Source organism: Actinomadura pelletieri DSM 43383, assembly GCF_003634705.1.
Taxonomy (GTDB): domain Bacteria; phylum Actinomycetota; class Actinomycetes; order Streptosporangiales; family Streptosporangiaceae; genus Spirillospora; species Spirillospora pelletieri.
Genome location: NZ_RBWU01000001.1, coordinates 230,687 through 346,029, shown reverse-complemented (window position 1 = coordinate 346,029; position 115,343 = coordinate 230,687). Strand labels below are relative to the sequence as shown.

102 protein-coding genes and 1 pseudogene (2 of these 103 running past the window's edge) are annotated in these 115,343 nt (G+C 68.6%); 56 read left to right on the top strand and 47 right to left on the bottom strand.

Annotated features, from left to right (window positions below; all coding sequences use genetic code 11):
- The 3 genes from BZB76_RS01510 to BZB76_RS01500 form a co-directional block, all read right to left on the bottom strand.
- Positions 1-281 carry the beginning of a DUF4360 domain-containing protein gene (locus BZB76_RS01510; protein WP_170180467.1) on the bottom strand. The gene continues 340 nt to the left of window position 1, outside the view, so only the first 281 of its 621 coding nucleotides appear in the window; it begins with the start codon at positions 279-281; its stop codon lies beyond the left edge, outside the window.
- A gap of 546 nt (positions 282-827) precedes the next feature.
- Positions 828-1,475: a DUF4360 domain-containing protein gene (locus BZB76_RS01505; RefSeq protein ID WP_121432489.1), complete on the bottom strand. Its 648-nt coding sequence runs from the start codon at positions 1,473-1,475 to the stop codon at positions 828-830.
- Positions 1,476-1,677: 202 nt separating this feature from the next.
- Entirely contained in the window at positions 1,678-1,920 is a 243-nt protein-coding gene (locus BZB76_RS01500; RefSeq protein WP_147449267.1) for a hypothetical protein, read from the bottom strand.
- 333 nt (positions 1,921-2,253) lie between these two features.
- Here BZB76_RS01500 and BZB76_RS01495 point away from each other — a divergent pair, with 333 nt between their 5' ends.
- The gene (locus tag BZB76_RS01495) at positions 2,254-3,408 is read left to right on the top strand and encodes a hypothetical protein (protein WP_121432487.1); all 1,155 of its coding nucleotides are present in this window, start codon (positions 2,254-2,256) and stop codon (positions 3,406-3,408) included.
- Between the two features lie 114 nt (positions 3,409-3,522).
- A complete protein-coding gene (locus BZB76_RS01490; RefSeq protein ID WP_121432486.1) occupies positions 3,523-4,116 on the top strand; it encodes an ASCH domain-containing protein in 594 nt (197 codons plus the stop codon).
- Positions 4,117-4,142: 26 nt separating this feature from the next.
- On the opposite strand, the gene BZB76_RS01485 is transcribed toward BZB76_RS01490, so the two are convergent.
- From BZB76_RS01485 to BZB76_RS01470, 4 genes are read right to left on the bottom strand one after another with little or no spacing between them, the layout of a single operon-like run.
- Positions 4,143-5,192, bottom strand: a complete 1,050-nt coding sequence (locus BZB76_RS01485; protein WP_121432485.1) for a hypothetical protein — start codon at positions 5,190-5,192, stop codon at positions 4,143-4,145.
- On the bottom strand, positions 5,189-7,132 hold the full coding sequence (locus BZB76_RS01480) for a hypothetical protein (RefSeq protein WP_121432484.1): 1,944 nt from the start codon (positions 7,130-7,132) through the stop codon (positions 5,189-5,191). The genes BZB76_RS01485 and BZB76_RS01480 overlap by 4 nt, the downstream gene beginning before the upstream one ends.
- Positions 7,129-7,854 (bottom strand): toll/interleukin-1 receptor domain-containing protein, encoded by a 726-nt coding sequence (locus tag BZB76_RS01475; RefSeq protein ID WP_121432483.1) that lies wholly within the window; start codon positions 7,852-7,854, stop codon positions 7,129-7,131. Before BZB76_RS01475 ends, BZB76_RS01480 begins: the two co-directional genes overlap by 4 nt.
- Complete coding sequence (locus tag BZB76_RS01470) at positions 7,811-9,154, bottom strand: helix-turn-helix domain-containing protein (protein WP_121433377.1); 1,344 nt, start codon at positions 9,152-9,154, stop codon at positions 7,811-7,813. The genes BZB76_RS01475 and BZB76_RS01470 overlap by 44 nt, the downstream gene beginning before the upstream one ends.
- Positions 9,155-9,556: 402 nt before the next feature.
- Between BZB76_RS01470 and BZB76_RS01465 the strand changes: the two genes are divergently transcribed.
- A complete protein-coding gene (locus tag BZB76_RS01465) occupies positions 9,557-9,982 on the top strand; it encodes a VOC family protein (protein ID WP_211342857.1) in 426 nt (141 codons plus the stop codon).
- Between the two features lie 19 nt (positions 9,983-10,001).
- Positions 10,002-10,502, top strand: coding sequence for a pyridoxamine 5'-phosphate oxidase family protein (locus tag BZB76_RS01460; RefSeq protein ID WP_121432481.1), 501 nt, complete (start codon positions 10,002-10,004; stop codon positions 10,500-10,502).
- Between the two features lie 59 nt (positions 10,503-10,561).
- Here BZB76_RS01460 and BZB76_RS01455 read toward each other — a convergent pair whose 3' ends face one another.
- Complete coding sequence (locus BZB76_RS01455; protein ID WP_121432480.1) at positions 10,562-11,956, bottom strand: alanine/glycine:cation symporter family protein; 1,395 nt, start codon at positions 11,954-11,956, stop codon at positions 10,562-10,564.
- A gap of 473 nt (positions 11,957-12,429) precedes the next feature.
- On the opposite strand from BZB76_RS01455, the gene BZB76_RS01450 reads away from it, so the two are divergent.
- The 8 genes from BZB76_RS01450 to BZB76_RS01415 all read left to right on the top strand — a co-directional run bounded on the left by BZB76_RS01450 (position 12,430) and on the right by BZB76_RS01415 (position 17,604).
- On the top strand, positions 12,430-12,789 hold the full coding sequence (locus BZB76_RS01450; protein WP_121432479.1) for an NAD(P)-binding domain-containing protein: 360 nt from the start codon (positions 12,430-12,432) through the stop codon (positions 12,787-12,789).
- A gap of 56 nt (positions 12,790-12,845) precedes the next feature.
- Complete coding sequence (locus tag BZB76_RS01445) at positions 12,846-13,415, top strand: TetR/AcrR family transcriptional regulator (RefSeq protein WP_170180466.1); 570 nt, start codon at positions 12,846-12,848, stop codon at positions 13,413-13,415.
- Positions 13,416-13,437: 22 nt separating this feature from the next.
- The gene (locus BZB76_RS01440) at positions 13,438-14,448 is read left to right on the top strand and encodes an NADP-dependent oxidoreductase (RefSeq protein WP_121432477.1); all 1,011 of its coding nucleotides are present in this window, start codon (positions 13,438-13,440) and stop codon (positions 14,446-14,448) included.
- Entirely contained in the window at positions 14,445-14,621 is a 177-nt protein-coding gene (locus BZB76_RS36600; protein ID WP_121432476.1) for a 2-oxo acid dehydrogenase subunit E2, read from the top strand. Before BZB76_RS01440 ends, BZB76_RS36600 begins: the two co-directional genes overlap by 4 nt.
- A gap of 518 nt (positions 14,622-15,139) precedes the next feature.
- Positions 15,140-15,637: an Hsp20/alpha crystallin family protein gene (locus BZB76_RS01430; protein WP_246006696.1), complete on the top strand. Its 498-nt coding sequence runs from the start codon at positions 15,140-15,142 to the stop codon at positions 15,635-15,637.
- A gap of 177 nt (positions 15,638-15,814) precedes the next feature.
- Positions 15,815-16,162, top strand: coding sequence for a MerR family transcriptional regulator (locus BZB76_RS01425; RefSeq protein WP_121432475.1), 348 nt, complete (start codon positions 15,815-15,817; stop codon positions 16,160-16,162).
- 52 nt (positions 16,163-16,214) lie between these two features.
- A complete protein-coding gene (locus tag BZB76_RS01420; RefSeq protein ID WP_121432474.1) occupies positions 16,215-16,622 on the top strand; it encodes an STAS domain-containing protein in 408 nt (135 codons plus the stop codon).
- A gap of 721 nt (positions 16,623-17,343) precedes the next feature.
- Positions 17,344-17,604, top strand: a complete 261-nt coding sequence (locus tag BZB76_RS01415; RefSeq protein ID WP_121433375.1) for a MerR family transcriptional regulator — start codon at positions 17,344-17,346, stop codon at positions 17,602-17,604.
- Between the two features lie 546 nt (positions 17,605-18,150).
- Here the strand turns inward: BZB76_RS01415 and BZB76_RS01410 are convergent.
- Complete coding sequence (locus BZB76_RS01410; RefSeq protein ID WP_121432473.1) at positions 18,151-18,978, bottom strand: hypothetical protein; 828 nt, start codon at positions 18,976-18,978, stop codon at positions 18,151-18,153.
- A gap of 471 nt (positions 18,979-19,449) precedes the next feature.
- Here BZB76_RS01410 and BZB76_RS01405 point away from each other — a divergent pair, with 471 nt between their 5' ends.
- The 13 genes from BZB76_RS01405 to BZB76_RS01345 all read left to right on the top strand — a co-directional run bounded on the left by BZB76_RS01405 (position 19,450) and on the right by BZB76_RS01345 (position 31,131).
- Positions 19,450-20,496: an ABC transporter substrate-binding protein gene (locus BZB76_RS01405; protein WP_121432472.1), complete on the top strand. Its 1,047-nt coding sequence runs from the start codon at positions 19,450-19,452 to the stop codon at positions 20,494-20,496.
- On the top strand, positions 20,493-21,356 hold the full coding sequence (locus BZB76_RS01400; protein WP_121432471.1) for an ABC transporter permease: 864 nt from the start codon (positions 20,493-20,495) through the stop codon (positions 21,354-21,356). The genes BZB76_RS01405 and BZB76_RS01400 overlap by 4 nt, the downstream gene beginning before the upstream one ends.
- Positions 21,353-22,126 (top strand): ABC transporter ATP-binding protein, encoded by a 774-nt coding sequence (locus BZB76_RS01395; RefSeq protein ID WP_121433374.1) that lies wholly within the window; start codon positions 21,353-21,355, stop codon positions 22,124-22,126. Before BZB76_RS01400 ends, BZB76_RS01395 begins: the two co-directional genes overlap by 4 nt.
- Positions 22,123-23,151, top strand: coding sequence for an ABC transporter substrate-binding protein (locus tag BZB76_RS01390; protein ID WP_121432470.1), 1,029 nt, complete (start codon positions 22,123-22,125; stop codon positions 23,149-23,151). The genes BZB76_RS01395 and BZB76_RS01390 overlap by 4 nt, the downstream gene beginning before the upstream one ends.
- Positions 23,148-24,113, top strand: coding sequence for an LLM class flavin-dependent oxidoreductase (locus tag BZB76_RS01385; protein WP_121432469.1), 966 nt, complete (start codon positions 23,148-23,150; stop codon positions 24,111-24,113). The genes BZB76_RS01390 and BZB76_RS01385 overlap by 4 nt, the downstream gene beginning before the upstream one ends.
- Positions 24,103-25,287 carry an LLM class flavin-dependent oxidoreductase gene (locus BZB76_RS01380; protein ID WP_121432468.1) on the top strand — a complete coding sequence of 395 codons (1,185 nt, stop codon included), beginning with the start codon at positions 24,103-24,105 and terminating at the stop codon, positions 25,285-25,287. Before BZB76_RS01385 ends, BZB76_RS01380 begins: the two co-directional genes overlap by 11 nt.
- Positions 25,284-26,189 carry an ABC transporter substrate-binding protein gene (locus BZB76_RS01375; protein ID WP_121432467.1) on the top strand — a complete coding sequence of 302 codons (906 nt, stop codon included), beginning with the start codon at positions 25,284-25,286 and terminating at the stop codon, positions 26,187-26,189. Before BZB76_RS01380 ends, BZB76_RS01375 begins: the two co-directional genes overlap by 4 nt.
- Positions 26,190-26,224: 35 nt before the next feature.
- Positions 26,225-26,752, top strand: coding sequence for an NADPH-dependent FMN reductase (locus BZB76_RS01370; protein WP_121432466.1), 528 nt, complete (start codon positions 26,225-26,227; stop codon positions 26,750-26,752).
- Between the two features lie 174 nt (positions 26,753-26,926).
- Entirely contained in the window at positions 26,927-27,691 is a 765-nt protein-coding gene (locus tag BZB76_RS01365) for an ABC transporter permease (protein WP_420534756.1), read from the top strand.
- The gene (locus BZB76_RS01360; protein WP_121432464.1) at positions 27,664-28,443 is read left to right on the top strand and encodes an ABC transporter ATP-binding protein; all 780 of its coding nucleotides are present in this window, start codon (positions 27,664-27,666) and stop codon (positions 28,441-28,443) included. The genes BZB76_RS01365 and BZB76_RS01360 overlap by 28 nt, the downstream gene beginning before the upstream one ends.
- Positions 28,440-29,432 carry an ABC transporter substrate-binding protein gene (locus BZB76_RS01355; protein WP_121432463.1) on the top strand — a complete coding sequence of 331 codons (993 nt, stop codon included), beginning with the start codon at positions 28,440-28,442 and terminating at the stop codon, positions 29,430-29,432. The genes BZB76_RS01360 and BZB76_RS01355 overlap by 4 nt, the downstream gene beginning before the upstream one ends.
- 7 nt (positions 29,433-29,439) lie before the next feature.
- Complete coding sequence (locus tag BZB76_RS01350; RefSeq protein WP_121432462.1) at positions 29,440-30,648, top strand: LLM class flavin-dependent oxidoreductase; 1,209 nt, start codon at positions 29,440-29,442, stop codon at positions 30,646-30,648.
- 9 nt (positions 30,649-30,657) lie between these two features.
- The gene (locus BZB76_RS01345) at positions 30,658-31,131 is read left to right on the top strand and encodes a flavin reductase family protein (protein WP_121432461.1); all 474 of its coding nucleotides are present in this window, start codon (positions 30,658-30,660) and stop codon (positions 31,129-31,131) included.
- A gap of 70 nt (positions 31,132-31,201) precedes the next feature.
- Here the strand turns inward: BZB76_RS01345 and BZB76_RS01340 are convergent, their stop codons facing one another.
- From BZB76_RS01340 to sfnG, 5 genes are all read right to left on the bottom strand, one after another.
- Complete coding sequence (locus BZB76_RS01340; RefSeq protein ID WP_121432460.1) at positions 31,202-32,359, bottom strand: LLM class flavin-dependent oxidoreductase; 1,158 nt, start codon at positions 32,357-32,359, stop codon at positions 31,202-31,204.
- Positions 32,360-32,382: 23 nt separating this feature from the next.
- Positions 32,383-33,576 carry an SfnB family sulfur acquisition oxidoreductase gene (locus BZB76_RS01335; protein ID WP_246006695.1) on the bottom strand — a complete coding sequence of 398 codons (1,194 nt, stop codon included), beginning with the start codon at positions 33,574-33,576 and terminating at the stop codon, positions 32,383-32,385.
- Between the two features lie 2 nt (positions 33,577-33,578).
- Complete coding sequence (locus BZB76_RS01330; RefSeq protein WP_121433373.1) at positions 33,579-34,091, bottom strand: flavin reductase family protein; 513 nt, start codon at positions 34,089-34,091, stop codon at positions 33,579-33,581.
- A 69-nt stretch (positions 34,092-34,160) separates the two neighbouring features.
- A complete protein-coding gene (locus BZB76_RS01325; RefSeq protein ID WP_121432458.1) occupies positions 34,161-35,372 on the bottom strand; it encodes an acyl-CoA dehydrogenase family protein in 1,212 nt (403 codons plus the stop codon).
- A gap of 111 nt (positions 35,373-35,483) precedes the next feature.
- Complete coding sequence (gene sfnG / locus BZB76_RS01320; RefSeq protein WP_121432457.1) at positions 35,484-36,599, bottom strand: dimethylsulfone monooxygenase SfnG; 1,116 nt, start codon at positions 36,597-36,599, stop codon at positions 35,484-35,486.
- A gap of 83 nt (positions 36,600-36,682) precedes the next feature.
- Between sfnG and BZB76_RS01315 the strand changes: the two genes are divergently transcribed.
- The 4 genes from BZB76_RS01315 to BZB76_RS01300 all read left to right on the top strand — a co-directional run bounded on the left by BZB76_RS01315 (position 36,683) and on the right by BZB76_RS01300 (position 40,555).
- Positions 36,683-37,597, top strand: a complete 915-nt coding sequence (locus BZB76_RS01315) for a LysR family transcriptional regulator (RefSeq protein ID WP_121432456.1) — start codon at positions 36,683-36,685, stop codon at positions 37,595-37,597.
- Between the two features lie 318 nt (positions 37,598-37,915).
- The gene (locus tag BZB76_RS01310) at positions 37,916-38,326 is read left to right on the top strand and encodes a YbaB/EbfC family nucleoid-associated protein (RefSeq protein ID WP_121432455.1); all 411 of its coding nucleotides are present in this window, start codon (positions 37,916-37,918) and stop codon (positions 38,324-38,326) included.
- Entirely contained in the window at positions 38,323-39,600 is a 1,278-nt protein-coding gene (locus BZB76_RS01305; protein ID WP_121432454.1) for a hypothetical protein, read from the top strand. Before BZB76_RS01310 ends, BZB76_RS01305 begins: the two co-directional genes overlap by 4 nt.
- A 694-nt stretch (positions 39,601-40,294) precedes the next feature.
- The gene (locus tag BZB76_RS01300; RefSeq protein ID WP_147449266.1) at positions 40,295-40,555 is read left to right on the top strand and encodes a hypothetical protein; all 261 of its coding nucleotides are present in this window, start codon (positions 40,295-40,297) and stop codon (positions 40,553-40,555) included.
- A 140-nt stretch (positions 40,556-40,695) separates the two neighbouring features.
- Here BZB76_RS01300 and BZB76_RS01295 read toward each other — a convergent pair whose 3' ends face one another.
- The 3 genes from BZB76_RS01295 to BZB76_RS01285 form a co-directional block, all read right to left on the bottom strand.
- The gene (locus BZB76_RS01295) at positions 40,696-41,871 is read right to left on the bottom strand and encodes an amidohydrolase family protein (RefSeq protein ID WP_121432452.1); all 1,176 of its coding nucleotides are present in this window, start codon (positions 41,869-41,871) and stop codon (positions 40,696-40,698) included.
- 89 nt (positions 41,872-41,960) lie between these two features.
- Positions 41,961-44,672, bottom strand: a complete 2,712-nt coding sequence (locus BZB76_RS01290; RefSeq protein WP_121432451.1) for a helix-turn-helix transcriptional regulator — start codon at positions 44,670-44,672, stop codon at positions 41,961-41,963.
- A gap of 28 nt (positions 44,673-44,700) precedes the next feature.
- Complete coding sequence (locus BZB76_RS01285; RefSeq protein WP_211342771.1) at positions 44,701-45,642, bottom strand: GlxA family transcriptional regulator; 942 nt, start codon at positions 45,640-45,642, stop codon at positions 44,701-44,703.
- Positions 45,643-45,935: 293 nt separating this feature from the next.
- On the opposite strand from BZB76_RS01285, the gene BZB76_RS34080 reads away from it, so the two are divergent.
- Positions 45,936-46,154, top strand: a complete 219-nt coding sequence (locus tag BZB76_RS34080; RefSeq protein WP_147449265.1) for a hypothetical protein — start codon at positions 45,936-45,938, stop codon at positions 46,152-46,154.
- A 114-nt stretch (positions 46,155-46,268) separates the two neighbouring features.
- Here BZB76_RS34080 and BZB76_RS01280 read toward each other — a convergent pair whose 3' ends face one another.
- The 4 genes from BZB76_RS01280 to BZB76_RS01265 are packed head-to-tail and all read right to left on the bottom strand — an operon-like array spanning position 46,269 to position 54,271.
- Positions 46,269-47,528 carry a TIGR02679 family protein gene (locus BZB76_RS01280; RefSeq protein ID WP_121432449.1) on the bottom strand — a complete coding sequence of 420 codons (1,260 nt, stop codon included), beginning with the start codon at positions 47,526-47,528 and terminating at the stop codon, positions 46,269-46,271.
- Positions 47,525-51,586, bottom strand: coding sequence for a TIGR02680 family protein (locus BZB76_RS01275; RefSeq protein WP_121432448.1), 4,062 nt, complete (start codon positions 51,584-51,586; stop codon positions 47,525-47,527). Before BZB76_RS01275 ends, BZB76_RS01280 begins: the two co-directional genes overlap by 4 nt.
- Positions 51,583-52,740 carry a TIGR02678 family protein gene (locus BZB76_RS01270; protein ID WP_121432447.1) on the bottom strand — a complete coding sequence of 386 codons (1,158 nt, stop codon included), beginning with the start codon at positions 52,738-52,740 and terminating at the stop codon, positions 51,583-51,585. Before BZB76_RS01270 ends, BZB76_RS01275 begins: the two co-directional genes overlap by 4 nt.
- Positions 52,733-54,271 (bottom strand): TIGR02677 family protein, encoded by a 1,539-nt coding sequence (locus BZB76_RS01265; protein WP_246006694.1) that lies wholly within the window; start codon positions 54,269-54,271, stop codon positions 52,733-52,735. The genes BZB76_RS01270 and BZB76_RS01265 overlap by 8 nt, the downstream gene beginning before the upstream one ends.
- A gap of 183 nt (positions 54,272-54,454) precedes the next feature.
- Between BZB76_RS01265 and mads2 the strand changes: the two genes are divergently transcribed.
- The 3 genes from mads2 to mads5 all read left to right on the top strand — a co-directional run bounded on the left by mads2 (position 54,455) and on the right by mads5 (position 59,251).
- Complete coding sequence (gene mads2, locus BZB76_RS01260; protein WP_121432445.1) at positions 54,455-56,554, top strand: methylation-associated defense system DNA methyltransferase MAD2; 2,100 nt, start codon at positions 54,455-54,457, stop codon at positions 56,552-56,554.
- Positions 56,551-56,949, top strand: coding sequence for a hypothetical protein (locus BZB76_RS01255; protein WP_121432444.1), 399 nt, complete (start codon positions 56,551-56,553; stop codon positions 56,947-56,949). Before mads2 ends, BZB76_RS01255 begins: the two co-directional genes overlap by 4 nt.
- An 886-nt stretch (positions 56,950-57,835) precedes the next feature.
- The gene (gene mads5, locus BZB76_RS01250) at positions 57,836-59,251 is read left to right on the top strand and encodes a methylation-associated defense system restriction endonuclease subunit S MAD5 (RefSeq protein ID WP_121432443.1); all 1,416 of its coding nucleotides are present in this window, start codon (positions 57,836-57,838) and stop codon (positions 59,249-59,251) included.
- Between the two features lie 79 nt (positions 59,252-59,330).
- On the opposite strand, the gene BZB76_RS01245 is transcribed toward mads5, so the two are convergent.
- From BZB76_RS01245 to BZB76_RS01235, 3 genes are read right to left on the bottom strand one after another with little or no spacing between them, the layout of a single operon-like run.
- Positions 59,331-59,513, bottom strand: coding sequence for a DUF397 domain-containing protein (locus BZB76_RS01245; RefSeq protein WP_246006693.1), 183 nt, complete (start codon positions 59,511-59,513; stop codon positions 59,331-59,333).
- 53 nt (positions 59,514-59,566) lie between these two features.
- Positions 59,567-59,752: a DUF397 domain-containing protein gene (locus tag BZB76_RS01240; protein ID WP_121432441.1), complete on the bottom strand. Its 186-nt coding sequence runs from the start codon at positions 59,750-59,752 to the stop codon at positions 59,567-59,569.
- Complete coding sequence (locus BZB76_RS01235) at positions 59,749-60,558, bottom strand: helix-turn-helix domain-containing protein (protein ID WP_147449264.1); 810 nt, start codon at positions 60,556-60,558, stop codon at positions 59,749-59,751. Before BZB76_RS01235 ends, BZB76_RS01240 begins: the two co-directional genes overlap by 4 nt.
- Positions 60,559-60,783: 225 nt before the next feature.
- Between BZB76_RS01235 and BZB76_RS01230 the strand changes: the two genes are divergently transcribed.
- The 5 genes and pseudogenes from BZB76_RS01230 (at position 60,784) to BZB76_RS01215 (ending at position 64,783) form a co-directional block, all read left to right on the top strand.
- A complete protein-coding gene (locus BZB76_RS01230; RefSeq protein ID WP_170180465.1) occupies positions 60,784-61,449 on the top strand; it encodes an ATP-binding protein in 666 nt (221 codons plus the stop codon).
- Positions 61,450-61,535: 86 nt separating this feature from the next.
- Positions 61,536-62,705, top strand: a complete 1,170-nt coding sequence (locus BZB76_RS01225) for a DUF262 domain-containing protein (RefSeq protein WP_121432438.1) — start codon at positions 61,536-61,538, stop codon at positions 62,703-62,705.
- Positions 62,690-62,782: pseudogene (locus BZB76_RS36595) on the top strand (hypothetical protein); the annotation flags it as partial. The gene BZB76_RS01225 and the pseudogene BZB76_RS36595, both read left to right, overlap by 16 nt.
- A 15-nt stretch (positions 62,783-62,797) precedes the next feature.
- Complete coding sequence (locus BZB76_RS01220; protein ID WP_246006692.1) at positions 62,798-63,832, top strand: AAA family ATPase; 1,035 nt, start codon at positions 62,798-62,800, stop codon at positions 63,830-63,832.
- 36 nt (positions 63,833-63,868) lie between these two features.
- Complete coding sequence (locus BZB76_RS01215; RefSeq protein ID WP_121432436.1) at positions 63,869-64,783, top strand: hypothetical protein; 915 nt, start codon at positions 63,869-63,871, stop codon at positions 64,781-64,783.
- A gap of 7 nt (positions 64,784-64,790) precedes the next feature.
- Here BZB76_RS01215 and BZB76_RS01210 read toward each other — a convergent pair whose 3' ends face one another.
- The gene (locus BZB76_RS01210) at positions 64,791-66,908 is read right to left on the bottom strand and encodes an AIPR family protein (protein WP_211342770.1); all 2,118 of its coding nucleotides are present in this window, start codon (positions 66,906-66,908) and stop codon (positions 64,791-64,793) included.
- An 87-nt stretch (positions 66,909-66,995) separates the two neighbouring features.
- On the bottom strand, positions 66,996-69,278 hold the full coding sequence (locus tag BZB76_RS01205) for a hypothetical protein (RefSeq protein WP_121432435.1): 2,283 nt from the start codon (positions 69,276-69,278) through the stop codon (positions 66,996-66,998).
- 213 nt (positions 69,279-69,491) lie between these two features.
- On the opposite strand from BZB76_RS01205, the gene mads6 reads away from it, so the two are divergent.
- Genes mads6 through mads8 form a run of 3 tightly spaced genes read left to right on the top strand, consistent with a single transcriptional unit; the run spans position 69,492 to position 80,594 of the window.
- Positions 69,492-73,574, top strand: a complete 4,083-nt coding sequence (gene mads6, locus BZB76_RS01200; RefSeq protein WP_121432434.1) for a methylation-associated defense system protein kinase MAD6 — start codon at positions 69,492-69,494, stop codon at positions 73,572-73,574.
- The gene (mads7, locus tag BZB76_RS01195) at positions 73,555-75,162 is read left to right on the top strand and encodes a methylation-associated defense system protein MAD7 (RefSeq protein WP_121432433.1); all 1,608 of its coding nucleotides are present in this window, start codon (positions 73,555-73,557) and stop codon (positions 75,160-75,162) included. The genes mads6 and mads7 overlap by 20 nt, the downstream gene beginning before the upstream one ends.
- Positions 75,159-80,594 carry a methylation-associated defense system ATP-binding protein MAD8 gene (gene mads8, locus BZB76_RS01190; RefSeq protein WP_121432432.1) on the top strand — a complete coding sequence of 1,812 codons (5,436 nt, stop codon included), beginning with the start codon at positions 75,159-75,161 and terminating at the stop codon, positions 80,592-80,594. Before mads7 ends, mads8 begins: the two co-directional genes overlap by 4 nt.
- Positions 80,595-80,639: 45 nt before the next feature.
- On the opposite strand, the gene BZB76_RS01185 is transcribed toward mads8, so the two are convergent.
- Genes BZB76_RS01185 through BZB76_RS01175 form a run of 3 tightly spaced genes read right to left on the bottom strand, consistent with a single transcriptional unit; the run spans position 80,640 to position 83,051 of the window.
- On the bottom strand, positions 80,640-81,029 hold the full coding sequence (locus BZB76_RS01185; protein WP_121432431.1) for an MmcQ/YjbR family DNA-binding protein: 390 nt from the start codon (positions 81,027-81,029) through the stop codon (positions 80,640-80,642).
- A 52-nt stretch (positions 81,030-81,081) separates the two neighbouring features.
- Positions 81,082-81,753: a response regulator gene (locus tag BZB76_RS01180; RefSeq protein ID WP_121432430.1), complete on the bottom strand. Its 672-nt coding sequence runs from the start codon at positions 81,751-81,753 to the stop codon at positions 81,082-81,084.
- On the bottom strand, positions 81,729-83,051 hold the full coding sequence (locus tag BZB76_RS01175) for a sensor histidine kinase (protein WP_246006691.1): 1,323 nt from the start codon (positions 83,049-83,051) through the stop codon (positions 81,729-81,731). Before BZB76_RS01175 ends, BZB76_RS01180 begins: the two co-directional genes overlap by 25 nt.
- 112 nt (positions 83,052-83,163) lie before the next feature.
- Between BZB76_RS01175 and BZB76_RS35105 the strand changes: the two genes are divergently transcribed.
- The 3 genes from BZB76_RS35105 to BZB76_RS01165 are packed head-to-tail and all read left to right on the top strand — an operon-like array spanning position 83,164 to position 86,036.
- Positions 83,164-83,343: a hypothetical protein gene (locus tag BZB76_RS35105; protein ID WP_147449262.1), complete on the top strand. Its 180-nt coding sequence runs from the start codon at positions 83,164-83,166 to the stop codon at positions 83,341-83,343.
- A complete protein-coding gene (locus BZB76_RS01170; protein ID WP_121433370.1) occupies positions 83,343-84,113 on the top strand; it encodes an ABC transporter ATP-binding protein in 771 nt (256 codons plus the stop codon). Before BZB76_RS35105 ends, BZB76_RS01170 begins: the two co-directional genes overlap by 1 nt.
- A 3-nt stretch (positions 84,114-84,116) precedes the next feature.
- The gene (locus BZB76_RS01165) at positions 84,117-86,036 is read left to right on the top strand and encodes an FtsX-like permease family protein (protein ID WP_121432429.1); all 1,920 of its coding nucleotides are present in this window, start codon (positions 84,117-84,119) and stop codon (positions 86,034-86,036) included.
- Here BZB76_RS01165 and BZB76_RS01160 read toward each other — a convergent pair.
- On the bottom strand, positions 86,020-86,880 hold the full coding sequence (locus BZB76_RS01160) for an SDR family NAD(P)-dependent oxidoreductase (RefSeq protein ID WP_121432428.1): 861 nt from the start codon (positions 86,878-86,880) through the stop codon (positions 86,020-86,022). The two genes, BZB76_RS01165 and BZB76_RS01160, sit on opposite strands and share 17 nt — an antisense overlap.
- A 76-nt stretch (positions 86,881-86,956) precedes the next feature.
- Here BZB76_RS01160 and BZB76_RS01155 point away from each other — a divergent pair, with 76 nt between their 5' ends.
- A complete protein-coding gene (locus BZB76_RS01155; RefSeq protein ID WP_121432427.1) occupies positions 86,957-87,397 on the top strand; it encodes a winged helix-turn-helix transcriptional regulator in 441 nt (146 codons plus the stop codon).
- Here the strand turns inward: BZB76_RS01155 and BZB76_RS01150 are convergent.
- The gene (locus tag BZB76_RS01150) at positions 87,394-87,969 is read right to left on the bottom strand and encodes a DUF2087 domain-containing protein (RefSeq protein ID WP_121432426.1); all 576 of its coding nucleotides are present in this window, start codon (positions 87,967-87,969) and stop codon (positions 87,394-87,396) included. The two genes, BZB76_RS01155 and BZB76_RS01150, sit on opposite strands and share 4 nt — an antisense overlap.
- A 319-nt stretch (positions 87,970-88,288) precedes the next feature.
- On the opposite strand from BZB76_RS01150, the gene BZB76_RS01145 reads away from it, so the two are divergent.
- The 4 genes from BZB76_RS01145 (at position 88,289) to BZB76_RS01125 (ending at position 92,419) form a co-directional block, all read left to right on the top strand.
- Positions 88,289-89,395 carry a FecCD family ABC transporter permease gene (locus tag BZB76_RS01145; protein ID WP_121432425.1) on the top strand — a complete coding sequence of 369 codons (1,107 nt, stop codon included), beginning with the start codon at positions 88,289-88,291 and terminating at the stop codon, positions 89,393-89,395.
- Between the two features lie 5 nt (positions 89,396-89,400).
- Entirely contained in the window at positions 89,401-90,213 is an 813-nt protein-coding gene (locus BZB76_RS01140) for an ABC transporter ATP-binding protein (RefSeq protein ID WP_121433369.1), read from the top strand.
- Entirely contained in the window at positions 90,210-91,190 is a 981-nt protein-coding gene (locus BZB76_RS01135; protein WP_121432424.1) for an ABC transporter substrate-binding protein, read from the top strand. Before BZB76_RS01140 ends, BZB76_RS01135 begins: the two co-directional genes overlap by 4 nt.
- A 395-nt stretch (positions 91,191-91,585) precedes the next feature.
- Positions 91,586-92,419: a universal stress protein gene (locus BZB76_RS01125; protein ID WP_121432423.1), complete on the top strand. Its 834-nt coding sequence runs from the start codon at positions 91,586-91,588 to the stop codon at positions 92,417-92,419.
- 81 nt (positions 92,420-92,500) lie between these two features.
- Here BZB76_RS01125 and BZB76_RS01120 read toward each other — a convergent pair whose 3' ends face one another.
- Both BZB76_RS01120 and BZB76_RS01115 read right to left on the bottom strand, forming a co-directional pair.
- Complete coding sequence (locus BZB76_RS01120; protein WP_121432422.1) at positions 92,501-92,674, bottom strand: Hsp20 family protein; 174 nt, start codon at positions 92,672-92,674, stop codon at positions 92,501-92,503.
- The gene (locus tag BZB76_RS01115) at positions 92,671-93,030 is read right to left on the bottom strand and encodes a hypothetical protein (protein WP_147449261.1); all 360 of its coding nucleotides are present in this window, start codon (positions 93,028-93,030) and stop codon (positions 92,671-92,673) included. Before BZB76_RS01115 ends, BZB76_RS01120 begins: the two co-directional genes overlap by 4 nt.
- Positions 93,031-93,224: 194 nt before the next feature.
- Between BZB76_RS01115 and BZB76_RS01110 the strand changes: the two genes are divergently transcribed.
- Complete coding sequence (locus tag BZB76_RS01110; RefSeq protein WP_121432420.1) at positions 93,225-95,867, top strand: bifunctional acetate--CoA ligase family protein/GNAT family N-acetyltransferase; 2,643 nt, start codon at positions 93,225-93,227, stop codon at positions 95,865-95,867.
- Positions 95,868-95,889: 22 nt separating this feature from the next.
- On the opposite strand, the gene BZB76_RS01105 is transcribed toward BZB76_RS01110, so the two are convergent.
- Complete coding sequence (locus tag BZB76_RS01105) at positions 95,890-96,255, bottom strand: STAS domain-containing protein (RefSeq protein WP_170180463.1); 366 nt, start codon at positions 96,253-96,255, stop codon at positions 95,890-95,892.
- Positions 96,256-96,457: 202 nt separating this feature from the next.
- Between BZB76_RS01105 and BZB76_RS01100 the strand changes: the two genes are divergently transcribed.
- The 6 genes from BZB76_RS01100 to hypF all read left to right on the top strand — a co-directional run bounded on the left by BZB76_RS01100 (position 96,458) and on the right by hypF (position 103,400).
- A complete protein-coding gene (locus tag BZB76_RS01100; RefSeq protein ID WP_246006689.1) occupies positions 96,458-97,342 on the top strand; it encodes an ABC transporter ATP-binding protein in 885 nt (294 codons plus the stop codon).
- Positions 97,339-98,982, top strand: a complete 1,644-nt coding sequence (locus tag BZB76_RS01095) for an ABC transporter permease (protein WP_121432417.1) — start codon at positions 97,339-97,341, stop codon at positions 98,980-98,982. The genes BZB76_RS01100 and BZB76_RS01095 overlap by 4 nt, the downstream gene beginning before the upstream one ends.
- A 348-nt stretch (positions 98,983-99,330) precedes the next feature.
- A complete protein-coding gene (locus BZB76_RS01090; RefSeq protein WP_121432416.1) occupies positions 99,331-99,705 on the top strand; it encodes a helix-turn-helix transcriptional regulator in 375 nt (124 codons plus the stop codon).
- A 9-nt stretch (positions 99,706-99,714) separates the two neighbouring features.
- Positions 99,715-100,473: an SIS domain-containing protein gene (locus BZB76_RS01085; protein ID WP_121432415.1), complete on the top strand. Its 759-nt coding sequence runs from the start codon at positions 99,715-99,717 to the stop codon at positions 100,471-100,473.
- Positions 100,470-101,117, top strand: a complete 648-nt coding sequence (locus tag BZB76_RS01080) for a D-sedoheptulose-7-phosphate isomerase (protein ID WP_121432414.1) — start codon at positions 100,470-100,472, stop codon at positions 101,115-101,117. The genes BZB76_RS01085 and BZB76_RS01080 overlap by 4 nt, the downstream gene beginning before the upstream one ends.
- 6 nt (positions 101,118-101,123) lie before the next feature.
- The gene (gene hypF / locus BZB76_RS01075; protein WP_121432413.1) at positions 101,124-103,400 is read left to right on the top strand and encodes a carbamoyltransferase HypF; all 2,277 of its coding nucleotides are present in this window, start codon (positions 101,124-101,126) and stop codon (positions 103,398-103,400) included.
- Here hypF and hypE read toward each other — a convergent pair.
- The 13 genes from hypE to BZB76_RS01015 form a co-directional block, all read right to left on the bottom strand.
- Positions 103,383-104,456: a hydrogenase expression/formation protein HypE gene (hypE, locus tag BZB76_RS01070; protein WP_121432412.1), complete on the bottom strand. Its 1,074-nt coding sequence runs from the start codon at positions 104,454-104,456 to the stop codon at positions 103,383-103,385. The two genes, hypF and hypE, sit on opposite strands and share 18 nt — an antisense overlap.
- Positions 104,453-105,580: a hydrogenase formation protein HypD gene (hypD, locus tag BZB76_RS01065; RefSeq protein ID WP_121432411.1), complete on the bottom strand. Its 1,128-nt coding sequence runs from the start codon at positions 105,578-105,580 to the stop codon at positions 104,453-104,455. Before hypD ends, hypE begins: the two co-directional genes overlap by 4 nt.
- Before the next feature lie 36 nt (positions 105,581-105,616).
- Positions 105,617-105,889, bottom strand: a complete 273-nt coding sequence (locus BZB76_RS01060) for a HypC/HybG/HupF family hydrogenase formation chaperone (RefSeq protein ID WP_121432410.1) — start codon at positions 105,887-105,889, stop codon at positions 105,617-105,619.
- A gap of 21 nt (positions 105,890-105,910) precedes the next feature.
- A complete protein-coding gene (locus BZB76_RS36590) occupies positions 105,911-106,021 on the bottom strand; it encodes a DUF6893 family small protein (RefSeq protein WP_420534755.1) in 111 nt (36 codons plus the stop codon).
- A 35-nt stretch (positions 106,022-106,056) separates the two neighbouring features.
- Positions 106,057-106,266, bottom strand: coding sequence for a hypothetical protein (locus tag BZB76_RS01055; RefSeq protein ID WP_121432409.1), 210 nt, complete (start codon positions 106,264-106,266; stop codon positions 106,057-106,059).
- A 2-nt stretch (positions 106,267-106,268) separates the two neighbouring features.
- Positions 106,269-106,868 (bottom strand): DUF5947 family protein, encoded by a 600-nt coding sequence (locus tag BZB76_RS01050; RefSeq protein ID WP_121432408.1) that lies wholly within the window; start codon positions 106,866-106,868, stop codon positions 106,269-106,271.
- Complete coding sequence (locus BZB76_RS01045; protein ID WP_121432407.1) at positions 106,865-107,452, bottom strand: NifU family protein; 588 nt, start codon at positions 107,450-107,452, stop codon at positions 106,865-106,867. The genes BZB76_RS01050 and BZB76_RS01045 overlap by 4 nt, the downstream gene beginning before the upstream one ends.
- Positions 107,445-109,238 (bottom strand): nickel-dependent hydrogenase large subunit, encoded by a 1,794-nt coding sequence (locus BZB76_RS01040; RefSeq protein WP_121432406.1) that lies wholly within the window; start codon positions 109,236-109,238, stop codon positions 107,445-107,447. Before BZB76_RS01040 ends, BZB76_RS01045 begins: the two co-directional genes overlap by 8 nt.
- A gap of 40 nt (positions 109,239-109,278) precedes the next feature.
- A complete protein-coding gene (locus tag BZB76_RS01035) occupies positions 109,279-110,316 on the bottom strand; it encodes an NADH-quinone oxidoreductase subunit B family protein (protein ID WP_121432405.1) in 1,038 nt (345 codons plus the stop codon).
- 3 nt (positions 110,317-110,319) lie between these two features.
- Positions 110,320-110,724, bottom strand: a complete 405-nt coding sequence (locus BZB76_RS01030) for a hydrogenase maturation nickel metallochaperone HypA/HybF (RefSeq protein ID WP_121432404.1) — start codon at positions 110,722-110,724, stop codon at positions 110,320-110,322.
- Positions 110,717-111,277 carry a hydrogenase maturation protease gene (locus BZB76_RS01025; RefSeq protein ID WP_211342769.1) on the bottom strand — a complete coding sequence of 187 codons (561 nt, stop codon included), beginning with the start codon at positions 111,275-111,277 and terminating at the stop codon, positions 110,717-110,719. Before BZB76_RS01025 ends, BZB76_RS01030 begins: the two co-directional genes overlap by 8 nt.
- Positions 111,274-112,533, bottom strand: a complete 1,260-nt coding sequence (locus BZB76_RS01020; protein WP_246006688.1) for a hypothetical protein — start codon at positions 112,531-112,533, stop codon at positions 111,274-111,276. The genes BZB76_RS01025 and BZB76_RS01020 overlap by 4 nt, the downstream gene beginning before the upstream one ends.
- 177 nt (positions 112,534-112,710) lie before the next feature.
- Positions 112,711-115,343 carry the 3' portion of a hypothetical protein gene (locus BZB76_RS01015; protein WP_121432402.1) on the bottom strand. 268 nt of this gene lie beyond the right edge of the window, so the window shows 2,633 of its 2,901 coding nt (coding positions 269-2,901); the start codon falls outside the window, past its right edge; its stop codon occupies positions 112,711-112,713.

Here is a 115,343-nt window from a genome sequence, read left to right as displayed (position 1 = left end):
TACGAGTAGCCCCGCCGGGGCGACGCCCGCAACGTGACCTGACAGTCCTTGACGTCGGTGGGCCGCGCCGAACCGCCGACCTGTGCCGTGAAGTCGAGGTAGGTGAGAAGAAGGGCCTCCCTGTCCTCCGGCAGGCTCGCCCCGACGGTGCCTTCCGCGCAGCCGGAACCCGTGACGGCCTCGACCGTGACCAAGGGTGGGTCCGGACCGCGGTCGGCCCCCGTCCCGGCGGCGGCCGGAGCGGCCGACACCGTGGTCCCGGCCAGGGCCGAGGCCGCCACGACGGCACCGGCATTTCTTCGCGCATGGGGATCCCTGTCCTCAGTGAGAACTAACATAGAACTTAACTCTCATTCAGAAGACAGTCAATGATCACACTTCAGCTGCTCCGCGCTTCGCTGGAATGGGATATGTTCCGTCCGCGAAAGGCGATTACGGGCTCGCCGTTCGGTGCGGGCTGCCTGTCCGTGGACGCGTCCACGGACAGGCAGCCGCTCGAATTGCGCCGGTGAGCTGGACGGCCGGGAGGGACCGTGCCAGGACGGCATCCCGCTCGCCCCGCCACGTCCCGACTTCACCGGAATATCGCGCGAACTCGGCGAAGCGTTGGACGGCTCGGTTGATGAGGGTCGGGGTGGTCCTTCGCGAGTTCGTCGCTGGAGGTCGATCAGCCCGTCGCCCATCGACCCACGTTCGGTGAGGAGGTTCGTGTGGGCGGGAGCCAGTCCGGGACGTGGAGATCCGGGCTGCGCCCGGCCGTGCGCTCGATCGCCACGGCTCCTGAAACCTGAGATCCGCGCCGAGCCCGCGGAGGGCTCGTCGTCGTGCTACGGGCAGCGCTTCCGGACGAGGTGGTAGGTCGACTTTATGGACCCGTCGAAGGTGTCCATGCTGATGAAGCTGGTCTTCGTTTTGTCCGTCCCCGGGATGGCCCGCAACTCGGTGTTGACCACGAACCTGGGATTCTCGCCGCACGGCGTGAAGACGAGCTCGTCCTCCGGCGTGTTGAGAGTGATCTGCCAGTTGTCGTCGTAGGGGCCGTGGAAGGTGTGCTCGTCCTGCCCACTCGACGGCTGATTCTCGAAGCCGAAGTCGACCGTCACCCTGCCGGCCGCACCCTTCTCCAGAAGGGCGGTACCTCGGTGGTCCGCCGCCCTGATGGCGTAGGAATAGCCCTGCGGGCTACCCGTTCGCACGGTGACCCTGCAGTCTTTGCGGCGGTCGGCGGGCTGCGCCGAACCGCCCGCCGCTGCCTTGAAGTCGGAGTAGGTCAGCAACAGCGCATCCCTGTCCTGTGACAGGTTCGCCGCGACGCTGTCCTTCGGGCAACCGGAACCGCTGACCTCGTCGACCCAGACGACGGGCGGGTCCGGACCACGGTCGGGACCGGTCCCGGCGGCGGCCGGAGTCGCCGCCACCGCCGCCGCGGCGAGCGCCGCGGCGGCCACGACGACACCGCTAATTCTTTCCCGCATGGATTCCTCCTTGAATGGGAACTAAAAGGAACATAACTGCCCTGTTAAGGACAGTCAATGATCAAACTTTAACCGCGCTGACTTTAATAGAATGTGGTATGGTCTATTGTCTGGGGCCCTCTCTGGGCGCTGACCGTGCGTCAGTCGCTCATCGGGAGAACCACCTCGGGAAGTGCATCCGAGAAGCGGACTACAGGAGGCGTCACACGAACTCGTCCAAGCGTTGGATGACGTGGCCGATGAGGTCGCCGGGGTCGTCCTTCGCGAGTTCGCCGCAGGTGATCTCGACCTCGCTCAGGCCGGTGAGGTCGTTCGTGGTGAATGAGAGCCAGTCCGAGACGACGTGGTAGGCGTCCACGATCACGCCGCAGGCGCTGGCGTCGAAGCGCTCCGCGAGTTCCGTCACCTCGTCGAGCGTCACGGCCGCGGAGCGTGCACCGATCATCTTCGGTTGTAGAGGCTTGACGGCCAGGCGGACGCCGGTCACCCGCCCGTGCGGCACCATCAACCGGCGAAGGCTCTCTGAACCGACAGTCCTTGCGCGGCAAAGCCCCCTCGACGTGGCGACCGCCGCCGCACGAGCAGGCGTAACCGTCATCGCCGTCTGCGGGGTGACGGTCCCTCACCGCCGACCAACTACGCCAGGCGACCGAATCGAATTGAAAAAGAGGCCGCATCCGGTCCAGCCATTGGTCTCCTCGGGTACGGCGAATCGTGTGACTCTGCTCCTGACTTTTACCTCGCTCCCGGGAGTTACCCCATGGTAAAGATCAAGGCAATGGCACACGGCCTACTGCTTCCACTGGTCGCCGGATCGATGTTCATCACCGTGAACCCATCCGCCGCATCCGCCACGGCGGCAGATCCCAAGGCGGGCGAAGCCTGTAAGGCCGCCGATCTTGGAAAGAGATATCCGGTCGTCAAGAGCGCGGTGACCGAACCCACCATCACCCATTTCAAGGGCTATTACATCACCGACGGCTCGACCGGAAGCCAGAGCGTCACGATGAGCACCCAGACCGTGATCACGGTCGAGGTCGGGAATTCGGCCCAGATCAGCAGCGGGTTCAATATCGGCACCCTGTTCAAGGTCGAGGCCTTCGTCGGCCGCACGGTGAAGAAGTCCACCGCCACGACCAACGCGGAGTCCCAGACCATCACCTGGAACTTCCTCAAGCCCGGCTACTACGGCCTCTACCAGGGGACGAACAAGGTCACCGGCGTCTACAGCAGCCTCAACTGCGGCCGGGTCGACCTGGGCGGCGGACGGTACGCCACCCGGTGGATCGAACGTCCGGGCGGCACCTACACGACCTTCTCGACGATCGAGGAGGGCGCCGTCCGCTGCGAGGACAAGGTGCCCGCCAACAGCATCATGAGCAAGGCCCAGAAGGTCCTCGGCTGCACCGACACGCCGGCCCAGGCGGCGCCGCGAACGTCCACCCCGAAGTCCCCGACCGGCAGCGCGGCCGCCGAGCCACCGGGTTTCACCTGCCTGGACGGCTACTACCGGATCGCCACGCCCGACCGCCTGCTGTTCTGGTGGAACGCCAACGGCACCGACGAGTTCCGGCTGCACGCCTGGGCGAAGAACGCCAGGGTGCAGTGGCAGGTCTGCCAGGGTCCGACCACCAACGGCATGGTCGAGCACGTCTTCGTCACACGCCAGAGCAAGAAGTGCCTGACCTTGAGGGCCTCGGACGCGCCCACGGAAAGCGCGCCGTTCTTCGAGGAGAAATGCCGAACCGTCGATGACGGCCAACGCTTCTACGTCTACCAGGACGTCCCCGGCACCAACCTCGTCGGCCTCCAGAACAAGATGACCGGCTCCATGATCGGCCAGGAGCGGGTCACCGACAACGAGACCATGCGCCAGTACAGCATGGGCAAGCCAGACGGAACGGGAACCTACGTCCTCGAACCCATCCCGTAGTACCCGATTCCCCTAGTCCTGCTGGTCTCCTACCGACCAGGAGATCAGCGGGACACCCGCAGCCCTTCTCAGGAGAAGATTGCAGGAGAGACGTGTCACCGGGGGAGGGGAACGATGCTCTTCAGAAAAGAGGTCCTTGAGGGGATCGCAGGGGGACGGATCGACCGGGTCTTCCGAGTTTGGGCCGAGCCCCGCGTCCGCGCGGGCAGCACCCAGCGCACCTGGGCGGGGATCATCGTCATCGACTCGGTCACCCCCGTCACCCCCGAGGAGATCACCGAGGAGGACGCCCTCCGCTCAGGCTTCAAGAGCCGCGCCGCCCTCCTCACCGCCCTCTCCAAGAGCACCAAGGAGGGCGGCTACCACCGCGTCATGCTCCACCTGAGCGGCCCCGACCCCCGCTCGGAACTCGCCGAGAACGCCGACCTGACCGACCAGGAACTGGCCGACCTCACCGCCACCTTGGACACCATCGACGCCCGTGGCCGCCGCGCCCCCTGGACCCGCCAGGTCCTCCGCCTCATCGAGCAAAACCCCGGACTCCGCGCCCAGGACCTGGCCGAACGCCTCAACCGCGAAAAACTCTCCTTCAAGGCCGACGTCCGCCGCCTCAAAGATCTAGGCCTCACGGAAAGCCTGGAAACCGGCTACCGCCTAACCCCCCGCGGCCAGACCCTCATGACCCACCTGAATCCCCGCCCCAAGTAGCCCATTGGCTCGCCAACGCGTCCGGTTCAGCCCCCCTTACCGCCCTCTTCCGCGCCCACACCATCGCCCGGCGGGTCGTACCGGCGTATGAGTTCCTCGGCTATCTCTCCCCGGCCGTGCATGGCGGCCCATTCGGCCGCCTGGCGGGCGAGCAGGCGACGCTGAGGGTCTGATTCCTCGAACCGCATCATGCTCAGGAAGGCGGCGAAGCCATCAGCAGATGCCTCGCCGTGTTCCGGCGGGGACGCGCCCGATCCGTTCGGGCCGTACTGCTCAGGCGTGGGCCATCCATGCAAGTAGGGGCGAAAGGCCGGCGGTACCTCCTCATTATTCGCGGCGGACGAAAGTAGCGCGAGAAGGCGGATGTCGTTGACGGTCTTCTCCACCTGCTCATTGTTCCTCGCGAGCCACCAGACCACGGCGCTGCCGGGGTCCTTCAACACATCTCCGCCGAGGTACTCTCGCTTGTTCTGTTCATGCTTGCGCTCGTGCTCCCAGATGTCTTCTTCCTTGCGGACCGCGGCCAGCTTGTCCAGCCGCTCTCGGTCGCGGTCGGGAAGGACGATCCGAACCGATTCGGCCATCGCTCGTACACGTCCTGTCGCATCCGTTCGCATCTCACCCAAGGCGCTGGCCAGTTCATGCTGGACGAGTGAGGCGCGCATCGGGTCTGCCGCCTCGGTGACCTCGCAGGCGCGCTTCACCACCGAGTCGGTCGCGACGGCGGCGTAGTTGATCGAGAACTCGTCCGCCGCCGATGTCGGCGACCAGATCACGATCGCGGAGAACTGGAAGAAGTAATCCGGTCGGCTCGTCGGCAGCAGGACGCCGGTCAGACGGGTTCCTCGGTTGTCCGCGACCGGCGCGGACGTGTACTCGAAAGCGGGTTCGGGCAAAGGGTGGCCAGTTCGCTGGCGCCTCGTCGCCTTCACCACATACAGCAGTACCCCTCCGAGTGCGGCGATCGCGATGAACGGTATCCATAACGGCCATGGGGCGAAGAGGATCAATCCGATGAGGATTGTTCCACCGATGACCACGAAGTAGAGCGTCGTGATGCTTCGTCCGGCGCTCATGATGTTCTCCGATCATCTACGTATGTTGGGTGGTCAGGGGTTTCTCGCAGTGTGTTGATGAGCTGAATGAGTGGGTCGCTCAGTAACGCCCACGATTCCTTCTCTCGGGTCATCGTGTACAGCTGCGCCAGGGCGGTCGCATTTCCGCGCCCCGCGCGGACGAGAATGCTGAGAAGCGCATTACGGTGCTGTTGGTCGGCGGCGGCGACCTGCAACCAGGGCGACAGTTTCAAGACCCACATCTCACACGGACGCCGCGCGAAGACGAGAGCCCAGCCGATGGTCAGCTGCCGGCGGACGGTGCGCTCGGAGATCAGCGCATGGTCGCGCCAGCCAGGATCGGTGAGCGCTTCCGGATCGGCGAGATCCAGGAAAAGGTCGACGTCCGTGGGCCACTCTCTAGCCTCGGGCGGTGCTTCGGTCAGGCGGGCCAGCATCTGCCGACGGAGTCTCGGGGCACTGCCCGCCAGTTCCACCAGGGTTTCGCGGGCGCGGGTTCCGCGCTCCCGTCTCGCCACATGGTGCAACCGGACCAGGGCCTCATCGGGATACTTCGTCATCATTTCGTCACGGCACGCCGCAATGATCACTTCGGCCAGTCGGTTGGAAAGGTTGTTCGACCGCGACCATTCGTAGATCTTCCGGCGGAAGGGCCGGGCTTGCTCCTTGTCTCGGAGGCCGCGTTGCAGGACCAGAGCAGCTGCCTCCATTTTCTGGCGTGTGGTGGGGGCGGCGGTCAGCTTTTCCACGAGCGAGAACAGAGCTTGCCGGTAGCGTTCGTTCAAGCATTGTTCGGTAAACCGCTCGATCAGATAAGCGCGTTCGCGAGACTCTAACTCCTGAGAATTAGCGGTCTGCTCTATCCAGTCCTGTAGTGCGCTGTGGAGTTCCGGCATATAGGTCCAGAAGTACGATCGTACTGCCGCGTCGTAATCGAGCTTTTTGAACCGAACTTTGCTGGATGCGTCGATTTCCGCGCCGATTTCCTTGAGTCTGAGGTCCAAGGGAGCGCGCTCCAGAATCGGGCTCTCCTCACGGGGGTGGGCGACCGTCTCGAGAAGGGCCGCGCTGGCATGATGAATGACGTCGGCGTGGGCGTTGTGCAGCATGGCGACGGCGAGCAGCAGCGCGCGTTGCCGTCCCGCGGCGAGTCCTGCCACCTGCGCGGTCACGTCTTCTAGCTGGCCGGAAAACGCACGATGGGCGTCCTCACACCACTGCTCGAAGGTGCCTTCGCGGTGCTCGACCCGTGCTCGTCGGATCAGTTCGATGTATCTGGAGACGTCCTCCATACGCCAGTCGGTGTCCAGGAATCGCGACGGAGGAGACTGGTTCGGCTGGCAGATCTCCTCCACGCGCAGGTAGCGGTACAGCACTTCCTCGACCGCCGGGCGCTGTATCTCGGCGCGGTACGGATCCAATGTCGACCCGAGGTGGCCGGTCTTGTCCGGCAGTACGAGGACGAGGCGGGCATCGCGGTCCTGGACCGTCGCGCGGAGGGAGGACAGTTCGGCACGGACCTCATGCCAGCGTGGCTCGGCCAACTGGGAAAGGTCCATCCACACGAGTTCGCCGTCGCCGACATGACTGTGATCGACGGGCGGTACATTTTCACCCTCCTGCAGTAGTAGTTCGTGGAATCTCCCTCCATCGCCTCCGACTTCCCAAAGCAGCATTTTCGCCGCCGCCGTCCGGCCACTGCCTGTGAGCCCGTCCAGCAATACAGTGCGTGTTGCCTCCAGGATGTCTCGTGCTTTACCCAGCCCCGTCGGTTCGACGAAACGCTGTCTGAGCCAGCGCAACTCGTCCACGGGCAGCTTTCGGGGAGAGACGCCGAGCGGGCCGGACTGCAGCAAGTAGTAGTTGTGGTTGATGTCTCCCGCGCCGGCGTGCATTCCGCCGTGGACGCCCGAAGCGTGCGCCTCGAAGGTGTCGCTCACCGGTTCTCTTCCTCTCGCGCCCTACCGAAACGGTGACCGACGCCACCATGGTTGTCACCCTGGATGTATGTCGCCCCATCGCCAGAGAAATGCTGTGTGGTCTGATTGATATCTCCCGCCCCGGCGTGTACCGGGCCGGAATTTCCCTTGATGACCGTGCCGACGTCACCCCTGATGTCGCGGCTCTGCACGGCCGTGCCGTGGATGTCGCTCGCGTTGTTGTTTACGTTGCTGGTCTCGGGGGCTCGGGAGCCCTGCGAATCCGCCTTCCTGAGTTCCGGGACGAGATCGCTGAGGAAGTCGCCGATTAGCTTGATATCGTCCTTGCTGTCACCAGGTTCCAGTCGCAGAGACTGGACGTCCGCCAGGCGGGCCAGTTCGATCGGCAGGTCGGCTGCCTTCAGGCGCTCGGTCTTCCGCCCCTTCAGTACGGGGATGACGGTGACCTTCGAGGCATAGGCCTCCAAGATCTCCCGGCGTACCCAGTCGCCGTCCTTCCTCAGTCGTACGTCTTGAGCCCAGCCCGGCCCCATGATGGCGAGCAGAACGGCACTGTTGCGAACGGTGTTGAGCAGCCTTTCCGGATAGGACTGACCCGGCCGAATGGAAGTCGTGGCACGGAAGATCCGTTCACTGCCGAACCGGTCAGACAGTCCTTGTTCCAGCATCGCGGCGGCTTCATCGCCGTCTCCGGTGCGGTAGTTGATGAATACGACCTGCATCTTGATCTCCTTGGTGGGTGGTGGCGCGTAAAGCCGCGCCTAGTTCGGGCATCAGCCGGCGGACCGATGAGTTCTTCGGGTGTCGATGTAGCGTTCGCGCGAGCTTGCGCAGGTCCGCGGACACGGTCGCCGAGCCGGTCGCGGTGATGCCCGGCAACAGTTCTCGCGTCAGCTGACAGGCGTGGTCGATTTCGCCGTCCATGGCATGGGCAAGCGCCTGCCGCACGCCGAAGCGGACTCGCGCGCGCACGGCTCCAGGGGGGACCTGCGCCAACTGTGTCTCGATGACCTGGGCGGCAGCGCCGGGTCGTCCCAGGTCATGCAGGCACCAGCCCCTGACCATCTCGGCCGGGTCGGTCAGGCTCGTGGTACCGAGGACCGGAGAGTCCGAGCTTTCCGTGTGGCGGGCCAACATGGTGCGGGCTCGCTCAAGGCTCCGCATGCACGCGTCATAGTCGCCGGCGAGCGCGTGCCCTTGCGCTTCTCGCTGTGCGGCCAGACCGCATATTCGCGGTGGCACACTGCCGCGCTGCGCCTGTCGAGCCAGTTCGATCGTCTGTTGGGCGTCCTCGCGGTAGAGGGTGACGAGCGCGCGCCGAACCATCGCGTACGCGGCGAGGTGGTGATCACCGCCGGTCTCGGCCAGGTCGACCGCGCGTCGCGTCCACCACAGCGCGCCGTGCTCGTCGCCGTTCTCCTGCACCAGCCAGCCGATGTACTCGGCATAGCGGGACCCAAGGCGCAACAATTCCTGCCGCGAGTGTGCCCCGACTTGGCGCGACAGCTCCTGGATCGCGTGCGTCTGTGCGATGAGGACCGGCAATAACAGCCCGGGGCTGGCGACCTGCCCCAGCTGCCGATACTGATCGAACAAGGCTCGGAAAGCGCCGAGAAGTGTCGAGGCCTCGGCTTTGGCGGAAATGGTCGGCAGGCCGATGCTCATTCCCGCGATCGACGCGGCGCCGGCGACCACCGCCTGCCGTCGGCTCATGGGCTCGAACCGGCTTTGGCCGTCTGAGGACAACCGCATTAGCCACACCTCCTCGTCAACGCTTGTCTCCACGGTGGGGCGGGTACCGGACGGGTGATCCAGGACCAGGGCGGCAAGCGCTCCTTTCGCGTCGAGTACGGCATCGCAGAGACGTGCCAGGTCCCGACTGGGTCTTTTGATGCCTCGTTCGACCTTGCTCAGCTGGCCCTTGCTGTAATGAACCCGCTGGGCGAGACCACCAAGACTCAGGCCGACCTCCAGACGCCTTCGTCGAAGCTCCGCGCCGAACTCGGTAGGCCGCTGGGACACTTGGACCTCCAAAACCGCCTATCCGAACGGCTCGGGGAGTCACCGCCGATAAGCCTGCGGGAGCCGCTGTCGGATGGACAAGACGCTACGGGTGTTTCCCGTTTCCTCTTGAGGAGACAGGAAGGCGCGGTATTTGTCGATGGACGGTGTGATTGGCCAATCGCGATCTTGAAGGCGACACTCGATCGGCCGTGACCCGATCAGTTACCGGTCACGGTTCGGCCGTGATTTGGTCTTGGACACTCGAAAGCGCGGGACGGATGCGGCGAAAGCAGGGAACCACCTAGGCTGGGGCGCCCAGGTGGGCCACGAGCGTCGGCCTCCGCTCATCCACGGGGCCCGATCTTCCGTGTGAGCATGCTGAACACTGAGAGAAGGAGGGGCGGTATGGCGGTTCGGCGGATGGACAATGTCGGTGTCGTCGTCGACGACCTTGAGGCGGTCATCGCGTTTTTCACCGAGGTCGGTCTGGAGTTGGAGGGGCGGGCGCTGGTCGAGGGGGCCTGGGCGGCGCGGCTTGTCGGGCTTGACGATCAGCGGGTCGAGATCGCGATGATGCGGACGCCGGACGGGCATGGGCGGATCGAGTTGGCGAAGTACCACATGCCGGAGCCGATCAGTGGGGTGCCGAGGGACGCTCCGGCGAACACCCTGGGCATTCGTCGCATCATGTTCGCCGTCGATGATCTTGAGAGTGTCAGTGCGCGGTTGCTCGCCCACGGTGCCGAGCTTGTCGGTGAGGTGGTGCGGTTCGAGGACAGCTACCTGCTCTGCTACATCCGCGGTCCCGAGGGCATCGTCATCGCACTGGCCGAGGAACTCGGCTGAACGACAACGGGAGGGAACCGTGCGACCGGACGAGATCACCGAGGTGCTGAACCGGCCGATCAGTCAGGAGCTGCTGGCCCGTGACATGACCCGGCTGGCCTATGTCGCCAGGGACGGCACTCCGCGCAACGTTCCGATCATCTTCGCCTGGAACGGTTCGGAGATCGTCATGTGCACTCCGAAGAACGCTCCGAAGCTGCGGGCGTTGCAGGAGAACCCGATGGTCGCCCTGACGATCGACACCGAGGTGCACCCGCCCAAGATCCTGTTGATCCGGGGGCGGGCCGAACTGGACTACGTCGATGGCATCCCGGACGAGTATCTCCAGTCGACCAGTACTTATGAGATGAGTCCCGAGCAACGGGTCGAGTGGGAGGCGGAGGTGCGTTCGCTGTACCACGACGGCATGGTCAGGATCGTTGTGACGCCGACGTGGGCGAAGCTGATCGACTTCGAGACGACGTTGCCGAGCGCGGTCGAGGAGCTGATCCAGCGGCGGGCCGAGCGCCAGGGCGCCTGAGGAGGGCGACATGGCGATGCCGCCGCCCGGGACGACGGGCGACGGCATCGCGGGTTCTCTTACTTCGTCGAGACTTCGGCGGTCTCGTCCTTCGAGGGACGGTCGCGGAAGTAGGCCCGCGTCTCCCGGTAGACGAGCGGAGACAGGATCAGCAGGCCGATCAGGTTGGGCAGTGCCATGAGCCCGTTCATGATGTCGGAGAAGGTCCACACCGTGGTGAGGGTGGTGACGGAGCCGACGTAGACGACCACGATGAACAGCAGGCGGTAGGGCAGCACGGCCCGGCGGCCGAACAGGAACTCCACGCAGCGGTCGCCGTAGTAGGACCAGCCGAGGATCGTGGAGAAGGCGAAGAAGATGACGCTCAGCGTGACGATGACGCTGGCCCAGTCGCCGGGGAGTCCCTCGTCGAAGGCGCGGGCGGTGAACTGGGCGGCGTCCTCCTCGCCGGCGTCCTTCCACACGCCGGTGACGACGATGGTGAGGGCGGTGAAGCTGACCACGACCAGGGTGTCGATGAACGTCTGCGTCATCGACACCAGCGCCTGCCGGACGGGGTGGTCGGTCTTGGCCGCGGCGGCGGCGATGCCACCGGTGCCGAGCCCGGACTCGTTGGAGAAGATCCCGCGGGCGACGCCGTACCGGATGGCGGCGGCGACTCCGGCGCCGACGAAGCCGCCGGTCGCGGAGGTGCCGGAGAAGGCGTCGGAGAAGATCAGGCCGATCGCGGACGGCACCTCGTCGATGTTGAAGGCCAGCACGGCCGCCGCGCCGACGATATAGAAGACGATCATGACGGGGACGAAGGCGCTGGTGACGCGGCCGATGTTCTTGATGCCGCCGAGGATGACGGCGGCGGCGAGCACGGTGACGATCGCGCCGGTGATGTAGGGGTCGAGGCCCCACTCCTCTTCGACGTTGGCGGCGACGGTGTTGGCCTGCACGCCATTGCCGATGCCGAACGCCGCGATGGCGCCCGCCACCGCGAAGAACCCGCCGAGGAAGACGCCGAGCGGCCCCTTGATGCCGTTCCTCAGGTAATGCATCGGGCCGCCGCCCTGTTCACCGGCGCTGTCGGGACGGCGAAAGCGCACCCCGAGGAACGCCTCGCTGTATTTGGTGGCCATGCCGACCATGCCGGTGAACCACATCCAGAAGACGGCGCCGGGGCCGCCGAGCGCGATCGCGGTCGCGACACCGGCGATGTTGCCGACGCCGACGGTGGCGGCGAGGGCCGTGGCGAGCGCCTGGTAGTGCGAGATGTCACCCTCGGCGGCGTCGTTGTCCGAGCGCCGCACGAACGCGAGCCAGAACGCGAGCCGGAAATGGCGCACCTGGAGTCCGCGCAACAAGACCGTCAGGTAAAGGCCGGTGAGCAGAAGCAGCGGGATCAGCAGCCATGGGCCCCAGATGAAGCTGCTGGCATCGCTCAGGAAGTCGTTGACGGAGTCCATCACACCACCGATCGGGAGCGGGCACGATTGCTCACCGAAAGGTAGGCGAGGGCGCGCTGTTTGGGAACCCCACCGTGGCAAACTGGCTGCGGTTCACTCGTCCGCCGCTTCCTGGGACGGCAATGTTTCCGTAGCGGAACGGGACTGAGATCACCTGGTAATCGAAATGCGATCCGTTGCCGTCGAGCCGAAATTAAAGGGCGCCATGCGAGTCTAAACGTGGCGTCATGGTGGCGGGCAAAGGGGCGCCATGCGGCGCGGCGTCGGCGTTGCGTTCTACGACTGCTCAGGCGGGGGCGCCTCGGGTCGGCCGGCGGCGCGCGTCGCGGCATCGGAAACACGGGTTCACCTGGGCCGTTGGGTGAAGGTGGGGGTGCCTGTTCCTTGACATCGGCGGCGCCGGTCCTCGATTTGGTCATATGAACAAGTCGCTTGTTCATGTCAGTGGCCGGTGACGTTCCCGGAGGAGCAAGATGACCGATGTGACCGTCCTGGGTGCGGGTTTCATGGGGGCCGCGATCGTCCGGGTGCTGATGGAGCGAGGCCGTACCGTCACGGTCTGGAATCGGACGTCCACCAAGACCAGGCCCCTACGGGAGGGCGGGGCCACGGTGGCGGAGGGGTTCGAGGAGGCGCTGGCCGTCAGCCCGGTCACGATCTCGATGCTGTCCGACTACGCCGCACTGGCGGAGCGGCTGGAGCCGGTCGCCTCACTTCAGGGTGTCGACCTGGTCAATCTCACCACCGGGCAACCTCAAGAGGCGGACGAGCTTGAAGCCTCGAGCTTTTACACCCTGGGGAGGCTACGATCGAAGCGTTATCTAGACAACTGACTTGGTCGATCGACTAGGAGGCGTTCATGGCTCGCGTGCCGGCTGAGCGTCGACGCGTGGACTTTCTGAACGCGACGCTCAAGGTGATAGCGGAGCACGGCGTCGCGGGGGCGACCACACGTCGCATCGCGGAGGAGGCCGGCGCCCCGCTCGCCACGCTGCACTACTGCTTTCACACCAAGCACGAACTGTTCTGGGCCGTCTTCGAACGCCAGGCGAACCTGGTCGCGGAGGCCGCGGGCGTCGCCGAGGACGCGCCCAAGGAGGGGCTTCGCGCGGCGGCCGTCCGCCTGCTCACCCGCGGCGTCGACTTCATCATGGCGAACGAGGACTACGCGCGGGCGCAGTTCGACCTCCTCCAGTGGACGATGCGGCAGCCCGGGGAGAAGTCGCTGCTGGCGGCCGATGTCTACTCGCTGTCGGTGGACCGCTACGACGCCGTCCTGCGCGCCTCGATGCGCGAGGGCGAGGACGAGTCGATCATCAACGAACTCAGCCGAATGATCATCGCCGTCCTCGACGGCATGAACCTGCAATGGAACGCGCACCAGGACAACGACAGGCTGCGGGCCGACACCGAGCGCGCCATCACCATGGTCGAGGCACTGGTGCCCGACTCGATGTGAGCCTGACCTGAAAGGTGGTCATGTGACCGACGGCATCAGCACACAGGTGCGCCTCGTCCGGCGCCCGGACGGGCTTCCCGTCGCCGAGGACTTCGAGATCGTGACCGAGGAACTGCCGGCCCTCCGGCACGGCGAGGCGCGGGTCGTGAACGACTTCGTCTCGGTCGACCCGTACATGCGTGGCCGGATGCGGGACGCCGCGTCCTACATTCCGCCGTTCGAACTGGGCCGGACGATGACCGGCGACGCCGTGGGGCGGGTGGTCGAGTCGCGGGCGGCCGACCTGAGGGTCGGCGATCTGGTGACGCACTTCCTGGGCTGGCGCGATGTCGCCCAGGGAGAGGGCAAGCTGTTCAGCAGGGTCGACGAGCTGCCCGACCTGCCCACTTCGGCCTACCTCGGCCCCCTGGGCATCACCGGTTTCACCGCGTACGTCGGCATGACGCACATCGCCGATCTGCGGGACGGGGACGTCGTGTTCGTCTCCGGAGCCGCCGGAGCGGTGGGCAGCGTCGCCGGGCAGATCGCCAAGCTCAAGGGCGCGGCGCGGGTGATCGGCTCGGCCGGGTCACCGGAGAAGGTGACCGCCCTGACCGAACGGTTCGGGTTCGACGCGGGATTCGACTATCACGAGCCCGACCTGCCACGCCGTCTCGCGGAGCTGGCGCCGGGCGGGATCGACGTCTACTTCGACAACGTCGGGGGGCCTCTGCTGGAGGCGGCGGTGGAGGTGATGAACGATTTCGGCCGGGCGGCGCTGTGCGGGTCGATCTCCGGCTACAACTCCGAGGACGAGGCGCCGGGGCCCCGCAACCTCGGCCGGCTCGTCAGCCGTCGGCTGACCCTGCGCGGGTTCATCATCACCGACCATCAGGACCTGTACGGCAGGTTCCGTGACGAGATGGCCAGGTGGCTGGCCGAGGGACGCGTGGTGACCGAGGAGACGGTCGTCGAGGGCATCGACCGGGCTCCGGAAGCGTTCCTGGGGCTGTTCGAGGGGCGTAACACCGGCAAGATGCTGGTCCGGATCTGACCTCTCTGCTGCGGCGACGGTCGGCGGTCAACCGTCCTTCACGCTCGATTCCACTGGACGCGCTGAGCCTCGTGCCGTCCGCCGACCATCGCGTCATCGACGGCGCCTTGGCGGCCCGAGGGATGGCGACGCTGGTCAGCGTGATCGAGAGTCCACTGCGGCTCCTGGTCTGAACCCCGCGCTCAGGGCACGGCGCGCGGGGACGACTTGCCGGGGTCGGCGGCCGTAAGTAGCCGCCGACCCAGGGGTGCAGCTGAGCTACAACGAGACGTATGCGCGTGGTTCCTCGCCGACACGGACAGGTGATGTGCGGCGTGTCTCCCGGCGGAGGTGCTCGCGGTCGCCCGGTCGGTGGGGGAGGCGGGGGAGCGGGCGGTCCGGGCCTGGCGGACGGTTCACCGCCGATGGCCGCGACCAGGGCGTCGAACCTGTCGCACAGCCACTGGTCGTCGGCGCAGATCAGCTCTGCGAACTTGCGGTCCGCCCGCGCCGGCGCCAAGCCGTATATATCGATCACTCCCCCGGAACCTATGTCAGCGTCACCAGGTCAACGACCGATCTCACTGCTTCCTATACCCCATGGAGCATGAACTAATCAAGTGAAGTTGGAGGTAACTACGAGAGGGGTAGCAGGAGGTTTGACAAGCACGTGGGGCAGGAATCTATACTTCGAGTTGTAGGTTTCCTCTTGATGAAGGCAAACGTCCCGGGCGTGGAGAACCCGGGGATCTTCGGAGGTGAAGCAACGATGCTGCTGACGTCGATCGACCCCTTCGTGCAGGAGTTCGAGCGCCAGTTCGACCGGGCCGTCCGTCAGGTCACCGGACACGTCAACGGCACGAGCATGCCGATGGACGGCATCCGCCGCGCCGACGACGTCGTCCTCCGGTTCGACCTGCCCGGCATCGACCCCGGCTCGATCGAGGTCACCGTCGACCGCGGCGTCCTGTCGGTGACCGCGCGGCGCGAGGAGCAGTTCGACGAGGACGAGCGCCTGTTCGTCCACGAACGGCCGATGGGCTCCTTCGCCCGCCGCGTCTACCTGTCCGACCACCTGGACGCCGACAAGATCGAGGCGGCCTACGACAACGGCGTGCTGGCCGTCCGGATCCCGGTCCTGGAGAAGGCCCGGCCCCGTAAGGTCGCCGTCCGGCAGGGCGGCGACGGCCGGAAGGCCATCAGGGGCTGATGTGCGGAACTCCGGCTCGCGGCGCTTCGACGATCCGCCGGTGCATGTGGTGACGAGCCGGTTCGCGGCCCCGCCTCGGCGAGCGGCATCGAGGGTCACGCCGCCGTCTCGCCGGGCGGGGCCGCCCGCCTTCCGGTACCGGGTCATCTCCGCGGGATCACGAAGAAGGGAGGGGCGATGACGCTGCCCATGGACGACGAACACGCGGCCCTGTTCACCGTGGGACAGGTCGCCGACATGCTGCATGTGCAGCAGGCGTTCCTCCGGCGAATCGACGACCACCAGGTCGTGTCCCCGCGACGCTCGGCGGGCGGGCAGCGCCGCTACTCCCGATACGAGATCGGCCGCATCCAGCAGGTCGTCGGGATGGTGGGCGAAGGCATGACCCTGCCCGCCATTCGCCGCATCTTCGAGCTCCAGCAAGAATTGGCCCGGGTGACCCGCGAACGCGACGAGCTCGCCCGGCGGCTGACCGAGTTGGGCGGAGCGGACGCCGGCACCGGAGCCGCGACCGTCTCATCCTGAGCGCACGACCGAAGTCCGGAACGGCCATGCGGGGGCAGGGAGGGAGCAGCGCATGCCCTTGACCATCACCCATCGTCGTCATCGGGACCTGGCAGTGGCGGTCCTGACCGGCGAGATCGACGTGGCGACCAGCGCCCATCTGCGCGAGGACCTGACCGGCCTGGTCGCGTCCGGGGCCCGCCACCTGATCCTGGACCTGCACGCCGTCCCACTGATCGACTCGGGCGGGCTCGGTGTCCTGGTCGCGATCCACGACCACCTGCAGGCCCAGCACGGCTCGATCAGCCTCTCCAGTGTCAGCCACCGCGTCCGGAACGTCCTGCGGAGCACGCAGCTCACCCGGGTCTTCCCCATCTACGCGACGGCCGATGTGGCCGTCCACGCCCACCAGGTCACCCGCGCCGAGGAGCCCGACACCGGGCAGGGAAAGTCACCTCCGCCGACCCAGGAAAATCTGTAGTGGTCGGGGTAGATATTCGCGGGACGATGGGGTAGGCTTACTGCCATCGAAGGGAAAGAAGTCCATGAGACGCGGCAGAGGACGAACTGCCCGGACAGATGGATGGCGCGATGTGGAAGCGCCGGAGTCGACGCAAGGCATGTGACCCCGGCGGTCGGTCGCGCGCCCGGTGGTCGAGGGGCCACCGGAGGTACGAAGGTAAGTGCAGGAAGAAGACAGGTAGAAGAACACGGAAGGAGGATCTCGGCACCATCGGGATCGCCCGCAGTAGGCTCCAGTCACGCCACGCGGGTACCGCGGCCACACAGAACGAACGTGAACCGCGGTCACGCATCCGCGATCCCCATGTCTCGGCCACACGGTCGGTGCGCACGACAGCCGACCAGATGTCAGGCATACGGTGTTGTACCTCTCGGCCCCGGCGCCGCCTCTTGGCGCCGGGGCCACCGGCGTGTTCGAACGGAAGACCAACACCACGAGCGGGCCCTGAACAGGCCCCGCCATGACGTGGGCACAGCGCAGTACGGAAGGTTTTGTGAACCCAACCCCACCGGCTCAGACCGGTAGCCACACCGAACACCAAGACCCCCGGACCACACCCTCCGGTCCGGAGCAGGACACCCTCGCGGACGCCGGAGTCACCCTCGACGCCACACGCCGCGACACCCCGGACAACCCGCTCGACGACAAGCTGGACGACGAGGACTACCCCGCCTACAGCATGGGCCGGGCCGCCGACATCCTCGGCGTAACCCCCGCCTTCCTGCGCAGCCTGGACGCCGCCAAACTGTTCGTCCCGCAACGCTCGGCCGGCGGCCACCGCCGCTACTCCCGCTACCAGCTTCACCTGGCCCAACGCGCCCGCGACCTGGTCAACGAGGGCACCGCGCTGGACGCCGCCTGCCGCATCATCATCCTGGAAGACCAGCTCGCCGAAGCGCAGCGCCTCAACGCCGAACTCCAACGCCGCAGCGACACGTGATGACTGCAGGCACGGCCCACCTCGCCTTGCGGCTGTGTTGATTGCAGGCACGGCCCACTTTGCTCGCCTGGCGGCTCGCTGCGTGACCGTTCCTGGGGCGAACGCGGCATCGCTTCGCGATCTGCCCGGTTGCGCTCGCCTTCGGCGTCGCTGCACCGGGCAGGTAACGCGTTCGTGTGCGGGCTGAGGCTGTTTTTACTGCAGGTCTGGCCCACTGCGCTCGCCTGGCGGCTCGCTGCGTGGTCGGGCCTGGGGGAACGTGTTTTGCTTCGCGGTCTGCCTGGTTTCGTTTGCCTTTGGCTTCGCTGCATCGGGCGGGTCACGTGTTCGCGTGCGGCTGAGGCCGTTGTTTCAGGCTCGGCCTGCTGCGCTTACCTGGCGGCTTGCTGTGTGGCTGGGCCTGGGGGAACGTGTTTTGCTGCGGGGTTTGCTGGCCTTCGGTGTTGCTGCATCGGGCGGGTTACGCGTTTGTGTGGGGTTGAGGCCAGTTCGGGGCCGGTACTAGGTGTGTGTCGAGGGGCTTCGCGGGACGCTGGGAGGTGTCTGTCAGACGGGGACGTCGGTGAAGGAGGCGATCACGGGGGCTGGGTCGTCGGCGTAGAAGCGGATGGTGCGTACCAGGGCTCGCTCGCCCAGGGGACGGACGGCGACGATCGGCTCGGCCAGTTCGACGACCACGTTCGTCTGCGATGCCACGGCCAACGACAGGCGATCGTCCACCACCGTGATCTTGCCGTTCTCGTTGAAGTTGCGGACGGGCCGTACCGAGGAGATCCGGTCGCGTGGAATGCGCAGATCGAAGAAGGCGCCGTAGCGGAGGCGGAGTTCGTCGTCCGAAAGCACGTGCGGGCGGGTGACGCAGGCCGCGACGATCGCCAGGACGATTAGCAGCGAGTACACGTCCACCACCAGGATCAGGATGCGCAGCCCGTCGGGGGCGCCCAGGCCCCGTAGCAGCAGTTCCGCGCCGGCGGTTTCCGCTGCCATCGCGAACAGGAACGCCAGCTGAAGGGACTGTTGCCCGCCCGAGTAGGGAACGGCGACCGCGCCCGGCGGCACCCCGTTCCGCCGCCGTGCCACCAGCAGGCCCAGGCTGACCAGGCCCTTCGTGTCGAAGGACAGGATTCTGCGCGCCTTCTCCGGCAAGAGGTTCTTGACGCTCAGGAACGCCGTCCGCCAGTCGGCCCCGGCCCGGCGCGCGGCGAGGACGAGGCGAGCCCCCGCGACGACCTCCAGGAGCAGTACGGTCACGACGGCCGTCCGACCTGCGAGGATCAGCGGGCGCGGCAACGACACATCCGACGCGGCCAGGACCAGCAGGATCAGGTTGGCGGGCACCGCGATGTACATCGCGGCCCGCGTGAACCTCACCACGGCCGGTTCCCGGGGCGGACGAGTACCGGCCGGTCAGGGGCGGTGTGCGTGACGAGCATGTCCAGCGTGACCATGACCTCATTACAAACGTTGACGCTACGTCAAGGTCAACCTCGCGCGAAGATCATTTATCTCCGGAGGATCACGGAATCCCTTTGCCGGTAAGGGTTTGCGGGCTCTGGTGTCGGCGAGGCGGGGTGCCGTTGTGCCGGTTCGGCGGTGGTCTGACCTGCGCAATACGGGCTTGACACCGACTTTTCCTACCATAATTATATGAATATGGCGCACGCACTGACCGTCCGGCGTGTGGTGGACCACATGCGGCTGGACAGCACTCTCTGTCGCTGATCCGGATCTGCCCTCTCTTTCCCCCCCTCCTTCCCCCGAGTTCTCCTCCGCGAGAGCCGGCCGTCGCGTGTCCCGATGCGGCGTGGTCTTCTCGCTCGTTTTCCTGAAGGGCCTAGTTCAGCCATGTCGAGTTCTGTTCCGTATGCCTCCCGGGCGAAATCCCCACGCCGTCGATCCCCGCTGGTCTGCGCCGTCCTCGCCCTGCTGGTGAGCCTGACCGCCGCCTGCGGCGGGTCGGCCACGGCCGGGAGCGGCGGCTCCGGGTCCGGCACGGTGATCAAGCTGAGCGACCCGGGCAACGCCGGGGTGCTCGCCTATGCCAAGCGCGAGAAGATCCTGGAAGAGCGGCTCAAGACCGTCGGCGCGTCCGTGCAGTGGGGCGGCTCGTACGCCTCGTTCACTGCGACGATCGACGCGGTGCGGTCCAGGTCGGTGAACGTCCTGGAGGGCGCGATCTCCCCGGCCGTGGGTTACCTGGCCAACGGGCGCGACCTGCGCATCTTCGCCGCCGCCGACCGGGTCACCGACAAGGCCGCGCCGTATGAGGACGGCCTGGTGGTCAAGCCCGACAGCCCCATCAGGTCGGTGCGCGACCTGGTCGGCAAGCGCGTCGCGGTCAACAAGGCCGGACGCGGCGAGTACTTGCTGCTGCTCGCGCTCAAGCAGGCCGGCATTCCGGCCTCGCAGGTTCGGCGCGTCCATCTGAATCCGGCGCAGGGCGCGTCGGCGTTCGCGACCGGCAAGGTCGACGCCTGGTGGGCGATCGTCCACGCCTATCCCGAGGTCGTCGCCAAGGGGGCGCGGGTCCTGGTGCACGGTCGTGACCTGCCCGACCAGGACCTCACCATCTTCGCCGCCCGTACCGAGGTGCTCGAGGCGAACCCGCGGGCCGTCCAGGTCTTCCTGGACGTGATCCGCGAGCTGACCGAGCAGGAGAAGCGCGACCCGCGCAAGTTCCAGAACGTGTTCCTCGACAAGGGGCCGACCGCCCTGTCCGGTGCGCGGCTGGACGTCGAGCTCGCCAAGGCCCGCTACCAGAACGTGCCGCGTCCCGTCACCGACGCCGACGGGCGGCATGTCACCGCGGTCGCCGGTCTGTTCCAGGCGGAGGGCGTGCTGCCGAACGCGATCAAGCCCGAGGACGTGCTGTTCAAGCTGGGGTCCCGATGACCGCCGAGATCACGTCCGAGGTCGTGGGGCGCCGTCCGGCGGAGACGACCGTTGACGAGCTGCGCCCGCCGCCGTGGCTGGGACGGCGGCGAAGACGACCGGCGGTCTCGCTGGCCCTGCGGCTGTCGGTGCCGCTGGCGCTGCTGGTCGCCTGGTGGTGGGGCGCGAGCAGCGGCCGGATCCCACCGGACGTCCTGACCGGGCCGGGCGCGGTGCTGTCGGCCCTGGGCGAGCTGGCCTCCACCGGGCAGCTCACCGACTATGTGCTCGCCTCGGCGCGGCGCGCGGCCCTCGGCGTCCTGGTCGGTTGCGGTGCGGGCCTGGTGCTCGGCGCCGCCGCCGGACTGTCCACGCTGGGCGAGGAACTGATCGACCTGACCCTGCAGATGAAGCGGGCGGTGCCGTTCCTGGCGCTGGTGCCGCTGTTCATCTCCTGGTTCGGCGTCGGCGAGACGTTCAAGATCGCGCTCATCGCGGTCGCCGCGTCCGCGCCCATGTACGCCTATGTCTATCTCGGTGTCCGCAGCGTCGACCGCAAGGTGGTGGAGGCCGCCCGCGGGTTCGGGCTGCGCGGCCCGCGGCTGGCGGTGGCGGTGGTGCTTCCGACCGCGCTGCCCAGCGTGCTGATGGCGCTGCGGATCAGCCTGTCGGTGTCGCTGACCGGCCTGATCGCCGCCGAGCAGCTCGGCGCGACCGAGGGCATCGGCTACCTGGTGACGCTCGCGCAGCAGTACTACCGCAACGACTACATGGTGCTGTGCATCCTGATCTACGCGCTGCTCGGGCTGCTCATCGACCTCGCGATCCGGGGTCTGGAACGGCTCGCCACGCCGTGGCGTGGGCAGGTGACGGCCCGATGAGCCGGAACGAGGTCGCCGTGCGGGTGCGGGGGCTGCACAAGGCGTTCGGCGGCAAGAAGGTCCTGGACGGGATCGACCTGGAGGTCAGGCGTGGCGAGTTCTTCGCGCTGCTCGGCCCGAGCGGCACCGGCAAGACCACGCTGCTGCGGCTGCTGGCCGGCCTGGAACGGCCCGACTCGGGGACGGTGCTGACCGCGCCGCGTGTCACCACGGTCTACCAGGAGCCCCGGCTGGTGGTGGCCCGGCGCGTGCTGGCCAACGTCACGCTCGGACTGCCGCGGTCGGCCCGGGAGAAGGGCAGCCGTGCCCTCGCCGAGGTCGGTCTGGGCGGACGCGAGAGAGCCTGGCCCGCCACCTTGTCGGGCGGGGAGGCGCAGCGGGTGGCGCTGGCGCGGGCGCTGGTCCGCGACCCGCAGGTGCTGCTGCTGGACGAGCCGTTCGCCGCCCTCGACGCCCTGACCCGCCTGCAGGCCCAGGACCTGGTCGCCGAGCTGTGCGCCCGGCACCGTCCCGCGGTCGTCCTCGTCACCCACGACGTGGACGAGGCGGTGCGCCTGGCCGACCGGGTCGCGGTGCTCGACGGCGGAGCCTTCGCGGTGGATCGTGCCATCGATCTTCCTCGTCCGCGCGACGCGACATCGGCCGTGACCGACCCTGCGGTGCTGGAACACCGCCGTGAGCTGCTGACCCGACTGGGCGTCTCCACGCCCTCCGACACGACGACCCCCGAGAAAGCCGACCTGGCGTCCGACCGAGGAGTGATCGCATGAGCAGCTCGCAGCACAGTGGTGTCGACAAGATCTGGTTCACCCGCTGCCCGGTGCCGACCGCCAGCGGGCTCGCCCACCGGCGTGGCGGGCTGGCCGAGGCGTTCGCGCCCTTCGGGCTGGAGGTGGGCGTCCTGCAGGACGCCGAGCCCGAGCTGGCCCGCCACCATTTCGATCACGAACTGCCGGGCCTGTTCCGCGAGGGCGGCAACGTTCCCGCGCTGGCCGCCCGCAGCGAGGGCGGGCCGACCCGGCTGATCGGGTTGACGTGGATCGAGGAGTGGCAGTCGATCCTCGTCCGTCCCGACTCGGGCATCGAAGGGCCGCAGGACCTGCGCGGCGCCCGCGTGGCGCTGCCCCGCTGGGCCCGGACCAAGGCGCAGAGCTTCCCGCGTGCGATGGCGCTGCACGGCGCCAAGGGCGCCCTCACCCAGGGCGGCCTCACGCTGGACGATGTCACGTTCGTCGAGGTCGACGCGGACCTGTCGCCCTCGGTGGGACGTGACACGCGCGGCGGAGGCATCAACTGGCCCGGCCTGGACGAACTCGTCGACGGACAGGTGGACGCCGTCTACGTCAAGGGCGCACGCGCCGCCGAACAGGCCGCCGACCTGGGGCTCGTCGTCGGCGTCGACCTGGACGCCCATCCCGACCCGTCCACGCGCGTCAACAACGGCACGCCGCGGCCGATCACCGTGCACGAGCGGCTCCTGGACGAGCACCCCGAGCTGGTGACCGCGTTCCTCACCGCCACGTTGCAGGCGGCGGACTGGGCCGCCGCCGACCTGGAGGGCGTGCGGAAGATCCTCTCCGGGGAGACCCGGTCGGGCGCGTCCGGTGTGCGCACCGCCTACCGCGACGGGTTCCACCGCACGCTGCGTCCGGAACTCTCCCGGGAACGCCTCGACCTGCTCGTGAAGCAGAAGGACTTCCTGCTGCTCCACGGCTTCCTGGCCGCCGACGTCGACATCGAGTCGTGGGCGGCGCCCGAGCCGCTGCGCGAGCTGACCGAGAGGAAGGCAGCATGACATCCCCCGGCCGTTCTGAAGGATCGTCCCTCCCCACGAGGACGCCCAGGTTCCTGCTCACGCTGCCGACGATCGGGCCGGACCTGTCCCCGGCTCCGCTGCCGGACTTCGTCACCGACACCCGCGAGGGCCGGTACGGAGCGTTCGACGCGATCGCCGAGGTGGGACGCGCCGCCGAGGTCACCGGATTCGACGGGATCGTCGCCCCCTTCACGTCCGACGCGGAGGAGTCGCTGGTCGTGGTCGCGGGGCTGCTGCGCGACAGCCGCTGGATCCACGGCGTGGCCGGGTTCCACCCCGCCCTCGGCACCCCGGTGTACGCGGCGAAGCTGTCGGCGTCGCTGCAACGGTTCACCGGTGACCGCTTCGGCTGGTGGCCGGTCGTCGACCTCCCCACGGCGGTGGCGCGGGCACACGGCGACTTCCTGGAGGGCCCGGACCGCTACGCCCGCGCCGACGAGTTCCTCACCATCGCCAAGGGCGTGTGGGACCACGAGGACTACACCTACGAGGGCAGGTTCTTCCAGGTTTTCGCCGGCGGCTTCCAGGGTCCGCTGGCCGAACGGCGGTTCCCGACCGTCCACCTGTCCGGGGTCTCGGACGACGCGCTGAACCTGTCCGCGAAGCACGCCGACGTGCACATCTTCGACGTGACCGACGACCTCGACTCGCTCACCGCCGACCTGGCCGAACGCGCCGCCGAACGCGGCCGGACCGTCGCCTCCGGGCTGCGGCTGACCGTGGTGGCGCGCGAGGACGAGGACGAGGCGCGCGGCGTCCGGGACGTCCCCGACCACGCCCTCGTCGGGTCGTTCGACCAGGTCGCGGCGGAGTTGCAGGGCTATGCCGACCGGGGCGTGAGCACGTTCGTCCTGGAGCCCGCGCCGCACGTCGAGGAGATCTACCGACTCGGGGAGCTGCTGCTGCCCCTCTTCCTTCGGGAGCACGCCCATGTCGATTGACATCTACTGGCGCATCGGGACGCACGGCGACCAGTCGTCCCTGCGCCGCCGCCTGGTGACGCGCGGCGACTGGTCGCCGGTCGAGCCGGGCAGCATCACCCCGGGGCTGCGCCGCGGGCGCCCGGACGGGTACACGCACCTGGACCACATGGCCGACGTCGCGCGCTCCACCGAGCTGTCGGGGTTCGTCGGCGGGCTGCTGCCCTCGTTCCCCTTCACCGACGACCCCTGGGCGGCGGCGGCGAGCCTGGCGCGCGAGACCACCACCTACCGGTTCATGATCGCGTTCCAGCCGGGTTTCCTGCACCCGGTGCAGGCGGCGCGGATGTCGGCGAGCCTGCAACGCGCCACCGGCGGACGCGTCGTCTACAACATCATCTCCGGTGGTGGCGGTCCCGCCCAGCTGTGGTGGGGCGACAAGGTCGGCCATGACGACCGGTACGCCCGGACGTCGGAGTTCCTCGACGTCCTCAAGGCCGTCTGGTACGGCGGCCCGGTCACCCACAAGGGCCGCTTCTACCAGGTCGAGGGCGCGGGGCTTCCCGATCGTCTCGCCGGGCAGCCGTTCCCCGAGGTCTTCTTCTCGGGGTCGTCCCAGGCCGCGATCCAGGCCGCCGGACGGCACGCCGACTACTACCTGTCGTGGCTGGAGCCGTTCCCGGCGCTGGCCGCGAAGTTCGACCAGGTCCGCGAGCACAGCGCCGCCATCGGCCGCTCGCCCAGGTTCGCGGTGCGCATCGACGTGCTGGCCCGCGAGACCGAGGAGGAGGCGTGGGCGGAGATCCGCCGCGGCTGGCGGCATGTCGACCCCGAGCAGTTGCGGGGCCCCGAGTCCACCGGCGACTCGGTCGGCTGGCTGCGCAGTTCGCAGTTCATCGACTGGCCGGTGCGCGCGCCCCGCGAGCTGGAGGCGAGCCCCAACGTGTGGGGCGGTTTCCATCTGCTGCGCGGCGGTCCCGCGTTCGGGCTGGTCGGCAGCTACGCGCAGGTCGCCGCCCGGCTCGACGAACTGATCGCGCTCGGCGTGGACGCGTTCATCCTCGCCGGGGTGCCACACCTGGAGGAGGCGCGCCGCGTCGGCGAGCACGTCCTTCCCCTCCTGCGCGGCCGCTGGCCGGACACCGCGCCCGACACGTCCCTCCCCACTCTTGAAGCGAAAGGACTCACTCGATGACCCGCGTCGGCTACTTCCCCCACAACAACTCCCTCTGGGTGCTGCGGCACCGGGGCATCCTGGAGCGATCGCTGCCGGACGTGGAGTGGGTCGACCTGCGCTCGCTTCCGGCGGGTGACCGTCCCGAGCCCACGCAGGGCCTGCCGTCGCTGCACGGCGACCACCTGTTCGACGGCGGCTACGACTTCATCGGCACCGGCTCCACACCGCCGATCACCGCGCAGGGCCGCGGGCACGACATCGTCTATGTGGCGATCTCCGGGCCGCGGGTGGACAACGGGCGGCTGGTCGCCCTGCCCGACTCCGGTATCACCACCCCGGCCGACCTGTCCGGGAAGCGCGTCGCCCTCGGCCACGGCTCCTGGCAGACCACCCTCCTGCTGCTGGCGCTCGACCAGGCGGGGCTGAGCTGGAACGACATCGAGCCGGTCGACGCCGGAAACGAGGGCGCGCAGCTGCTCCTGGACGGCAAGGTCGACGCCTGGACGGGCAGCTATCCGGCGCTGACCGCGGTCGAGAGCGTGACGGAACCGGTGACGCTGATCGAGACCGACGGGCTGTTCAGCCACCGTTCGCTGTGGTTCACGCGGCGCGACTTCGCCGTCGAGCACCGCGACGTCCTGGCGTCCATCGTCGGGGCGCTCCAGGAGTCGGACGCCTGGATCCGCGCCAACCCGCGCGAGGCGGCCGCCCTGTTCGCCGCCGACGACGGCGGTGACCTCGACGCGTGGGAGAACGCCCTGCGCGGTCGCCCGTTCGGGCTGCTGCCGGTCAGCGAGGAGTTCGTCGCCGAGCAGCAGCGCGCCGCCGACCTGCTGCACGCCAACGGCCTGCTCGACCGGGAGATCACGGTCGCGGACGCCGTCCTGCCGGACCTGGCCGACCTGGTCACCCGCGCCTAGCCGACGCCGCCCGCCTGACCGAAAGGAAAAGCCCGATGTCCACGCGAATCGTCACGTTGGTCGGCAATCCCCGGCCGAACTCGCGCACCCGCGCCGTCGCGATCCAGGCCGCCGACACGGTCGGCAGGCGCCTCGGCGCCGTCGACCACGAGACCCTCGACCTGTCGGCGCTGGCCGTGGAATTGGGCTCGCCGTCGGCCTCCGCCGTGGTGGAGGTGGCCGTGGAGACGGTCCTCGGCGCCGATGTGCTGGTCGTCGCGACCCCGACCTACAAGGGCACCTACACCGGGCTGCTGAAGATCTTCCTGGACCGGCTGCCCGGCGGGGCGCTGGCCTCGACCATCGCCCTGCCGCTGATGGTGATGGGGGACGCCCGGCACGCGCTCGCCGTGGAGGTGCATCTGCGTCCGTTGCTGGTCGAACTGGGCGCGTTCGTCCCCACGCCCGGGGCAGCGCTGCTGGACGGCCGGATCGAGGAGGCGGGTGAGGTTCTGCGCGGTTGGGTCGATCGGATCGCACCCCAGTTCGTGCCGCTGCTCACCGACCGGACCGCCGCGGTCTGACGGCGTCCGGGCGGGGGCGTCCCCCTTGACCGGTGCCCCGCACCGCTCAAGGGGGACCCCGGTCCGGGCACCGCACCATTCCTACGAAGGGACGTTTCGTCCATGTCCGCATCGCCCATCGATCTCGCGCGCCCGGCCCCCCGGGCGCGCCCCGGACTCCCCAGACTCTCCGCGTTGCCACGGCCGCGTCTCTCGCTGCGCTTAATCAGCCCGCTGGTGCTGCTGGCGCTGTGGCAGATCACGAGCAGCACGGGCGTCCTGCCCGAGCGGCTGTTGCCGTCTCCCGCGACGGTCGCCGGCACCGCGGTGACGCTGACCGCCGACGGGACGCTCATCGACGCCGTCACGGTCTCCCTGCAACGTGCGGTGATCGGCTTCCTGGCCGGGGCCGTCGCCGGGCTCGCGCTGGCGCTGGTCGCCGGTCTCAGCCGGACGGGTGAGGGCATCGTCGACCCGCCCATGCAGATGTTGCGGGCACTGCCGCTGTTCGGCCTGATCCCGCTGTTCATCCTCTGGTTCGGCATCGGGGAGATCCCCAAGGTCATCCTGGTGGCCTTCGGCGTGCTCTTCCCGATCTACCTCAACACCTACTCCGGCATCCGGGGCGTGGACGCCAGACTGGCGGAGGTCGGGCAGGTCCTGCGGCTCGGCCGGGCCGCGCTGATCCGGCACATCGTGCTGCCCGGCGCCCTGCCGCAGACGCTGGTCGGACTGCGGCAGAGCCTGGGCGTCGCCTGGCTGGCGCTGATCGTGGCCGAGCAGGTCAACGCGAGCAAGGGCCTCGGCTTCATGATCAACGACGCTCGCGAGTTCCTGCGCATCGACATCGTCGTCCTCGGCCTGCTCGTCTACGCGGTCCTCGGGCTCACCACCGACGCGCTGGTGCGGCTGCTGGAGAGGAGGGCGCTGTCATGGCGACGCGGACTGGTGGCGACGTGACCGACACCGTTTCCCAGCCCACGGCTCCCGCCGAGTCCGCGGACGCCGGCCCGGTCGTCCGGACGCGGGGGCTGACCAAGAAGTTCGGGGCTCGTACCGTCCTCGACGGCGTCGACCTGGACATCGAGCGCGGTGAGTTCGTCGCGCTGCTCGGCCGCAGCGGCTCGGGCAAGTCCACGCTGCTGCGCCTGCTCGCCGGGCTTGATCGCGACAGCAGCGGCGGTCTGCACGTCGACGGCACCGTGTCGGTGGCGTTCCAGGAACCGCGCCTCGTGCCGTGGAAACGGGTGCTGGACAACGTCACGCTCGGGCTGCGGGACCCCGACCCGGTCGCCGCCGCCGAACGGGCGCTGGCGGAGGTCGAGCTGACCGAGCGGCGCGACCGGTGGCCGCTCACCCTCTCCGGCGGCGAGGCCCAGCGTGTCTCCCTCGCCCGCGCTCTCGTCCGCAACCCCGACCTGTTGCTGCTCGACGAACCGTTCAGCGCCCTCGACGCGTTGACGCGCATCAACGTGCACCGGCTCGTGCTCGATCTGTGGGCCCGGCACCGTCCCGGCGTGCTCCTGGTCACGCACGACGTGGACGAGGCGCTGCTGCTCGCCGACCGCGTCCTGGTCCTGGACGGCGGCCGGATCGCGCACCAGTCCACGGTCGGGCTGCCGCGACCCCGTGCCCGTGAGGACCGGGAACTCATCGAACTCCGCTCCGCCCTGCTCGCCCGGCTGGGCGTGACCCTCGAAGGAACGACATGACCAGACGCCATGGCGCCGCGATTCTGCTGACCGCGCTGCTCACGGTGGTGGTCGGCGCCTGCTCGTCCGACGGCGACGGGTCCGGGGGCGGCGGGGAGGTCGTCCTGCGCGTCGGTGACCAGAAGGGCGCCAGCATCCAGCAGATGCTCACCGCGGCCGGAGAGCTGGACGGCCTCTCCTACAAGATCAAGTGGTCGCTGTTCACGTCCGGGCCCCCGATCCTCGAAGGCATCAACGCCGGATCGGTCGACTTCGGGTCGGTCGGCAACACGCCGCCGGTGTTCGCGGCCGCCGCCAAGGCCCGGATCGTCATCGTGGGCGCCACCGAGTCACGCGTGACCGGGCAGGGCATCGTGGTGCCCAGGGGCTCCACGCTGCGCGCCCCGGCCGAACTGAAGGGCAAGAAGGTCGCCGTCGCCAAGGGCAGTTCGGCGCACTACCACCTGCTGTCGGTGCTCACCAAGAACGGACTGTCGTTCGACGACATCGAGCCGCAGTACCTCCAGCCGTCCGACGCCCTCACCGCGCTCACCGGTGGCCGCGTCGACGCCTGGGCGACCTGGGAGCCGTACACCGCCCAGGCCGAGCTGAACAACGGCGCCCGCGTCCTGGTCGACGGCACCGGTTACACCAACGGCTACGGATTCCAGGTCACGTCCAAGACGACCCTCAAGAACGAACGCCGGGCCGCCGCGCTCAAGGACTTCCTATCCCGCTATCAGCGGGCGGTGCAGTGGTCCAACGCCAACTCCGCGCAGTGGGCCGCGATCTGGGCGAAGCAGACCCGGCTGCCCGGCCCGGTCGCCGAACGCGCCGTCCAGCGCCGCCTGTCCGCCATCATCCCCATCGACGACACGGTGATCGCCTCCGAGCAGCGGATCGCCGACTCCTTCTACGACGTCAAGGTGATCCCCGCCAAGGTGACGATCGCCGACTTCTTCGACCGGCGGTTCAACGACCTCGCCGTGGTCGCCCAGCAGAGAAAGTGACGATGCGATGAGCCTGCGATTTCACTGGTTCCTGCCCACCACCGGCGACGGGCGTACCGTGGTCGGCGGAGGGCACAGCGTCCCCAAGGGCGTCGGGGTGCCCGACGGGAGGGCGGGAACGGCCGACCAGTTCCGCGCCCCCGACATCGACTACCTCGCCCAGGTGGCCCGCACCGCCGAGCACCTCGGCTTCGAGGCCGTCCTCACCCCCACCGGCACCTGGTGCGAGGACGCCTGGCTGGTCACCGCGGCGCTCATCCGCGAGACCAGCCGGCTGAAGTTCCTGGTCGCGTTCCGGCCCGGCCTGATCTCGCCCACGCTCGCCGCCCAGATGGCCGCGACCTACCAACGGATCTCCGGTGGACGGCTCGCGCTCAACGTCGTCACCGGCGGTGAGGCCGCCGAGCAGCGCCGCTTCGGCGACCACCTCGGCCACGACGAGCGGTACGCGCGCACCGACGAGTTCCTCTCCGTCGTGCGGGGCGCCTGGGAAGCCGAACCGTTCGACTACACCGGCGCGCACTACCAGGTGGAGGGGGCGACCGTCCGGACGCCGCCCGAACCCGTTCCGGAAATCTACTTCGGCGGGTCGTCCGACGCCGCGGCACCCGTCGCGGCCCGGCACAGCGACGTCTACCTCACCTGGGGAGAGCCTCCGGAGCAGGTCGCCGCCAAGCTCGACCGCATCCGCGAACTGGCCCGCGCGCAGGGACGTACCGTCCGCTTCGGCATCCGGCTGCACGTCGTCACCCGCGACACGTCCGAGCAGGCCTGGAGCGAGGCCGGACGGTTGCTGGACAGCGTCGACCCCGACTCCGTCGCCCAGGCGCAGCAGGCCATGGCCGCGAGCGAATCCGTCGGCCAGCAGCGGATGCGCTCCCTGCACGAGCGGTACCGCGCCGACGGCGGAACGGACCCGCGCGAGCTGGAGATCTACCCCAACCTGTGGGCGGGCGTCGGGCTGGTCCGCGGCGGCGCGGGCACCGCTCTGGTCGGCAGCCACAGCGAGGTCGCCGACCTGGTCGAGGAGTACGCCGCCCTGGGCATCGAGGAGTTCATCCTCTCCGGCTATCCGCATATCGAAGAGGCGTTCTGGTTCGGCGAGGGCGTCCTGCCCGAGCTGCGCCGGCGGGAGGCCGCCGCCGCCGCGCGCCGGCGCCCCAACTGGGCGTCCCGGGCCGCGCACCACCGCTTCCAGGTGGTCACACATGAGTGAGGTGTCGACATGACCATGGCGGAACTCGACCTGCGCCGCGTCTACGGCGCCTACCCCACCGGGGTGGCGGCGGTGGCGGGCCTCGTCGGCGGACGGCCGGTCGGCCTGGCCGCCAGCTCGTTCGTCCCGGTCTCACTGGATCCGCCACTGGTGTCGGTCTGCATGGCGCACACGTCCACGACCTGGCCGCTGCTGCGCGACCTCCCGCATATCGGGATCAGCGTGCTCGGCGCCCACCAGGAGGAGGCGGGACGGCGGCTCGGCGCCCGCGGCGGCGACCGTTTCGCCGGTGTCCCGTGGCGTTCCACGGCGAACGGCTGCGTGCTCATCGAGGACGCCGCCGCCTGGTACGACTGCACCGTCGAGCAGCAGTTCCGCTCCGGCGACCACGACATCGTGGTGCTGCGCGTCCACGACCTGGACGCCGCCTACGGAACCCCTCCGCTCGTGTTCCACGCCAGCCGCTTCCACAAGCTGCGCTGACGGCGCCTGCCGCGGAAAGGGCGTCCCTCCTCGCGGGGCGGGACGCCCTTTCCGTGTTCAGGTTCCGTGTTCAGGAGGCGGCGAAGGGGACGGCGGCCGGAGCGGCGCCGGAGGGGCCTCCGGCGGGATGCGTCCAGAGCCCTCTCTCGTGCAGGATCGGCAGGACGCCCTCACCGAACCAGTACGCCTCTTCCAGGTGCGGGTAGCCGGACAGGACGAACTCGTCCAGTCCGAGTTCGGCGTATTCGGTGATGCGGTCCGCGATCTCCTCGTGGCTGCCGACCAGGGCCGTTCCGGCGCCGCCGCGGACCAGACCCACACCCGCCCACAGGTTGGGCGCGACCTCCAGCTCGCGCAGGCCCTTGGCGGAGCCGCCGTGCAGTTCGAGCATCCGGCGCTGCCCCTCGGACTCGCTGCGGCGCAGGTTGGCCTGCACCTGCTCGATCGCCTCGTCCGAGATGCCGGACAGCAGCCGTCCCGCCTGCGCCCACGCCTCGCCCGCGGTGTCGCGGGAGATGACGTGCGGGCGGATGCCGAACCGGATCCGGCGTCCTTGCTCGGCGGCGAGCCCCCGGATCCAGGCGACCTTCTCGGCGACGGCGGCGGGCGGTTCGCCCCAGGTGAGGTAGACGTCGGCGTGCCGCGCCGCGACCCGTCCGGCCTCCGGGGAGGAACCGCCGAAGTAGATCGGCGGGACGGGGTCGGGAACGCGTCCGAGCCGGGCGCCCTCGACCTGGACGTGCGCGCCGTCGAAGTCGACGGAGTCGCCCTTCCAGAGCGAGCGGACGACGTGCAGGAACTCGTCCGTACGCGCGTACCGTGCGGGCTTGTCGAGGAAGTCGCCGTAGGCGCGCTGCTCGTGCGCCTCGCCGCCGGTGACCACGTTCAGCAGCAGCCGTCCGCCCGAGTGCCGCTGGTAGGTGGCGGCCATCTGCGCGGCCAGCGTCGGGCTGAGCAGCCCGGGGCGGAACGCCACCAGGAACTTCAGCCGCTCCGACGCCGTCACCAGCGGTGCCGTGGTGAGCCAGGCGTCCTCGCACCACGCCCCGGTGGGGGTCAGCGCGCCCACAAAGCCGACCTCCTCGGCCGCGCGCGCCACCTGCCCGAGGTAGGCGAGGGTCGCCGGACGGTCGCCGCTCGCGGCGCCCGCCGCCAGACCGTGCCCACCGCCGACGATGTAACGGCTGTCGCCGTAGGTGGGCAGGAACCAGTGGAAGGTCAAGGTCACGGGAGTCTCCCTCTTCGCTGTGCTCAGATGACGCCGTGGCGGGGCGGCGGCGTGCCGTTGAGGACGTACCGGCCGATGTGCTGGACCTTCCACCGGACGGGGTCGTGCAGGGTGTGCGTGCGGGCGTTGCGCCAGTGCCGGTGCAGGTTGAGGTCGTCCGCGGCGGAACGGGTGCCGGAGACCTCGAACAGCGCGTTGGTGACCTCGACCGCGGCACGGTCCGCGAGGATCTTGGCGGCGGCGACCGCGAGAGAGGCCTGTACCGCGTTCTCCTCGGTGAGGTCGTGCCTGGCGTCCTCGACCGCACGTCCGGCCTCGGCGAGCACGGCACGGGCGGCGCGCTCGGTGATCGCCAGCTCCCCGAACCGCTGGACGAGCAGCGGATCGCCGCCGGGCGTGTCGGCGCCGCTCTCGAACCAGGGACGGCTCTTGGCGTTGACGAACTCCACCGCCTCGCGCAGCGCGCCCGACGCGATGCCCACGTCGATCGCCGCGTGCAGCAGTTGCGCCGTGGACCCGTGCACCTGCGGGCCGGTGAAGGTCAGATGGTGCGGCACCACGTTCTCGGTTGGGACGCGTACGTCCCTTAGATGGACCGTGCCGCTGGCGGTCGTGCGCTGGCCCATGCCGTTCCAGTCGTCCACGACCTCCAGGCCGTCGGCGTCGCGGGGGACATAGGCCACGTGCAGGCGGTCCTCGCCGTTCGTCTCAAGCTGCGCCAGGACGGGAACCCAGTGCGCGAAGAGCGCCCCGGTGCTGTAGTACTTGGTGCCGCGCAGCACGTACCCGTCCGACCCTTCCGGGACGAGCCGCGTCGTGTACTCCTGGACGTGCCTGGTTCCCCGCTCGGACTGCGCGTTCCCGAACCGCTTGCCCGCCAGCGCCTCGCCGAAGAAGAACTTCTGCTGTTCCGGCGTCCCCTGCTGGGCCAGGACGCGGAGATACACGACATGGCTCTGCGGTATCTGCGCGATGTTGGGATCGCCCGCGGCCAGCAACCGGAACACCTCGGCCAGCGTGTCGGCCCGGACGTCCGCACCGCCGTACGCGGCCGGAACGGTGATCGCCAGGAGCCCGCTCTCCGACAGCCGTTCCAGTTCGGCCTCCGGGAGGACGCGGTCCGCGTCGCGCTCGGCCGCGCGTTCGGCGAACTCCGCCCCCAGCCCGGTGGCCGTTTCCAGCGCCTCCTCGTCACTACGGATCACTACGGCGTCCATGCTCATGCAATCCGTTCGGCGGATCGTTCCGCGCTCGGGACGCCGGCCAGGTCGCGGAACGTGCCACCGTGGAAGACCAGCGGCGGAACGCCGACACGCGCGTCCAGGTCGTGGACGCGCAGGACGACGATGTCGTGGTCACCGGAACGGAACTGCTGCTCGATCGAGCAGACGTACCAGGCGGCCGCGTCCTCGATGTGGACGCATCCGTCCGGGGTGGAGCGCCAGTCGACTCCGGCGAACCGGTCCGCCGCACGGGAACCGAGCCGCCGTCCGACATGGGCCTGGTCGGCGGCCAGCACGCTGATCCCGATCCGGGGCAGCCCGCGCAGCAGCGGCCAGGTCGTCGAGGTGTGCGCGACGCACACCGACACCAGCGGGGGATCCAGGGACACCGGGACGAACGAGCTGGCGGCGATGCCGACGGGACTTGCGCCCGCCAGTCCCGCGACCACCGTCACCCCGGTCGGGTACGCGCCGTAGACCCGGCGCAGTTCGACGCCGACTGCGGTCATGTCGATCACTCCTTCGACGGGAGGGCGGTCCGGCCACCGGGCGAGCGGTGGCCGGACCGGTGGGGGAGGTCAGCGGTAGAGCGAGAACTCGGGTGCGCGCCGGTTCAGCGTCCAGTCACCGACTTCGCGCGCCTTGTAGGCGACGGGGTCGTGGACGGTGTGGGTGCGGAGGTTGCGCCAGTGCCGGTCGAAGCCGTAGGCGGTGGTGGTGGCGCGGGCCCCCTGGATCTCGAACAGCCGGGAGGCCGCCGCCAGCGCGACCTTGGTGGACAGGTACTTCGCCTCGTAGACGGCGACGGCCGCCTCGGCGCGCTGCTCCTCGGTGAGGTCGGGGCCGGTGTCCAGCCCCTTCTGCAGGGCGTCGCCCGCGCGGTCGGCGAGCAGGGCGGCGGCGCGCAGTTCGCTGCGGATCTCGCCGACGGTCTGGAGGATGTAGGGGTCGTCGGTGGCGCGGTCCACGCCGGACGTCTCCCACGGGGTGCCGTGCAGGCGGGTCCAGTCGAGCGCCTCGTCGAGGGCGCCCTCGGCCGTCCCGACGTAGAAGTTCACGAACGCCAACTGCCAGTGCGGCGTGACGAGGGTCTGGTACGGGGTGATGGTCCGTCCGGTGAGCGGGCCCGACCCGAGGACCTCGGAGCCCTCCACGCGCGCGTCGTCGAACACGACACCGCCGGAGTCGGTGAGCCGCTGCCCGATGTTGTCCCAGTCGCCGAGGGCACGGAAGCCTTCGCGTCCGGCGGGCAGGGCGAGGAAGACCAGCTCTCCCTCATAGGAGGCGGTGACCGACAGGTAGTCACCGAGGCTCGCGCCGGAGGCGAACGAGCGGCGCCCGTTCAGCCGGAACCCGTCACCGTCCTCGGTCAGGACGAGGTCGGAGCCGCCGCGCGGGTTCTGCACACCGCCCCAGAACAGCTTCCGCTCGGCGTTCAGGCGGGACAGCTCCTCGGCCTGCTCGGACGTGCCGAACAGGGGCGCGATCCGGGTCTGCGCGAAGTGGTAGCCGATGAGATGGGCGATGGAGGTGTCACCGCGCGCGATCCGGCGGGTGATCTGGACGGCCTGCGCGTAGTTCAGGCCGTCCCCGCCGTACTCGACGGGTTCCTGCACCTGAAGAAGGTCGTGGCGGCGCAGCAGCTCGACCTCCGCGCGCGGGGTCTTGTTGGCGCGGTCCCGCTGGGCGGCGGTGTCGCGCAGCTCGGCGGCGGCCGCGTCGGCGCGCCGCAACACGTCGGCGAACCGTTCGTCGCCTGCGGCCCTCTGCTGATGGGTCTGGACTGACATGTGATGCTCTCCTCTGAGACGGTGGTGGACGGGCGCGCGCCGGGCTACACAGCGCGCTGCATGACCTGAGCAGGTCGATGTATCGGCGGCGGACGAGGATCATGCGTGCGCTCAGGAACCCGTCCGCACCGGAACCACGTCGGCCTCCAGCTCCCGCACGAGGGGCAGCACCCGCTTGCCGAAGTACTCGACGTCCTCCAGGTAGTGCAGGAAGCCGAGCAGGAACAGGTCCACGCCGAGCCGCTTGTAGGCGACGATCCGTTCGGCGATCTGTTCGGGCGTCCCGATCAGCCCGGTGCGGAAGCCGTCGTTGTACTGGACGAGGTCGGCGAACTCCGAGTCCTGCCACATGCCCTTGCCGTCGGGGGCGGCCTGCCCGGCCTGCCTGACCGCGGACCCGAACCCCTCGACGGCCTCCCGGTCGGCCTTGGCGACGATCTCGCGCAGCACCTCGCGGGCCTCGGCCTCGGAGTCACGGGCGATCAGAAAGGCGTTGAGCCCGAACCGGACCTGGCGTCCGTACAACGCGGCCTCGGCGCGGACGTCATGGACCTGCTCGACGACACCGTCGAAGTCCCTGCCGTTGCTGAAGTACCAGTCGGACACCCGACCCGCCATCCGCCGCGCGGCGGTGGAGTTGCCGCCCTGGAAGATCTCCGGATGCGGACGCCCCGGCACGTCGACCGGCTTGGGCCGCAGGTCGAAGTCGTGCAGCCGGTAGAAGTCGCCGCCGAACTCCGCGTGCTCGGACGTCCACATCTCCCGCAGCACGCGGATGAACTCCTCGCTGCGCCGGTACCGCTCGTCGTGCTCCAGCCACGGCTCACCGAGCTTGGTGAACTCGTCCTTGAACCATCCGCTGACGACATTGACCGCGGCGCGTCCGCCCGAAAGCTGGTCGGCAGTCGCGACGAACTTCGCCAGCACACCGGGATGCCACAGCCCCGGATGGACCGCGGCGATCACCTTCAGCCGCTGTGTGGCCAGCAGCAGCGCCAGACTGAACCCGGTCGATTCATGCTGGTAGGCGGCGCCGTAGGAGGCGATGTAACGCACCTGGCTGAGCGCGTAGTCGAACCCGCTGTTCTCGGCGAGTACGGCCAACTCCCGGTTGTAGTCATAACCCCAGTCGGTTCGCTGCTCGATCTTGCTGACCACCAGCCCGCCGCTGACGTTGGGCACCCAGTAGGCGAACCTCACCGGGTTCTCGATATTTCCTACAGACATAGTTAGTATTGTTGACGTCCGCCCGTCCCAGGTCAATGTGGTCTTCCTGACGGGGTGATAGGCCGAACCTCTCACGGGGAACCATGCGTATCGAGCAGTTGCAATGCGTCGCGGCCGTCACCCGCCTCGGGTCGATGCGGCGTGCCAGCGAGGCCCTGCACATGTCACAACCGGCGCTCAGCCAGACCATCGGCAACCTGGAGCGCGAACTCGGCGTCACGCTGCTGGAACGGCACCGCTCGGGCGCCCGCCTCAGCTCCGGCGGACGCGAACTCCTGCCCGGCATCATCGAGGTCCTGGACGCCGTACACCGCCTGCGCGCCGCGGCCGACGACACACTCCGATCCAGGCGCAGCGTCCGCGTCGGCACCGTACACGCCGCGACCGTCCCGCTCGTGCTGCCCGTGGTGAGCCGCTTCCGCGCGGCGCGTCCGGAGACCCAGGTCGAGCTGATCACCGCCCGGCAGGCCGACATCCAGGAGTCACTGCGCGGCGGCGGCCTCGACCTCGGCCTGATCAACATCATCGACGGCGACGACCCACCCCCGGACCTGGCCACGGTCGAACTGCTCCGGGGCCGCGCCGCCGTCTGCTGCCGCACCGACAGCCCCCTCGCCCGCCTCCCCGAGGTCCCACTCGACCGCATCCTCGCCGAACCGTTCGTCGCGATGCGCGCCGGCTACCTCATGCACCGCTACGTCCACCGCCTCCTGAACGGCCGCGAACCGGCCATCGCCTACTCCGTGGACGGCGCCGAAATGGGCAAGGTGATGGTCGCCGAGGGCCTGGGCGTCACCCTCCTCCCCGACTACAGCATCTCCGGAGACCCCCTCGAACAGCGCGGCGTCATCACCCACCGCCCCCTGGCCACCAAGGGCCCGGACGTCCTCCTAGTCGCCCAACACTCCCGCACCCGCCGTCCACCCGCCCAGGTAACGCACCTCCTCCACCTCCTCAAAACCCAGGCCACCCACCTCCCTAACAACACGAGAAGCTGACCCCGGCCTCGCCTCATTCGCCCCGGTCACTCGATCGGGACGCAAAATAAGCGCCATCCGGGTTCAGGACAAGTCATATAAATTTTTAGTCCTGACCGATTCAAGTGACAGGACCCTTGGTTCCGGAGATGATCCGGCTGACGCTTGCGCGGGTCAGATTCCGTAAGCATGTGCGCGAACTTTGAACAGGCTCGTACGTCATGGTTCAATGTCCCTGCTCCGATCCTCCTTTCGAGACCGGGAGGACGTCCCTCGCTGGAGCATGCAAAGGCTCGAAACAACTACCCCGCGGATCCCTAGTCGACAGCGGAGTAACCCATGAGCGACAACGACCAAAGCTCCGACGATCCGAAGCCGTTCGGCTCTGTCGATCAAGAGTTGGCTGATCAGCTGGCCGTATACCGGGACGTTCGTGAAAAGATCCAGCACCTGACCGCCTCGGTCGCCTCGCAGGACCGAACCGTCACAGTCACCGTGGGGTCCGGCGGTGCCGTACAGGACATCAAACTCCAGCAACAAGCGCTTCGCCTCGGACCGGAGCAGTTGGCCCGAACGCTCATCACCGTGATCCGGAAGGCCACCGCAGAGGTGAACCAGGAAATGGCCGCCCTCGTCCAGCCAATCGCGCCACCCGGCGTGGACGTGATGGGCATGGTCGACGCACACCTGCCCAACGTAGAGGTCGAAGACCCGGAGTTGTACCTCCGGAAGCGAGGCATCCGCTGGTGACCGAGATCGTCTACAATCCGGGCCAGTTGGTCGTCGCCGCACAGAAGATGGACACCTATCAGTCCCTCGCCGCCGACATCAAAGCCTCCGCAAAGGCCGCCGACCCGGGGCACGGCTTCGACGTGTGGGGAGGTGTCGGCAGGGCCGCCCAGTTGAATGACTGGTACCAGCACGCCGCCGCCGAGTTGCACGAGTCTCTCCAACTGCCTCCTACGTACATTAACAAGGCGGCGGACTCGCTACTGAAGACCGCCGAAAACTATCGCAAGGCGGACAGCGAGATACTCAGCAAGATAAAGGAGGTGGAAAGTCTTCTCGTCGATCCTGCGATCGGTAAGGCCGAAGCACCGAAACGCTCCCCCTCCCTGAACGAGGCCGGCCCGCTTCGATTCGACGCTCTCGAGGACATGCCGGTCATCAGCTCACTGGGCAAGGGAGTGCAGAAGGCGTTCGAGGACAAGCAATTCGCCGACCTGTCATCGTTCACCGGAGACGCCCTCGGTGCGGGCATCGGACTGGCCGCCGACCCGGTGGGCTTCCTCGCCGGCTGGGGCCTCACCTTCCTGATAGACGTCATCCAGCCATTGGAGGACGCACTCGCGTACGTCACCGGGCACCCGGAGAAAATAGATGACGCGAGCAACCGATGGGAGGTGGTAGGTCAGAAGCTCGGCGAGTTGTCGAAGAAGGTCCTGGAAATCCCCCAGAAGGACATAGCAGAGCACATCTGGAAGGGGCCAACGGCAAACCGAGCCAGAGCCCACATGACCATCTTCACCGAAGGTCTGGACGACCTGGCGAAGGAGGTCACACATGTGCGGGCGATTCTCGGGGCCAGCAAGGCGATCATGGAGGTTGCGCAGGCCTTTATCGTCGAACTCATCATCACGCTGATCCGGTGGCTGATCGCGGTTTGGGTTCCGGCGATGGCGGCCGCGCCGGTCACGGGCGGCGCCAGCACCGCCGCCGCGGCAGGAGCCACCGGCATCCAGGCCACGATCGCCTTTCAGCGCGCCTCGGCCATGGTTCAGAAGGTGCGCAACGTGCTGATCCGCCTGGCCACCCTGCTGCGATATCTGGCCAGGTATGCCGCGCAGAACAAGCGTGCTCTCAAAGCGCTCAGCGGATTCGGAATCAGCGCCGGAATCAGCACGCCGTTCAAAGTCGCTGGACCGGCATGGCAGGGGGCCACGGGTGGTGGTGGCACCGCCGACGACATCCGGAACAAGTTGGATCCCGGAAGCTTCCCGGCGGCTCCGCCCGAGCCGGTGTAGATTGGCGGTCGATAAATGCAGGCAATGTTTCCCGTGCGCCTCGAAGACTTGGAATCGGCGGCACCGACTCCGGAGAATTCGGCACTGGACATCCGATTCTCGGTGGACTCCGAGTTCGCCGGCGAACTTCCGGTATTGTCATGTCAGGTCGACGGCCATTCCTTGGACGTCGCGCCGGGACGCTGGTACGTCCCGGTTGCGTCCGGGGCGCGAACGATCACGTTGCGGTGCGGCGTCACCACGTCGTTCGTTACGGACGCGGTTAAGGGACGTGTCCGAATCATTCAGGTCTGGATCCGGCCCGGAGCGGCTGTGCCGATGGTCGTTTCGAGTCCCGTCCCCCCGTCGAAGAAGGGGTTGCAGAGCTGGAACTTACGAGCCGGTCTTCTTCTGCTCGCATCGTTCGTCATTCTTCTTGCCGCGAATACTCTAGCGGAACGGATATAGGGCGATGAATTCCAAGTCCGGCTGGTTCGGTCCCCTTCTACGCCCGGTACAGGGCCAGGGTGAGTCGCTCCAACTGGTCGTCCGATATGTGTGGCCTTTCTCGCACAAGAATTTCCAGTCCACGCGTGACGAGTACCGGCCCGCGGTCACAGTGAATGGGGAATCCGTTCCGGCCGAATGGGGTACCAGCATCTACGTTCTCCGAGAACCGGCTTGGACGTTCCGCGCTGTTCAGGGTCAAGATCCGGTGGACGGTGGGGAAATAGCAGGCCCCATTCCCGTCCAGAAGTCCGGGACGCTCCTGGCAGCGGAGCCGGCGGAACTCGTGTACGCGCCGTCCGGTCCGGGCAGTGGTTTCAGCAGAGGTAACGCCGTCCCGCCTCGCCTGCACACCGGACGTTCGGATCGGAGAGACCTCACCGGCCCGCTCAGAACCGTCGGCGTGTGGGTGATCTTCTACATCGTGGTGCTGATCGGTCCGACGTTGGCGCTGCTTGCGAAACTGTAGAGCACGGGCCAGGCAAAGAACCCGGGCGGGTTCGGTGCGGGCATTCCCGCTCCACCGCGTTGCGGAGGGCGCCAAATGGCGAATAGGCGGGCTGAACCCTGCCGACTTTGCGACCGCGATGCTGTGGAGCCTTGTGCGGCTTACTGGAGGTGGCCGGATAGGTAGGTTGCTTGGGGGGTGTGTAGGGCCGTGATGTCGGTGGTCGGGTCGCCGGTCACGATTAACAGGTCGGCGTCGTGGGCGGTGCGGATGCGGCCTTTGTGGGCCGGTAGGCCGCAGGCCTCTGCGGCGACCGATGTGGCGGCTCGTAGTGCGGCTGTCGCTGGGAGGCCCGCGTGTACGTACTCCTCGAGGGTGTAGGGCAGTAGGCCGTGGGGTTTGGCCGGGCCGATGCCGCCGTCCGAGCCCGCCACCAACCGGGCTCCGCCCTTGTGGAGGCGCATGGCTGTTTCTTGTAGGACGGCCTCGGTGATGCCGGCGCGTGCGGCCACGGCGATGATCTCGGGTGGGACGACGACCGCGGGGTCGCTTCCGAGCGTCGGGCAGACCGTGGTCCCCGACTCGGCCAATTTGGTGAGCAGGGCGTCGTCGGCGCGGACGCCGTCACTTGTCAGACAGGTGCAGTGCTCGATGCCGTCGACGCCCGCGGCCAGGGCCTGGCGTACCGCGTCGAGGGCGTGCGCGTGCGCGGTGATCGGTAGTCCGAGCCGGTGCGCCTCGTCGACCGCCGCGCGCATCTCCGGCTCGGTGAACTGCGGGCTCAGGGTGTCGGTGCCGGGTGTGAGCACCCCGCCGCTGGCCATGATCTTCACGATGTCCGCGCCGTGTTCCGCGCGCCGCCGGACCATCGCCCGGATCTCCGCCTCCCCGCGCGCCTGTCCGCCCAGCGATGCGCAGTGCCCGTCCATGCTGGTGATCGGCGTTCCGGAGGCCACGACCGTCGGCAGTCCGGGTTTGTCGTGCGTCCTCCACTCCAGCACCGCGTCCTGGTGGTCGCCAAGGTCCCGGACGGTGGTCACGCCTGCGGCCAGATGTAGGTGGAGCGACGTTTCTATGGTGTCGTGCAGGTCTTTCGGGGATAGATGTTCGATGTTCTCGAGGGCGCCAAGGTCGCCGTTCGCGCACAGGTGCACATGTGTGTCGATCAGGCCGGGCAGGGCCGTTCCGTCATAATGTCGCGTCGTCCAGTCATCCGGTGCCTCCGTGCCTGGCTGAATTCCGGCGATCCGTCCGTTCTCCACGAGTATCAATGCGGGTTCGTCAAGCAACCGTTCGCCGTCGAAAACCCTCGTCACGCCAATGGCGAGTTTGCTCATCCTAGCGACGCTAGTCGGATGGTTCTGGTGCGCCGTGAGGCGTCCCAATAATGGCCGGGTTCTTGCGTTCTTTGGCGAATTTCTTGCGATCAGTCCCGGTCGGAAAGATCGAGGCGCGCGAGTTCGGTGCGGGAGGCGATGCCCAGTTTCTGGTAGATCTTGCGCAGGTGGTAGTCGACGGTGCGCGGGCTGAGGAAGAGTTGGGCCGCGGCCTGGCGGCTGGTGAGACCTTGGCCGACGACGCGGGCGACCTGGATCTCCTGGGGCGTGAGGAGGTCGATGCCGCTGGGGTCGGGCACTCCCGTCGTCACCCCGGTGGCGCGCAGCTCGGCTCGGGCGCGCCGGGCCCATGTCGTGGCGCCGAGCCGCTCGAAGGTGGCCAGCGCGAGCCGAAGCGGGGCTCGCGCGTCGGTGCGGCGTTTCCGGCGGCGGAGGAACTCCCCGTACAGCAGCGCGGTGCGGGCGTGGTCGAGCGGCACCCCGGACGCGTGGTGATGGTCGAGCGCGGTCCGGAACCATCGATCGGCCTCGTCGCCATCGGACAGCAGGGCCCGGCAACGGGCGGCGAGAGCGCGCACCTCCGTCGGCGCGGGGGGCTCCTCCGCCCAGGTCAGATACCGGGCGAAGACCTCGGCGCCGCGGTCGCGCAGGTCGACGCGTGTCGCCGCCTCGACATAGAAGGGGACCACGGTGATGGAGACCGCGTGGTGCCCGGACGACATGAGATCGCGCATGACCTCCAGTTGTTCCAGGGCGTCCGCGCCGCGCCCCTGGGAGAGCGCGAGCAGGGTCAGGGCGTGCCGCGCGCACAGACCGGCGGTGGCCAGGCCGCGGGCGTCGGCGAACGCGATGACCTCCCGCGCCTTGGCCACGGCCTCGTCCGCGCGCCCGCGCAGGCCGCACAGCATGGCCATGGTCGCCTGATGCTGCCAGGCGATGTTGGACCGTCCGGTCTCCAGGGACAGCCGGTGACCTTCGTCGGCGATCGCCTCCGCCGCGGCGTACCGGCCGTTCAGGACCTCCTCGTTGGCCTGGTACCACAGGGCCCAGGCGAGCGTCCCCGCGGCGCCGAGGTGACGGGCTCTGGCCACGCCGGCGGCGCGTAGCCGCCGGGAGGTCCCGAGGTCGCCGCGGGTCAGGGCGATGCCGCCGGCCCGGACGAGCAGGTGCGGGTCACCGCTCCTTTCGATCAAGGCCAGATCGTCCTCCAGGCCGTCGGGGTGCTCGCCTCGCGCCAGCGGTGCGATGCCGAGCATCAACCTGACCAGTGCCTGTTCCAGGGGGGTTCCCGCGTCTGGGAGCTGTTTGAGGAGCCGGTCGACCTCCTTGGCCGCGGCGGCGTCCGCGGTGTGGAAGGCGGCTTCACCGGCGTCCAGCAACACCTGCACCGGGCGGTGGACGGCACCGTCGACGGCGCGGGACGCCGCGGAGACCAGGACGCGGACGGCTTCGGCCGCGTCCCCGTCGCGGAGTTCGGTCAGGCCGTGGAGGTGGTCGATGCGCGGATCACCGGGCTCGGCGAGGGGGCGGGCCTCGTCCAGGAGCGTGCGCGTGCGGGCCGCGTCGCCGCTTCGCCAGGCGGCCTCGGCGGCGGCGACCAGCCTTCGGGCCCGGTCGGCCACGTCCGGGCTGAGCCGGGCGGCCTGCTGGAGGACGGTGACCGCCGTCCGGTCGCCGGAACGACGCAGCGTGCGTTCGGCGACCTGCTCCAGCTCGCGGGCGACTTCTTCGTCGGGGCCCGACACGGCCCGCGCCAGGTGCCACACCCGGCGGGTGGGCTCGGTGCCGGCGTGTGCGAGCGCCGCGTGGACGGCCCGACGGGTCGAGTGCGGAGCGCCGTGGTACGCGGCCGAACGCACCAGCGGATGGCGGAAGGCCACGGCACCGAACCGGTCGATGTGGACCAGGTCGTCCAGCATGCCCGAGTCAAGGGGGGCGAGGGAGACGTCCAGCCGCTCGGCTGCCCGCGCGAGGGTCGGCAGGTGACCGGAACCGTCCGCCGCGCACAGGACGACCAGCACCCGGACGTCGGGATCGAGCCGCCGAACCCGCGTGCTGAACAGCCCTTCGAGGGCCGTCGACAACGGGAGCGGATCGAGGAGGGGATCAAGCCCGGCGAGTTCTCGCCGCGTGAGCCCCCGAGGTATCTCCTCCAGGGCGAGCGGGTTGCCGGCCGCCGCCTTCACCAGCCGATCCCGCACTTCCGGGGAGAGGTTCGGACTGAGCGCGTCCAGGACGGCCGCCGACTCGCCGGCGGTGAGCGGTGCGAGAGGCAGCACACGCAGACCGTCGGGCGGCCGGTCCGCGGCGGTCCGGTCGGCGGCGATCAGGGCGACGGGCTCGGCGCCGACGCGGCGGGCCACGAACGCGAGCACGTCACGGGACGGGCCGTCCGCCCATTGCAGGTCGTCGACGAGGCATGCCACCGGACGTTCGTCCGCCAGGTCCGACAGCAGGGTCAGCGTCCCCGCCGACACCAGGAACCGGTCCGGCGCGGCCCCGCTCCGTGAACCGAGCGCGACACCGAGCGCCTCCGCCTGCGGCGCGGGCAGCAGATCGACCCGATCCAGCACCGGGAACAGCAACTGGTGCAGGACGGCATAGGCGAGCGGCGCCTCCGTCTCCGCGCCCGTGGCCCGCAGCACGCGCATATCGGTCGCCAGACCCGCGGCCTGCCTGAGCAGTGTCGACTTCCCGATCCCGGGCTCACCGACCAGGACGACACCGCCGCCCCGGCTCGCCCGCGCGGACGCGAGAAGCCCCACCACCCCGGCAAGCTCCTGCCCCCGCCCCGCGAACATGCCTTGATCGTAAGTCGCCGCCGCGGGGTCAGGTCGTCCGAGAGAGCGTCAACCGATGCCCCAGCGCCCGCCGGTAGGCCTGCGGTGAGACCCCGCGGGTCTTGATGAAGTTCTCGCGCAGGACGGCGGCCGTCCGGTAGCCGACCTGCCGGGCGATCTCCTCGACGCCCAGCCCCGTGGTCTCCAGAAGCTCCCCGGCCCTCCGCACCCGCTGGGCCCGGAGCCACGCATGAGGCGTGGTGCCGGTCGCGGCCTTGAAGCGCCGGTTGAACGTGCGGGTGCTCATGAGGGCGCGGGCGGCCAGGTCGTCGATCGAATGCGGCTGGTCCAGGTGGTCACCGGCCCATTCGAGGACGGCGGTGATGCGCTCGTCCTCGGACCGGGCGGCGGTGGGAAAGGACAGGTACCGGGGCCGGTCGCCGGACCAGTTCGGCACCGCGACGGTCTCCTGCGCGATCGCGTTGGCGACCGCGGTCCCATGCTCGCGCCTCACCAGGTGCATCACCATGTTGATGCCCTCGGCGCCCCCGACCCCGGTGACCAGGCGCCCCTCGTCGACGTAGAGGGCGTCCGGTTCCACGTGGACGCGGGGATAACGCCGGGCGAGCTCGGCCGCCAGCCGCGGATGCGTCGTCGCCCGCCTCCCGTCGAGCAGCCCCGTCTCGGCGAGCACGAACGCGCCGGAGCAGAAGGAGGCCACGGTCGCTCCGCGCCGGTGGGCGTCCCTGATCGCGTCGATCACCTCTGGACCGGGCAGGCCGTCGCCGATGGGGAACACCAGGATCAGGTCGGCCTCCCGCATGACGTCCGGTCCGTGCTCGACCTGCTGGAGCAGCCCCAGATCACTGGTCAACGGGCCCGGCCACTCCGTCGTGACGAGGAATGCGTACCGCGGCATCCAGAGTTCGGTCCGGTCGGCGAACACCGCACCGCAGAGTCCCAGCGCGACGGTGCTGAATCCGTCCGACACAAAGGCGACGACCTTCTGAACGTCGACGTCGGCCTGCTGAGGACCGGCGCCTGGCACACGGCGACAGAGCAACATGAAACCCCCGATCGGAAAATACTGACAAACTTCGCGGCCTCGTCCGCCCGCACGGGAATCCCTTTCTGAAGACTAGGAGCGGACGGCCGCGGCACGGATCCGTAATGTCGCCGGTCCGTGGATCGAACACCTCGTCCCCCGACGAGGGCGCACGGATGATCGAGGGCCACCCGTCCCATCCGCCGGGCGGCCCTCGGTAGGGTCACCAGTCTCGGTTGGTGATCCTCACGCTGTCGGTCCCCTCCGAGGTGATCCTCACGCTGTCGGTCCCGACCGCCTCCTCGGCGGACGCACTCGCGGCCACCGAGGCGGCGCCGACCATGACGATCCCCGTCGCCATCACGGTCACAAGAAGACGCTTCATCGTTCCTCCACATGTCGAGCCCGAGAAGTTTCTCGGCGCTCGCATAGTGGCCTCGGTTCCCCCGCCCCGGTGAGAGGTTAAACTGCCAATAATCACCGTTTTCTCGCCACTCCCCGCCCCAGCCGCAGAAGCACACCGGCCGGTGGCGCAAAACCCACGAAGATTGGCAGCCCACCGACCTTGCGCCTCACCGGTGCGGCGCGGTCAGGTCAGCGATGAGGATGGGCAGCACTTGTTCTTCCTCGACGCGCACGCCGCGTTCGGTCATCGCCGTGGCCAGTGTGGAATCCCACGGTGTGGGGGAGGGACGCCCCGCCAAGGCGGTCTCGGAGGACGCTTTAAGGTAACTGGCGGCGTCGAAGCGCCAAGGGCGCCAGCCAATGCGGGTATAGACGGCGTTGGCGATCGCCACTCCGCCCCAGTCGAAGTCGCCGTGGTAGGCGAACTCGGCGGAGCCTTCGGCGAGGAGTTCCAGTAGGCGCCAGACCGCGGCGGACGGGCGCCCATTACAACACACCAGGGGCAGACAGGACGGGCCGAGGGCGTCGGCCGCCGCCGTCAGGACGATGGGGTTCTCGCAAACGCGAACCAGGTTGGTCTCCTGCTGGGAAACCTGGACCTGGTCGATGCGCATCGGCGCGTTGTGGCGGCGAAGCTGGCGCAGGGTGAGCGAGACCGGTTCCCCGCGCATGGCGGCCAGCATCCGGCCGGTCGCGGTCGTGGTGTCGCCGGGCAGTCCCAGGCACAGGACGGTGGAGGACAGTTCGTCCAAATGCACGCCGACCGCGGCCCAGGTGCCGCGCCGGGATTCGGCGCCGCCGTCGGCGCGGAACGGCAGCCCGGCGATGGCGCGAGCGCAGGAACTCGCAAGCGTGGCGAGGGGACGGCCATCGTCGAGAGCGTGAGCGCTGCCGCACGTTTCGGCGGCGAACCGGCCCAGAGGAATGCTGGAGGCGGGCAGCGCCCGCGCGACCGAGGCGAGCCGCCTCAACGTTCCTGCGGCATCCTCAAGGGGGATCAGGCGACGGACGAGGCCGGAGGAGTCGAGCCACTCGCGCCAGTCGGCCAGTTCGGGACGGCCGGCGACCGCATCGTCCAGTGGTGCGAACGCCGCAGCCCAGGCGGCGGCCGTCTCTGCCCGTTCCCGAGCCAAGTCGCGGACGGGACCGTCCAGGATCTCGACGGCGGTGGCGAGCCCGCCGGGGCAGGCGCCACTGGCCCGCAGCACGCGGTCGACCTCGGCGAGGGATACCGACAGCGACGTGCCGGCCACGGTGCGGCGGCCCAACAGCAGTTCCATGGCGCGCCGCTGCGACGGGGTCGCCCCTGTGAGCGTGACGGTTCCGGTGAGCGTTCCACCGCGTTCAAGTCGGCGACGGATCCGCTGGAGCAGCCAGGCAGTGTCGGGGCCGCCGAGCAGTCGCCGCAGCCGGTCGGTGTCCGTCATTGGAACAGGTCCGCCTGCCCCGTGGCGGTTGTCGGGGAGTGTGGGAGTTCGACGCGGGTGCGTTCCCTCCCGTCCCAGCGCCACGGAGTCACCAGAACGGCGTCGATGCCGTCCCGCCGGGACAACTGGCAGATCGACAGGCCGGGCACCTGCGGATAGCAGCCCCATTCGCGTTCGCTGGTCATCACCACGTCCAGGTCGAAAGTGGCGAGTAGGCCGAGGCATTTTGCGCGCGAGTCGTCGTCCACGCCGGCGAACGCCTCGTCCAGGGCGATGAGCCGCGGCGCGTGCGGGTTGCCGGCCGACTTGTAATGCGCGGACGCGGCGGCGAACAGCGGCACCGATGCGGCGAGCACCCGTTCACCGCCGGAGGCCGGTCCGGTCGCCGGACGCCACTGCCCGTCTTGAAGCCGCTGGATCGTGAAGGCGTGCCAAGACCGGTAGTCCAGCGCCCGGGTGAGCTGCTCTGTCCACCCGGACGACGGGTTGTCGGCGTGCTCGCGGGCGATCTGTTCTTGGAGGAACCGACCGACGGCCGCGCGGTCGTCCGCCGACCAGGCGTCGATGGTCTGCCGGAGCCTGGTTCGGACACGTTCCAGCCCGTCCGGGGCGTTCTTCGCGGGTTTCCATACAAGTCGCAGCCGCATCCCCGTGGACGTCGGACGGGACGTCAGCTCGGCGTTCATCTCCCGTACCTCGTCCTCGGCGGCGGCGATGAGCTCCTGAAGGGTGCCGGCGACCTCGTTCAACAGGTGGTTCTCCAGGATCTCCCGCTCGCGAGCGGACAGCAGCCGGGCCCGGTGCTCCGTCTCGGTTTCAAGGGCCGCGGCCAGGCCGGGAATGTCGCGGTTGTGGCCCTGGAACAGCACGTCCACGACCATGATCCCTTCGTGCAGGGTCAGGCCGACCGAGTGGCCGTGCCGGGACATCGCGTCGGACAGCAGCTTGTGCTCCTCGGTCACCTTCTTCTGCACGTTGTTCCAAGGGCCGTCGCCCTCGTCGATCGCTTCCAGGTCGGCGTTGACGGCGCGGGCCAGCAGCACGGCGGGTTTGGCAGCCCACTCCCGCGCCGGGTCGGGGATGTCCAGATCGGGCAGCGCGACGCTCAGCAGACCGGTCGCGGCGAACGCCCGGAACTCGGCCACGGCCTCGTCTCGGGCGGCGGTGGCCTCTTTGATCTCGCTGCCGAGTTGCTCGCGCTTCCCATCGGCCTTGCCGCGTTCCTCCCGGGCTTTGCCCTCCCGCCGACGCGCCGCCGTTTCGGCGCGCTCCCGTTCGGTGAGAGCCAGTTTCACCTGTTCAAGTTGCCGGAACAGTTCGTCGACGGCGGCGCCCGCGGTCTCGACCAGCGCTCGGTGCTCTTCCGCGGCGGCGTCTGACCGCCCGCGCGCCTCCGCGGCTTCCTCCGCGGCCTTCGTCAGCCGCTCTTGGACGCGTCCCAGTTCCTCGGCGGCGTCACGCGCCGTCTCCCGTGCCTCCAGTAGGGTGCGGGCCGCGGGCCACAGTTCGGCGAGCGCCAGCCGGTAGTGGGCTATCGCCTCGCGCACGGCCGCGAGTTCGGTCGCGTCGACGGGCAGGCCGACGTCGGAGGCGAACTCGGCGGCCTTCTCCTCCGCCACGCCGACCTCGTCGCGGCGCCGTTCCACGACCTTGTCCGCTTGGGCGCGCTCGGCGTCCAGACTTCGCCGCCTGCGGCGTTCGGCAGCGAGTTGGACGTGCGCCTCGCGCAAGTCCGTGTCGGGTGGGATCTCGCCGTGTTCGGTGGCCAGCGTGGCCTGCCGCTCCATCAGGTCGTCCCGTTGCCGCGCCAGCTCCGTGATCCGCGACCGAGTCTCGGTGACCTCTTCACGGAGCTGGGCGATACGGGCGCGGCGTGCGGCCTCCCGGGCGCCCTCGCCGATGAATCGCGCCTCGTCCTTGCGCCAGGAGCCGCCGAGGACACCGTTCGCCCACCGTCCGTCCACCGCGACCCAGGTCCGCGCGCCGGGGCCGAGACCGATCCCGGCGAGGACGGCCCGAACGGCGTCGTCGCCGAGTACGGCGGCGGCCGGGTCGGCGCGGTCAACGGCAGGTCGCAGCACCACCCGGCATGACGGACCCTGCACGTCCGCACCACTCAGTACGAACGTGTCGTCTTCCCCGACGAGGGTTCCATCCGGCGTCACCCAGGCGTCCAGGATTCCGGCTGCCTCCAGCGCGGCCTCCAACCCGGCGCGGTGATCGTCCGGTACGGCCTCGACGAAATCGACGACCTTCCACAACGGCGCGCCGACGCGTCCCGCGCGAGAGCCGGTGCGCGTATACGGAACAGGTGGGACGTCATGACCGCCGGCCTCAAGCCGTCCGATCTCGTCGAGCAGCGCCTTCTCGTTGGTCTTCTGGACCCCAAGCTGAGATTCGACGTTGGCCACCTGGCCGCCGAGCGCCGCGGTCGCCGTGCGCGCGGCGTCGTTCACACTGGTCGCGGCCGGGTTACGGCCGTCGGCGGTGCTCGCCCATTCCTCCAGAGTGGCCAGGACGGCGTCCGGATCGTCCAGCCGGATCTCGGTGAGCCCGGCGAGGTAGGTGATGTAGTCGTCCAGCAGCGCCGCCGCGGTCTCCCGCGTGCCCGCCTCGGCCGCGATGATCCGTTCGGCTGCGGCCTGCTGCTCGGCCGACAGCCGTTCCACCTCCGTGGCGGCGGCGTTCAGCTGATTCCGCGCCGTGGTGACCTCGGCCATCAGGCGGTCGAGTTCGGCGAGGGCACGGGACCGGTTCTCCACGAGTTCGCCGATGGCCCGCTCCGCGATGGCCGAATCGGTGTCCCATCCGGTCATCGCCTCAGCGTGGGCGCGACCGCATCCGGCGGCATTCGCCAACCTCGCCGACTTGTCCCGGACGCCCCCGAACGCGGATTCGGCCGACTCGGCGCGTGTCAGCGCCTTCCCGGCCCGGACCCGCTTGTGCTCGACCTCGCGGGACAGGTCGTCGCGGTCGCGCTCACGCGTCCGTGCGTACGCGTCCCGACGCCTTGCCTCCGCGCCCATCTGCTCGATGCGTTCGGCGTCGCGCATCTCCGGGCTCGTCTCCAGCGCCTTCCGACGTGCCTCCAAGCGGGTCTTCTCCGCCTCCAGCGCTTCCAGCTGCCGCGTGGCCTCGGTCAGGTCGGCGTTCGCCGCGTTGAACCGTGTCTGCGCCTCGGTGAGATTTCGGTTGAGATGTTCGTAGTGGCTGTGCGTGAGACGCGGCCCGGCCGCCTTCCTCTTCGCCGCTATCCGCGCATATCTGGTGTAGTGACCGAGGAAGCCGGTGGCCGCCTTGTGCGCGTCCTCCAGAGCGCGCAGCGCGTCACGCTCCTCGTCCAGGCCGCGGAACGCCTCCGCCACCGTGGTGATCAGTGCCGGATTAAGCGGTGGCAGCGCCTCTGTCAGCGCGCGGGACAGCAGCCGCTCGTCCGGCTTCTTCGTCAGTTGCGGTTGGCGGAGCTGGATCAGCAGGTTGACCAGCGCTTCGTAGCGGTGTTCGCCCAGCCCGAACAGTGCCTCGTCGACCGCCCGCCGGTAGTCGGAGGCCCGGTCATAGACCAGGCCATGGCCTTCCACCGCTTCGCGCAGCTTCTCCCGCGTCAGTGACACGCCCCCGTTCGAGACGAGGGAGAGGTCCACGCCGACGCGGCGGGACGTGATGAAGAACCAGTGCCGGACGATGCCACGGTCCTTCACCGCTTTCAGACCGCAACCGAGCGTCCGGTACTCATCGGTGCCGTCCGGGTGGCGGCGACCGAACTCCAGCCATGTGTAACCGAGCCGTTCGGGATGCGGGTGTTTGCCGCCGAGCAGCAGATTCCATTCCATCCGCTTCTGCCGGTCGCCGTCGGGCTCCACCCGGTGCGAGGACAGCTCCCCGTCCAGCAAGAACGGCAGCGTCAGCGCGAGCACCTTCGACTTGCCGGTGCCGTTGTTGCCGCGCAGCAGGAGCCGCCCGTCATGGAAATGGAACTCCTCGGCGTCGTAGTAGAACATGTCGACGAGCCCGGCGCGCAGAGGCTTCCAGCGCTCGGAATCCGCGACCGGCATCATCCCTCGGCCCTCCCTCGGATGGTCGGCTCTTCCACGGCGTAACGCGCGATGGCCGGACGGGCTCTGACCCGGCCCGGCAGGACCTCCACGAGCCTCAGCGCCGCCAGTTTTCCGAGCGCGATGTCGAGCAGTTCCTCCGCGGCTTCGGGCTCCGTCACGCCCTTGCGCCAGAACGCCTTGTGCCGCATGGCCATGTCCCGGACGAAACCGGTCAGCTCGTCCCGCGTTGCCTCGTCCCGTCCTGACAGGTACTCGGCGACCAGCAGCGTCACATGCCCGTCGGTGCGCTGCTCGGGCATGCGCACGTCGGTGAGCTCGTCGTCCGGGTCGACCATCGCCACGCCTTCCGCCCGCACCTCGGCGACCAGGCCGGTGGCCTCCTCGATCCGGCGTGTGATCGCGGCGCGCTGGGACACCAGGTAGGCGCGTTCGGCGTCGTCCAAGTCGGCGTAGTACACCACCGGGTCTTCCAGCAGCCGACGGGTCAGGCCGCGCCGCAGCGCCCGGTTGCGCAACTCGTCGGTGTCGGGGACGGGCTCATCGGTCAACTCCGCCAACCGTTCCTCGAACCCCACCGCCGTGACCGTGGACGGCCCCCGCGCCCCCGTGAGCAAAGACGCGAGAACGGGCCGGCGCACGTCGTACAGGACGTCCCCGGTCGCCGACAGGTAAGACTCCTCGTCCCCGGACACCCGCCTCAGCACGCCCCAGCCGAGGAGCAGTCGCACCACCGCGACCAGGTCGGACCGCTCCGCCCGGCTGTCCAAGCTGAACGGGAACGCGAGTTCCGGTTCGGCGGCGGCGTTCATGACCTCCTCCGCGAGCCGACCCAGTGTCGTCTGTGCGTCGGCGCGCTCCAGCACCGCCAAGGCCAGACACAGCACCACGTAGCGGCGCCGCCCGAACTGCTCCCCGGCTCTGCCGCGCGCCGGGTGCGTGTCATCGTCGAGCGTCGGCGCGGTCTTGAACAACCGGGCCGTCTCGGCGTCCACATGAAGCCGCCAGCCCGTCTCCCTGCTCAGCCAGGCGCGCAACTCGTCCTGGCATCGGCGGACCAGCGCCAGGATCTCCCTGTCGGACTCGGCCGTCAGCAATGGCCGCCGCAGCAGCGCCCGCAGCGCCGCCCGCCGCCGCGCCGTGTCTTCGTCACTCATGCAGATCGGTGATCTCGATGAGGTGCTCAGGCCCGCTGAGCACGCCGTCTTCGGTAACAATGCGCACTTGCCCGCCGCCCGGAATAAGGGACAGCCGCACCTCCATCGAGCCGTCCCCGGTGACCACCTTCACCTCGGTGTCTCCCGGCAGCCGAGCCGCCAGTGCGTCACCCAGCAAGGTAAGGAACAGCCGGAACGCCCGCGCGTCCAGAGTTCCCAGCTCCGATAGAAGGACGGGCCCGTCGGTGCACAACCGCGCCCGCGCCGCCGCCGTCTCCGCGGCCTCCCGCTCGGCGCGTTCGCGCAGCATCCTGCGCAGATGCGACCGGTCCTGGACACGGTTGGGTTTGCCTCGCCGCTCATAGGACCCGGTCCGGCGCAGCTGCGGCGAGATTCGCACCGGCGGCGCGTCCGCCCACGGCCGACCCTGCGGTTCCGCTTCGGCCCACTCCGCCACCGTCGCGGCGGTCACGGTGAGGTGCCGCGCGGACGTCAGCCCGAACGCCGCCCGCCACAGCCGGTGCATCGCGGCCTCGTCCGGCGCCTCGGCGAACCATCGGGCCAGCGTGCGGAAGTCCGCCGACCGGTCGGACCGGCCGGAGCGGCGCTCGTTCAGCAGCCCCACCGTGTCGACCAGCTGTTTGATCGCCGTCACCGCCGAGTGCCGGAGCAGCCGCGCCTGTGACGGCCGCTCCGTCCCGCCGGAGACGAACCAGTCCCGCAGCCCGCGCCACCGGTTGCGCCACGACTCCAACGCGGCGGTCTCAGCGTGAGCGAACGCCTCGTTGGACGCATCCTGCTCCGGTACCGCGTCGGACGCCTCTCTGCGCGCCGCCAGCCTCAGCAGCCGCTCGTGACCGTGCCTCTCCACCTCGTCCAGGAGCCTGGCGATGCGGGCGCCAGAGTTGGCGAGGTCGGCGATGAACCGGTTGATGTAGTCGATGAGCCGCTCCTTATAGGCGATGAACCCTTCGACATCGCCGTCGGAGAAGTCGATCGCCCGTCGCAGCGACGACATGAACGCCTGCGCGTTGTCGGCCAGCGACGAAAACCGGTCCGCCAGCGCCAGCAGCAACAGATGGACTTTTGCCGGATCGGGTTCGCCTTCGGACGCGAGCGCCGATAACGCCGCAAGCTGGTCGGCGATGTCGGTGAGTGCCACCGATTGGAGCACGCCGCGCTGCCCGATCGCCTCCTCGTAGTAGGCGATGGCCTGTTCGGCGGCATGACCGGCCGCGGTGAGCTGGAACAGGAACCGCTTGCGGTGGAAGTCCTCGACGGTCGTCACGCGGCCGGTGTCGGCATCGGCCCGCAGGTTTCCCCACTCCACCAACTTGTCCAACGCCTGCGCGAGCTGCTCGTCACTTCCCCGCCCCAGCTCCGCCGCCACGTCCTCCGGGCGCAGGTGGACGATGAAGCGCTCCTTCGCCCGCGCGAACGAGCGCAGCACATCCCGGTACAGAGCCGCGTTCGGAGCGCTGAGATGCGCGAACGGCTGCGGCCCTTCCACTCCCGAGCCCAGATCCGCCACCGCCTCATTGTCACCCCCGAACCAGCGCGAATGTGGCGACTCCGCCGCACTCGCCGACCATTCGCCCGGCTTCGACATCAGACCAGTGATCGTGCCGGTGGCTCCGGGACCAAGGGGCCTAGGATCCTAGGTGCACATGCGGAACCCGCTACGCGGGCGGGGATGAGAACAGGGTCGTGGCGGATGGAGCAGGTCAGCTTGGACATCGGGGACGCGGGCAAGGTCGCCGGACGTGAGGACGGCGCACCCGATTCGCTCGCCGACGACGAGATCATCGACTTCATCACCGGTAAGCGCGTCCGGGACCGGGGCAGTGAGCCCGTCCGGCAGCGGGTCGCGCGGGCCCTGTTCCACGAGTACGGGATCTCGGTCGAGGACATGGAGCGCGACTTCCCGATTCCCGTGGAAGCGGTCGGACGGCGGCGCACGACCAAAAAGGCCGATATCGCGATCTTCGAGCATGGCGCCGAGCACCGCCTGGAGAACCTGCGCCGTGTCGTGATGTGCAAGCCCGAACCCAAGGCGAGCCGCAAGGTCACCAAGATCCGCACCTACACCCAGGCGAAGGAAGACCTGGAGGAACTGGAAACTCTCCTCGGCACGGAGGAGACTCCACGCGCCCAGTACGGCATGTGGACGAACGGCGTCGACTTCTTCTTCCTCTACAAGGAGTCGACCCGGTTCGGCGCCCGCTTCGAGCAGCGGGCCGACTGGCCCCTCGCCGACGAATCGGTGCAGAGCGGCACGGTCGTGTCGGTCGCGCGGCTGCGCCGCGGCGAGCGAGAAATGCTCAAGACCGCCTTCCAGCGCTGCCACAACTACATCCACGGCAACGAGGGCATGCCGAAGGACGCCGCGTTCTGGCAGTTCCTCTACCTGCTCTTCGCCAAGATGTACGACGAGCGGATCAGCCGCCGCAATGGCCGGGCCCCGGAGTTCTACGCGCTCCCGTCCGAACCGTTCACCGAGGACGGCCGCGAGGCCATCCGTAAGCGGATCGAGGCGCTCTTCGCGGAGGTCAAGCGCGAATACCCGCTCTTCACCGCCCGCGATGAGATCACGATGTCCGACCGGGCGCTGGCGTTCATCGTCGGTGAACTCGCGCCCTACGACCTGACGGGCACCGACATCGACGTCAAGGGGATGGCCTACCAGGAACTCCTCGGCGCCAACCTGCGCGGCGACCGGGGACAGTACTTCACCCCCAGCGGCGCGGTCGAGCTGACGGTGTCGATCCTCGACCCGCAGGAGGACGAGACCGTCTTCGACCCCGCGTGCGGCACCGGCGGCTTCCTCCGCGAGACGCTCCGGCACCTGCTCAACAAGTGGCGGGCCGAGGAGAAGACCAGCGGGCTCCCCGACACCGAGGAACAGCTGATCGTCCACCAGGACCGGCTGCACGCCTTCGCCGAGGAACACCTGTTCGGCGCCGACTTCGACCCGTTCCTCGTCCGGGCCACCAGCATGAGCATCATGACCCTGACGGGTGGCGAGGGAAACGTCTACCACCTGGACTCCCTTGCCTTCCCCAAAGGCCACCTCTCCGGCGTGAGCCCGGCGAACGAGCGCATCCAACTCGGCTCGGTCGACGTCCTGATGACGAACCCGCCCTTCGGCACCGACATCAAGGTCGAGAGCGCCGAGATCCTGGACATGTACCGGAGCGGCGTCGCCAGCGCGTTCGTCCGCAACAAAGAGACGGGCAGGGCCGAGTCCACCGGCGAACGCCGGGCCGCCGTGTCGCCCGAGCAACTGTTCATCCAGCGTGCCGTGGAGTGGGTCAAACCTGGCGGCCGGATCGGCATCGTCCTCCCGAACGGGATCCTGTCGAACCCGGGCCCGGTCGACGAGGGCATCCGCCAGTGGATCCTGGACAACTGCTGGGTCCTGGCGAGTGTCGAACTCCCGGTGGAGACCTTCATTCACGACGCGGGCGTCAACATCCTCACCAGCCTGCTTTTCCTGAAGCGGAAGACCGAGCAGGAGAAGATCGAGACGACGTTGGGCAAGCAGGAGGACTATCCGGTCTTCATGGCCGTCGCCGAAAAGGTCGGCATCGACCGGCGCGGCAACCCCGTCTACAAGCGCCACCCGGACGGAGAGATCGTCCTGGAGGTCGTTGAGGAGAAGGAACGGGTCCGGATCGATGGCCGTGACGAGATCAGGACCCTGCACCGCAAGCGCAAGGCCATCGACGACGACCTCAAGGAGATCGCGAAGGCGTACAAGGAGTTCCGCGTCCGGCACAAGGAGCCGGGGTTGGAGCGCGAGAGCCGCCGATGACAACGAGGATCGAGGCGTACGGGCACCGCTGCTTCTCCCGGCTCAGTGTCGATCTGAACCGCCACCATGTGATCGTCGGGACCACCGGCTCCGGCACGACCACGTTGCTGGACGTCTCGGTGCTGTTCGGTGACCGGGTCCGCGAGCAACGAGTCACCGGCGCGTCTCTCCAAGCACGTTCCGGACGGACCCCGCAGGCGGGCACCCCGCTGGAACTGCTGCACCGCCAGGAGGACGACACCATCTCGTTCGCGGCCGAGGCGAGACTTCCCGCCGACACTCCCAAACGACTGGCGTGCACGAGCATGGCCCGGCTCGGCAAGAGGGAGCCCGGCAAGCACCCCAGGGCACAACGGACGATACGCAGCTGCCACACGACGATGGGCAAGCGGTGACAGCCCCCGAACGCAACGGCCGCCTTCTCGCCGACCCGACAATCTTCCCGGCGACCTCGTGTTTCGCCCAGTTCCTACGCGAGGACGTCACCTTCCTGACCCCGGCCTGGCTCGTACTCACCTGGCAAGAGGTCGCCTCGGCCAAGGTCCCCGAACGGGAAGCCCCCGGCTACGCCTGCTTCGTGCCCTTCTCAGACGGCGCAGCGTTGCCTAGGCACCTGATAAAGGAGGAACTGGAGCCCGCCGTCCGCCCGAGGACGATCGAGACGGTCACCCAGTCGTCGAGGTCAATCGGCAACTCACAGGTACGGGTGTCCGTTCATTCATCGATCGTCCCGTCTCCTACTTCTAGGGCTGAGCTCGCTGCGACCCGACCGAATGGCGACGGTGGTGCAGACGTGGTTCCGGGACAGCGACACGACGGCTGTGCGAATGGTGCGGCTCTCTCGGCAAGGGGCCTCTCTTCGCCGTCGGAATGCTCGTGCGATCGATGCGACGGAATGCAGACAAGGCGTCATCTCTCTCGTAGCCTCTCCCGGCCGCTCGAAAGCCCGCGGCCGACCCGCCTTCTAACCGGGAGAGGGCGTTTTCGTCACACCCGGAGCATCGGGACCGTTCGGGCGGCTCCACCGTCCCGCCGCTGTTCTCCTGAACGCCAATCGGCCGGGCACCCTGGCCCTGCCGGATTCGCGGAGGACTTTGACCGCCGACTGGTCCCCATAAGGGATACTCGCCCACAGCGAGCATTGGAAAAGGCACGAGACGCATCCGAAAGACCCGAGGGTGTACTCGACCATCCCCGCCGCCACCACAAGGCTCGGGTATTTGATGACCTCGCCTTCACCCTGCTTTGTGACCGCCTTCGCACCTGGTTCCCGGAGAACACGTGAAACTCGCCGAGCCTGACAACCCCGTCCGCTTCTCTTGGCTAACCGACCAGGGCCACCGCCTCAGCCCCGGCCCCTACGTCTCGGACGGCTACGCGGCCCGGATGCTTCTGAAGAACTTCCCACGCACCCAAACCCTCGCCGAGGTCACCAGCGGCCGCATCTTCAGACCGGGAATCTTCAAGCGTGACTGGACAACCCACCCAGAATTTGGCGTCCCCTACCTTTCAAGTGCTGACATTTTTCAGGCAGACCTGTCCTCCCTGGCCATGATCACAAGGAAGTCCTTTCGGAAGATTCCTAAGCTGGCGCTGGAGCCAGGATGGACACTTATCACCTGTGCTGGAATGACTGCGGGCCGTGTCACCTATGCCCGCAGCGACATGGATGGATTTGCTTGCAGTCAGCATGTCATCCGTGCTGTCCCAGACGTCGACGTAATACCTGCTGGATACCTCTATACGTTTCTTTCCAGTTCGTACGGCTCGCCGATGATCAAGAGCGCTGTTTATGGAACAAGCGTAAAGCATATTGAGCCAGCACATCTGACTGACCTGCCAATACCTAGGCTAGACGAAGAGACAGAGCAGCGGATCGACGACCTCTTTCAAGGGGCGATGACGCGCCGATCACGATTCCAGGCGGGCATCACTGAATCCACACGGGATTTCTTCGAGAGTGCTGGTCTTTCGGAGTTGGTCAACTTTCGCTGGCACGATCTTGCTCGGGACACTGGCTTTGTTGTTGCCCCCGTTGAGTCAGCGTCTTTGCGATCGCTTAACTTCTCGCCGAGGGCTCAGAGGCTCATAGGTATCCTCGGGTCAGTTCCAAATCGAACGCTCGGAGAGATATGTCGGGACGGATCTCTTCGCACGGGAGCTCGTTTTAAACGTGTAGATGCAACTCCGGACAATGGTGTTCGTCTGATCGGTCAACGCCAAGCTTTCTGGATGCGCCCGGAGGGGCGTTGGGTTAATCCCGCACTTTCTCCTGCGGACGTGACGCAGAAAGACGAGACGATCCTTATAGCTGCGCACGGCACCCTAGGTGACACGGAGGTGTACTCTAGGTCCGTTTTTGTTACTGGCAACTGGGTTCAGCATGCATACAGTCAGGATTTTGTGCGTGTTGTCAGTAGTGATGCAGATTTCTCGGGCGCTTTCCTTTTCGCTTTCCTGCGGTCCGAAGTGGCGTTCCGAATCCTGCGTTCTATGAGCGTTGGCGGAAAGCAGCAGGAGTACCACCCGAAGCTTCTCCGTGGACTGCCGGTTCCTGAGTGCTCGGCCACAGACCGGGAAAGGATTGCGGAGACGGTGCGGCAGGCATACCGGTGGCGGGACGAAGCTGACGCGCTAGAGGACGAAGCACAATCCTTGCTTACTGGCGCGATGGCCAAAGCGTCCAAGAAGGTGTGATCAAGCTGTGAGGGCGCCGACCGATATCGGATGGCGCCCTCAGCTTGGGTTTAGGAAGTTGGCTGCTTAAGGAGCAGGCTCAGCGGGTGCGCTTGATCTGCAAGACCAGGCCGGTGAACTGTGGCTTGCTGAGGACGAGATAGCCCCTGCCTGGGTTCTTGCTGTCGCGTACGCCGACTGCTTGGAAGAGCGCCGCAACCTCAACGCACTCGCCACCCTGGTTTGTGCTCATGCTGCTCTTGCGCCACATTGGTGTGCTCACAGGACCTCCGATGTGTGAGGTGTTGCGGCTCCATGCCTGTACAGGCTGATTGGCTACACGCTGTTCTTGACCCACTGGACGAGGGCGGCGAACTGGTCGGTTGTGAGGGCGAGGTGTCCGCTCTCTGGGCGTTTGCTGTCGCGCACACCGATTGCCTGGGTAAGCCGGGCGACCTCCACACATTCGCCAGAGGTGCCCTGTGTTGATCGGCTGCTCTTACGCCAGGTGGGGGGAGTCATCTGAACGTCTCCATCAGTTGTTCGATCAAGCGTCGAGATGAGTCTAGAGGCAGAGCTACAGCACCGATGCGGTCGAACCTGAGCTTAAGCCCCCGGACCTCGGACGCCTCCATGACCAGTCTCCCCCCGTTTGGGGCCTCTACGAAGCCGACCTCGCCCCGTCGAACCGTAATGATCTTGAATGGCCCATCGAGCCCCTCATGGGCGCCTGCGACCTTAGGAACCACGCGAAGGATCACGTTGGGAAGTTCGGACAGCTTGACCAGATGAGCAAGCTGGTTGCTCATCACCTTGGGGCCACCGATCGGCAGATCGATTGCGCTCTCAGAGAGAAGAACCCAAAGGTCAGGGGGTGCTTCGCGTTCGAGGATCTTCTGTCGGAGGAGACGCTTTTCAAGATCCTTTTCAACGTTCTGATTGCGGCCCGCCATGAGAAGGGCGCGGGCGTAGTCCGGAGTTTGGAAGAGCGCGGGTATGAGCTGACCGTCGTAACTCTGGATCATTGAGGCATCGACCTCAAAGCCGATGAAGCTCTTGAACCAGGTGGGGTCGTGACCCTGACGGGCGTACCAGAGCATGACCGCAAAGGTCCCGCCGGTGTTCCAAGCCTCATCGAGAATGGCGGCTTGCTTGTCTGTCAGCTCGGCTTCGGCGTTCTCGAGTCTGGAAATCGAGGAACGTGCGCAGTTCAGAAGCTTACCCACAGCGTCGCCGGTGAGTCCACGCTGCATGCGGTGGAACCGTAGTGAGTAGGCGATCCACGCCCACATCGAGGATCTTGGGTCTGGGGGGTCGTTCATGTTCATTCGATCTCGTCCATCCTCTGAAGTTCCGAGTGTTTCCGGGAACAAGAAAAAGATAACCCTAAAGGCGCACTCTGTGTGGCGAAGAAAGGAACATCTGACCTGAAGGACGGTTCCCAAGTGGCATACATGGTGCAGTCTGGACAAATCGGTGGCGCTTTTACGCGCGATATCTCGATGGGCGGCATGTGCGCGTGGCGTCTTCCTTCGGACGAGAGGTGCGCGTCCGTGGCACGTTCACTGGTCCGTGGGGGCGCGGGGCCGCTCGGCCTGGAGCGCGACATCGTCGAGGACGCGGTCTTGGCCGCCAGCGAGCTCGTCACCAACGCCCTCAACCACGGGCTACGCAGCCTGGGCGGCGCCGCACCCGTCCCGCCCGAGCTGTGGGTGTGGGCGAGGGCCACCCCGAAGCCGCAACTGGTGGTGTCGGTGTTCGACGCATGCCGCGTCTTCCAGCCGGACACCGCCCCGAAGAGCGAACTGGACGAGCACGGCAAGGGCCTCGGGATCGTGAGCGTGCTCGCCGACTCCTGGGGCGCGCACCTCTCCCGCTCCTGGGCCGAAAACGCTGTCCAAGGAAAGGTGGTGTGGTGCACCTTCGCGCTGCCGCAGCCGTGGCCGCGTAGGCCCATCGCCGCTCCACCGATGGCGACGGCCGGTCACCTCGCGTCCACCCTCAGGTCCCGCGGACTCAACGTGGTCGAGGGCTACGGCAGGCGCGTAGCGGTGGTGAGCGCACTGGTCGAGGCCCGACGCGAACTCAACGTGTGGATCGAGCCGGGCCACCTCTCCTACAACGCGGGCGCCACCCGCGTCCGCCGCCCCATCGTCGACCTGTACGACACCGCAGAAGACATCGTCCGCTGGAGCGAGGCCGCGCGCCCGCAGGGATAGCTGTCTGCTTCTAAGGGCCTGGATAGTGTTGGATCACGCCACATGAGTGGCAGTGATTCCACCCAGCGGAAGATGGGCACAGCGGTGTGAGCGAGCAAGAGGGACTCGACGTGCCTGTGGAGTACGACCACAGTGGCCACAGCATCGGTGTCGAGGCGGAACAAGCACAGGACGAGTCCGGACACGAGTCGTTCGATCCATCCGAGGTCCAGGGGCAGATCCGCCAACTTACAGTCAGTGAGTTGGTGGACAGGATCCGGCACGGGCGGCTTGATCTGGAACCCGGTTTCCATAGATTGTCCGGAGTCTGGAACGAAGTTACTCAAAGCCGACTTATCGAATCACTGCTGCTCCGGATTCCGCTCCCCGTCCTCCTTGCCGCCGAGAGTCGCGACCAAGTTTGGGTGATCGTAGATGGGGTGCAGCGGCTTACCGCTATCCTTCGATTTGTGGCACCGGAGGTGATTGCTGCGGAGCCGTTGAAGCTCCGTGGTCTCGAATACTTGCACGATTTCGAGGGCTTCGCCTACGGGGAACTCCCTGGCGGGCTCAAGAGGAGGATCGATGAGACGGGGTTGGGCGTCTACCTAATGCGAGCCGGAACGCCTGATGTCGTGAAATACAACGTTTTTTCGCGTATCAATACCGGCGGCCGGGCGCTCGCACGCCAGGAACTCCGGAACGCTCTCGTTCCTGGCCCGGCACGCGACCTGCTTAAAGAACTCGCCGAGAGTGGGGCCTTCCGCAACGCGACCCTGCACAGCATTAAGCCCGGCCGTATGACGGACCGTGAGTTGGCGCTGCGTTTCTTGGCGTTTCGCCTAACCGAACCATCTGACTATCCTGGTGGGGATTTCGAACTTTATCTACGCGAGGCGATGGAGCGGCTCAATGCGCTCCAACCGCAGCAAGTCCAACAGCTCAGATCTGATTTCGACCGCGCGATGCGAGCAGCTAGTGACATCTTTGGTGCGTACGCGTTTCGTAAGCGTTTTGTTGGGCAAGAGCGAAGATATCCGATTAACAAGGCGCTGTTCGAGACGATCGCAGTGGCCCTTGCCAAGCTGAGTTCTGAGGAACTTGCCGTATTGCGCGAGAGATCTGTGATGGTGCAGGAACGGCTTATGATGCTCATGGAAGACGAGCGATTCTTGCAGGCCATCACCAGTGCGACCGGTAACGAAGCTAAGGTACGTTTTCGCTTCCGTGCAGTCGAGGAACTGTTTCGAGAGGTGGCCACGTGCTCCGCAGATTAAGGATCGAGAACTTCAAGGCCTTCGCTTACGCGAACGTGCCATTGTCTTCGTACACAGTCCTGTCAGGCCTGAACTCTTCAGGGAAGAGCACAGTGATTCAGGCCCTAGCTCTTCTGCGTCAGGCAGAGCGAAGTAATCTGCTCCACAGTATCGGTATCGCTGGTTTGCCGCTGAATGGAGAGCTGGTCGAGCTTGGGACCGCGCAGGACGTTCTCAATGAGGACTACCTCACCCGGCTAGGTGGAGATCCTGAGATCGAGTTCTTTCTTGAGGCTGGATCGAGTGAGCAGGTAACACAGACGATGGTAGTCGCGGCGGGCTATGGTCCTGAAGACGACCTGCTCCACATGAACACCTTCGATGTGAACCCCCCGGGGCACCTTAATGATTTTGGAGTGTTCCACCCGAACTTCCAATACCTGCGTGCCGACCGGATCAGCCCAGCGGTGGCCTACCCGCGATCTTTTGAAATGGCCGTGCGTCGTGGATTCCTCGGAATCCGGGGTGAGTACACGATCGACTTCCTACGCCACCAGCAGGACACGGAAGTCCGCTCGCCTCTCCTGCACCATTCTCAGTCGTTGCCGCGTTTGCTGGATCAGGTGGAGGCCTGGATGGGCGAGATCTGTCCAGGAGTCAAGATCCTTACGGAGGCCATCGAACGGACCGACCTTGTTCGGCTCGGCTTCGAGTTTATTCGGCCCGGTCATCTCACGAGCAACCCGCGGCAACCGACGAACGTCGGTTTCGGCCTCACCTATGTGTTGCCGGTCGTCGTCGCCTGCCTCACCGCGCAGCCTGGGTCCCTGATCCTCATTGAGAACCCCGAATCCCATGTTCATCCTCAAGCGCAAAGTGCACTGGCCCGGCTGACATGTGCTGCGGCAGCGGCCGGTGCGCAGTTGATCGTCGAGACGCACAGTGACCATATCCTCAACGGCGTGCGCTTGGCAGTGAAGCGCAAGCAGATTCCCGTCGATGACGTTCGTTTGCTGTATTTCCAGCGCCAAGCCGACGGGATGATCGATATCGTCAGTCCGACGATCGGGCCGGACGGGATGCTGTCGGAATGGCCGCCGGGGTTCTTCGACGAGTGGGACCGTTCGCTCGACCAGCTTCTTGACTGAGGGCCTCCGACTATCGCTCGGCGCGAAGGGGATCTTGTGCGCGTCCTGCTGTTCTTCAACGAACTGTCCTGCACGGTCGTCCTGCCGAAGGAACAGGTGGACGATGCGATGAAGCAGTTCGTCGGAGTGCTCCGGAGGATCGCAGCCCAGCGTGGCGACACGGCCCTCGTCTCGGAGATAAGACTCGCGGACGTGGAACTGGCTCCCGGCTACTACCTCGGTGAATGGTCCGGCCGCCCGGGTAACCGTGACCTATGGCGCTGGATTCGAGGCTTGCAGAACCGTGCGCCCTTCAGCTCGGTCCTTCCAACCGGTGCGGAGGAAGGCGCAGAGTACTTCTGTGACGGTCGCCCCGCGAAGGGGTTAGGCGCCGCGCATCTGATGGACGGTGCTTCGGTGAGCCTGCCCGTGACCCCGGCCTGGGAAGTGCCGTGGGTTCGGGCGCGGCGGGCGACTCTGTCGGATGACCTCGATGGCGATATCCACGAGGATGACGTGGAGATCCGGCATGCGTCAGCGCTCGACCATGTCGATGTTCACCACGATTGGATCAGCGCGGCCGGCATCTCGGAGCTTCGGCGCGGCTCGGAGATCTGGGAGGCTCGCGCTGAGCTCTATCCACATCTACTCTTCCTGCCGCGAACAGAACAGCAGTTCGCCACGCTGGGGTCTCACTGGGTCGTGCAGGGGGCGCGGGAGCTTCTGCGGATCAACGAATCGATCGGCCGATGGGATCCAGCCCGGTCGCCTGAGCCTGCATGGCGGTCATATGTGACGCCTGAGTCCGCCAGCCGCAGGCATTACTGCGAGTTCGAGGACTTCGACGGGGTCATACGGCTCTTCGACCTGCACGGCCGATTCACGCCGGGGCCGGGGCGGGTCTACTTCCGGCTCGTCCCCGAGCAGCGGAAGGCGACGATCGCGAACATCGGCCGCAAGCCCGGCATTTGACCGCCGGTCACACATACTCGTCCTCGTCGCCCACGTCCAGGCCGCTCTCGGCGCGAACCTTCGCGGCGAGGTCGGCGAGTGAGCCCTCGCCGGGCACATGCCAGTGCCGCGTTCCCTGGACCTGTTGGTCGACCCCGGACGCCTCCCGGCGCATCATCTTGACCAGGCCGCTCGCCGAGTACGTCTTACCGTCGGCCTGCCACTGCAACTGCTTGGTCATGGTGTTCCGCCAAACCGCGCGGAGGCGAGCCGGGTCCTCGTCCAGCCACTCCGCCATATCGCGACGTTCGGGCCTGGTGACCGGGCGGAACTCGAGAACCGTTCCGTCCTCGATTCGTCCAGCCTCGACAAGGGTTCGCACCGCGTCGACGTTCCGCCCTCGGCCCGGCGCGACCGTGCTGAGAACCAGGTATTCCAATCGGGGCGTCGGGATGGGGCCTTTCGACAGCATGCCTAGGGCCGCCCGCTGCGCGACCCGCCGGATGCGTTCGTCGTTGCGCATCGCGGGAAGGACCTGGCTCTTCGGCCCATATTCCGCGTCGATGCTGTTCATCACCCAGCTCAGCGCGTCCTCGGTGAGTTCGGTGGCCCGCGTGAGTTGGGCATCCCAGTCGGTGTCCGGCTCGCTGATTCGCGCGGTGTCGAGTTGCCGGAAGACGACATGCGTAATGAGCAGGTCACCGTAGCTGGCCATGGCCGTCGCACGTCTGATCAAACCCTCGCTGAGTTCCTTCAGCCGCGCGCGCACCGCACGCATCACCTGGACCTTGCGCCATACGCTGTACGCGTCCAGCCTCGGCGGGAAGAGTGCTTGGTAGGTTCCGTCCGCCCATAGAGCGGAAATGTCGCGTTTGGCTTTGGCGGCGAACCTCGCGTCACTATGCGTCGCGGCGAGGGCCACGGCGGCCTCCGTCATGGAGCAGCCTTTCGCCTCGTCGATGTGCTGCCCGCTGCGTTTGATCGCATAGACGAGATGCAGCCGGTGTGCGAAGTCCTCCTGAAGGGTGATTTGGACCTCGTCGAGGGCTTTGAAGTCCCGATCTTCGATGGGGTTCTGGGTGTTGGTGCTGGTCGTGACCTGGTCACCGAAGCCGGGCGGGCAGTCTTCCAGCGAGATGAGGCGGACCAGTACCCGCCCGTGCCCCGCCTTCTCGATGTCCGAAGTGTAAGCGCGGTGAATGGCGGTCACCGTCTGGGCGCCGTTCACGACGCTGGCGCCCGTCAGGTGGAAGTCACCTACCCCGCCGGGCCGGCCGCTACCCGACTTCCTGATCGAGTCGCAGAGCAGGGTGATTCCGTTGCTGAAGTACCAGAAGTGCTCTGGGCTGTCCAGCAGGGTGTTCCGGATCTTGACGTTGACGTCCGTGAGGTCCAGGGAGTCGCGAATATTGCGGGCGAAGAGAGCGCGGCCGTGGTCGGAATACCATGATGCGACGTCCTCCGCGGTCATCGTGCCGAAGAACGCGTTGTAGGGCTCGGCCTCACGCCCGTAGTTCTCCAAGCGCGCAACCAATTTGATCTTCGCTGCGGCCGAATCACCGAGAACGGCACGGACGAAGTCCCGGAGATCGAGAACCTCGTAATCGACCATCTCTCCGGCGTAGTTGAGCTGGTCTCTCTTTCTCTCTAGCAACGCGCGCACATCGGGGTTCAGCGTCTCGGCTCGGAGCAGGGCCGGCACCAGTGTGATCTTGGGCGCGGCCGAGTCCAGTGCCTGCTCCAGCAGCTTGACGTGGCGCTGGAACCTGCTGTTGAAGGAGTCGAACTCGCGCTCGAGAATCCGCTCCAGGCCATCGAACATGTTGCGCACATCATCCTCGCCGAAGCGCGCCCTGCCCTTCCGGCTCCATTTGGCCTGGACCAGGGTGATCCGGGCACTGTCGCCTTGCATCTCGACGGCGATGGCATCGAGCCCGTGATCGTCGCGGCCGTCGAACACCGCCCGTGCCGCCTCGCTCGCGCCGCATGGCTGCTGGATCTGGACGGCGAGCGCCGCGAGCCCCCGGCTCAGGAACGCGTCCTCGCGCGCCTCCGCACTGGGCCACGAGAAATCCGACATATCGATTGAATCCGCAAAACGTTGCTTGAGGGCGTCGCGGACATGTCCGATTTGTACTGGATTCACGAGGTCGCCTCCGTAGGGCCTCGAAGAGCTGATTCGTGCCATCCTAAGAGCCCTGCCGGACCGCTCGCTCCCGTCGGCGTCGCCGATTCAGTCTCGGTCATCGGGCTGACGAAACCGAATGACCTCACCACCGGCAGAGGGGTCGGTCAGTGTTGAGGCGATCTGCCGGGCCTGCGCGGAGAGCCGCTCGACGATGTCTTTCCAGCGCCATACGTGCCCGCCTCGCCAGTCCGCGTCGTCAGCGGGCCGCCACTTGCGAAGCGTGTCCAACTCGGCCTGTATGTTAGCCATCTCCTGGATGCCGGGCCAAGAGGATTTCCTTCGTAGCCGCTGTGCGATCGAGTGAAGATGATGCGCGGCGCGGTAGTAGTCCAGTTGGCGATCGGTGAGCCTTCGAGGTGCATATCCGCCGCACTTGGAACACCAGTCGAAGTCTTTGCTGAGTAGGTCGGCGGCGGTCAGCAGATCATCGTACTCGCTGACGGTGGTGGGGCCTCGTGAGTGTGAGCAATAAGGTGAGTGACCCTTGCCCATCGCGGCCGGATCGGCGTTGGTGGTGTAGATCTGCACCTCGGCCAGAGGGCCCAATGGGGCCCCGATTCCACCACCTAGAAATTCGTTTTCGTTCTCATCGTGGAACGGTTGTAGATCAAGGAGGTCCGCTGCGAGGAGGGCGCGCCACACCGCGTCGGGGATGGTGTGGTGCCGGTAGTCGAAGGAGCTCTCCAGGGTTCGTAGGTCGTGAACGTTTCGCGCCAGAGCGAGGCAGCGCAACGCTCTGGCCCGCGTCGCGAGATCGATGTAGGGCGCACTGAGCATTCTTTGCAGCCATGCCTCGCCTGCCGCCACTCCGAGATGGCGGGCGAAGTTCGGATCGTGCGGTGGCAGATTCCGGTCGCTCCACTCCCGTTCGGGGTCCGCCTCGGTTTCCACCGAGAGCCGTTGCATCCATGGATCGATCAGCGATGCGGGCAGGTCTGATACGGCTGCGATGTACACGCCTCGCCAACCGTCCTCGCAGCGCTTCTCGATGACGCTCACGGGCAGGACCTCGACGCCGTTCTCGACGGAGAGGACGACGGCGAGTTGCTCACCGAGTGCCTCGTCGGTCATGCGCAACGCCCGCAGGTGCGCCGCCGCGATGGGGCGCCGCTCCGCCACCGGAGTGTCATCGAGTACGCCCGGGGTCAGTGACTCGTCCGCTTCCTGAGGGTCTGGTGCGGTGGGCAACCCGTCGTCACCCGGCGTGCAGGAGAGCGAGGACCCGCCCGCGAGTAGCCGTTCACCGACCGTTGACGGGACGCGCAGCAGCATGGTTCGCCGCCCCCAGTCCGCCTCCACGGTGTAGGTGGCGAGAACCGCCAGGTCCCAGCGAGGCATCGACTTCACGAAGTCGCCGCGGGGTCGTCCCTCATGCGTTTCGTTCTTGGAAACCCGTGCGAGGATCGGTTGTTCCGGGCGGTCCGGCTGCACGTCGGCCATCGCTTGGGCCTGTGCCGCCCATTCGGCGATCAGCCTTCTCCCCTGCGCAAGAACCGCATCGCGCTTCTTGCGTTTGCGTTCGATGCCGTGTTCGAGATCGTAAACGACAGAGGAGTGTTGCACTGGTGTGAGCCAGTCCGACGCAACGGCCTCTTTCCAGCTCTGCCACAGCCTGTTCAGGCGGGTTCGCACTGTCGTCGCGTCACCCAGAACGGCAAAGGCGGGGTCGTCGGCAGGGAGTTCAGGATCTGGGGCTTGGAAGACCGCGGTCGCTGCCAAGAGCGCCTTCGGGTGGCAGAACCGTCCGGCCCTTTCACGGCACACTTCCACGTATTTGCTCTTCTGGTCCAGCTTCGGCCGGGCCCAGGGTTCCAGCCATGGATACTGCGTGACGACGGTCAGAGCCCGATGGAGACTCTCCGCAGCCCTCGCCCACCGCAGGAAGACCCATTCGCGGAGGTCACGGGCGTCAGAGAACTCTGTCCACAGGTCCTCGGCTTCGTCTTCGCCGTCCTCGGGAGGGTAGTCGCGATCGTGCAGCAGGAGCGCGGCTTGGGTTACTTCCTCCTCGGTCCACTCCTCCTCGTCTGGGGTGGAGTAGGTATCGAGTTCGTAGCAGAGCCCCGTTCCCATGACCGCTCGCAGAAAGACGCTCAAGGCGGTGCCTGGTCGCATCCACCGCACCCGTTCGTCGCACTGACGGCACAAGCGTGCGATGGTCTCGGCGTTCAGCGGAAGCGTCAGGGAGCGGACATCCCTCGTCCGCAACGCGGAGCATGATGGGTCGGCGTGCAGGCGGGTGCCCTTGCTCTTGGCGGCATGAAGGGTGATCTGCGTTCCTTCGAACGGGCCCAAAGGAATGTCGGCGGGTAACGCGAAATCGGGCACGGCTCTCTCCCCGTTGGCGGCTCCAGTGCCCGGAGTATCCCGAACTCGTCGGGGCGCCGCAGGCCAAGCCGAAGACCGGAACCGGCCTTCCCAGGCTGGACTGCGGCGGCCTCCGCCGCGCTTTGACCAATACGGTGGATAACTGCGGCCCGGCGTTGTTAGATGGGCTGCGGCGCGGACGGCAACGCGGCGGAAAGGCGGTCCGGTTAGGTCATGGCGGACATCGTCGGCGGAGGGCCACCGGTCAATGACGCCGAGCGTGCGGCCATCGCGCATCTGCGCGACCATGGGCCCGACGACTGGCTGGTCCTGCACAACATCGAAATCCCGGTCCGCGGCGACATGTACGAGGTCGACCTGGTCGTGGTGATGCCGCACGCCGTGTGCATCATCGACGTCAAGGGCACCAGGGGACGCGTCGAGGTGGCGGGCCGCCGGTGGTATCCGTCCAACCGCGGTTCCTTCCACTCTCCGGTGGCCAAGCTCCGCGACCACGCCAGGGCCTTGAAGGGCGAACTCGCTCGCCGGGACCCGAGTCTCAACCGCGTCTACGTGGACGCCTTGGTGGTCCTCACCGCCGATGACGCGGTGCTGATCGATGCCAGCGACCGTCCGGACGCCGACGCCCACGATGTTTCGCGCCTCGACGATCTGATCACCGTGCTCGCCGATGTGTCCCGGGTGCGCAGCGGCTTCCCTCGTGACATCCGACGCCACCGCCGAGCGATCCTCAACTCGCTGCGCGGTGTCGTCCAGATCCCGACCGGGCCGCAGCGGTTCGGAAACTGGGTGGTGCGGGAACGGCTGGGAGTCACCGACGAGGTCACCGAGTATCGCGCCGGCAACGCCACCGTCACCACGTCGCAGACGGTACTGCTCAGGGTGTACAAGGCCGACCCTTTCCAGCCGGAGAACGCCCGCGAGGCCGAGCGCATCGCCATCGCCAACGCCTACGAGGTTCTGGCGAAGATGCCGAGACATGAGTGCGTCGTCGGATGCCGCGACTTCTTCGCCACCGAGGACGAGAGCCAATTCGTCCTCGTCCTCGACGACGTTCGCGGTGGCGCGCTGCGGTTGCGAATCGGCAATCCACGGCAGGCACTCGCGATGGACGCCCGGTACCGGGTGATCGCCGACATCCTGCGCGGTCTCGCCCACGCACATGCGCATCGAGTGATCCATCGTGCCCTGTCTCCGGCGTCGGTCCTGGTGGCCACGGGCGGGAAGGGGATGCTCACCGGATTCGACTACGCCCGTCCGGAGGACCCCAGAACCCACACGGTGGTCAATCGGCTCGCTGACGCCGTTGATCCCGCGTATGTGGCGCCCGAATGCCAGTCCCGGGCCCAGGCGATGAGCCGGGCATCGGACGTGTACGCGGCGGGTGTCATCGCCTATCAGATGCTGACCGGGGAACTGCCTTTCGCCTCCACGTCCGATCAGTACGAGAAGCGAAGCGTGTTGCCCACCGAGCCCTTGGGGGCCGCCGGGGTTCCGCGTCGGGTCACCGAATTGCTGGGACGGATGTGCGCGCAGGAGCCCTCCGCGCGTCCATCGGCCGCCGAAGCGCTACGTGCTCTGATGGGAGCGTCCCGTGCGACGTCCGGCCGTGGCACCGCCACCCGCGTCGACTACCGGAACCTGCCCGAAGGGCACCAGCTGACCCGGAAGTACACGATCCAGCGCAGGCTGGGCAAACCCGGCTCGTTCGGCGCCGCCTACCAGGTGTACGACAACCTCGCGGGCGGCGACCGGGTCGTGAAGATCGTGGACCGTGATCGTGAGTCGCTGGTGGAACGGCTCAGGCACGAGTATCAAATCCTGCTCGGCCTGCCGCCGCACGACAACGTCATCAAAGTCGAGGGCGCCGATTATCTCGACGGTGGTGAGACCCCGTACCTGGTGTTCGAGTACGTCGACGGACAGGACGTCTCCGCGCTGGTCGCCGAGCAGGCCCTCGGCCCCGCGGACGCGGTGAAGCTCGGCGTCGAGGTCGCCAGGGGCCTGGTGTTCCTGCACGGCTGCGGCATCTACCACTGCGACATCAAGCCCGGGAACCTGCTGTGGACCGACCGGGGCTGCAAGATCATCGACTTCAATGTGTCGGTGTCGGCGGAATCGAGCATGTCCAAGGCCGGCGGTACGACGAAGTACCGGCCGCCGGACAACGAGAACCACGTACCACCGACGGCCGCCGACCTCGCCGACCGCGACGTCTACGCGCTCGGCGTGACGCTCTACCAGGTCCTGACCGGACGCTACCCGTTCGCCTCGGGCAGCCCCACCCTGGGCGAGGCGCCGGTGGACCCTCGGTCTCTGAGCGGACTGTCGGAACTGTCGGACACGCTTGTGGACACCGTGACCAAGGCGATCGCCCCGATTCGCAGCTCGCGCTACCGCGACGCCGGGGAGTTCCTGGCCGCGCTTGAAGCGATCGGTAGCGAGGTGCATCGCCGCCCGCGGCCCACGCCGCCGCCAGAACCTCGGCCGGTCGTGGCGGAGCGCAACGTCAACCCGTTCGTCACCCACCTGGCGACCCTCTACAGCCAGAGCACCAGCAGCAACGCGGGCACCAGGGGCAAGGATCCGCACGACCTCTATGTGGCGACCGCGCTGGACACGAAGCTGATACCGGACGTCTTGAAAGGCCAGTACCGCCTGGTCGTGATCACGGGCAATGCGGGAGACGGCAAGACCGCCTTCCTGGAACACCTTGTCTCCGCGGCGGTGGAGCGTGGTGGCACTCCCGGCGAGACGCGCGAGAATGGCGCCGACGTCCGTCTCCTGAACGGCCGGTGGCTGCGAACCAACCACGACGGCAGCCAGGACGAGGGCGACAAGGCCAATGACGAGGTCCTGGCCGAGTTCTTCGCGCCGTTCGCGGACGGGGAAGAGCAGGCCGACTCGGAAACCCGGCTCATCGCCATCAATGAGGGGCGGCTCGTCGACTTCCTGACCTCGCACGGTGAACGATTCAGGTCCCTTGAAACCGCCGTCCGGGCCGGATTGGACGGCGGCCCACCAACGGACGGAATCGTCGTCGTCAATCTGAATCGCCGTAGCGTCGTTGCGGGTTCCGAAAAGCTGGACGGCCCCATCTTCGACCGGATGCTGGCCAGGATGACCCACGAACGATTCTGGGAGGCGTGCCGGTCCTGTGACCTGGTGGAGTCCTGTTACGTCCCGCACAACGTGCGGACGCTGGCCCATCCCAGCGCGGGGCCGAAGGTCGTCCGGCGACTTCGGGAGCTGTACACGCTCGCCCACCTGCGCGGGCGCATGCACATCACCCTGCGAGATCTGCGTTCGGCGCTGGCCTTCACGCTGACGTCCGGTAGAGACTGCGCGCAGATCCACGGGCTGTACAACGGGAACACCGACGGTGCCGTCGAAGAGATCCTCTCCGGGTTCTATTTCAACGCCTGGCTGGGACGGCCCGGAACCCGTGACCGGTTGCTCGCCTCCCTTCAGGAGATCGATGTCGCGGCGCCTCCCGCGCCCGCGCTGGATCGGCGGTTCGCCCATATCGGACCGGAAGCCGGCCAGGCGATGATGACCATTGACCGGCGCGGCAAGTACGACATGTCGTTGCTGCGCGTGCTCTTCGAGAGGGTGGCGGGCGGTGGCTCCGTGCCGCGTGACGCGTCCGGAGATCTCCCGTTGTACCAGGCGTCCGTACGACGCCGGTTCTACTTCGAGGGGTTGGACGACAAGCGCGCCCGCGCCATGACACCCTTTAAGTCGGCCGAGCGCTTCCTGTCGGTGCTGGCCCGGCCCGACCAGGCCGCAGAACGACTGCCCGAGCTGATCTATGCCATCAACCGGGGCGAGGGCCTGCCCGATCCCCGGCGGCTCGGTGACACCCTCGCGCTTCAGGTTCGCCAGGTGCCCGGCGGCACGATCCGCAGCTACCGGCTCTTCCCGGTCGAATCGCTGTCGCTGGCCACCACCGGCGGTGACACGTCCCCCTATCTCGAACAGGATCCCGACGGGTTGGTGCTCTCCTACCGCGGTCCCGGCGGTCAGACGGCCCGGTTGCGGATTCAGCTCGACCTCTTCGAACTGCTCGACAGGTTGCACAACGGCTACCTTCCCGGCGTCGCCGAGCAGCAGGGGCACTACCTGGGCCTCACCATCTTCAAGAACGAGCTCTCGGCGGCGCCCTACCAGGAGATCGTCCTCGCCGCCGGGACACGGGACTTGCACCGCGTCCGCCGCGAACCTGGCGGCCGCCTTGTGATGGAGCCGTTGGTGAGCGAGGGGAGGGCGCGGAACGATGACACTGAGCCGCGGTGACAAGGAGTTCCGCCATCCCGGGGTGAGCTACCTGGATTACAAGCAGCTGGAGATGGACCGCGTTCTGACCGCGTTCCTGCCCCGGCTGTGGTGGGGCGGGAGATCCAGCATCCTCTCCCGCAGATCCGACCTGGATGTCGATGATTTCACCCAGACATTCCAAGAGCACCCGGAGTCATTCGTCGGCTTTGAAGCCGACATCACCCGCAGATGGGTGGAAACCCATCTCTTGGACATCGTGAACCGGGGCAAGCCGACTCAGGCGGTCGCCGGGCTGCGGCCGCTGCACGGATTCACCTACCGCTTCAGGAACGCGCACCGGTCCCGTTCCTACGGTGCCGACGAACAGCTCTACGAGATGATCCACCACGCGTCGGATCCGGGGCGCGGTGCCCGGACCTTGGAGCACCTGAAGAACTTCTTCTTCGACGGCATGGACCAGCGCACCGAGAAGCCGCGACCCGACGCCGACATCGATGTGGAGACCCAGGCACTGATCAACCTCTCCGAGGCGGTGAAACGCGATATCACCGACCGGGCCGCAAGCGGTAAGGACCGTCGTTCGCATCCTCCGCTCTACCCGCAGGCGTCCGATGTCCTGGTCGAGGACGTGCTCCGGCTGCTGTTCCACCGGGAACTGATCCCGCGCTCGGTCCTCGTCGACCATCTCAAGATCCTCTTTGCCTTCCATCTCGCGCTCTACCACCTGCGGATCCTGAAACTGCTGCCCGCGCTCGTCGCCGGTCGTCCAGCGCGGCCCGATGGAGGGTTCTTCCTGGACGTGGCCGGGATCCCCGGCACGCCGGCGGCACGGTTGGCCGAGCGCAGCGCCGCCGTGTGGTTCGGACGTATTCCCGACTTCATCGAGGCGACCTTCACGGTGAAGCGGCTCGATGACCTCGCGCGACACCTGGTACGGCGTGGCGCCCTGCGCACACCCGGACGCGGATTCTTCCTCGTCGGCGAGCTCCTCCGGTTGCTCGGGCCGGAGCACCGGGAGGAGCGCGACAGATTCGCCGGAGGACGGCTGGCGGCGATCGAGGGAACGTCCACAAGTGACGCCGACATCGATCGGGAGGTCGAGCAGATCCTCCAGCTCGGGCTGGACGACTTTACGGCCTACATTCAGATCATCACGGCCTACCGGGTCGCCTTCCACCGCAAATACCTCACTGGCTGCCTTGACTCTCTGCTCCTGAAGAAACGGCCCGGGGCGCTGATCGCACAGCCGCGCGGGGGAGAGCGCCGGTTCGTCCTGGACAGTCGGCTCCTGGAAGTGCTGCTCCAGCTGTCCCTACTCAGGCAGAGAGACGACGGGGAGTACTACACCGCTGCGTTGCGTGTGGACGAATTTCTTGACATTCTCCGCGAGCGCTACGGGCTGTACATCGACCGGTTGCCCGTCGGCGACGGCTTCGTTCGCTCGACCATCGACCAGCAGTCGGCGTTCCGCGCCAACGTCGACGCGTTCACGGCACGGCTCAGAGAGATCGGCTTCTACTCGGACCTGTCCGACGCCTACCTGACACAGACGATCACACCGCGTTACACGGTCGGCAGGCCAAGCCGTTCCGGGGAGAGTGCATGAGCACCGGGCTTCAAGAGCTGCGTGAACAGGACCTGGAGACGGCACTGGAACGGGTCCTGGTGCCTCGGCTGTCGCGATATCTGCGGGAACGCGGTCCGGGCCACTGCATGCGCGTCACCGAGATCGGGCCTTCCCTCGCGGCGCGACTGTGCCGACGAGTGCGCAGTGCCACCGGCGACGATGGCCAGGTCTACGTGTTGGGCCCCGCGGTTCCTTCGGAGGGGGCCACGGCCGTCCCTCCGGATGTGGCCGTGACGAGCACCAAGTTGGTGGAACTGCGAAACCCCGACGCGCAGGGCCGGCAACGCCCTCCGCTCCTGGTCTTCGTCACGCCGAGGACGCACGCCAGCGCCGAAGACTCCTTCGGCGTGGCCACCTTCGAGGACGTTCCGCTGGGTGACGTCTACACCGAACTCGCCGCGCGGCTTCACAGCGAACTCCCCGAGGCCCTCCGGCGCATGGTCGAAGAGATGTTCGCCGTCATCGACGAGCAGGCTTGGGCCCACGCGGAGGACTATGCCCGCTGTCGCTATCTGCTGACGATCCAGCTCAACGACAACGACCCCATGGCCGCCGGAGCAGCCGTCTTCGAACTCGGTCTCATACCCGACTTCGACCTGTTCCGCGACCCGGCCCAGGTCAAGACCCGCACGGGCATGAACGTCCGCCAGGCACGGATACTGGGGAACGCCGAGCGGCCCGAGCGTCAGCGGGTGATCGAGCTCGGCTTGACCGATACCGCGTTCCGGGCCCGTCTGGCGGACCTTTTGGCGCGGACGGGGCTTGAGGACCCTCGGGCTTGGACGCGACAGATCGTGGTCGATAAGGCGAACTGGAACCTCGCCTTTCACCGCTGGCCACTGCGTGAAGAACGAACCACCGAGGCGCTGCGCATCACCGTCGATGAACTGCAACTGCCCAAGGCCGGCGACTCGGCTGAGCATGCTGGAAACGCCGTCCTGAAGAACATCATCGGACAGCCGTTCCTGCACGGAGGACCGCAGGGACCGAATCAACTCGCCGTCACCTTCCAGGTGGAACCCGACCCGCGGCAGGTGGCCGGCCTGGCCAGCTTCGTGGCCCATCTGATCTCAGAGGATTCGGGACCGACCGGGGTGACCGCGACCGTCCGGCTCGGTAAGAGCGCGAAGAACACCTACAAGGCGACCCTCAAGAAGCTCCGCGCCGCTGAACTGGAGCCGGGCTGGCACTTCATTCGGGTGACACCGCAGGATGACGAAGGGATCCCGCTACCGGTCCAGGTGGGCTTGGACGACTCCGGACCCGGTAACGAGAGCGACCGGTTCATGGTCATCGCCAAGGGCGATTTCGATGAGCCGCCGCCCCGGCAGCGCGTCGTCCGGGAGGTCGGTGTCAGCCAGGCCCTTCGCAGACTGGAGTTCAAGGCGCTCGAAGAGTCCCGCGATTGGCGCGGCATCCGTGCCAAGAGCGTCTCGTGGAAGAGCGACGAAGGTGCGGGACGGTATGTGCTGCACGCCACTTTCGGGGGACATGGATCCGCCGATATCCCGCTCGCACCCACGCTCTTGGACGTGCAGCGGAGTGTCCTCGCCGAGCCCGGTCGGCTCCGTCGCTGGCGGCTCCCGGTCATGGTCGACCACGCCGGTGACCTTCTCCCAGAGGACCTTGTGCTCCAGGCCGAATCCGATGGCGCCGTGGACGCGTTTCTCGCGGCACGCCATGCAGTGCTCACGGCCGTCGCGGGTGACGACGGCCTGGTGGTCGAGGGACGAGACCTGCTGGACTTGCGCGACGAGATACACCGGTACGCCGAGGCCTACCGCGAACTCGTCTCCTGGCAATTGCGCCGTACGGAGCGCGCCGGTGAAGACCGGCAGACCGGGCTGCTCCGCGAACTCGCCGTCCTGCTTCAGATCGACACCGTCGAGGTCGGCTTCCGGGATCTCGATGGAGCCCGGCAGGATGTCGTCCTGGTCGCCCCCACGCACCCGCTTCGACTGCTGTGGCTGGTGACATGGTCCGAACTCGGCCACCGATGGCTGGAGAACGCCCGAGAGAACACCGCCCCGGTGATCGCCGCGGCCGGGCGGACTCTGGAGGGTCTGTCACCCCTCGGCTTTCCTCTCGCGATCCCCCTGCACGACGGGTCACTGACCATCGCCGCCGCTGATCTCAATCCGTACTGGGGCGTGTGCCTTCCCACCGGAACCACCGACCCCCAAGGGCTCCTGTCGGCGCTCTCCACGGCACTGCGTCTGCCGGGCAGGTGGAGCGGCGGCCAGGCGCTCTCTGGACGGGTACTCGCCGACCGGGTCGAACGGTACCTGCGGTTGCATCCCTACGTCAGGACGCTGGTGATCAGCGCGGTGATCGCCGGCCGCGCCGACCAGCTTGCGGATATGCTGCTCGAACTGCAACGGCGTAAGGGCCTGTCGGACGTGAAGTACGACATTCGCCTCTTCGTCCCCGATCCCCAGGCTGCCGGCAATGGGGAGGCGCTCGCCGAACTGCTGCGGGGCGAGGGGGACTTGGCCGCGGGTACCGAGGTCTTCCACACCCGCACGTCCACGGGTATCTACCCGAAGCTCGCGGTGGCCGTCCGGCCACTTTCCGAGTTCCGCGCGGCGACCAGCGAGCACCCCGTCCACCTCACGATGCTCTTCGACGCGCTGAGCGGGGAAAGCTTCGACGCCGCCCCCCGTGGTGGCTTCCGAATGGCCCCCGTCCACGGCCTCGTCCAGGACGTCTCCACCACGTATCTGGAGGACGAAGAAACTGTCACCTGGCACAAGCAGCCACAGCACGGGCCCGCCCAGCCCATCGGGGGAGCCGAGGAGTTCTCCGACCTGCTGTCCGCACTGCCCGCGACGCTGTCCTCGGCGGCCGCCGCGGTGGCCACCGGGCAGGTGGGCACCGATATGGTGCCACGCGTCACGCTCAACCTGGACGCGCACGACGGAGCCCTGCTGCACCAGGCGCACCGAAGCAGCGACTGGGTGATCACCATCGACCGGACGATGGGTCTGGAGTACTTCGACAGCCCGGGTAGCGAGCGGCGACCCGACTATGTCATCGATTTCGATGTGGACGCCGGCGAGGGGCTGGGGCACCACCTGGTCGTGAGTTCACGATCGGTCGACGAGCTTCGCGCTCTACTGGCACCTGCGTGCGCCCAGCACGGGTTCAGCGTGGAGGCGCGGCACACCGGCACCTTCTTCGATCAACTGCGGTTGCTCTCGGGACGGCTCGCTTTCAAACTCGCTTCGGCGACGCCGACCGAGCGGACCGAGGTCCTGGGTCTTGCCCTCGCCCGGCTCTTCCTCGATTACCAGGGCGTCTTGACCGACCAGATCCTGGTGCCACTCGACGCGCATCTCGGGCTATATCGGGATGCGCGCAGGCGTGCCGACGAAGTCGCCGAGGCGGTCAGCCTGAAACGCACCGACCTCGCTTTGCTGAGCCTGGACGCGCGGCGCCGAACCATCACGTGCCGGCTCGTCGAGGTCAAGTGCTACAGCACTCTTGGCGGGCTCGCCGCCTACGAGCAGCTTAAGAACAGGATGATCGAGCAGCTCGATTGCAGCCAGACCGTTCTGGCGGAGCACTTCGACCCGCATCGCGAGAGTCCGGACCGTCCGGATCGCGCGGTCCGCAACGCCGAACTCGCCGCCATGCTGCGTTTCTACGTCGGTCGAGCGGTCCGGCACCGCACGATGCGACCGGACGCCGCCGTCGAGGCCCGATGGCTCCTTGACCGGCTCGACGCCGGATACAGGCTGCAATTCACCCGTACCGGGCTGATCTTCGACCTGTCCGGGAAAGGCACGAGTTCGGAGTTCGAGGCCGGGGTCGAGTTCCACCGAATCGGTCGGAACCTTGCCGAGGAACTTCTGGACTCCGTCCCCACCGACCCCGTTCTGCCCGCCGCCGAGAGCACGCTGAGCGGTCTCGACCTCACCATGCCGCGACTGCCCGACGCGGCGTTCCGCGCTCCCGTCCGCGATCATGCGACTCCCGAGGAACCGATCCGCATCGATACCACCGATCTCGCCGAAGAAGTGGTCCCCGAACCCCGCTCGCCGGAGCCCGACAATGCGGAACCCGAATCGATCGCGGGGGAGGGCGCCGCGGCACCAAGCATCGAAATCGAGCCGGTTGCCGATGCGGAACCAAGCGGCCCGGAGGAAGCCGCTGACCAGGAGGAGATCCCGGACGTCTTTTTGGGAACAGCTGGGCCATCCCCTCAATACGGGGTGCTCGGAGAAGCCGCGGGGCGTCGGATCGCGCTGGACCTCAACGAGACGCACACGATCAGCCTCTTCGGAGTCCAAGGCGGCGGGAAGAGCTACACGCTCGGATCGATCATTGAGGCGGCGTCACTGTCGGCACCACCGGTCAACCGTCTTCCGAGCCCGCTCGCCACGATCGTGTTCCACTACAGCCCGACGCTGGACTACGCACCCGAGTTCACCAGCATGCTCGCCGCCAACGACGATCCAGAGCAGGTGCGTGTCCTGGGAGAGACGTACAGCGGTCGTCCCGCAGCCCTCACCGACGTTGTGATGCTCGTCCCCGAAGACCAGTTGGGCCAGCGTCGCGCAGAGCTGCCCGGCATCCAAGTACTGCCATTGAAGTTCGGTGCGGCCGAACTCCGCGCGGAGCACTGGCGCTTCCTGATGGGGGCGATCGGGAACCAGTCCACGTACATACGGCAACTGCAACGGATCATGAAGGCACATCGCCGGAACCTGCGGCTGGACGTCATCCGGACCGGTGTCGAGCAATCCGGCATGTCGGACAACCTCAAGCAGCTTGCCCAGCAGCGGCTCGATCTCGCCGCCGACTACATCGACGACGATGCCCGAGTGAAGCCGCTCGTTCGACCCGGTCGCATGATCATTGTTGACCTGCGAGATGAATTCATCGAAAAGGATGAGGCTCTCGGTCTTTTTGTGGTTCTCATGCAGTTGTTCGCCGAGGCCGGGAGTGACGGTGAGCGCTTCAACAAGCTCGTCGTCTTCGATGAGGCGCACAAGTACATCGAGAGCCCGGACCTGGTGGACGGCCTGGTGGAGAGTGTCCGGGAGATGCGACACAAGGGCATGAGCGTGTTGGTCGCCAGCCAGGACCCGCCATCGGTCCCGATCTCCTTGATAGAACTGTCCAATCACATCATCCTCCACAAGTTCACCTCGCCTGCGTGGTTGAAGCACCTGCAAAAGGCCAATGCGTCACTTGCGGATTTGACGTCCGCGAGAATGGCGAATCTCGGTCCGGGGGAAGCCTACGTCTGGTCGAACAAGGCAAGCGATGCGGCTTTTATGCGCAGCGCCGGGAAGATGCGGTTGCGGCCGCGACTGACGAGACACGGCGGTGTCACGAAGACGGCCATCGCGAATGTGACGCCCGCCTCAGGTGGCGAGGGCGCCGACTCCACGGGCAACTCTTAGTAACCGTCCGGCGGAGGTGCACAGCCCAGCGTGGGGTGGCGCTGCTCACTCTGTGTTGGGTGGGGCGATTGTGGCGTCGAGGTCGTCGGCGAGGTGCGCGGGGGCGCGCATGCGCCAGGCGTCGGTGATGAGTTCTTCGAGACGGGCGTTGTCCACTTTGCTCAGCCACAGCATGACCAGGGGCAAACCGTCATAGGCGCGTGTGGTGAAGAAGCGTTGCGGCTCACCGAGCAGCAGGGCCTGTTTCTCCGCCTCGTCGCCGACGTACAGGACGGCGATGTCGGTTCGGATGACGCGCGGCTTCCCCGGTATGCGCTCGGGGTAGGACCAGACGAAGCCCTTGCCGCCGACCCGGTAGTCGAAGCCGTCGCTGTCGATCTCGACCACGTGCGGTAGCGCGGACGCCAGCCGGTGAACGTCGTCGGCGTCAGCCATCGTGGTCGCTCCCGCTCACCGCCTGCCGCACAGGTGCAGGCTATCGGACCGCTCAGTGGGTGGTGGGGTGGCCGCGTAGGTAGGTGAGGACGGCGAGGACCCTGCGGTGGGTGTCTTCGGCCTGGGGGAGGTCGAGCTTGGAGAAGATGCTGCGGACGTGCTTGCCCACGGTGGCGTCCGTGACGACCAGGCGGCGGGCGATGGCGGTGTTGGAGTGGCCCTCGGCGATGAGTGCGAGCACCTCGTGTTCGCGGGGGGTGAGGGTGGCGAGCGGGTCGCGGCGGCGGCCGATGAGTTGGCGGATGACCTGCGGGTCCACCACCGTGCCGCCGTCCAGTACCTGGTGCAGTGCGGCGACGAAGTCGGCGACGTCGGCGACCCGGTCCTTGAGGAGGTAGCCGACGCGGCGTCCGGTGCCGGAGTCCAGGAGGTCGGCGGCGTAGCTGAGTTCGACGTACTGGCTGAGCGCGACCACCGCCAGGTCCGGGTCGGCGCGGCGCAGGTCCACGGCCGCGCGCAGGCCCTCGTCGGAGAAGTCCGGCGGCATCCGGATGTCGGTGATCACCAGGTCGGGACGGTGGTCGGCGACGGCCGTGAGGAGGGACGGGGCGTCGTCGACGGTGGCGACGACGTCGAAGCCGAACCTGGCCAGGAGGCCGGCCAGGCCTTCCCGCAGGAGGACGCCGTCCTCGGCGAGGACTACGCGGGTTCGTTCAGGCTGCACGGAAGCTCCACACGTATGGTCGTCGGGCCACCGATGGGGCTGGACACCAGCAGTCTGCCGTCGATCACCGCCACCCGGTCGGCGAGCCCGGTCAGTCCGGTGCCGCGGTCGGGGTCGGCGCCGCCGACGCCGTTGTCGGTGATCTCAAGGGTGAGGACGCCGCCGTCCCAACGGGCGGTCATGCCGGCCTTGTCGGCGCCGCTGTGCTTGGCGGCGTTGGTGAGCGCTTCGGCGGCGACGAAGTAGGCGGTGCTCTCGACATGGCGGGGTTGCCGTCCGGGGATGTCGGCCTGGACGGTCACCGCCAGCGGCGACCGGTCGGCCAGCTCGCCGAGCGCGGCCGCCAGGCCCCGGTCGGTGAGCACGCGGGGGTGGATGCCGTGCACCAGTTCCCGCAGTTCGGTCATGAGCTGTTTGGCCTCCTGGTGGGCGTCGGCGACGCTGTCGGCCGCCGGTCCGGGCGGGAGGTCCATGCGGGCGAGGCCGAGTTTCATGGTGAGCGAGAGCAGCCGTTGCTGGGCGCCGTCGTGCAGGTCGCGTTCGATGCGGCGGCGTTCGGCGTCGAACGCGCCGACGAGCCGGGCCCGCGAGTGCGCGACCTCGACGAGTTCGGCCTGGAACCGTTCGCCGGGGCCGCGCTGGAGCAGTGTCCGGGCGAGGGCGGCCTGCCCGGCGGCGGTCAGCGCCAGCAGGTACGGGACGGCCGGCAGTAGCGCCAGCGCGACGATCACGTACGGCAGCGCCGCCGCGGGGGAGTCGAGCGTCGCGGGGCCCAGCACGACCGGGACGTCGTCCTTCCTCAGCATCAGCGGCGCGGCGAGGGCGGCGAACTGGAGGAGCAGCGCGGTCGCCAGCGCCCCGTAGAGGACGGGGACGGCGGTGACCAGCAGCAGGAAGTAGCCGAGTTCGCGGCAGGTGACCGGTTCGGAGTAGCGGGTGCGCAACCAGGAGATGATGCCGTCTTCCGGCGGCCGTCGATGGCCCGACCGGGTCGGACGGGGATCCACCAGGCGCAGCCGGCGCCGTTCGAGTGCGGCCAGGGGGATGGCCGCCGGCGGTCCGAGCCCGGCGATCAGGAGGACGCCGACAGCGGCGAGGACGGCTCGCGCACCAAGGGAGACGTCTGAGAAGACGGCCAGGAGCAGTGGTAGGCCGAGCAGGGCCAGGGGCAGGGCCGCCACGAGCGCGACCGGCGGGGTCGACAGCAGATAGCCGGAGACGCGCCACGGCCAGGCGGTCAGCAGGAACCCGCGTCGCCTCATCGCGGCCGGCAGCGTGAGGGGCGGGTCGTTGGGCACGGTCGCACGCTATCCGAACCCTCTTTATGGGCCGAGGTAGTGCTGGGCATACCACCGAATTGGTGGACCGCCGGAATGCGGTCGGGGGTGCCGTGGCGATGGGATGCGGAGTATGAGACGACGACCTTCCGCACGCGGCGACGGTCGGCCCGCGGGCTACGCGCCGGGCCGTCGCCGCACGGGGGTGCGGCGACCCGTCGCCCACGTCCGGGACGAGCGACCGAACATGGCGTCGGAAGGCGCCGGCGACATGATCGTCCGGGCGTGCGACCTGAACCCGAGGGACGTGTGATGAACTTTCCCACGGGCGCCGGGGTGCAAGCGCCTGCGGGTGCCCCGGTCACGTCGGTGCAGCTGCACCAGGTGAGCAGGCATTACGGGACGGGTGAGGCCCGCGTCCAAGCCCTGGCGGACGTCACCGTGACCTTCCCCGCCGGTACCTGGACCGCCGTGATGGGCCCGTCCGGGTCCGGCAAATCCACCCTGCTGCACTGCGCCGCGGGCCTGGACCGGGTCAGCTCCGGCCGCGTCGTGCTGGCCGGGCGGGACATCACCCACGCGACCGACGCCACGTTGACCACTCTGCGGCGCCGCACCATGGGCTTCATCTTCCAGAACTTCAACCTGATCGGCTCGCTGACCGCCGAACAGAACGTCGCGCTTCCGTTGAAGCTGGCGGGAGCCCGGCCGTCGCGCGCGGACGTGCGGGCGGCGCTGGCCGCCGTGGGGCTGGCCGACCGGGCGCGGCACCGGCCGCGGGAGTTGTCGGGCGGGCAGCAGCAGCGGGTGGCGATCGCCCGGGGGATGGTGACGCGGCCCTCGGTGCTGTTCGCCGACGAACCCACCGGGGCCTTGGACACCCACTCGGCCCGCATGGTCCTGCGGTTGCTGCGCCGCATGGTCGACGAGGCGGGGCAGACCGTCGTCATGGTCACCCACGATCCGGTCGCGGCGGCGAGCGCCGAGGCGGTGGTGTTCCTGTCCGACGGCCGGATCGTCGACCGTCTGATACGTCCGACCGCCGCCGGTGTGGCCGAACGGCTCACCCGGTTGGAGGGCTGACCCGTGCTGCGCATCTCCGCCAGCACCGTCCGGGACCGCTGGCAGTTGTTCGCCGGGGCGCTGCTGACGGTCACACTCGGTGTCGCGCTCGTCCAGTCGGCGGTGCTCGTCCTGGTCTCGACGGGAGAGCCGAAGATTCCGCCGGGCACGTCCGCCCGGGACGCCGAGCAGATCAGGGAGGGCTATGCCGGGGCCGCCACGCTGCTGGGCATGGCCACACCGCTGGCGATGTTCCTGGCCATGTTCATCGTGGGCTCGACGTTCGCCTTCGCCGTGGAGCAGCGCCGCCGCGAACTGGCCCTGCTGCGGATGCTCGGCGGGAGCCGTCCCCAGCTGATCAGGCTGCTGCTGGGCGAGGCGTTCCTGCTGGGGCTGATCGGCAGCGTCCTCGGCATCGTGCTGGGCGTTCCGGCCGCGTGGGTCCAGGCCCGGCTGCTGATCGGGATCGGGCTTCTACCGGACGGCTTCTCTCCGGGCTGGTCCAACTCGGTGCTGCTGCTGTCACCGAGCGTGGGGATCACGGTCGCGGTGTGCGGGGTGCTGGCGGCGTCCTACCGGTCGGCCAAGGTGCGTCCGCTGGACGCCCTGCGCAACACCCCCCGCGCGGCCCGGGTGATGACCGCCGGACGTTGGCTGGTGGGCCTGTCCTCGCTCGCGCTGACCCTTCTGCTCATCGCGGCCGGAAACGGAACGGACCTGCTGCTCACCCTGATGGTCGCGATGGGCGTCTCGATCACCGGCTCGATCGCCCTCAGCGCGCTGAGCCCGCTGGCCGTCCCGCTGGTCGGCGGGCTTCTCGGCACGGTCCTGCGAACCGGTGTGCTCGGCGAACTGGCGCAGGCCAACCTGCGTGACGCGGTCCGGCGCAGCGCCTCCACCGCCGCGCCCGTCATCGTGCTGGTCGGCCTGCTCGTCGGCCTCACCGGCACGTTGAACTCGCTGGCCCGCGCCACCGGCGCCGACCTGGAGCGGATCACCGTCGCCGAACTGGTGGTCACCTCGAACGGCGCCGCCGCGAATCGGATCCCGCATATCCCCGGGGTCGCGCTCGCCTCCCCGCAGAGCCAGGTCGAGATGGCGGTGACCGCCCGGTACCGCGAGGATCAGCGGACCTACCGGCAGACGCACCACTCAGGGATCATCGCGGTCGACGGCACCGCCTACCGGCGCACGCACCGTCTCACCCCGACGTCCGGGAGCCTGGACGAGCTACGCGGACGCACCATCGCGATCGGCCCCGGGCTGGCCGGAGAAGGCATCGTTCGCGGCTCGGTCACGGCCCGGATCGGCGACGACAGACTCAAGCTGCGCACCGTGGCGCGCCTCCCGGAGGTCCTGGAGAACCGCAGCGCCAACTTCCTGGTGCCGCGCGACCTCGTCCCCGCCGCGATCCTCGCGGAGGCGCCGACCGAGACCATGGTGCAGGTCGTGCCCGGCACCTCCCCGCAGGCGGTCGCCGGCCGGATCCGCGCCGCCGGAATCGGCGACGTGCGCACCACCGCCCAATGGGCCGACGCCCGGGTGAAGGACGAGCAGCGCGGCACCATGGGGATCATGGCCGTCCTGATGGGCATGTCCGGCCTGTACGCCGCCATCGCGGTGATCAACGCGGTGGTGATCGCCGCCGCCGAGCGCCGCACCGAGTTCGCCGTCGCCCGCGCCACCGGGCTGAGCCGTGGCCAGGTCGTCCGGATGGCCACCATCGAGTCCACCGCGGTCACCGTCATCGGCCTGTTCCTCGGTTCCCTGGTGGCCGTGGCCGCGCTGGCGGGCTTCCAGCAGGGAGGCATTCTCGCCGTCCCCTGGACTCTGCTCGCCCTGCTGATCGTGGCCTCCCTCGCCGTCACCGCCGGCGCCGGCGCCCTGACCACCCTGGCCATGACGAAGCCGTCCCCCACGGCCCTCGTCACCGCCCGCGAGTGACCCCCAGCGAGGGAAGGAGTTCCTCGGTGAGCTTGGCGAGGCGTTCGGCGTCCTGCTTGTCGAGCGTCGGCAGGGACAGGTCGACCGGCTTCCCGCGGTCGACGGCGGAGAGCGCGGCGGACGGCGGTTCGTCGATCCATCCGACGATGGGCCGGATCGCGGTCTCCACCGGCCGGGCCTTGAGCCGCGCCAGCAACCTGATCGCTCCACGCATCACCGGGTTCAGCGGGGACAGATCTCCACTCCGCGTGAAACCGGGGTGGTAGAGCACATACCGGGCCTTTCCCACCGCCCGGTCGGCAAAGGAGACGCCGAGCAGGTCGTTGGCCCGGTTGGCCTGGATCTGCGCTTTGATCATGCTGTACTTGCGCCGCAGTTGCAGGTCGTCCCACTGCACCGAACCTGTCGTGTTACCGACCCCGGACACGTTCACGATCAGCGGCGCGGAAGCCGCGTCCATCACCGGACGCAACAGATCGCCCAGCAAGTACCGGCTCAGGTAATACAGCGCGAAGGTGAACTCCAGCCCCTCGGAAGTCTCCCGCCGCTTCGGACTCGGCCGGTTCGCGCAGAGGATGAGCGCGTCGACCACCGGATGCCGATCCGCGATCTCCTTCGCGACCCGCCGGACCTCACCAACGGTGCTCATGTCCGCGCGCAGGAACCGGAACCGCTCGCCGGCACCCGTCCGGGCCGCCTCCTCGACCAGTGCCCGGCCCTTCTCCCCGCTGCTCCCGATGACGATCACGGTGTCGCCCCGAGCGAGGCGCGCGAGCGCCGTCGCCCGACCCATGCCGTCGGTCCCACCACTGATCACCACTGTCTTGCTCGTACGGCCGGACATACGCTCGCCTCTCGATCATCGTTGCCTCGACGGCAATCATCGGCAACCACTCGTCCGCCCGAAAGAAGGCAGTTTCATGTCTGATACGCACACCGATGTGCCCTCGATGATCAGCGCGCCGCTTCCGATCCCGGTTCCGCTGGACGAACAACTGAGCTGCCCCGTGGGGGACGTCCTGCGCCGCGCCGGCGACCGCTGGAGCGTGCTGATCCTGGTCTTGCTGGGCAGACGCTCCTACCGGTTCAACGAACTGCACCGGTCGATCGAGGGGATCAGCCAGCGCATGCTGACTCGCACCTTGCGCGGCCTCGAACGCGACGGCCTGGTGAGCCGAACCGTCCATCCGACCGTCCCGCCGACGGTCGAATACGACCTGACCCCCCTGGGCCGCACCCTCCTCGAACCGCTCTCCACCCTCGCCGACTGGGCCGTCCGACACGGCCCGGAAATAGCCGCCGCCCGAGCACACCACGACACCCCGCTGACCCCGCACGTTGACCGGGCGAACTCGGCCTAGCCGCCCCGCCCGTGATCAGGTACCGGGCGGTAGTCGCTGCCGGCGTCCCGTGCCACCAGACGGAGACCCACCAGGAGCCTGCGGAGGGCGGCGTGATCGTCATGGACCTCCGCCAACCGCCGATCGACCTCGGCCTCGGTCAGAACACGGTCGGTGGGCAGGAGTTGGACGAGGAGACGTCCAAGCCGTTCGAGGACGTCCGGCTTGTCCGGAAGGTCGACCAGCCGTCCGTGCTTGAAGAACCGCTCCAGTTCCGGCTCGCTCCGAAGGAGCCGTGTCATGGGAAGGTCCTGGACCAGCAGGTCCGCCGTTGCGCGGAGGGCGGTGAGGTTCGTGGAAAGGACCTGTCCCCGCATGGTCAGCAGGCCTGCCTCCTGCAACCGGACGGCCTCCTTCAGCAGGGCCTTCACGGTGAGCCCGAGGGCGGTCGCGATGGCCGTCAGAGAGCGGTCACCACCGTTCTGCTCATGGGTGGCGACGGCGGTGAGCAGGCTCAGCCGAGCCGGCGAGGTGAGCGCGGTGAGCTGGGCAGCCGCGCGGCTCTGATGAAACGCCGTTGTCTCTAACACCATGAATCCGTATCCCTGTCATCTCGGCTATCGCCACCCGTCTCCCTCGACGAGACGGTCTTGGCCACTTTCCGATCAATGCCGGTGGTGATTCGACCGTTGACGTCCATCCGGATGTCGTCCGGGCCGAAGTCGCGGACGAGACCGGCGCGCGCTGCGCGTCGGGCATCGGGCGACAGGCCGCGAGCAAGTCCATCGCCGGGGCGTTGACTTGTCGGGGTTGCGGGCTTGGTGAGCTGTTTGTCACAGGGTGCGGGCCCTTGACAGGAGTTACTGCGTGTTCTTAGTTGTTGCGTATAAGTTGCAATAGCTGAGGGGATGCATGAAGGCGTTGTCGGTGGTGCGGTCGGACGTGGGACCGGAGACCGACGACGACGATCTGGGGGCGTCCTCCCGGCGGCGGCGGTATGTGTTGCTCCTGCTCGGGCTGGTCGCGGTGTTCTGCGGGACGGTCGTCGCGGCGGTCGGGATGGGCGCGGTGTCGGTGTCGCCGCTGACCGTGCTGGACATCGTGGGGCATCACTTGGTCGGCAGCCCGGCGGAGAAGACCTGGAAGACGTCCCACGACGCGATCGTGTGGCGGGTGCGGTTGCCCCGGGTGCTGTTGGGGGCCGCGGTGGGGGCCGGGCTCGCCGTGACCGGAATGGCGTTGCAGGCGATGGTGCGCAACATGCTCGCCGACCCCTACCTGCTGGGGGTCAACTCCGGGGGCTCGACGGGGGCCGCGGCCGCGATCCTGTTCGGGTTCGGGGTGGGGTGGGGCGAGCACGCGTTGCAGATCGCGGCCTTTCTGGGGGCGCTGGGCGCCTCGGTGCTGGTCTTCGTGATCGCGCGGACGGCCGGACGGATCACCTCGACGCGGTTGCTGATGACCGGAGTGGCGGTCGGGTACGCGCTCTACGCGCTCACCAGCTTCTTGATCTTCGCGTCCGACTCGGCCGAGGGGTCCCGGTCGGTGCTGTTCTGGTTGCTCGGAACGCTGGCGCTGGCGCACTGGTCGGCGCCGCTGGTCGTGGTCCTGGTCGCCGTCGCGCTGGTCGTCACGCTGCTCACGTTGTGGGGACGGCGCCTGGACGCCCTGGCGATCGGGGACGAGACCGCGCACACCCTGGGCGTCTCGCCGGCGCGGTTCCGGCTGGTGCTGCTGGTGCTCGTCTCCTTGGCGGTCGGGGTGCTGGTGGCGGCGTCCGGCAGCATCGGTTTCGTCGGGCTGGTGATCCCGCATCTGGCCCGGCGCATCGTGGGGGCCACACACCGCCGGGCCGTTCCCGTCGCCGCGCTGATCGGCGCCATCTTCCTGCTGTGGGCCGACCTGGCCGCCCGCATGCTCCTGAGCCCGCAGGAGTTGCCGATCGGCATCATCACCGCGATGGTCGGCGCGCCGTTCCTGCTCATCCTGGTCCGCCGTCTGCACGCCGGAAGCGAGTGACGTTCATGATCGAGGGACGCGGGCTCACCTATGCCTACGGTTCGACGACCGTGGTGCGCGACGTCGATGTGCGGGCCGAGTCCGGCCGGATACTCGGGCTGCTCGGGCCCAACGGCAGCGGCAAGACCACGGTGGTGCGGATGCTCACCGGGATCGTGACTCCGCGCGGCGGGCAGGTCTTCCTGGACGGAAGGCCGCTGAGGTCGCTCACGCATCGCGCGCTCGCGCGACAGGTCGCCGTCGTGCTCCAGGAGTCGTTGGGTGATCTGCCGATGACGGTGGCGGACATGGTCCTGCTCGGCCGGGCACCGCACCAGACGACGTTCTCCCGCAACAGCGCCGAGGATCACCGGATCGCGGCGGCGGTGCTGCGCAGGGTCGGCGCCCGCCATCTCGCGGACCGGGTGTTCGTCGGGTTGTCCGGTGGTGAGAAGCAGCGCGTGATGATCGCTCGGGCGCTGGCGCAGGAGCCCACGCACCTGGTGCTCGACGAGCCGACCAACCACCTCGACATCCGGTTCCAGCACGAGCTGCTCGCCATGATCCGCGGGCTTGGCATCACGACGGTCATCGTGCTCCACGACCTCAACCTGGCCGCTCGTTACTGCGATGACGTGCTCGTTCTCCAGGACGGTGAAGTCGTCGCGCACGGGCCGTGCGCCGACGTGCTGACCGCCGAGCTTCTTCGGGGTGTCTATGGCGTCGGCGTCGAACGTCTCGACACGTCCCGGGGCATCCAGTTCCTCTTCCACCCGCTTGACGACGAGTCCGCACCACCGGCTGAACCCGGCCACGCTAAGGAGACGTCCGCTCGATGAAGAAGTGCCTCGCCTGGTTCGCGGCCGGTCTGTTGGCCGCCACGCTCACCGCCTGCGGCTCGACGGGCTCCGGGGACAAAAGGAACGCGTCGGGGAACTTTCCCCTCACCATCAAGAACTGCGGGGTGGACGTCACTCTGGAGCAGGCGCCGTCCCGCGTCATGATCGTCAACAGTGCTCCGTTGCAGTACCTGTCCGCGCTCGGCGTCCTGGACCGGCTGTCCTCGCGGGCCGGGAAGTTCCCGCCGGAGTACTACTCCAAGGAGACCCTCGCCGCGGTCGACAAGGTTCCCTCCCTCACCGACCGGCTCGGCTCGGACGGGCACCTGAAGATCTCCACCGAGTCGATCATCTCGAAGGAACCCGACCTGGTGCTCGGGCTGCCCGACGGCGTCTCGCGCGAGTCCCTGGCGACCGTCGGGATTCCGGTGCTCAACGAGCCCAGCTTCTGTCCGAACGGGATCAAGAACCCCGGCTACGAGACGATCTACCAGCAGATGCGGCTGTACGGCAGGGTCTTCGACCGGCAGGCCAAGGCCGAGCAGGCCGTCCAGGACCTCCAGAAGCGGATTCAGACCGTCCAGGCCGGTCTGCCGGACCAGAAGGGCCGCAAGGTCGCCGTGCTGTGGCCCTACCGGGGCGAAGGAACCGTCGGGGCCTACGGCGGCCAGAGCATGGCCACACCGCAGCTCAAGACGCTCGGCGCCCAGAACGTGTTCGCCACCACCGACAAGCGCGTCTTCGAGGTCTCCATGGAGGAGCTGCTCGCACGCGACCCCGACACCGTCATCCTGCTGCACACCGACGGCACCCAGCAGGAGATCAGGCAGGCGCTGCTGGACGTCCCCGGCGCCAAGGATCTGCGGGCGGTCCGGAACAACGCGATCCACGTGCAGCTGTTCAACTTCACCGAGCCGCCTTCGCCCCTGGTCCTGGACGGCCTGGAGCGCCTCGCCACCTACTTCAAGGGGAAATGACCGCAGTGTCGCCGACCACCTGATTCCGGGCGGGTCAGGGAACTTCGTCGCATCCGCTCCCGGTCGAAGGTCCTGGCAGCAGGGACTTCCGGCCCGATGCCGCCCACCTCAAGGCTCGGCAGCCTGAAGGTGTCGGGCACTCGCGGCTGGAGATCCTCATGATGGCGGGTGCTGCGGGTGGCCGGCTACGCGCTCCTGATGACCGACCGCTATCCGCCGTTCCGGCTGGACACGGGCCCCGCCGAGCCCGCCGCTGCGGTGACCGGGCGGGAACGTGAGGACGACGCGCCGGGACGTTGGGACGCCGCGTCGGGACCTTCGGCCCGGCCACGGGCACCGAGCCGCGACCTAGCGTCGAGGTAGAGAGTTCGAGACGGGTCTAGGAGGGACGTCCCATGGCGGCGCCAATCATCGTAGGAATCGACGGATCTGCTCACGCCTGGCGGGCTCTGGACTGGGCCGCCGACCATGCCGTCCGGCACGGCCTTCCGCTGCGCCTGGTGCACGGGTCCCGGGCGCTGGTGCGGGACGGGACGATCCCGGACGAGGCGCTGCGCCGGTTGGTCGCCGAGCGCGAGGACATGCTGGCCGAGGCCCGGCAGTACGCGCTGAAACAGCACCCCGACCTCGACGTCGAGACGCGCCTGGTGGCCAAGGACCCGGGCGGTGCGCTGGTGGACGAGAGCGAACACGGGACGCTCGTGGCCGTCGGATCGCGCGGTCTCGGCGGTTTCGAAGGGCTCCTGTTCGGTTCCGTCGGCCTGTACACGGCGGCACATGCCGTCTGCCCCGTCATGGTGGTTTCTCGTTCCGCCCCTTTCCCGACCGATGCGCCCGCCGAAATCGTGGTCGGGATCGAGGGGCGGCGCGAGGAGCGGCCGTTCGTCGAGTGGGCCTTCGCCGAGGCCGCGTCGAGGGGCGCCAGGATCCTGGCGTTGCACGCGGTGGGCGGCGAGTTCGGGTCTCCGCGCCAGCGGGTGATCGAGGACATGGAGTTGTCGGAGGCCCTGGCCGGGCTGCGGGAGCGGTATCCGGACGTCCCGGTCGACCAGCTGGTGTCGGACCAGACGCCGTCCCGGGCGCTGGTGGACGCGTCGGAGAACGCCGGGCTGGTGGTCGTCGGCGCCCCGCGCAGGCGCGGCTTGATCGGTATGGCGCTGGGACGGGTCAACCACGCGGTCCTGCACCACGCCAAGTGCGTTGTCGCGATCGTCCCGACCAACGAGTAGATCCCTCCCATGTGAACCGCGAACAAAGGAAAAGGGGCCTCGGACCGATTTCGGTCCGAGGCCCCCTTCGACCGTTCCCGGCTACTTCTCGATGGGGACCCGGGCGGCCTCGCTCTTGACGGCTTCAGGCATCGGTACGCGGACGTTGAGGATGCCCTTGTCATAGGTCGCCTTGATCTTGCCGGGGTCGATGTCGGCCTTCCACGTCCATGGGTTTCGTCCGGCCGGGGACCAAAGTCCGTCCTCCGCGGTCATCCGGCCGCCGCGGTGTCACGACGGGCCCTGCGGCGCGCCTCCCGGTACCGGGCCGCGTGCTCGACCCGGGCGCGCAGCCGGGCGCCGGCCAGGCCGATGGCCTCGGCCATCGTGGGCGCGGACGCGTAGGCGTTGATCGGCGTGCCGTTGAGGTCGACCCGCAGGGAGACCAGGTTCGGCCGCGGGACGGCCGGGTCGGGGAGCACGTTGAGCGTGACCCTGGCGTGCAGGACCGGGCGCGGGGCGTGGGCCAGCACGCGTGCGACGACGTCGCGGGCGCGCTCGACGTCCTCCCGTGGGACGGCCTTGATGGCGGTGACCTGGATCTCGACTTCGTTCGGTGCCGTGGCGGACAACGTCGGCCTCCTCTGTGTGAAGATCAGCATCCTCAGCGTCGACCCCGGCCGTGCCCCGGCCCCAGGGACGTTCGTCCCGACCTGCGGCGCCGTACGACCCCGCAGGCCCTGACCGGCACGGCGGGACCAAAGTCCCGGTGGCCGGTGACCTTGGGACGGTGATTCGCGGGCCGCTCCCGTTCGACGCTGGCCGCATGGCAGAGAACCTCACGAGCGCGCGGGTGTTCGCGCTGCTGACCGACGGAACGCATGTCGAGATCAAGCGGCTGGACGCGACGGACCGGAACGCGGTCCGCGACCTGCACGGCGGCCTGCGCGATCAGAGCCTCTACCTGCGGTTCTTCGGCCTCAACCCGGCCATGGCGGATCAGGTGGCCGACCGGATCTGCCGTCCCGACGGCGACGATCACGCGGCCCTCGGCGCCTGGCTGGACGGTGCGCTGGTCGGCGTGGCGGAGTACGAGCCGACCGACGTGCCGGGGGAGGCGGAGGTCGCGATGGCGGTCGCCGACCGGATGCACCAGCGGGGCGTCGGGACGCTCCTGCTGGAACATCTCGCGTCGCTGGCCCGCGCGAACGGGGTGGTGGCGTTCCGCGCCGACACGCTGGCCGAGAACACCGCGATGCTCCGGGTCTTCGCCGACGCGGGGATGGCGGCCCGCCGCCGGATGTCCGGAAGCGTCGTGGAGCTGACGCTTCCGCTGATCTCCGACGAGGGCTATCTCGACGCGGTGGCCGAGCGGGAACGCCGCGCGGATGTGGCCAGCCTGCGGCGGCTGCTGCGGCCCCGGGTGGTCGTGGTCGTCGGCGCGTCCCGCCGCCGGGGGACGGTCGGCGCCGAGGTCCTGCGCAACATCGTCTCCGGCGGGTTCAAGGGGGCCGTCTACGCGGTCAACCCGCACTCGGCGGGCGCAGACCTGCACGGGGCGCCGTGCGTGGCCGCGCTCGCCGACCTGCCGGAGCCGCCCGACCTGGCGGTCATCACCGTGCCCGCGGGGTCGGTGCCGGGTGTGGCGGCCGCCTGCGGGCGGGCCGGGGCGTCCGCGCTGGTGGTGATCAGCTCCGGGCTGTCCGCCGCGCAGGGCGCCGAACTGCTGGCGATCTCCCGCGAACACGGCATGCGGCTGGTCGGTCCGAACTGCCTCGGCATCGCCAACACGGACGTCGGGCTGGACGCGACGTTCGGAGCCCGCCACCCGGTGATCGGACACGCGGGCGTGGTGGTCCAGTCGGGCGGCGTGGGGATCGCGCTGGTGGAGCAGCTGTCCCGGCTCGGCGTCGGCGTCTCCACGTTCGCCTCGGTCGGCGACAAGTACGACGTCAGCGGCAACGACCTGCTCATGTGGTGGGAGTCGGACGAGACGACCCGCCTCGGCATCCTGCATGTGGAGTCGTTCGGCAACCCGCGCAAGTTCGCGCGGACGGCCCGCCGGGTCGGTGCGACGATGCCGCTGCTGACCGTCCTGGCGGGACGGTCGACGCCCGGCGCCCGCGCGGCCGCGTCCCACACCGCCGCGGCGGCGACACCGGAGGTCACCCGCCGTGCGCTGTTCGCGCAGGCCGGCATCGTGGCCACCGAAGACCTGGGCGAGCTGGTCGACGCGGCGGCGCTCCTCGCGTCCCAGCCGCTCCCGGCGGGTCCACGGGTGGCGGTGGTGTCCAACGCGGGCGGCGGCGGGGTGCTGGCCGCCGACGCCTGCACCGACGCCGGGTTGACCGTTCCCGTCCTGGGCGCGGCCACGCGGCGTCGCCTCGCCGAGCTGCTTCCGGCGTGCGCGGCGGTCGCCAACCCCGTCGACACCACCGCCGCCGTTCCCGCGGACGCGTTCCGCCGCGCACTCGACGTGGTCGCCGAGGACGAGTCGGTCGACGCCGTCCTCGCGCTGGTGGCGCCGACGGCGCTCGGTGACCTGCGGGAGGCGTTCGTCAGCGGTGCCAAGCCGCTCGCGGGCGTCGTGCTCGGCCAGGCGGAGGCGGTCACGATCACCCATGACGGCGTTCCGTGCTACGCCTACCCGGAGAACGCCGCCCGCGCGTTCGGGCACGCGTGGTCGCACGCCCGGCGGCGCGGCCTCCCGCCCGACACACCGCCCGAACTGTCCGGCCTGCGACCGGACGACGCGGCGGCCATCACCGAGGAGTTCCTGGCCGGCTCCCCGGACGGTGGCTGGCTCTCACCCGTGGACGCCTTCCGGCTGCTGGAGTCCTACGGGCTGCCACTGACCCCTTGGCGCTGGGTTCGGACGGAGGACGATGCGGTCGCGGCGGCCCGGAAGCTGGGCGGCGTGGTCGCGCTGAAGGCGCACGTGCCCGGGGTGGTGCACAAGACCGCTGCGGGCGCCCTTCAACTGGACCTGCACGGGGAGAAGGACGTGCGCGGCGCCTTCCGGTGGCTCGCCGGGAGGTTCGGCGACGACCTCGAGGGCGTGATCGTCCAGGCCATGGCGGACGAGGGCGTCGAGGTGCTGTGCGGGGCCGTCCAGGAGGAGGTGTTCGGCGCCGTGGTCGTCTTCGGCGCCGGCGGCATCGACACCGACGCGCCGGCCGACCGCGCCGCCCGCCTCGCCCCGCTCACCGTCCGGGAGGCCGACGACCTGATCCGCGAGCCCCGCCTGTCCACCCTGCTGCTCGGCCATTCCGCCCGCGCGGCCGGCGACGTCGCGGCGCTGCGGGACACGCTGCTGCGACTGTCCAGGCTGGTGGCCGACCATCCCGAGATCGCCGAACTCGACCTCGACCCCGTGATCGTCCGCCCGGACGGGGTGGTGGCCGTCGACGCCCGCGTCCGTGTCGCGCCCCGCCGGACCTGGGACCCCTACCTGCGCCGCCTCCGCTGACCCACCACGGGCGCCGCGACGATCAACCTCCGTGCGTGCCTGCGCGGGCGCAGGTGAAGCGCCGGTCGAGGCCGGTGATCCGCAGGATCTTCGCCAGTTGCGGCCGGATCCCGACCAGCGTGACGGCGCCGCCGTGGCGGTGGGCCAGCTCGTCGGCGGCGACGAACGCCGCCAGGCCCTGCGCGTCGCAGAAGGTCAGGGCGGAGACGTCGACGACCAGGTTCGGACCCCGCTCGTCGATCAGCCGGGCCAGATGGGAGCGCAGGACGCCCGCCGACGCGATGTCCAGTTCGCCGCTGACCACCACGCGTCGCGCGCCCGCGTCGGTGTCGTTGAGCGACGTGGCGAACTCCGCGTACGTGTCCTGGCGAAAGTCATGCGTGGCCATGCCGCTTCCTCCCCGGGCCCTTCGGTCCCTCCAAGGCTCGGCCGTCGCCCGCGACGCCAGTAGGGACCTTGGTCCCGGTATGGGACTCACGAACGTCCGAAGGTCCGCGTCGTACCGGTCGGCGGGAATCCCAGGGACCTTTGGCCGCTGGCAGGCGCCGATCATCGGCCTAGCGTCGAGGGAGACGCGAGGGAGGTGCCCGGTGGTCGAGTGGGCGATACGGACCGAGAACCTGACGAAGCGCTTCGGGCGGGTGGTCGCGGTGGACGGCCTCGACCTCGAGGTCGGCCGCGGCGAGATCTTCGGCTTCCTGGGCCCGAATGGCGCGGGAAAGTCGACGACGATCAGATTGCTGCTCGCTCTCGCCCGGCCGACGTCGGGCCGGGCGTGGATCATGGACGTGCCCGTCGGGGACGTCCAGCGCGCCCACCGGCATGTGGGCTATGTCGCCGGTGACGTCGCGCTGTGGCCGCAGCTGACCGGCCTGGAGACCCTGACCTACCTCGGGCGCCTGTCCGGACGCGTCGACGTCCCGTTCCGGGACGAGCTGATCGAACGGCTCCGATTCGACCCCGGCAAGCGCGCCCGCTCCTACTCCAAGGGGAACCGCCAGAAGCTCGCCCTGATCGCGGCGCTGATGACCAGACCCGACGTCCTGCTCCTGGACGAGCCGACGTCCGGCCTGGACCCGCTGATGGAGGCCGAGTTCCAGGCGCTGGCCAAAGACGCCGCCGCGCGCGGACAGACGGTGTTCCTCTCCTCCCACATCCTGGACGAGGTCCAGGACGTCTGCGACCGGGTGGCCATCCTGCGAGACGGACGGCTCGTCGAGGTTGCCGCGCTGGCGGAACTGCGCCGACTGGCCGGGACGGTGCTGGAGGCGATCGTGGACGGCCCCGTCCCCGAACTGGCCGGAGTACCCGGCGTGACCGGGGTGGAGCACGTCGACGGCGGTGTCCGGGTGTCGATCACCGGATCGCCGTCGCCCGCGCTGGCCCGGTTGAGCGCCTGCCCGCTGGTGCGGCTCCGCAGCCACGAGCCGACGCTGGAAGAGATCTTCCTGAGCTACTACGAGGCGGAGAAATGACCAGGACGATGCCCGTACGGACCGCCGCGGGGCCGCGCCCGGTGGGGCGCCTCCGGGTCGGCGCGGGGGTCGCGTGGATGACGGTCCGGTTGATCCGGCGCGGCGTGGCCTGGCTGGCGCTGGCCCTCGCCTGCTACGTCGTCGTCGAGGTCGTGACCTACGAGCGGACCTACCCCGACCTCGCCGCGCGGGAGAAGCTCGCGGCGCTGTCACAGGACCCGGCCGTGCGGATCCTGCAAGGGATGCCGCACGCGCCCGAGACGACCGGCGGTTACGTCGTCTGGGACGCCGGCTGGATGCTGGCGGCGATCGTCGGCCTGTGGGCCTTACTGACGACGGGCCGCCTGCTGCGCGGTGAGGAGGAGGCCGGACGCTCCGAACTGGTGCTGGTCGCTCCGATCCGTCCGGCCCGCGTCGTCCTGGTCCAGTGCGGCGTCATAGGCGGCGCGGCGCTGGTGGCGGGGGCCTCGGTGGCCGTCCCGCTGATGCTGCTGGGGACGGGCGTCGCGGGTTCCGCGCTGCTGGGCATCGGGCTCGCCGGATTCGCGGCGACGTTCGCGGCGGTGGCGGCGGTGCTCGCGCAGTTGTTCCAGGTGCGGCGCCGGGCGACCACGGTCTCGGTCGCCGTGTTCGGCGCGCTGTTCGTGCTGCGGATGGCCGCCAACAGCGCCGACTCGCGCGGCTGGCTGCGCTGGTTCACCCCGTTCGGCTGGCTGGACGATCTGCACCCCTACCGGGACCCGAACTGGGCGGTCCTCACCGTGACGCTGACCGTGCCCGCCGTGCTCGCCGGCATCGCCGTCGCGCTGCGGACCGGCCGCGACAACGCCGGCGCGCTGATCGGCGAGCCCGACCACGCCCGGACCCGGCTCCGGCTGCTCGGCGGCCCCACCGCCTTCGCCTGGCGCGGCACCCGCGGCATGCTGGCCGGCTGGCTGCTGGGCATCGCCGGATACGCGTTCGTCGCCGGCACACTGATCGCGACCATCATCGACTACGCCGCCGACGACCCCGACTACCAGCGGGTTCTGGAGTCGCTCGGCTGGGACGCCGGGGACGTCGCCGACGGCTTCGTCGCCATCATGGGCGGGCTCATCGGCCTGATGATCGCCCTCTTCGCGTCCTGGCGGATCGGCGCGGCCCGCGCCGAGGAGGCCGCTGGACGGCTCGACCACGTCCTGACCCGTCCCGTCACGCGCCACCGCTGGCTCGCCGGCCACGTCCTGCTGACCCTGGTGTCGGCCGTGGTGCTCGCGCTCGGCGCCGCCGTCGCGATGTGGGCGGGTGCCGCCGCGACGGACGCGGGCATGGGCATGACGGACATGCTCGCCGCCACCCTCAACCCGCTGCCGGTCGCGGCCCTGGCCACCGGCCTCGCCGTGGTCCTGTTCGGCGCATGGCCGCGGCTGACCGTTCCCGCCTCGGCCGCGGCGGCCGTCACCACCTACCTCATCGAGATGATCGGACCCGCGCTGGACTGGCCGGAGCCCGTGCTGGCCGTGTCCCCCTTCCACCACCTGGCGGACGTCCCGGCCGAACCGTTCGCGCTCACCACCGCGCTCGTCATGACCGTGTCGGCGTTGGTGCTCGCCGCCGCCGGGGTCCTGCTGTTCGAGCGCCGCGACCTCGCCGGCGACTGACCCGCCCTGCGTGCGTTCGCAGCTCACGCAGCCGGACGAGCCGAACTGGTCGTGCCAGGTGCCGAGCTTGTGGGTGGGCCACTGCCGGTAGCGGCTCTTGGGGGCGGCCTCCAGGTGTTCGCCATCAGGTCGCGCGGCTCGGCGCGGGCACGGGCCACGTCGACGGGGTTCGCAGGTGGGGCCTGGATGTCGCACCCTCGTCGGCGAACAGCTCCACGCATCTGCTGACGTTCCTCAAAAGATCTTGAAGTCTTGGTGTCGGTTCGAGATCGGCCGGTTAGCGGTGTCGCCGAGCGACATATATCGAGGGACCGGTGCGGACGGTTCGGGCACGGGAGAGGAGCGGTCGTGTGCGGCGGTGAGATCCGCGGCCGGCTCCGGCCTTTCCTGCTGGTCCTCATCCACGAACGGCCGGGGCACGGCTACGACCTGATCGAACGGCTGGCGGGAATGGGCCTGGCGGACGTCGAGCCCGGCCACGCCTACCGCGTCCTGCGCGCACTCGAACGCGAACTGCTCCTGACGTCCAGATGGATCCCGTCGGACGCGGGACCGGCCCGGCGGCTGTACGAACTCACCCCCGCCGGCTCGGCCTACCTGAAGAAGCGGATGGAAGAACTCGCCGAATTCGGCGGCGTGCTCGACGCCTTCCTGTCCCTGTGGACGAAGACCTCCCAGGCGAGGGGCACCCGGGAGTCGGCCGTCGCGTTCGCTCGGCCCTGAGGAGCTGACATGGCACAGGAAACGGCGGAGGACGCCGTACGGACCGCGTTCCGGCAGCGCGTCGACCCGGGCCGAGCCCTCGGCGAGGACGCGGACCTCATCGCCGCCGCCTGCCAGGACATGGCGAAGCGGTGCCGCCGCGGCGGCAAGATCATCACGTTCGGCGCCGGCGGCGCGGCCTCGGACGCCGAGCATGTCGCGGTGGAGTTCCTACACCCGGCCATCGTCGGGAAGCGGGCCCTGCCCGCGCTCGCGCTGACCGGGGGCGGCTTCGCCGAGCGGTTGCGGTCGCTCGCCTCTCCGCAGGACGTCGCCCTGGGGTTCTCGCGGGACGGCCGGTGCGCGAACGTCCTGGAAGCCCTGCGGGTCGCTCGTGAACTCGGGGTGCTGACGGTCGCCCTGGTGGGTGGGGACGGCGGCGACATCGCCGGGGACAAGACCGTCGACCATGCCCTGATCGCCCGGTCCGACGATCCGTGCGTGGTGAAGGAACTGCACGTCACCGCCTACCACATTCTATGGGAACTGGTTCATGTCTTCCTCGGTGAGGAAAACGCGGCGCCATGTCATGAGGAAGTTTGCATCACCTGTTCCGACACGGCGGTTCCGGTTCGGGTGCGTGAGGTCAGGGGTGACGGCCTCGCGATCGTCGATACGGAGAACGGGCCGGAGGAGATCAGTCTGGCGCTGGTCGACGCCGGGCCGGGGGACACGGTCCTGGTCCACGCCAAGGAGGCCATCGCCGTGCTGGAGGAGCCGACAGGATGAACCCGGAATCGTTGTATCCGTTCCTGTCTCCGGAACAAGGCGCGTCCTCCGGCGTGCTCGCGGACGTGCGCGCGTCCACGGAGGAGAAGGCCGCCGAGATCGTCGCGCTGCGGGAATCCCTCGCCGATCTGTACGGTGCACGGCTCGTCGAATGCGCGCGGCGGATGGCCGCCTGCTTCCGGGACGGCGGTCGGCTGTTCAGTTTCGGCAACGGCGGCAGTGCCACGGACGCGCGCGAGATCGAGGAACTCCACGTCGATCCGCCTCCGCCCGCCCGGCCGTTGCCCGCGTTCTCTCTTCCCCATGACGTGGCCACGGTGACGGCCCTGGCCAATGACGTGAGTTTCGACGTGGTCTTCGCGCGCCGACTCGCCGCGCTCGCGGGAACCGGAGACATCGCCGTGGGCCTGTCGACCAGTGGCGGCTCGGAGAATCTGCTCCGCGCGTTCGAGGAGGCGAACCGCAGGCGGATGCTGACGGTCGGCTTCGCTGGCTACGACGGCGGAAGAATGGCCCAGGCCGGAACGATCGACTTCCTCTTCGTCGTGCCGTCGTCGTCCGTGCACCGGATCCAGGAGGCGCAGACGACGCTCTACCACGTCCTCTGGGAGCTGACTCAGCGGGCGCTGCACGGGCGGTTGTGAAACGCGATGACCACGGTCACGCGGCTCCGCCTCCGTATCGAGGGAATCGTCCAGGGCGTCGGGTTCCGCCCCTTCGTTTCCGGGCTTGCCAGGGAATACGGCGTCTCGGGCCACGTCGGAAATGACGCGGAGGGCGTCTTCGCGGAAATCGAAGGTGACCGCGCGACCCTGGACGGCTTTCTCGCCGACCTCGAACGGCGGGCACCGGCGCTGGCCGTGGTGGAACGGGTGCGGGCCGAACCGGCGGCGCCGACGGCCGAACGCGGCTTCCGGATCGTGCCGAGCCCGCCCGCGACGGCGCGATTCGCGCTGATCTCCCCTGACATGGCGACCTGCGAGGAATGCCTCGCCGAGACCCTCGCCCCGGCGGGCCGCCGGTCGGGCTACCCGTTCACGAACTGCACCGACTGCGGGCCGCGGTTCAGCATTGTCGCCGACGTCCCGTACGACCGGCACAACACGACCATGGCCGTGTTCGAAATGTGCGAGGCGTGCGCGGGGGAGTACGCCGACGCCGACGACCGCAGATTCCACGCGCAGCCGGTGTGTTGCCCCGAATGCGGGCCGTCGCTGCGCTTCACCGGGCCGGACGGCGTTCCGGTCGATGGAGAGCCTCTACAGACGGCGGTCGAATGGCTCCGGGACGGCCGCATTCTCGCGATCAAAGGGCTCGGCGGCTACCACCTGGCCGTCCTCGCCGACGACGAGAAGGCCGTCCGCACACTCCGCGACCGCAAACACCGGGAGGACAAGCCGTTCGCTTTGATGGCCCCCGATCTGGTGTGGGCACGAAGGCTGGTCCGGCTGGAACCGGTCGGCGAACGAGTGCTGGCGGGAACGCGCCGTCCGATCCTGCTGGCGCCGCGCCTTCCCGGGGCCGGGGTCGCCGACGCGGTGGCCCCGGGAAGCCGGGAACTCGGGGTGATGCTGCCCTACACGCCCCTGCATCATCTGCTCGCCCGCCGACTCGCTCGCCCGTTCGTCCTGACGAGCGGCAATGTGTCGGACGAGCCGATCGTCTGCCGTGACGACGACGCGCTGAAGCGGCTCTCACAGATCGCGGACGGCTTCCTGGCACACGATCGGCCCATACAAGTGCGCACCGACGACTCGGTGGTCCGCGTGTTCCGTGGAAGGGAACAACTCGTCCGGCGCTCACGCGGATACGTTCCCGCTCCCTTGACCACCGCACAGCCGTTCCCTCGACCGGTCCTGGCGTGTGGAGCCGAGTTGAAGAACACCTTCTGCGTGGCCAAGGGGAACAGGGCGTTCGTGTCCCATCACATCGGCGATCTGAAGAACTACGAGACGCTGCGCTCGTTCACCGAAGGCATCGCCCACTTCCGCCGCCTCTTCGACGTGACGCCCCGACTCGTCGCTCACGACCTGCATCCGGAGTACCTGTCGACGAAGTACGCGCTCGAACTGACAGATGTGGATGTCGTCGCCGTCCAGCACCACCATGCCCACATCGCGTCCTGCCTCGCCGACAACGGAGCGAGCGGCCCGGTCATCGGCGTCGCCTTCGACGGGCTCGGTTTCGGAACCGACGCCACCTTGTGGGGCGGCGAATTGCTGATCGCGGACCTGGTGGAGTTCCGGCGGGCGGGCCATCTGGAGCCGGTCCCGATGCCGGGGGGCGAAACGGCCGTCCGTGAACCGTGGCGGATGGCGGCGGCGTATCTCCTCGCCGCCTACGGCGACCCACCCGAATTGGACCTGGCGCGACGGCATCAGGCACGGTGGGACGCGGTCGTGTCCCTGGCCCGGAAAGGCGTCAACGCTCCACTCACGTCCAGCGCCGGACGTCTCTTCGACGCGGTCTCGGCGATTCTCGGCGTCCGGGACGTGGCCCGCTACGAGGGGCAGGCCGCCATCGAACTGGAACAGCGAGTCGCGCCCGGCGAACGCGACGCGTATCCGATGACGGTGGCAGAAGGCGACCCGCTGATCCTTCGGAGCCGCGATCTCGTGCGCGGTGTCGTCGACGATCTGCTCGCCGACGTCCCCGTCGACCGGATCGCCGCAAGGTTCCACAACGGCCTGGCGCGGGCCGTCGTCACGGCCACGGGCGTCCTGCGCGAACGCACCGGCCTCGGCACGGTCGCCCTGTCCGGCGGCGTGTTCCAGAACCTGACCCTGTTGGAGCGGGTCGTCGAAGGCTTGGAAGGGGACGGTTTCCACGTCCTCGTCCATTCGCGGGTGCCGTGCAACGACGGCGGAATCTCCCTCGGTCAGGCGGTCGTCGCGGCCGCCCGCGACCGGTCAGCAGATTCGCGGTAGCGGATCGCCCACCAGCATGTCCACGATGCGCGTGCCGCCGAAGGACGTCTTCAGCAGGACGGTCCCCGCCGGCTCGTCCGCGACATGCCCGACGATCGCGGCACCCTCCCCGGACGGGTGCCCGCGCAGCGCCGCGAGCGCCGCGTCCGCCCGCTCGCCGTCCACGACGGCGACGAACCGTCCCTCGCAGGCCACGTACAGCGGGTCGATGCCGAGCAGTTCGCAGGCCCCGTTGACCACGGGCGCCACCGGGATCGCCGCCTCGTCCACGACGACGCCGAGCCGGACCGCCTGGGCGATCTCGTTGAGGACCGTCGCCACCCCGCCGCGTGTCGCGTCCCGCAGCACCCGCACCCCGCCGGGGACGGCGTCGAGGAGCGCCGCGACGGGCTCGTGCAGCGGCGCCGTGTCCGAGGCGAGATCGGCCTCGATGTCGAGTTCACCACGGGCGAGCATGATCGTGACGCCGTGCTCCCCGATCGGCCCGGAGACCAGCACGGCATCACCGGCCCGGACGGTGGCGGCGCCCAGCGTCACGTCCCGCTCCATGACGCCGATGCCGGCGGTGTTCACATAGCAGCCGTCGGCCTTGCCGCGCTGGACGACCTTGGTGTCACCGGTGACCACGGCGACTTCCGCCTCCGCCGCCGCGGCGGCCATCGAGGCGGCGATCCGCCGCAGGTCGGCGACCGGAAAGCCCTCCTCCAGGACGAACCCGGCCGACAGGTACATCGGCCGGGCGCCGCAGACGGCCAGGTCGTTGACCGTGCCGTTCACCGCCAGGTCCCCGATGTCCCCTCCCGGGAAGAACAGCGGCGACACCACGAACGTGTCGGTCGTGAAGACCGTCCGGGTGCCGTTCAGGGTGAGGGTGGCGCCGTCGGTCATGGCCTCCAGGTGCGGATTGCGGAAGGCGTCCACGAAGACGTCCTCGATGAGGGTCTGCGTGGCCTTTCCGCCCGCGCCGTGCGCGAGGGTGACGCGCTCCTCCTTGACCCTGGCCTTGCGGAGCCGTGCCCGCTCGATGCGTTCCAGGACGCTCTGTTCGGTCGTCATACGCGCGCCGCCTCCTTGACGCGGTCACGGGTGAAGCGTCCGTAGTTGTAATAGGCCGCGCAGGCCCCCTCGGAGGAGACCATGCAGGTGCCGATCGGGGTCTCCGGCGTGCAGGCCGTACCGAAGACCTTGCATTCCCAGGGTTTGATGACGCCCTTCAAGACTTCACCGCACTGACATGCCTTCGGGTCGGCCACCCGGACGCCGGGAACGTCGAACACGCGCTCGGCGTCATGGACGGCGTAGGCGTCCCGAACCCGCAACGCCGACTGCGAGATGAACCCCAGCCCGCGCCACTCGAAATACGGGCGCAGTTCCATGACCTCCCCGATGGCCTCCAGCGCCCTGCGGTTCCCGTCCCACGGGACGACGCGGGTGTACTGGTTCTCCACCTCGGCGCGGCCCTCGGCCAGCTGCTGCAGCAGCATGTGGACCGACTGCAGGATGTCCAGCGGCTCGAACCCCGCGCAGACCAGCGGCTTGCCGTAACGGCCGGGAATGAACTCGTAAGGGCGGCAGCCGATGACGGTCGAGACGTGCCCGGGGCCGAGGAAGCCGTCGAGCCGCAGGTCCGGTGAGTCCAGGATCGCCTTGATGGCGGGCAGGATCGTCACGTGGTTGCAGAAGACGGAGAAGTTCTCGATCCCTTCGGCGGCCGCCCGCAGGACGGTCATCGCCGTGGACGGCGCCGTCGTCTCGAACCCGATCGCCATGAACACGACCCTGCGGTCCGGATTCAGCCGGGCGATCTTCAGCGCGTCCAGGGGCGAGTACACCATGCGGATGTCCGCGCCCTCCGCCTTGGCGTCGAAGAACGAACCGCCGCCGCCGGGCACGCGCATCATGTCCCCGAACGAGGTCATGATGACGTCCGGGTGGCGGGCGATGGCGATCGCGTCGTCCACCCGCCCCATCGGGATCACGCACACCGGGCAGCCGGGCCCGTGCACGAGCGTGACGGCCTCCGGCAGATGATCCTCCAGGCCGTGCTTGTAGATGGTGTGCGTGTGCCCGCCGCAGACCTCCATGAACTGGTACCGCCGGCCGGGCTCGCACAGCGCGGTGATCTGCGCGGCCAGTGCCCGGGCCTGGTCCGCGTCGCGGTACTCGTCGACGAACCGCATACCGGTCAGCCGCCTCTCGGTCGATGTTCGGGGACGTCAGGTGATGTCGGAGCCCGCCAGCGCCGCCAGTTCGTCGGTGTAGGCGCTGCCGAGCCCCCGCAGCAGTTCGAGCGTCGCCGCGGCCTCCGCCTCGTCGATCTTCGACATGGCGAAGCCGACATGGACGAGCACCCAGTCGCCGGGACGCACCTCGCCCGGCCCGAGCAGGCCGGTGTTGACGGCGCGCCGGACCCCGGCGACCTCGACCATGGCGAGATCGTCACGGTCGGCCGAGAGTTCGACGATCTCACCGGGAATGCCGAGACACATTCGCCGTGCCGCCCTTCCCGCTCACATGCGCTCCATCTTGAGGTAGCGGCGCATCGCCGGGATCTCCCTGTAGATCAGCGTCACCAGTCCGGCGGTGGCCAGACAGGCCACCGCGATCCGCACTTTCCGCATGTCGTCTCTCCTTTTCTCGGGACGCCGGGCCCGGGTCAGCCGGGTGGCAGGTTCGGCATGACCGGCAGGATCGGGTCCCGCTTCTTGGGCCGGATGCCGGTCGACCGCCGCGAGTCGGCGGTGCCGTCCTTGTGGTGCCCGACCTCGTTGGCGTAGGCGCTCTTCTCGTTGCCCTGCCGCACGCCCTTGGTGTGCGAAGGCGTGTCGGGGGCGACATCGGGCTTACCGGTACGGATTTCCGCCATGGCTAACTCCCCTCTCGTGACTCACGCAGCCGGGTGAAGAAGGCCTCCACGTCCTTCCAGACGCGGTCTCCTCCGGACAATCCCGTCCACGCTTCCTTGATGACGGCGACGAGCCGGTAGCAGTCGTCGATCGGGACGATCCACTGTTCGTCCGTCTCGCCGACCGAGCTGATGAGCAGGGCCTCGACCACGGGCAGCATCGAGGCCAGGTCAGGGTTCCGGGAGGTGACGGCCGTCCAGGCGGACGGGTCGACCGTCCAGGTGGCGGCGCCCATCGGGCCGGGATACCGGGCGGTGACGGTGCCGTCCGGCCCGATCGTGAAGAAGGCGAGCCGCACCGGAACACCCAGGTCGGCGGACGTGACGCCGGCCAGCCGAACCCTGCGATCCGGCACCAGTCGATAGTGACCGAACCCCGCCCCGTCCTTCTCGAAGAGCAGGGCGCAGGCGCGGCAGGCGCACTCCGGTTCGCCGGTGCGCTCGTCCAGGACATGGGCATGGCCGTCCGCGACGGGCAGGTCGCACAGGCCGCACCTGTCGCCGTCCTCCCGCGTCCGGTTGGACGATCTCATGATCACGCGGCTGAACGCTCCGGTCGTCATGGGCCGCCGTCCACGGAGATCGGCGGCCGGAGCAGCGCCTCGACCGGCACGAACGCCTTCGCCGCAGCGGGAGCGTCCGGGACGGTGACGCGGACGCCGTCCAGTTCGGGAGCCACGGCCAGCACGGCCTCCCGCACCACGTCCTCGACGGGTTCGGCGCCGCAGCCGCACCCGCCTCCCGTCCCGCCCGTCAACCGGACCTCGGCCGTCCGCTCCCGGATCTCGACGATTTCCGCGTCCACGCCCTTGCGGCCGAGTTGCGGCCGGAGCGCCTCCAGGGCACGGGCGACGCGCCCCTCGACGGGTTCGGGATGGACACCGTGCAGGACGAAGAGATGCCCGACGAGTTCGTCGTCGAGGAACGCCTCGACGAGCCGGGTGTCGCCCGAGACGCGGTCCATCACCCGCGCCAGCGCCTCCCCGTACACCTCGGTGAGCAGGGTCACCGCGTCCAGCGCCGTCTCGGCCGTCGCGCCGGGCGTCCGTTCCAGCAGGCCCAGCGTCTCGTCGAGACGGTCCAGCCGCCCGGCGATCGCCGCCCCGTCGAGGCGGCGCGCGCCGGGACCCGAGGCGGGATCAGCCATGCGTCGATCCGAACATCGGCGAATGCAGCTTCTTCAACGTCCGCCCTCCGCCGAGGTACATGTGCACGCCGCAGGGCAGGCACGGGTCGAAGCTGCGGACGGCGCGCATGATGTCGACGCCCCGGAAGTCGTCCGGCCCGTTCTCCTCGAAGATCGGCATGTCCTGGACGGCGTCCTCGTACGGGCCGGGCGTGCCGAAGCTGTCGCGCGGGCTCCCGTTCCACGGCGTCGGCGGATACGGGTGATAGTTGGCGATCTTCCCGTCCCGGATCACGAGATGGTGCGACAGCACGCCGCGCACCGCCTCGTGGAACCCGCACCCGATCGCCTCGTCGGGCACCTCGAAGTCCTCGAACACCTTGGTGTCGCCCGCGCGGACCAGGCCGAGCGCCTGCTCGACGAAGTGCAGCGCCATCGCCGCCGCGTAGGCGACGAAGTAGGAGCGCGCCCGGTTCCGTTCGAGGGCGTTGGACCACTGCGGGATACGCCATTCCAGCGTCGTCTCCGGCAGGTCCCGGCCCTTCGGCAGTGAGATCTGCACGCTGGACCCGGTCGATTTCACGTACGGGGTGTCGACCATGTTCGCCAGCGCGGTGGTGTAGAGCCGCGCGAACGGCCCGCCGCCGGTGTCGAGGGCGAGATGCTCGTCGGTCCCGGGACGCAGCCAGCGGGGACTCATCACCCAGCTGTACTTGTCGTCGAAGTCGCGCTTCTGCGGCACCGGCAGTGTGGTCTGGTTCCACGGGTGGCGCATGTCCACCGGATTCCCGAGCGGGTCGTGGGTGACGAAGGGCTCTTCGTTCACCCAGTCGTCATAGAAGGAACTGCCGAGCAGAATGCGGATGCCGAGGTTGATGTCGACGAGGTCGGTGGTGAGGAGTTCGCCGTCCACGACGACGCCGGGGGTGACGAACATCGCCTTGCCCCACTGGTTCATCGTCTCGTACCTGTAGTCGACGACGGCAGGGTCCTGGAACGCTCCCCAGCAGCCGAGCATGATGCGGCGGCGCCCGACCTCCTCGTATCCGGGCAGCGCCTCGTAGAAGAAGTCGAAGACGTCGTCGTTCATCGCGACGGCCTTCTTGACGAAGTCGATGACGTCCATCAGCCGGGAGAGGTAGTCGGTGAAGACCGTCGGGGTCGGCATCGTGCCGACACCGCCCGGATACACCGTCGACGGGTGCACGTGCCTGCCCTCCATCAGGCAGAACATCTCCCGTGTGGTGCGGCTGACCTGGAGCGCCTCCTTGTAGACCGCGCCCTCGAACGGGTTGAAGGCCTCCATGATCTCCGCGATGGTCCGGAAGCCGTGCACCGCCGCGTTGGGCGCCTCGGTGTCCCTGGCCCGCCGCAGCACGGACGGGTTGGTGTCCTTGACCATCGCCTCGCAGAAGTCGACGAAGACGAGGTTGTCCTGGAAGATCGTGTGGTCGAACATGTACTCGGCGGCCTCGCCGAGGTTCAGGATCCACTCGGCCAGCGGCGGGTTCTTGATGCCGTAGGCCATGTTCTGCGCGTACACCGAGCACGTGGTGTGGTTGTCGCCGCAGATCCCGCAGATACGGCTGGTGATGAACCCGGCGTCCCGCGGGTCCTTGCCCTTCATGAACACCGAGTAGCCGCGGAACAGCGACGAGGTGCTGTGGCACTCGGCCACCCGTCGGTTCGCAAAGTCGATCTTCGTGTAGATGCCCAGGTTGCCGATGATGCGCGTGATGGGGTCCCAGGACATCTCGACGAGTTGCCCCGGTTCGCTCCCGGCGGGCGCCTTTTCGGTCGTTGTCATCCGTGCGGTCCTCTCCTGCGGTCCTCTCCTGCGATCCGTGCTATGGCCGCCAGCGCGGGTCGTAGCCGCTGGTCAGAAGCTCACGGTTGTGATGCCACTTCGGCTCCTTGTTCGCCGTGACGTTGGTGATGCCGCGCATCCGGCGGATGAAGGTCCCGTACGGCTTGATGAGGGTCGTCGAGAGGCTGCCGCCGGGCGGGGCGTCCATGAACGGCATGAACTTGTCCGGGAAGCCCGGCATGGTGCAGCCGATGCAGATGCCGCCCACGTTCGGGCAGCCGCCGATGCCGCCCATCCAGCCGCGTTTGGGGACGTTGCAGTTCACCACCGGCCCCCAGCAGCCGATCTTCACCTGGCACTTCGGCGAGTTGTAGTCCTTGGAGAAGTCGGCCTGCTCGTAGTAGGCGGCGCGGTCGCAGCCCTCGTGGACGGTCTTGCCGAACATCCACTGGGGGCGGAGCTTGTCGTCCAGCGGCGGCGGGGGAGCGTCACCCGCGGCGTGGTAGAGCACCCAGGTCAGCGTCTCCATGAAGTTCTCGGGCTGGACGGGGCATCCGGGCACGTTGACGATCGGCAGCCCGCCCGCGGACCTGAAGTCCCAGCCGAGATAGTCGGCGAGGCCCATGCACCCGGTCGGGTTGCCCGCCATCGCGTGGATTCCGCCGTAGGCGGCGCAGGTGCCCGCGGTGACGACCGCCCACGCCTTCGGCGCCAGCCGGTCGATCCACCAGTTCAGCGTGAGCGGCTCGCCGGTGTCCTGGTCGTTGCCGAACGACGTCCAGTAGCCGTCCCCGTTGATCTTCTCGTTGGGCACCGAGCCCTCCAGGACGAAGATGAACGGCTCCAGTTCGCCCTTCACCGCCGCCCGGAACGGGGCCAGGAACTCCTCCCCGCCCAGAGTCGGCGAGAGCACCTTGTTGTACAGGTTCACCTTCGGCAGGCCGGGGATCAGGCCGTTCACCACGTCCTCGATCGCCGGTTGGCCGGAGGCCGTGATCGAGACGGTGTCGCCGTCGCAGCTCATCCCCTCGGATATCCACAGGATGTGGATCTCGTCGAATCCCTCCGCGCTCGTCATGCCCTACCTCCTCGTGTCCGGGGTGTGCTGGACGTTCCGGTCGGCGACGCCGTCGGCGGCCTCTTCGGCGGGAGCGTCCACGGTGATCGATTCCAGGACGACGTCCTCATGGCCCGCGCTCGCCACGTCCACGGCCCCGCACGCCGGGCACGCGGCGAGGGCCACGGCGCTGTTGACCGGCGTCTCGGCGCGGCAGCGGCGGCAGTGGACGCGCAGCGGCTCCAGTACGAGGTCGACGCCCGCGCCCTCGGCCACGGTGCCGAGCGCGGCCATCCGCACGCCCTGCTCGATCACCTCCGGGTCGACCGGGTGCCCGCCGACGCGGACCCGCATGGCGCGCACCTTCCGGTCTCCCGCCCGCCGCACGGCCGCCTCGACGATGGCCTCGCACATTCCCAGTTCATGCATGCGCCCGCTCCGGATCCGTACTCGTGGTCTTGTCGCTCGCGGCCTCGTCGCACGCGAGGTCGGTCACCATGCGGACGGCCTCGTCCACGGCGGCCCGCACGGGCTCCGACAGGTCCATGCGCTCGTCGACGACCTCGGGACGGCAGCCCACCACGAACACGCGGGGCAGGTCGCCGCCGAGCCGGCGGAGCAGCCGCAGCACGGCCACGGGATGCATGCCGTGCCCGTCGACCGCCGGCGGGCCGAGCGGATCCTCGGGGTCGGCGCCGGTCTCCGTGTCGTCGACGGACGCCGCGTTCACCTCGATGACGGCGAGGGTGCCGGATGGTCCTTCGACGGGTACCGCGTCCACCATGATCAGAACGTCATGCCGGCCGTCGAGCAGCTCGTACGCCAGATGGACGCCGCGGACGCCGTAGTCGGCGACCTCGACGTTCGCCGGGAGGGCGGAGCCGTCCATCCGCCGGACGACCTCCACGCCGAACCCGTCGTCGCCGAGGAACACGTTCCCGATCCCGGCCACCAGGACCCGCCGTTCCACCGTCCCGCTCATCGCTCGGCCTCCGCGGGCAGGGGCTCCACCTCGGCGGGGGAGAAGTAGCGGAAGCGTCCGTACCAGCGGTTGAGGTCGGCGGCGGGATCGTCCTCAACCGTGACCGCGAGGTGCGTGGCGTCGTCCACATCGCTGAGCACCGCCTCGACCTGCGCGGTTCGGCCGTCCAGGAACCGGTCCTGGGGATCGACGCCGCGCTTGCGGGGCCGCAGCCGCACCCGGCTTCCCCTGCGGACGGGCACGCCCGCGACCATGACGACGCCGTTTCCGGGCGGCTCCTCCGAGCCGGGGCCCGCCACGGGCCGCAGCGACCGGACGGCCCCGTGCAGGCGCGCGAAGACCTCCGGCGGCATCGACTCCGTCCGGTCCAGGATCTCGGCGGCACGCGGATCGGTGGCGCGCGCCTCCCGCTTCTCCGCGTCGGTCAACGTCAGCGTGCGCAACGAGAGGATCTCGTCGATCTCCGTCGCGTCGTGCAGATCGCCGGGGCTCTCCGGCGCGACCCGGGGGTGGTCGTACAGCAGGATCGGGGAGGAGAGGACCACGTGGTCGTCGCCTGGCGGGCCCGCCAGCACCGGGAACGTGTGGACGTTCGCGCACTCCTTGACCTCTGCGCCGGCCCATTCCGGCGGGTCCAGGGCGGACACGAACGAACCCTCGTCCACGCCCAGGAGCACATGGCAGGCGATCAGGGATTCGGCCAGGGCCTCGTCGCGGGACGCGTCCGGCGGCGTCACCCCGCCCGTGTTCGCCACGCGGACGCGGAGCCGGTAGACCTCGCGTGGGTCGTCGCCCCCGCCGATCCGGGTCGCCGACACCGTCACCGTGGCCGTCACCGGGTGTCGCCGGCGCCGCACACGGCCGAGGGGGCGGCCCTCGTCGTCGGCAACCTGCCCGGTGTCCAGGCCGCCCGGGGCCTGGACGTCGAACTCGCGGGCGTCGTCCAGGACGTCCCGCAAGGTGAACCACAGGTCGAATTCCTGCGGCAGGGCCTCGTCGAACGCGAACTCCAGCCGTGTGCCCGAGGACAACGTGTCGACCGGACGGTAAGAGCCGTCGGCCAGCCGCTCCTCCACAGTTTTCCGTTGAAGCTGGAGAAAGCGGACCTGGCAAAGGACTGTTTCGTCCGGAATTGCCTGCAGCAGGCATTCGGTCTGCTGCCACGGAGCCTCGATCGACCCGGCCACGCCCGTGTCGGTCAGCCCCTGCGCCCGGGCCCACGCCGGCGGGACGACCACCCCGAACTGCCAGCGCACACGATTCTTGCCTGACGAACGGCGATAGGGATAAAGGAGATACCCCTCATAAAGAATCGCGTCGGCGACTTCTCGGGCATACTCCAGTGAAGGCACTTCTCCGGTATAGCAACCGAGATCGAGCCCGGTAAGTGAGCACGTCCAGTAGGTGATTCCGGCACCCACACCGTGCGGGTGTCACGACGCGGCGGGGGCCTCGCCGTGGGTGCGCCACCAGTCGGCCGCCGCGTCCACGGCGAGGCCGGTGGTCCAGATGACGGCCGGGTCGTCGGGCAGCAGGCGTTCCCGCAGCGCGTCCCGCATCGGGTAGGAGATCGCGGCACCGGACGTGGGGACGGCGTCGCCGAGGACGTCGGCGGGGAACTTGCAGACCGCGACGGCGTCCGCCAACTCCAGACCCGTACGTACGGCCAGGTCGCGGACGGTGGCGGCGGCGTCGATCGGTGCCGGGCCCCGCTCCGCCAGCAACCGGAGGAGCCGCACGACGCGGTCGGCGGTGCCCCAGCAGGGAACGGAGGCCTTGATCGTTCGCCAGCCGGGCAGCTCGACCGGATGGAAGGTTCCACCGGGCGCGTACTCCATGGCCGTCGCGGTCCGGTCGTGCCGCTGGTAACCCGAGATCAGCAGGGCGCCATCGGGGGTGCGCCAGAGCTGTCCGGGTGCCTGCGCCTCCATTTCCCTGTCGACCATCTGTCGTTCGGCGTTGGACTGCTCGTCGCCGCCCGCCGGGGTGAAAGAAAGCATTCGGCAGGCCGCCACGCCCTCACCGATCGGAGCATTGGCCCACAGGCGCAGAACGTCAAGAATCTCTTGGCGTTGCTCCTCGGAAGTCCACGGCAGGACGGCCGGAAGCGCATAGCCCGCCAAGGTCCCCATGCCGGCGCCCACATACCCGCCGGGCGGCAGGGAGATCGTCCGGACGAGGTAGGGCTGTTCGGTCGTGGGCTCGTCGGTCGTCGCCGACTCCAGCGCGCGGGCCAGCAGCCGCTGGCGCACAAGCCACCTCGCCCGCGCCATCGTGGGCGCGAAGGGAAGGTCGGGATCCGCCGGTGAGACCAGCGCGGGCAGTCCCGCAGGTTGCGGACGTCCGATCCGACCGCGCAACTCGATGCCGAGAAGGAGACACTCGACCGCCATACCAGCCGCTTCGAGAACACCGTCCCGAAGAGCCGGATCGGTCACCTCTGGCAGCACGGCCGCCAGCGCGCCGGTGGCCGCGCCCGGTCCGCTCAGCGTCGCCTCCAGCAGCCGCGCCGCGCCCTCGCGGTCGAGACGCCGCAGCGCGGCCGAGCCGTCCGGGTCCATCGGGGCTCGCCGCGACCACCAGCCGGGCGGCGGCACGAGCCCACCCTTCCCGCTCATCACGGGCGAGTACGACAACCGGGTCGTGCGGGTCCCGTCGGGCGCGGTGACGGTGATCTCGCCCCGGCTCAACCGGACCTCGCTCGGCCCGGCGGCGCCCGGGAACGTCACCTCGGCGGCTCCCGGCGCCTGGGGTCGCGCGGTGGCGGTCTCGGGATCCAGGGTCAGCGCAACGGTCTCGTCCGTCCGACCCTCGACCCGGAACGTCTGCCAGCGACCCTCCTTGATCCGTGACAGGAGGCCGGTCGTGCCGTCGTACCAGGGCAGCAGCCCTTCGGGCAGTTGGGGAAGCCGCACCATCAGGCTGTCGTCGCCGCTGACGGACGCGTAGGCGTGCCAGGAACGTTCCGTGATGGTGAGATGGCCATGGTGCTGGATGATCGTCCGGCCGGCTTTCGGGGACTTGTGCGGCACACCGTCGCCGGGCACACCCAGTTCGGCGGGAATCCCCCCGCGCAGCGCCGCCAGCAGCGCGTCCACGGGATCGGCGGGCTCAACGGATTCGAGGACGTCCGGCTCCAACTCAAGAAGACCGCCGGGCCCGGTGATCCGCACCAACTGGTGCAAGGCGTTGTGCAGGAAGGGAAGGTCACAACGACCCGCGTCAGCCGCCCAGGCGCCCACGGTCTCGCTCAGCACCTCCCGGGTCTCCGGCAGATCCCACAGCGCCTTCACCGTGGCCGCGTAGTCGACGTTGCCGAAGTACCCGAGGTCGCGGACGAACGCGTCCAGCAGGGCGGCGAAACGCTCGCGTCCTTCCGGCCCGGACGCCACGTCCGCGGCCAGTCGCCCGATGTCGAAGTCCGATGCCCACCAGCGGGGCGAGTCGGAGTTGAACTCACTCTGCGGAATGATGTGCCGGTAATCGGGCGGCGGAACCGCCGGATCCGTCTCCTCGCCGACCACCACCTCGGCCCCCGGGAACAACCGATCCCCGGCCTGGTCGACGAGTCTCAGCAGAACGGAAGCCGCGCAACCGCGTCCGGTGGTCCCGAACCACGCCGCCGGCAGATGCGCGCCCGCTCCGCTCTCGGCCAGGCACTCGAACCACATCTGCCGGATCTTCTCGGCGACCTCCTCGCCGCTCTCCTCCTCGTGCCCGGCACGGTCGGGCTCGGCGGCGATCAGCAGTTTCATCAGGTCGTCGTCCCGTCCGGCCACCACCGCGAGCGGCTCCCGAGCGGCCGCCCAGATCTGGTGGGACGCGATGGGCACGAGCCCGGCGCGCAGCAGCCGCTCGGCGAGGAACGCCTCCTCGTCCCGCTTCTTGATCTTCGCGCCACGAGCCAGCGTCCGCAGGTCGGGAAAGATTCGGGCATACGGGACGAGCCCGGCGTCGAATCCCGCGCAGATCACCGCGCGGAACCGGGCGTGCGCCTCCTCGCCCGACAGCTCCGCGGCGAGCAGCTTGGCGTAGTCGCGCAGCGCCGCCGGTCCGACGCCGCCCG

Bases quoted from the DNA above. Each gene is read 5' to 3' on its own strand.
- BZB76_RS01505 (WP_121432489.1), bottom strand. From the start codon at position 1,475: ATGCGGGAAAGAATTAGCGGTGTCGTCGTGGCCGCCGCGGCGCTCGCC.
- BZB76_RS01500 (WP_147449267.1), bottom strand. From the start codon at position 1,920: ATGATCGGTGCACGCTCCGCGGCCGTGACGCTCGACGAGGTGACGGAA.
- BZB76_RS01495 (WP_121432487.1), top strand. From the start codon at position 2,254: ATGGCACACGGCCTACTGCTTCCACTGGTCGCCGGATCGATGTTCATC.
- BZB76_RS01490 (WP_121432486.1), top strand. From the start codon at position 3,523: ATGCTCTTCAGAAAAGAGGTCCTTGAGGGGATCGCAGGGGGACGGATC.
- BZB76_RS01485 (WP_121432485.1), bottom strand. From the start codon at position 5,192: ATGAGCGCCGGACGAAGCATCACGACGCTCTACTTCGTGGTCATCGGT.
- BZB76_RS01475 (WP_121432483.1), bottom strand. From the start codon at position 7,854: ATGCAGGTCGTATTCATCAACTACCGCACCGGAGACGGCGATGAAGCC.
- BZB76_RS01465 (WP_211342857.1), top strand. From the start codon at position 9,557: ATGGACAATGTCGGTGTCGTCGTCGACGACCTTGAGGCGGTCATCGCG.
- BZB76_RS01455 (WP_121432480.1), bottom strand. From the start codon at position 11,956: ATGGACTCCGTCAACGACTTCCTGAGCGATGCCAGCAGCTTCATCTGG.
- BZB76_RS01450 (WP_121432479.1), top strand. From the start codon at position 12,430: ATGACCGATGTGACCGTCCTGGGTGCGGGTTTCATGGGGGCCGCGATC.
- BZB76_RS01430 (WP_246006696.1), top strand. From the start codon at position 15,140: ATGAAGGCAAACGTCCCGGGCGTGGAGAACCCGGGGATCTTCGGAGGT.
- BZB76_RS01425 (WP_121432475.1), top strand. From the start codon at position 15,815: ATGACGCTGCCCATGGACGACGAACACGCGGCCCTGTTCACCGTGGGA.
- BZB76_RS01420 (WP_121432474.1), top strand. From the start codon at position 16,215: ATGCCCTTGACCATCACCCATCGTCGTCATCGGGACCTGGCAGTGGCG.
- BZB76_RS01415 (WP_121433375.1), top strand. From the start codon at position 17,344: ATGGGCCGGGCCGCCGACATCCTCGGCGTAACCCCCGCCTTCCTGCGC.
- BZB76_RS01405 (WP_121432472.1), top strand. From the start codon at position 19,450: ATGTCGAGTTCTGTTCCGTATGCCTCCCGGGCGAAATCCCCACGCCGT.
- BZB76_RS01400 (WP_121432471.1), top strand. From the start codon at position 20,493: ATGACCGCCGAGATCACGTCCGAGGTCGTGGGGCGCCGTCCGGCGGAG.
- BZB76_RS01395 (WP_121433374.1), top strand. From the start codon at position 21,353: ATGAGCCGGAACGAGGTCGCCGTGCGGGTGCGGGGGCTGCACAAGGCG.
- BZB76_RS01390 (WP_121432470.1), top strand. From the start codon at position 22,123: ATGAGCAGCTCGCAGCACAGTGGTGTCGACAAGATCTGGTTCACCCGC.
- BZB76_RS01385 (WP_121432469.1), top strand. From the start codon at position 23,148: ATGACATCCCCCGGCCGTTCTGAAGGATCGTCCCTCCCCACGAGGACG.
- BZB76_RS01380 (WP_121432468.1), top strand. From the start codon at position 24,103: ATGTCGATTGACATCTACTGGCGCATCGGGACGCACGGCGACCAGTCG.
- BZB76_RS01375 (WP_121432467.1), top strand. From the start codon at position 25,284: ATGACCCGCGTCGGCTACTTCCCCCACAACAACTCCCTCTGGGTGCTG.
- BZB76_RS01370 (WP_121432466.1), top strand. From the start codon at position 26,225: ATGTCCACGCGAATCGTCACGTTGGTCGGCAATCCCCGGCCGAACTCG.
- BZB76_RS01360 (WP_121432464.1), top strand. From the start codon at position 27,664: ATGGCGACGCGGACTGGTGGCGACGTGACCGACACCGTTTCCCAGCCC.
- BZB76_RS01355 (WP_121432463.1), top strand. From the start codon at position 28,440: ATGACCAGACGCCATGGCGCCGCGATTCTGCTGACCGCGCTGCTCACG.
- BZB76_RS01350 (WP_121432462.1), top strand. From the start codon at position 29,440: ATGAGCCTGCGATTTCACTGGTTCCTGCCCACCACCGGCGACGGGCGT.
- BZB76_RS01345 (WP_121432461.1), top strand. From the start codon at position 30,658: ATGACCATGGCGGAACTCGACCTGCGCCGCGTCTACGGCGCCTACCCC.
- BZB76_RS01335 (WP_246006695.1), bottom strand. From the start codon at position 33,576: ATGGACGCCGTAGTGATCCGTAGTGACGAGGAGGCGCTGGAAACGGCC.
- BZB76_RS01330 (WP_121433373.1), bottom strand. From the start codon at position 34,091: ATGACCGCAGTCGGCGTCGAACTGCGCCGGGTCTACGGCGCGTACCCG.
- BZB76_RS01325 (WP_121432458.1), bottom strand. From the start codon at position 35,372: ATGTCAGTCCAGACCCATCAGCAGAGGGCCGCAGGCGACGAACGGTTC.
- sfnG (WP_121432457.1), bottom strand. From the start codon at position 36,599: ATGTCTGTAGGAAATATCGAGAACCCGGTGAGGTTCGCCTACTGGGTG.
- BZB76_RS01315 (WP_121432456.1), top strand. From the start codon at position 36,683: ATGCGTATCGAGCAGTTGCAATGCGTCGCGGCCGTCACCCGCCTCGGG.
- BZB76_RS01310 (WP_121432455.1), top strand. From the start codon at position 37,916: ATGAGCGACAACGACCAAAGCTCCGACGATCCGAAGCCGTTCGGCTCT.
- BZB76_RS01295 (WP_121432452.1), bottom strand. From the start codon at position 41,871: ATGAGCAAACTCGCCATTGGCGTGACGAGGGTTTTCGACGGCGAACGG.
- BZB76_RS01290 (WP_121432451.1), bottom strand. From the start codon at position 44,672: ATGTTCGCGGGGCGGGGGCAGGAGCTTGCCGGGGTGGTGGGGCTTCTC.
- BZB76_RS01280 (WP_121432449.1), bottom strand. From the start codon at position 47,528: ATGACGGACACCGACCGGCTGCGGCGACTGCTCGGCGGCCCCGACACT.
- BZB76_RS01275 (WP_121432448.1), bottom strand. From the start codon at position 51,586: ATGATGCCGGTCGCGGATTCCGAGCGCTGGAAGCCTCTGCGCGCCGGG.
- BZB76_RS01270 (WP_121432447.1), bottom strand. From the start codon at position 52,740: ATGAGTGACGAAGACACGGCGCGGCGGCGGGCGGCGCTGCGGGCGCTG.
- mads2 (WP_121432445.1), top strand. From the start codon at position 54,455: ATGGAGCAGGTCAGCTTGGACATCGGGGACGCGGGCAAGGTCGCCGGA.
- BZB76_RS01255 (WP_121432444.1), top strand. From the start codon at position 56,551: ATGACAACGAGGATCGAGGCGTACGGGCACCGCTGCTTCTCCCGGCTC.
- BZB76_RS01240 (WP_121432441.1), bottom strand. From the start codon at position 59,752: ATGACTCCCCCCACCTGGCGTAAGAGCAGCCGATCAACACAGGGCACC.
- BZB76_RS01235 (WP_147449264.1), bottom strand. From the start codon at position 60,558: ATGAACATGAACGACCCCCCAGACCCAAGATCCTCGATGTGGGCGTGG.
- mads6 (WP_121432434.1), top strand. From the start codon at position 69,492: ATGGCGGACATCGTCGGCGGAGGGCCACCGGTCAATGACGCCGAGCGT.
- mads7 (WP_121432433.1), top strand. From the start codon at position 73,555: ATGACACTGAGCCGCGGTGACAAGGAGTTCCGCCATCCCGGGGTGAGC.
- mads8 (WP_121432432.1), top strand. From the start codon at position 75,159: ATGAGCACCGGGCTTCAAGAGCTGCGTGAACAGGACCTGGAGACGGCA.
- BZB76_RS01185 (WP_121432431.1), bottom strand. From the start codon at position 81,029: ATGGCTGACGCCGACGACGTTCACCGGCTGGCGTCCGCGCTACCGCAC.
- BZB76_RS35105 (WP_147449262.1), top strand. From the start codon at position 83,164: ATGAGACGACGACCTTCCGCACGCGGCGACGGTCGGCCCGCGGGCTAC.
- BZB76_RS01170 (WP_121433370.1), top strand. From the start codon at position 83,343: ATGAACTTTCCCACGGGCGCCGGGGTGCAAGCGCCTGCGGGTGCCCCG.
- BZB76_RS01160 (WP_121432428.1), bottom strand. From the start codon at position 86,880: ATGTCCGGCCGTACGAGCAAGACAGTGGTGATCAGTGGTGGGACCGAC.
- BZB76_RS01155 (WP_121432427.1), top strand. From the start codon at position 86,957: ATGTCTGATACGCACACCGATGTGCCCTCGATGATCAGCGCGCCGCTT.
- BZB76_RS01150 (WP_121432426.1), bottom strand. From the start codon at position 87,969: ATGGTGTTAGAGACAACGGCGTTTCATCAGAGCCGCGCGGCTGCCCAG.
- BZB76_RS01145 (WP_121432425.1), top strand. From the start codon at position 88,289: ATGAAGGCGTTGTCGGTGGTGCGGTCGGACGTGGGACCGGAGACCGAC.
- BZB76_RS01140 (WP_121433369.1), top strand. From the start codon at position 89,401: ATGATCGAGGGACGCGGGCTCACCTATGCCTACGGTTCGACGACCGTG.
- BZB76_RS01135 (WP_121432424.1), top strand. From the start codon at position 90,210: ATGAAGAAGTGCCTCGCCTGGTTCGCGGCCGGTCTGTTGGCCGCCACG.
- BZB76_RS01125 (WP_121432423.1), top strand. From the start codon at position 91,586: ATGGCGGCGCCAATCATCGTAGGAATCGACGGATCTGCTCACGCCTGG.
- BZB76_RS01120 (WP_121432422.1), bottom strand. From the start codon at position 92,674: ATGACCGCGGAGGACGGACTTTGGTCCCCGGCCGGACGAAACCCATGG.
- BZB76_RS01110 (WP_121432420.1), top strand. From the start codon at position 93,225: ATGGCAGAGAACCTCACGAGCGCGCGGGTGTTCGCGCTGCTGACCGAC.
- BZB76_RS01105 (WP_170180463.1), bottom strand. From the start codon at position 96,255: ATGGCCACGCATGACTTTCGCCAGGACACGTACGCGGAGTTCGCCACG.
- BZB76_RS01095 (WP_121432417.1), top strand. From the start codon at position 97,339: ATGACCAGGACGATGCCCGTACGGACCGCCGCGGGGCCGCGCCCGGTG.
- BZB76_RS01085 (WP_121432415.1), top strand. From the start codon at position 99,715: ATGGCACAGGAAACGGCGGAGGACGCCGTACGGACCGCGTTCCGGCAG.
- BZB76_RS01080 (WP_121432414.1), top strand. From the start codon at position 100,470: ATGAACCCGGAATCGTTGTATCCGTTCCTGTCTCCGGAACAAGGCGCG.
- hypF (WP_121432413.1), top strand. From the start codon at position 101,124: ATGACCACGGTCACGCGGCTCCGCCTCCGTATCGAGGGAATCGTCCAG.
- hypE (WP_121432412.1), bottom strand. From the start codon at position 104,456: ATGACGACCGAACAGAGCGTCCTGGAACGCATCGAGCGGGCACGGCTC.
- hypD (WP_121432411.1), bottom strand. From the start codon at position 105,580: ATGCGGTTCGTCGACGAGTACCGCGACGCGGACCAGGCCCGGGCACTG.
- BZB76_RS01060 (WP_121432410.1), bottom strand. From the start codon at position 105,889: ATGTGTCTCGGCATTCCCGGTGAGATCGTCGAACTCTCGGCCGACCGT.
- BZB76_RS36590 (WP_420534755.1), bottom strand. From the start codon at position 106,021: ATGCGGAAAGTGCGGATCGCGGTGGCCTGTCTGGCCACCGCCGGACTG.
- BZB76_RS01055 (WP_121432409.1), bottom strand. From the start codon at position 106,266: ATGGCGGAAATCCGTACCGGTAAGCCCGATGTCGCCCCCGACACGCCT.
- BZB76_RS01050 (WP_121432408.1), bottom strand. From the start codon at position 106,868: ATGACGACCGGAGCGTTCAGCCGCGTGATCATGAGATCGTCCAACCGG.
- BZB76_RS01045 (WP_121432407.1), bottom strand. From the start codon at position 107,452: ATGGCTGATCCCGCCTCGGGTCCCGGCGCGCGCCGCCTCGACGGGGCG.
- BZB76_RS01040 (WP_121432406.1), bottom strand. From the start codon at position 109,238: ATGACAACGACCGAAAAGGCGCCCGCCGGGAGCGAACCGGGGCAACTC.
- BZB76_RS01035 (WP_121432405.1), bottom strand. From the start codon at position 110,316: ATGACGAGCGCGGAGGGATTCGACGAGATCCACATCCTGTGGATATCC.
- BZB76_RS01030 (WP_121432404.1), bottom strand. From the start codon at position 110,724: ATGCATGAACTGGGAATGTGCGAGGCCATCGTCGAGGCGGCCGTGCGG.
- BZB76_RS01025 (WP_211342769.1), bottom strand. From the start codon at position 111,277: ATGAGCGGGACGGTGGAACGGCGGGTCCTGGTGGCCGGGATCGGGAAC.